Here is a 109,105-nt window from a genome sequence, read left to right as displayed (position 1 = left end):
GTTCCGGGGGTCAGCGCCGAGAGCGCCCGCCGGATTTTCGAGTATTTCCATCCCCAGCCGGGATGAACTAAAGGGGACAGGGTCATATGGTCGTCGCATCCCGTACCCCAAGTGGGAGGAGCAGTTGACCTCAGGGCATCAGCGGTATTGGTAGGACGGATGAACATCGCCACGACACGAGGGACGACCAGCCGCGCGATGTCCCTCCCGAACATCCTGACCTATGGCCGGATCGCCGCGATCCCGGTCGTGGTCGGATGCATCTATGCGCAGTCGATCATGGACTATCCGCTGTGGCTGCGCTGGGTCGCGGTCGCCATCTTCATCGGCGCCGCGGTGACGGACTATCTCGACGGCTATTACGCGCGGATCTGGAATCAGCAATCGGCGTTCGGCCGGATGCTCGACCCGATCGCCGACAAGCTGCTGGTCGCCTCTTGCCTGCTGATGCTGGCCGCCGACGGCATCATCCATGGCTGGTCGCTGTGGGCCGCCATCGTGATCCTGTGCCGCGAGATCCTGGTCTCGGGCCTGCGCGAATATCTCGCCGCGCTCCGCGTCAGCGTGCCCGTGACCAAGCTCGCCAAATGGAAGACCACCGTTCAGCTCGTCGCCATCGGCTTCCTGCTCGCAGGTCCCGCCGGCGATGAGGTCGTCCCCGTGGTCTCGCTGATCGGCCTCGTCCTGCTCTGGGCCTCGGCGCTGCTGACCATGTACACCGGCTACGACTATTTCCGCGCCGGCATCCACCACCTCATCAAGGAGGATGAGGGATGAAGGTGAAATACTTCGCCTGGGTGCGCGAGCGCATCGGCAAGGCCGAGGAGACCATCGAGCCGCCCGCAACAGTGCGCACCGTCGAGGAGCTGATCGCCTGGCTGTCCGGCCAAAGCGAGGCTTACGCCTATGCCTTCGAGAAGCCCAAGGTGATCCGCGCCGCGATCGACCACGCCCACGTCAAGGCCGACGCCGCGATCGCAGGCGCCCGCGAGATCGCGTTCTTCCCGCCGATGACCGGCGGCTAGGCTCATGACCTGCCCCGTCACCATCCGCATCCAGGAAGACGATTTCGACATCGCGCGCGAGATCGCGGTCCTGACCAAGAGCCGCACCGACATCGGCGCAGTCGTGAGCTTCTCCGGCATCTGCCGCGCCGATGAGGACAGTTCGAAGATCTCGGCGCTCACGCTCGAGCACTATCCCGGCATGGCGGAGGAAGAGATCCAGCGCCACGTCGACGAGGCCATCTCGCGCTGGCCGCTCAACGGCGTCACGGTCATCCACCGCGTCGGGCGGTTCATGCCCGGCCAGAACATCGTGCTGGTGCTCACCGCCTCGCAACACCGCCGGGCGGCGTTCGAGGCGGCCGAGTTCCTGATGGATTACCTCAAGACCAGCGCCCCGTTCTGGAAGAAGGAAGAGAGCGCCACCGGGACCGGCTGGGTCGAGGCCCACGCCCGTGACGACGAGGCCGCCGCACGCTGGACGAAATCCTGATGGCAAGAGCATCGAAAAGAACAACGCGCGGCCGCGCCGCATCGAAACTTGCGAAAGCGGCACCCAAGCTCGCGAAGGTCGTTCGCGGCGAGCTGCTCACGCTGATCGATTTCGTCCGCTATGCGGTGAGCCGTTTCACCGAGGCCAAGCTCGCCTTCGCGCACGGCACGACCGATCCGGTCGCCGAGGCCGTGTTCCTGGTCTGCGAAGTCTTGCATCTGCATCCCGACCAGTTCGAGATCTTTGGCCATGCCTGCGTCACGGCGGCGGAAGGCAAGACCCTGCTCGATCTCATCCATCAGCGCATCACCACGCGGAAGCCGACGGCCTATCTCGTCAACAAGATCTACATGCGTGGCCTGCCGTTCTATGTCGACGAGCGCGTCATCGTTCCGCGCTCCTTCATCGGCGAGCTGCTGGATTCGCATTTCGGCGGCGACGGCGAGCCCGGCTCGCTGATCGACGACCCCACGGGGGTCGAGCGCGTGCTCGATCTCTGCACCGGCTCGGGCTGCCTTGCGATTCTCGCCGCGCATCATTTCCCGAACGCCACGGTCGATGCCGTCGACGTCTCCAAGGGCGCGCTCGAGGTCGCCGCGCGCAATGTCAGCGAGCACGGGCTCGATGACCGCATCACGCTCCACCGCGGCGATCTGTTCGCCCCGCTCGGCGATGCCAGATATGACCTCATCATCACCAATCCGCCCTACGTCGATGCCGAAGGCATGGCGGCGCTGCCGCCTGAATGCCGGGCCGAGCCAAAACTCGCCTTCGATGGCGGGGCAGACGGCCTGGACGTCGTCCGCCGCATTCTGCAGGACGCGCCCGATCATCTCACGGCGAATGGCGGCCTGATCTGCGAGATCGGCCGCGGCCGCGAACTGGTTGACGAAGCCTTCCCGGAACTGCCGCTGTTGTGGCTGGACACGGAAGACTCCGAAGGCGAGGTATTCTGGATTTCGGCCGCCGACCTCGGCTGATCCGTCGCGGCGATCACGGTCCAACGGAACAAGTCAAATTCGGCCACGTTCATCCCCCGATGCATTGTCTCGCTCTCGGAGGGTGTCCGCATGCTCGCGCCATCGGGCGAATTGTTACGCGCCGGCGTGGCGCTCAAGCTCAATCACGTCAAACGCGCCGCTCAATCCTATCTGCGTGACCAGACCAGCCACGCAACCGGCAAGGTGACATCCTACGCCGTGGCCGGCGGGCTGTTCGCGGTCGCCGGCCTGTTCGTTGTCGCAGCATTTTTCGTCGGGCTGGTCGCCTTGTACCGCTGGGTCGCGATCACCTACGGGCAATTCTGGGGCTTTGGCGCCGTCGCCGCCGTGCTGCTGGTGCTGGCCGCGGTCTGTGCCGGAATCGCGATGGCGCAGATGAAGCGCAAGGCCAAGCCGATCGTGCCGCTTGCGAGCCGCCTGCGCGTGGCGATCGCGACGCCGCGGATCCCGCGCGGAACGGTCAAGCAGGCCGTGAAGGAGGTGGCGACGACGATTCCCCTCGCGCCGCTCGCACCCGGCGAACGCGGCCATGGCAACAGGAGCCGGCCGGTTCGCACCAACCGGCCCGTGCAGCTCGGCCTGATGCTCGCGGCGGTGGGGTTGCTGGGCGTCACGGCCGCGCGCCGGCGGCGCCACGGGCAAAGGATGGAGACGTGACATGCTGGTGCGGCGCTCCGAGCAGATCGACAGCTGGCTGCTGGTGGCGGCCACTGCCGTCTTCGTGCTGACGGCGGAGCGCTACTTTCAGGACTCCGGCCTGATCCGTCCGGGACCTCCGCAGGATCACCGCAACAGCGAGGCGAACTCACCGGAAACCAGCCCGGCCAGCGCGGCGACGCAGCCCGGCCACGGCCGCCGCTCGAAAAGCCCGTTCGCGATTCCCTGGGCCGGCTGGAAGGACATCTTCTGGCGCACCTATCAGCGCATCGACGACGATCGCCTGCTCGCCACCGCCGGCGGCGTCGTGTTCTTCGGCCTGCTCGCGATCTTTCCGGCCGTCACGGCGCTGGTCTCGTCCTACGGACTATTCGCCGATCCCGCCACCATCAGCGACAACCTCCAGAAGCTGGCAATGATGCTGCCCCAGGGCACGTTTGAGATCGTCGAGGAGCAGGTCGGGCGCGTGGTGTCGAAGGGCAACACGGCGCTCGGCGCCACATTCCTGTTCGGCTTCGTGCTCGCGATCTGGAGCGCCAATGCCGGGGTCAAGGCGATCTTCGACGCGCTCAACGTCGCCTATGAGGAGCGCGAGAAGCGCAGCTTCATCAAGCTGAACCTGGTGTCGCTGGCCTTCACGGTCGGTGGCATCGTCGCGCTCCTGGTGATGGTCGGCACCGTGGTCGCCTTCCCGCTCGCGCTCGATCATCTCGGCATCGCCCCCGAGAGCAAGCTGATCGTCGCGCTGGCGCGCTGGCCGCTGCTGTTCCTGATTCTCATGGTCGCGCTCGCCGTCCTCTACCGCTTCGCGCCAAGCCGCGATGCGCCGCGCTGGCAATGGCTGAGCCCCGGCGCGCTGACCGCCGCCATTCTCTGGATCGCCGGCTCGTCGCTGCTGTCCTGGTATCTCTCGTCCTTCGCCAATTACAACGCGACCTACGGCTCGCTTGGTGCGGCGATCGGCCTGATGATGTGGATGTGGATGTCGGCGATCGTCATCATGTTCGGCGCCGAGCTGAACTCGGAGATCGAGCGGCAGACCCTGCGCGACACGACGACCGGTCGCCCCAAGCCGCTCGGCAGCCGCGAGGCGGTCTCGGCCGACACGGTCGGCGCCACCGCGCCGTTCTAGCGGAGGACAACGATCAGGCCGGAGTTGATCCGGCCTGACCACACTCGATTTCAGCGCTTGGTGATGACCGCTTCCAGATATTCGCTGTGCACGACGATCGTGCCGTCATCGGCATGGTTGAACTCGCCGAGCAGCGCCATGAGATCGCGCTTCAGCGCGGCCTGGCCGCTCTCGTCGAGCGCGGCGAACGCCTTCAGCGTCGGCCCGTAGAAGGTCTTGAAGATTTCGAGCCAGTGGTCCGGCGAGCGGTAGCGGAACACGAACATGCGCGGCTCGGCCACGATCTCGGAAGCCTTGCTGCCGAACATCTCCTCGAGCCGAGCTGGGGTGCCCCACAGCGCAGGCGACTTCACGCCTGCCGGCGGGGCGATATGCTTGCCGATCGTCTTGAAGAGCTGGCCGATGAAACCCTGCGGCGTCCAGTTGGCGAGGCCGATCTTGCCGCCGGATTTGCAGACCCGCGCGAGCTCGGAGGCCGCCTTGTCCTGGTCCGGCGTGAACATCACACCGAAGGTCGAGAGCACGACGTCGTAGCTGTTGTCCGCAAACGGCAGCGCCTCGGCATCCGCCTCGCGGAATTCGACGGTCAGATGGTCCGCCGCCGCGCGCTCCTGCCCGCGCTTGAGCAGCGCCGGCACATAGTCCGTGGATGTGACGTCACACCAGCGCCGTGCTGCGGCCAATGTCGCATTGCCGTTGCCGGCGGCGACGTCCAGCACCTTGCTGCCGGCGCGTATGTCGAGTGCCTCACAGAGCTGCTCGCCGACGATCTGCAAGGTGGTGCCGACGACGGCATAGTCGCCGGACGACCAGGCGCCGTGCTGGCGCTGCTTGACGGCGGCAAGATCGGGTGTGGCTGGCTTGAGTGCGGCGGATGTCGACATGAGCAATCTCCTGCGGGTTGAAAACGCCGGGACGATAGGGCGCATGCGCATCGCTGGCCTTGAGAGCGGCGTTATTTTACGCTGAGGCCGCCTTGATTTCCGCGCGGGAGCCGAGGAGGGATTGTGACGTTTCAGTTCGAGGATTTCGTGCTCGATCCCGAGCGCCGCGAATTGCGGCGGGCGGATGCGCTCATCGCGCTCGAACCTCAGGTGTTTGATCTCATCATCTATCTCGTCCGCAACCGCGAGCGCGTGGTGACGCGGGACAATCTGCTCGACGCGGTCTGGAACGGCCGCGTCGTCTCGGAATCGACCCTGACCAGCCGGATCAATGCCGCCAGGCGCGCGGTCAATGACAATGGCGAGGAGCAGCGGCTGATCCGCACCATCGCACGCAAGGGCGTGCGCTTCGTCGGCGCGGTGATCGAGCGCTCGGATGCAGCGAAGCCGGCGGTCTTGTTGGCGCCCACGACCGCAGCGCCGACCGGACTGCCGCTGCCTGATCGTCCCGCGATCGCCGTCCTGCCCTTCACCAACATGAGCGGTGAGGCCGAGCAGGATTATTTCTCCGACGGCATCAGCGAGGACATCATCACCGCGCTGTCGAAGCTGCGCTGGTTCTTCGTCATCGCGCGCAACTCCTCCTTCATCTACAAGGGCCGCACGGTGCATCTGCGACAGGTCGCCGAAGAGCTCGGCGTGCGCTATGTCGTCGAAGGCAGCGTCCGCAGGGGCGGCGAGCGCGTCCGCATCACCGCACAGCTCAACGACGTCGCCACCGGCAGTCATCTCTGGGCCGAGCGCTACGACCGCGAGCTCGCCGACGTCTTCGCCGTGCAGGACGAGATCACCGAAGCCATCGTCGCCGCGATCGAGCCGCAACTTTACGCCGCCGAAAATTTTCGCGCCGAGCGCAAACCGCCCGACAGCATGGACGCCTGGGACCTCGTGATGCGCGCGCTGTCGCACTACTGGCGCGTGACGCGGCAGGACCATGTGGTGGCGCAGGCGCTGCTCGAAAAGGCCATCGCGCTCGACCCGAACTACGGCAAGGCGCTCGGCTTGCTCGGCACCAGCTACATGTTCACCGCGCATATGGGCTGGATGGAGATGGCGAGCGCCATCACCGCCGCCGAGCGCGCGGCGCGCGCCGCGATCCGCGCCGACGACGAGGATGCCTGGGCGCACAACGCGCTCGGCCACGTCAACCTGTTCGCGCGGCGGTTCGACGACTCGCTCGCCGAATTCGAGACCGCGCTGCAGCTCAATCCGAATTTTGCGCTGGCACAGGGCTATTATGGACTGGCCTTGAGCTATTGCGGCCGCTGGCAGGAGGCCGACGAGGCGGCGCGCAGGGCGATCCGCCTCAGTCCGCGCGATCCCTATGCCCCCGTCTATTTCGGCATCGCCGCCTATGCCCGCTTCCTCGGTAGCGACTACCCGGAAGCCATCCGCCTCGCCCAGGAATCCCTGCGCCAGCGCAGCGACTTCGTCGGCGCACACCGGGTGCTGACCGCGGCCGCGGGCATGGCCGGGCAAGCCGGGATCGCCCATGCCGCCCTGGAGGAACTCCGCCGCGCCCAGCCGAACGTGTCGCTGGCCTGGATCGCCGAGTTCATGCCGATCAAGCTCGCCGCCGACCGCGAGCACTACCTCGAGGGCTTTCGCCGCGCCGGATTGAAATAAGCAGCTACGAGGCCGCTATCCCCTCGAATCAACAATGATGTTAAGCTCGTGCGGCTTGGGGGAGCATGAGGCGTGACGGGGTTCGGACCGCGACCCGTGTTTTCCCGGGGTGAGGCAGTCAGCTCTTTGAGGCGTAACGCGCGGCATGATTCGCATTTCGACGATCTTCATCGCCATCTGCATGGTTCTGGTCGCCGCCTCGCTCGGGCTGGTGCTCTATTCGGTCGCCGGCATCAGCGGAACCGAATCCGCGATCGTGGCGCTGACCGCGCTGACCTTCCTGATCCTCTACAATGCGGTGTCGATGCGGCTGCGCGACCGCAGCGATGTCGGCGGCCAGATCGCCGACCTCTCGCGCGGCACCGCCGACCTCGCCCGCCAGGTCGCCGAGTTCGGCCGCCGCCTCGCTGCGATCGAGGGACGTATCGCCTCGTCCAATTCGACCAACTCCGACCGCATCCAGTCGGTGGTCGGCGAGATCAATGAGCTCGGCGGGCTGGTCAAGCAGCTCGCCACCACAGTGTCGGCGCATGAGGATCTCCTGGCCGGCGCGGCGCCACTGCCCTCTCCCGCTCCCGTCGCAAGTCTGGAAGCGGAGGCGCCAATCGATCTGGCCGCACCGTTCGATCAGAAGCCGGTCGCACCTCCCCCGCTTGCCACTCCGCCATCGCGCCCGGCAGCACCCGCGGTCCATACCCAGACCGCCCATCAGGCTCCCGCCGGTGGCCGCAACCAGACCCAAATGCTGGCAACGCTGCGCAACGCGGTCGACGAGAACCGCATCGACATCTTCCTTCAGCCGATGGTGACGCTGCCGCAGCGCAAGGTGCGGTTCTACGAAGCCGTGACGCGGGTGCGCGACGAGCGCGACCAGCTGATCGCGGCCGAGGAGTTCATCAGCATCGCCGAGGCCTCCGGGCTGATCGGGCGCATCGACAACATGGTGATGCTGCGCTGCGTGCAGGTGCTGCGGCGCCTGATGGTGCGCAACAAGGATGTCGGCGTGTTCTGCAACGTGGCGGCCTCCACGCTCGGCAATTCCACCACCTTCGCGCAATGCCTCGACTTCCTCGAAGCCAACCGGGCGCTGGCGCCCTCGCTGGTGCTGGAGTTCAAGCAGGCGACCTTCCGCAATCTCGGCCCGGCCGAGACCGAGAACCTCGCCGCGCTCGCCCAGCGCGGCTTCCGCTTCTCGATCGACCATGTCACCGATCTCAGGATCGAGCCGCGCGAGCTCGCCGATCGTGGCGTGCGCTTCATCAAGGTGCCGGCGACGCTGCTGCTCGACCCCAGGCAGGCGTCGGCCTCCGACATCCACCCGTCCGATCTTTCCGACCTGCTCGGCCGTTTCGGCATCGACCTGATCGCCGAGCGGATCGAGGGCGAGCGCGCCGTGGTCGATCTGCTCGACTATGACGTGCGGTTCGGCCAGGGCTTCCTGTTCGCGCCGCCCCGGCCATTGCGGCCGGAGGGGGCATCTGCTACCGGCGGGGCCGCGCCGAACCAGGCGCAGGACATTCAGGGATCCAATGGCTCCGCTTCCCCCAGCCCAAGCGCGACGTCAGCCGCAGCTCCGTCACAGCGCATCACCGGTAACGCCGCGCTCGCGCGCCGCATCTGATCGGCCACACACGTCATGACCACGCTGCATTTCGCCCAAGGCCTGCGCGAGCTCGTGGGCGGCGTCGAGGTCGTGCTCAGCGACATCTGGGGCGTGGTTCATAACGGCCTCGAATCCTTCCCCGAAGCCTGCGAGGCGTTGCATACCTATCGCAGCCGCGGCGGTACGGTGATCCTGATCACCAACGCGCCGCGCCCGGCCGACTCCGTGCAGCGGCAACTGCGCAAGCTCGGCGTCGCCGACGAGACCTATGACGCCATCGTGTCATCGGGCGATCTGACTCGGCTCTATGTCGCCGAGCATCCCGGAAGCAAGATGTTCTGGCTCGGCCCCGAGCGCGACAATTCGATCTACCGCGGCCTCGATGCGACCACCGCGCCGCTGGAAGAGGCCGACTACATTGTCTGCACCGGCCTCTATGACGACGAGACCGAGACGGCGGAAGACTATCGCGGCATGATGCTGAAGGCGCGCGAGCGCAAGCTGACGCTGGTCTGCGCCAACCCCGACATCGTCGTGGAGCGCGGCGACCGGCTGATCTATTGCGCCGGCGCCATCGCGGAGCTCTATCGGGAGCTCGGCGGCGAGGTGATCTTCTACGGCAAGCCGCACCGGCCGATCTACGAGCGCGCGATGCGGCTCGCCGGCGAACGCCAGGGCCATATGATCGACCGGAAGAAGGTGCTGGCGATCGGCGATTCCGTCCGCACCGACCTGACCGGCGCGCGTGAGTTCGGCATCGACTGCCTGTTCGTCACCCGCGGCATCCATGCCGAGGAGTTCGAGGGCCTCGACCAGCTCGACCCGAACTCGGTGATGGAATTGTTCGGCCATCCGCCGAAGGCGCTGATGCGCGAATTGAAGTGGTGATTTTCTAGCTCTGTCATTCCGGGGCGCGCGAAGCGCGAACCCGGAATGACGAACCCAGCACAGAAAGCCCGGGACAAAGCCCGGGCCCTCCGAATTCAGCTGGCAGCTTTAGCGCTTACGCGCTCGCCATGTCCGGGAAGACCGCCTCGATCTTGGTCTTCAGCGTCGCCGCGTTGAACGGCTTGACGATGTAATTGTTCACGCCGGCCTTCTTGGCCGCGATCACGTTCTCGGTCTTCGATTCCGCCGTGATCATGATGAACGGCGTGGTGGCGAGGTTCGGATCGGCGCGCACTTCGCGCAGCAGGTCGTAGCCCGTCATCGGCTCCATGTTCCAGTCGGAAATCACGAGCCCGTACTTCTTGCCGCGCATCTTGTTCAGCGCCGCCGAACCGTCGCTGGCATCATCGATATTATCGAAGCCAAGCTGCTTCAGCAGATTCCGGATGATACGGATCATGGTGCTATAGTCATCCACCACCAGAACCGGCATCGACAAATCAACCGCCATCTCGACTCCCCCAACGCATACCCAGGAATATTACGATCGGACCTGCCAGACCGGAGCCCGGCGGTTCCACGATCAAGGACTAGCATCAAGGCGTTAAACAGCCCGTTAACTGGGGACGCCTTCGAAGAATTGAAATCGTGTTCAATTCGGCCGCACCCTCCCGCTTGACTTCATCCGGCCGGTCGCGCCACGGTCCCGGCCGGTCCCGCCGGCTCCGAGAATTCCCCTGATGGCTCCGCCTTTTACCGTTATCCGCGACAGCACGCCGGATTCCGCCATTCCCCGGGGCGCCGTGGTCGCCATGGGCAATTTCGACGGCGTTCATCTCGGCCATCGGGCCGTGATCGCCGCGGCCCTGGAAATGGGCCGGGCGCATGGCCGCCCTGCGCTGGCCTTGACCTTCGAGCCGCATCCGCGGCGGTTTTTCAGCCCCAACACCCCGCAATTCCGCTTGACGGATGAACGGGCCAAGCTGCGGCTACTGGCCGGCACCGGGCTCGCCGGCGCCGTGGTCATGACCTTCGACAAGGCGCGCGCCGGCACCAGCGCGCAAGACTTCATTCACCATGACCTGATCGGGCGCCTCGGCGTCAGCGGCATCGCGGTCGGTTACGACTTCCATTTCGGCAAAGGTCGCGTCGGCTCGCCGAGCCTGCTGGTCAACGAGGCGCCCCGGCTTGGCATCGAGGTCGACGTGCAGCCGCATATCGACATCGACGAGCGGCCAGTGTCCTCCAGCGCGATCCGGATCGCGCTCGCCGAAGGCCTGCTCAATGATGCCACCACCATGCTGGGCGCGCCCTGGTTCGTCACCGGCGAGGTGATCCACGGCGAGAAGCGTGGCCGCGACCTCGGCTACCCCACCGCCAATATCCAGTTGGATGCCAATTGCGGGCTCAAGCACGGCATCTATGCGGTGCGGGTCGGCCGCGGGCCTGAGCGGCTGGATGGGGTGGCGAGCTTCGGCCGCCGCCCAACCTTTGATAATGGCGCGCCCCTCCTGGAAATCTTCCTGTTCGACTTCAAGGGCGACCTCTACGGCCAGACGCTCGACTGTGCCTTCGTCGGCTTCATCCGCGAGGAGCTGAAATTCGACAGCCTGGAGGCCCTGATCCGCCAGATGGACGACGATTCCGCCCGCGCCCGCGCCATGCTGGCCGCCGCCCCCGACGCGTTTCCGCGGCTCGGCGTGATCGATTGAGGCCCGAATCCGGCCCGCCGAACCTTTGCGCTTGCCTCGCCCGGCTGCTATGGAGGGCCCATGTTTGCGCGGCGCATCATAGGGATTAGCGGCCCGGCTTCCGCCTGAGCCTGAAGGCTCGGCGCAAGACCGGGATTTTGACGTTTCACCCCGCGATTCCCAATCGCCATCCGTTCCCGCGCCCTTCCGAGCCAGTCAGCCTCATGTCCGAAAAGCCGCAAAAGTCCCAAAAGTCTGAAGCCAAAGACTATTCGAAGACCCTGTTCCTGCCGCAGACCGAATTCCCGATGCGCGCCGGCCTGCCGCAGCGCGAGCCGGAGATCCTGAAATACTGGAACGACATCGGTCTCTACGACAAGCTGCGCAAGGACGCCGAAGGCCGCGCCAAATTCGTGCTGCATGACGGCCCGCCCTACGCCAACGGCAATATCCATATCGGCCATGCGCTGAACAAGATCCTCAAGGACGTCGTGACCAAGAGCCAGCAGATGCTCGGCTTCGACTCCAATTATGTGCCGGGCTGGGACTGCCACGGCCTGCCGATCGAATGGAAGATCGAGGAGGACAACTACCGCAAGAAGGGCAAGCAGAAGCCCGATTTCCGCGACTCCGCCGCGATGGTGGCGTTCCGGAAAGAATGCCGTGCCTATGCGACGCACTGGATCAACGTGCAGCGCGAGGAGTTCAAGCGCCTCGGCATCATCGGCGATTGGGATCATCCCTACCAAACCATGAGCTATCCGGCCGAAGCGCAGATCGCGCGCGAGCTGATGAAGTTCGCGGCCAACGGCACGCTTTATCGCGGCTCCAAGCCGGTGATGTGGAGCGTGGTCGAGAAGACCGCGCTCGCGGAAGCCGAGGTCGAGTACGAGGACTACACCTCCGACATGGTCTGGGCGAAATTCCCGGTCACCTCGCCTGCGCATGGCGCGCTCGCCAATGCCTCGGTCGTGATCTGGACCACGACGCCCTGGACGCTGCCGGGCAACCGCGCCATCTCGTTCTCGCCGAAGATCGCCTACGGCCTCTATAAGGTCACGGACGCGCCCGCCGACAATTGGGCCAAGACCGGCGATCTCCTGATCCTGGCCGATGCGCTGGCCGCAGAGGTGTTCAAACAGGCGCGCGTCACCTCTTACGAGAAGGTGCGCGACATTCCCGGCGACACGCTGGACGCGGTCGAATGCGCCCATCCCCTGCGCGGCCTCGGCGGCGGTTACGAGTTCATCGTGCCGCTGCTCGCCGGCGAGCATGTCACCGACGACACCGGCACCGGCTTTGTGCACACCGCACCGAGCCACGGCCGCGAGGACTTCGACGTCTGGATGGCCAACACCCGCGAGCTCGATGCGCGCGGCATCTCGACTGCGATCCCCTATACCGTCGACGAGAACGGTGCCTACACCGCACAGGCCCCCGGCTTCACCGGCAAGCGCGTGCTCAACGACAAGGGCGAGAAGGGCGACGCCAACGAGGCCGTGATCAAGGCGCTGATCGAGGGCGGCAAGCTGCTCGCGCGCGGCCGTCTCAAGCACCAATATCCGCACTCCTGGCGCTCGAAGAAGCCGGTGATCTTCCGCAACACGCCGCAATGGTTCATCGCGATGGACAAGGACGTCAGCGAGAACGGTCATGCGAAGAAGGGCGACACGCTGCGCGCCCGCGCGCTGCATGCGATCTCGGTGACGCAATGGGTGCCGCCGTCGGGCGAGAACCGCATCAACGGCATGATCGCCAATCGTCCGGACTGGGTGATCTCGCGCCAGCGCGCCTGGGGCGTGCCGATCGCCGTATTCGTGCGCGAGAAGGCCGACGGCTCTGCCGAGATCCTCCAGGACGAGATCGTCAACCAGCGCATCGCGGAAGCCTTCATGGAGGAAGGCGCCGACGCCTGGTACATGGACGGCGCCCGCGAGCGCTTCCTCGGCTCCCGCGCGAGCGAAGACTGGAAGAAGGTCGACGACATCTGCGACGTCTGGTTCGATTCCGGGTCCACGCACGCCTTCGTGCTCGAGGATCGCCAGAACTTCCCGCAGCTCGGCAACATCTTCCGCAAGGTCGACGGCGGCGAAGACACCGTGATGTATCTCGAAGGCAGCGACCAGCATCGCGGCTGGTTCCACTCCTCGCTGCTGGAAAGCGCCGGCACGCGCGGCCGCGCGCCCTATGACATCGTGCTGACCCACGGCTTCACGCTCGACGAGAACGGCCGCAAGATGTCGAAGTCGCTCGGCAACACTGTCGAGCCACAGAAGGTGATCAAGGATTCCGGCGCGGACATCCTGCGCCTGTGGGTCTGCGCCACCGACTATGCCGACGACCAGCGCATCGGCCCGGAGATCCTGAAGAACACCATCGAGACCTATCGCAAGCTGCGCAACTCGCTCCGCTGGATGCTCGGCACGCTGCATCACTTCAAGGCAAGCGAGAAGGTCGCCTATGCCGACATGCCCGAGCTCGAGCGGCTGATGCTGCACGAGCTGGCCGGCCATGCCGAAACCATCCGCAAGGCCTATGCCGCGTTCGATTACAAGACCGTGGTCGCAAGCCTGTCGGCTTTCATGAACTCCGAGCTGTCGGCGTTCTACTTCGACATCCGCAAGGACACGCTGTATTGCGATCCGCCGTCCTCGGTGGCGCGCAAGGCGGCGCTCACCGCCATCGAGCTGTTGTGCGATGCTCTCTTGAAGTGGCTCGCGCCGATCCTGAGCTTCACGACGGATGAGGCCTGGCGGATGTTCCGCCCCAACGCGGAGCCGTCGGTCCATTTGACCTTGTTCCCGACCGACATCGAGCAGCTGCGCGACGACAAGCTCGCCGCAAAGTGGGAGACGATCCGCGACATTCGCCGCGTCGTGACCGGCGCGCTCGAGCTCGAGCGCGCGGCCAAGAACATCGGCTCGTCGCTGGAGGCCTCGCCGGTGATCTATGTCGCCGACAGGGACATGATGATGACGCTGTTCGATGTCGATCTCGCCGAAGTCTGCATCACCTCGAACTACGAGGTGCGCGAGGGCGAGGCGCCGGCGAGCGCGTTCCGCCTCGATGCCGTGCCCGGCGTCGCGGTCGTGGTCGAGAAGGCGGTCGGCACCAAATGCGCCCGCTCCTGGAAGATCTCGCCGACCGTCGGCGAGGACGCCGAATATCCCGACGTCACCCCGCGCGATGCTCAGGCACTGCGCGAATGGAAGGCGTTGGGCGTGAGCGTCTGATCGGCCAGCCATGACCCCGCTCCGCGCCGGCATCCTCTCGGCCGTGGTCACGGTCATCCTCGACCAGGCCTCGAAACTCTGGCTGCTCAACGTGTTCGACCTCGCCCGTCGCGGCGTGGTGCGGGTGACGCCGTTCTTCGACCTGGTGCTGGCCTGGAACATCGGCATCAGCTTCGGCTGGCTCCAGAACGACGGCCAGGCGGCGCAGATCGCGTTGATGGCGGTCAAGGTCATCGCCGTGGTGGCGCTGGCGATCTGGATGGCCCGCTCGCAGACCCTGCTGGCGACGGTCGCGCTCGGCCTGATCATCGGGGGCGCGATCGGCAACGGCATCGATCGCCTCGCCTATGGCGCGGTGGTCGATTTCGCCCTGCTCCACGTCGAGATAGCCGGAAATACCTATAATTGGTACGTGTTTAACCTCGCCGACGTGGCCATCGTTGCTGGGGTGGCGGGGCTATTGTATGATTCCTTCCTGGGGGTACCCGCCGCAAAAGCGCCCTGATCCCGGCCGATACGGACCGGCAGGTGGAACCCTGTTTTTGCGAGGGTTAGGCCGCGAGCGAGCGGCAATCTGCCACAATATGGAACAGGTACAGTGATGCGCAGCTCGAAGACCAGCGGTTCAATGGTTCGAGATCCCCAAGGCGGGCTCTGGCGGGCGTTGAAAGTGTCCGCTGTCGCGCTCGGCATCGGTCTCGTCATGGCAGCAGGCGCCGCCCGCGCCGGTGACGACGATGATGAAGATGACGGGATGACCTTCGAAGAGAAGCTCATCGACAATCTGATGTCCGGCATCGGCGCCAAGAGCATGGAAAAGCCCGGCATCGAATACCGCGAGCGCTCGCCGCTGGTCGTGCCGCCGAAGCTCGACCTGCCGCCGCCGGCCGGCGCCCAGGCCAAGAATGCGCCGAACTGGCCAAAGGACCCCGACGAGAAGCGCCGCAAGGAGGCCATCGCCGCGCGGAAGAAGGCCGTCAAGGCAACCGAGAGCTGGCAGGCGGGCCGCACGCTTTCACCGGCCGAGATGGAAGTCGGCAGGACCGCAGCCCCCGAGCGTACCAGCAACGATCCGATTCAGCCGGGCACGAACTCCAATCCGTCGCTGAGCCCCGCCCAGCTCGGTTTCACGGGCGGCCTGTGGGGCATGATGAAGGGCGGCACGCCCGAAGAAAAGCAATTCACCAGCGAGCCGCCGCGCCAGTCCCTGGTCGAGCCCCCGCCGGGCTACCAGACGCCTTCGCCGAACTACGCCTACGGCGCCGGCAAGGACAATACGAAAAAGACCTACTTCGACATCATGTCGGGCAAGGACAAGGAACAATAGCGTTCCTGTCCGCTGCGACATCCTGACCGAAGCGGACCTGGCACCGGCGGCCCCTGCACGCCGGACGCAATCGATAAATTGCCTATCAGTAACTTGCCTACCCGTTGCGTTCTCTGCTTCGTGACGCGAAGCCTCAGCCGCGCGGTGTAGCATACCGCGCCACCGAGCCGGACATCCGGACCTCGGCCTTTCATAAGGATGATGATGTCCTCTTACCGATCGGCTGCCTGCCTTCTTGCCGCGCTGCTTTCGACGAGCGTCCTCTCAGCCAGCGCCCTCGCTCAGACCACTGTGACATCGGCCCCGCCCGCCAGCTTTACGCTCGGCAACGGCATGCAGGTCGTGGTGATCCCGGATCACCGCACGCCCGTGGTCACCGAGATGATCTGGTACAAGGTCGGCTCGGCCGACGAGACGCCGGGCAAGTCCGGCCTCGCGCACTTCCTCGAGCATCTGATGTTCAAGGGCACCTCGAAACATCCGGTCGGCGAATTCTCCCAGACCGTGCTCCGCGTCGGCGGCAACGAGAACGCCTCGACCTCGGTCGACTACACCAACTACTACCAGCGCGTTCCGAAAGAGCAGCTGCCGACCATGATGGAGTTCGAGGCCGACCGCATGACCGGCCTGATCCTCAAGGACGAGAACGTGCTGCCCGAGCGCGACGTCGTGCTCGAAGAGTACAACATGCGCGTCGCCAACAATCCGGACGCGCGGCTCAACGAGCAGATCATGGCCGCGCTCTATCTCAACCATCCCTACGGCCGGCCGGTGATCGGCTGGCACCAGGAAATCGAGAAGCTCGATCGCGAGGATGCGCTCGCCTTCTACCGCCGCTTCTACGCGCCGAACAACGCGATCCTGGTGATCGCCGGTGACGTCGAGGCCGCCGACATCCGCCCGCTGGTCGAGCGCAATTTCGGCGCGATCCCCGCCCAGCCCGCGATCCCGGCGCGGCGCGTCCGCCCGCAGGAGCCGGAGCCGGCGGCGCCGCGCACCGTCACGCTGGCCGACCCGCGCGTCGAGCAGCCGAACCTGCGGCGCTATTATCTCGTGCCCTCGGCGACGACCGCCGCGGCCGGCGAAAGCGCAGCGCTCGACGTGCTGGCGCAGCTGATGGGCAGCGGCAGCAACTCCTATCTCTACCGCGCCCTCGTCGTCGACAAGCCGCTCGCGGTCTCCGCCAGCGCCAGCTATTCGAGCATCTCGCTCGACCCGACCCAGTTCGCGATCTCGGCCGCGCCGAAGCCCGGCGTCAGCTTTACCGAGGTCGAGCAGGTGATCGACGGCGTCATCGCCGACATCGCGCAGAACCCGATCCGCGCCGAGGACCTCGAGCGGGTGAAGACCCAGCTCATTGCCGAAGCGATCTACGCCCAGGACAATCAGGCGGTGCTCGCGCGCTGGTATGGCGGCGCGCTGACCACGGGCCTTTCGATCGAGGATATCAGGAGCTGGCCGGACCGCATCCGCGCGGTCACCGCCGAACAGGTGCGCGCAGTTGCGCAGAAATGGCTCGAGAAGAAGCGATCGGTGACCGGCTATCTGATCAAGGACACCGCCACCGCCAAGCGCGAGGAGAAGCGTTCGTGACCTATCCCTTCCTTCGACGCGTTGCATTCTCCCTTGCCACCGGCGCGGCGCTCGCGCTCGCGAGCATCTCGCCATCGCAAGCGGCCGCAAAGATCCAGCGCCTGGTCTCCCCCGGCGGCATCGAGGCCTGGTTCGTCCAGGACGCGACCGTGCCACTCATCGCCATGGAATATTCGTTTGCCGGCGGCTCGGCACAGGATCCCAAGGACAAGTCGGGTGTCGCCAACCTCGTCGGTGACCTGCTTGACGAAGGCTCCGGCGATCTCGACTCCAAGACCTTCCATGAGCGGCTCGACCGCCGCGCCATCGAGCTCTCCTTCAGCGCCACCCGCGACACGTTCCGCGGCAGCCTGCGCATGCTGCGCGACAACAAGGACGAGGCCTTCGACCTGCTCAGGAGCGCGCTGACCTCGCCGCATTTCGACACTGCCGATGTCGAGCGCATCCGCTCGCAGGTTCTCTCCGGCCTGCGCCGCGAGACCACCAACCCGACCTCGCTGGCGAGCCGCAAGTTCCTCGAGGTCGCCTTCGGCGATCATCCCTATGGGCGGCAGACCAACGGCACCCTCGACAGCGTGCCGACCATCTCGGTCGCCGATCTGAAGGATTATGTCGGCCGCGTGCTCGCCAAGGACGGGCTGAAGGTCGCGGTGGTTGGCGACGTCGATCCCGAGACCCTCGGCAAGCTGCTCGACCACACCTTCGGCAGTCTTCCCGCCAAGGCTAACCTCACGCCGGTCCCGGACATCGAGGCGGCCAAGCCGCCGCAGCGCACCTTCGTGACGCTCGACGTGCCGCAGACCGTCATCACCTTCGGCGGCCCCGGCGTGAAGCGCAGCGATCCGAACTTCATGGCGGCCTATGTCGTCAACCACATCCTGGGCGGCGGCGGACTGTCCTCGCGGCTCTATCGCGAGGTGCGCGAGAAGCGCGGCCTCGCCTATTCGGTGTTCGAATCGCTGCTCTGGATGGAACATTCGGCGGTCTTCATCGGCAACACCGGCACCCGCGCCGACCGTGCCGGCGACACCATCGATGCCATCGACAAGGAGGTGCGCCGCATCGCCGAGGAGGGCCCGACGCAGAAGGAGCTCGACGAGGCCAAGTCCTACCTCAAGGGCTCCCAGATGCTGGCGCTCGACACCTCCTCCAAGCTCGCCCAGGCGCTGCTGCAGTACCAGCAGGACAAGCTGCCGATCGACTATATCGAGAAGCGCAACGCCATAGTCGACGCGGTGACGCTGGACGACGCCAAGGCGGCCGCCAAGCGGCTGTGGGGCCAGGGCCTGCTGACCGTGGTGGTCGGCCGCGCCCCGCAGGCCGCCGCGCAGCCGGCGGCAGCACCGGCGACGAAGTCGAACTGACCCCCTTCCCTATGCGGTTCATCAAATGGCCGGGCTTAGCCCGGCCATTTGCGTTTTTGTCGGCGCCATTGCCGAACGTGGACGTCCGCGATATGTCCGGACATCAGAAATGGTGCCATCATGCTGCGGATATCCCGCGACCTCGTCATCGACGAGGACGACATCGAGATCGGCTTTGTCCGCGCCTCCGGCCCGGGCGGGCAGAACGTCAACAAGGTCGCGACCTCGGCGCAACTGCGCTTCGACACAGGCAAGCTGACCATCCCGGAGGACGCAGCCATCCGGCTCGCCCGCATCGCCGGCCAGCGCATGACCAAGGACGGCGTGATCGTGATCCACGCCCAGCGCTTCCGCACCCAGGAGCGCAACCGCCAGGACGCCATCGACCGCCTCGTCGAGATCCTCAAGGAGGCCATGGTGCGCCCGACGCCGCGCCGCGCGACGCGGCCGACCTACGCCTCCAAACAGCGCCGGCTCGACGGCAAGAAGCGCCGCAGCGACGTCAAGGCCGGCCGCGGCGGCCGCTTCAACGATTAGCAAGCACTAGCGAAAACTCCGGCCGCATGGCGACCGGAGTTTTGCCATTTCAGCCAGCGGGACTAGTAACGCTTGGACGGGGCTGCACCGCCAGTCGCGGCATCGTCGGCGGTCCCCTTGTGCACAGCGCTGCCCGTGGTGCCGACCGTGCCGCGGGTACCCTTGGTCGACTTCATGCCGGTCTTCTCACCCGCCGCGCCGGGCTGAGCGTTCATCTCCTCATCGCCACTGCCCATCGTGCCTTGCATCGGCTTGCTTTGCACGGTGCCGCCGGTCTTGGCAGGCGGCGCGCCTTGCGCGAGAACGGGCGTCGCAATGAGAGCCGACAGGGCGCATGCGATCATCGAGGTCTTCACCAACTTCATCCATTTCTCCTGGATTTTTCGCGATGAATGGCTCGGCGGCTCCCACGCCGCTCGTCTGCACCGGCCATCGCATCGCGCAAAGAGTTCAAGCGGCGCGGTCGACATGCAATGCGCATGGTGTGGTGATCGTTTAGGGATTTGACGGCGCTTTCGCGGAATTGTGCTCCGCATATAAGGCAGCGCGGAACACCACATGCCGCGCACATCTCCGCGCGCAGCGAAATAGCCCGCTACTACCACCGCATCTTTGGCGACGCCTAGAGTTTGCGCACGCTGGATTTGATGTGGACGGGCGAGCCTTGACGATGCGCGCAATCGTGCTGGGATTGTGCACCGCGATGGTGCTGGTGGTGCGGATCGCCGATGCGCAAATGCCGTTGCCGGCCGCAAGGTCGCCGGACGGCGCGACGCTGTTCAAGCAGCAATGCGCGGTGTGCCACACCACAAGCGCATCGGAGCCGACGCGGCAAGGGCCGCCACTGGTGAAGATCGTCGGCCGCCCAGCCGGCAAGGTCGAGGGCTTCAAATACTCGGACGCCCTCGCGAAGGCGGACTTCGCCTGGGACGAGACCAGGCTCGATGCATGGCTGACCAATCCGCAAGCCGTCGTTCCCGGCGTGACCATGGTGTACCGGCAGGCCAAGCCGGAGACGCGCGCCGCCATCATCGCCTACCTCAAGGAGCAGAACTGAATGGCAAAACCCGTTCATTCCATGATCCGCGTGCTGGATGAGGCACGCTCGCTCGACTTCTACAGGCGCGCCTTCGGCCTGGAGGTCGCCGACCATCTGAAATTCGCGGACTTCGCCCTGATCTATCTGCGTCACCCCTCCTCACCTTTTGAGGTCGAGCTGACGGTCAATTTCGATCGCAAGGAGCCATATGCGCTCGGCGACGGCTACGGCCACCTCGCGGTGGTGGTCGAGGATCTCGACGCCGAACACGCCCGCTTCGAGCGCGAGAAGCTCGCTCCAGGGCCGCTACGCGACTTCAAGCACGACGGCAGGACGCTGGCGCGCTTCTTCTTCGTCAGCGATCCCGACGGCTACAAGATCGAGGTGATCCAGCGGGGCGGACGCTTCGGCTGATCAAGTTCAAAAACCCAAATCACAAAAATCCACGGAGGAATGCCATGAGAGAAGTCGATCGTCGAAGCAAGCACAGCCGCCGCGTCTTTCTCAAGGGCGCGGCGACCGCCGTGCCGGTCGTGGCCGCAGCCACCAGCGTCGGTGTCAGCATCGAGAGCGCCTGGGCCGACGATGCCACCGCGCTTTCGCCCGCGACGATGAAGACGCTGCTGAAGGTCGCGCGCGACATCTATCCGCACGATGTGCTCGGCGACAGCTACTACATCACCGCGATCAAGCCGTGGGACGGCAAGGCGGCCAAGGATCCCGCCGTCAAGGCTCTCATCAGCGACGGCATCGCAAGGCTCGATCAGAACGCGAAGGATCGTCACAAGGCGCCCTATGCCGAGGTGCAATGGGAAGCCGATCGCGTGGTGCTGCTGAAGGAGATCGAGGGAAGCGACTTCTTCCAGAAGGTGCGCGGCGACCTCGTCGTCTCGCTCTACAACCAGAAAGAGGTCTGGCCGCGGTTCGGCTACGAGGGCTCCTCCGCCGAGCATGGCGGCTACATCAACCGCGGCTTCGCCGATATCGACTGGCTGCCGAAGGCTTAAAGGCCACCCAGGTTCAGGAGAACGCAGATGGCAAAATTCGATCTGAACGACAGCGGCGTTGTGGTGATCGTCGGCTCCGGTGCCGGCGGCGGCACGCTGGGCAACGAGCTCGCGCAGAAGGGCGTCAAGGTCGTCATCCTGGAAGCAGGTCCCCGCATCGAGAACCAGGATTTCGTCAATGACGAGTGGGAGAGTTTTTCCCAGCTCGCCTGGACCGATGCGCGCACCACGTCCGGCACGTGGCGCGTTGCGAAAGACTTCTCGGGCCTGCCCGCCTGGATCGTCAAGGCAGTCGGCGGTTCCACGACCCATTGGGCCGGCGCCTCGCTCCGCTTCGACGAGCACGAGTTCAAGGTGAAGAGCACCTATGGCAACATTCCCGGCGCGAACCTTCTGGACTGGCCGGTCACGCTGGCCGAGATGGAGCCATGGTACGCCAAGGCCGAGAACAAGATGGGCGTGACCCGAACCAACGGCATTCCCGGACTTCCCGGCAACAATAACTTCAAGGTGCTGGAGGCCGGCGCCAGGAAGCTCGGCTACAAGACCGTGCACACCGGCAACATGGCGATCAACAGCCAGCCGCGCGATGGCCGCGGCTCCTGCCAGCAGATCGGCTTCTGCTTCCAGGGCTGCAAGTCCGGCGCCAAATGGTCGACGCTCTACACCGAGATCCCCAAGGGCGAGGCGACCGGCAACCTTGAAGTTCGCCCAAGCAGCATGGTGGTCAAGATCGAGCATGACGCGAGCGGCAAAGTGACCGGCGTCGTCTATGCCGACGAGAGCGGGGCGATGCAGCGCCAGAAGGCGCGTATCGTCGCGGTCGCCGGCAATTCGATCGAAAGCCCGCGGCTGCTGCTCAACAGCGCCTCGACCATGTTCCCCGACGGCCTTGCCAACTCATCGGGCCAGGTCGGGCGCAACTACATGCGGCACATGACCGGCAGCGTCTACGCCGTGTTCGAGAAATCGGTGCACATGTATCGCGGCACCACCATGGCCGGCATCATCCGCGATGAATCCGTCAACGATCCGAAGCGCGGCTTCGTCGGCGGCTACGAGATGGAGACGCTGTCGATCGGCCTGCCCTTCATGGCCGCGTTCCTCAACCCCGGCGCCTGGGGCCGTTCGTTCACGTCGGCGCTCGACGGCTATCCCAGGATGGCCGGCATGTGGCTGGTCGGCGAGGACATGCCGCAGGAAACCAACCGCATCACGCTCGACCCGGTCGTGAAGGACAAGCACGGGCAGGCGGTTGCGAGCGTGCACTTCGACGACCATCCCAACGACATCGCGATGCGCGCACATGCCTACAAGCAGGGTGCCGCGGTCTATGATGCCGTCGGCGCCACCGTGACCTATCCGACACCGCCCTATCCGAGCACGCACAACCTCGGCACCAACCGGATGAGCGAGAAGCCGCGCGACGGCGTAGTCAACAAGTTCGGGCAGAGCCACGATATCAAGAACCTGTTCGTCTCCGACGGCAGCCAGTTCACCAGCGGCGCGGCCTGCAACCCGACGCTGACCATCGTGGCGCTGGCGATCCGCCAGGCGGATTACATTGCGGGCGCGATGCAGAAGAAGGAGATTTGACCTCAGGTTGCCATCGCGATCGCCCGGACGGCGATGAAGAGGGATTACCTATCCCCACCCAAGATGTCGTCCCCGCGAAAGCGGGGACCCATAACCACAGGGAGCAGTTTGACGAAAATCAGCCGTCCGGTACTCAGATCACCTGCGCTCGATGGATTCCGCGGTATGAGTCCCGGCGTTCGCCGGGACGACACCGAGATTGTGGATACGGCTCTCGCTGTAGCGGCTACTCGGCCGCGTCGAGAATCTGCGCCACCGTGGGCTTGAACTCCGGCACCGGCACCGTGCTCCGGGAGCGATAGATCAAACACGAACACCGCAGCAGCGAGGCGAAATTGTTGACCTCGCCGTGGTGGTCGAGCACCTCGTTGTAGAGCGTGGTCAGGAACTTGCCGAGGCTCATGCTCTCCTTGGCCGCGATCTCCTCCAGCGTGTCCCAGAATGCCATCTCAAGCCGGATCGAGGTGCAGTGCCCGCCGATCCGCAAAGAGCGGGTCTGGGATTCGTAGTCGCGTTGGGGCTGGTGCGCGAAGAGATGGCACATGGCGTCCTCCCGTCCTGTTGCCATTTTTTCACGATGCTACACCGCGGCCACGCACCCCACAATCAGGACGGTCACTGGAAATCGCATGATCCGGCTTGCGCGATTTTCTTGAACGTCCAATGTCTTCAATGTGATAGGCAGCCCTCTTCCCCAGGCCGCGACACCGCTGTTGCCCAACACATGCTTTTGACGCAACACGGCTTAAGATTGCCGCCGCCAGCGAATCCAGATCGCAAGCCCAAGCCCAGAGCCCATGCCCGTCCGCCAATTGCCAGAGCAGGTCGTCAACCGCATCGCCGCCGGCGAGGTGGTCGAGCGTCCGGCGAGCGTGGTCAAGGAACTCGTCGAGAACGCCATCGACGCCGGCGCGAGCCGGATCGACGTCTTCACCGATGGCGGCGGACGACGGCGGATCGGCATCACCGACGACGGCAGCGGCATGACCGCTAGAGACCTGGCGCTCGCGGTCGAGCGCCACGCGACCTCCAAGCTCGACGACGAGGATCTGCTCCAGATCCGCACGCTTGGGTTCCGCGGCGAGGCGCTGCCCTCGATCGGTTCGGTGGCGCGGCTGTCCATCACCACGCGGCACGCGAGCGAGCCGCATGCCTGGGCGCTCAATGTCGAGGGCGGCGACAAGTCCGAGATCATGCCGGCGGCGCTGGCGCATGGCACGCGCGTCGAGGTCAACGACCTCTTCTACGCGACGCCGGCCCGGCTGAAGTTCCTGAAAACCGACCGCACCGAGGCGGAGGCGATCCGCGAGGTGGTGCGACGCCTTGCGATGGCACGGCCCGACGTCGCCTTCACGCTTGCGGGCGAGGAGCGCGCGCCGGTGACCTGGGCTGCCGCCCTGCCCGGCGCCGCCGGCCGGCTGACGCGGCTCGGCGACATCCTGGGCGCAGAATTCCGCAGCCATGCCTTCGAAGTCCATGCCGAGCGCGAGGGCGTCGTCGTTGCCGGCTATGCGGCAGCCCCCGCGCTGACCAAGGCCAATGCGCTCGGGCAATATCTCTTCGTCAACGGCAGACCCGTCCGCGACAAGCTGATCCTCGGGGCGGTGCGTGGGGCCTATGCCGACTATCTGCCGCGCGACCGGCATCCGGTGCTGGCGCTGTTCGTCACGCTCGATTCGCGCGAGGTCGATGCCAACGTGCATCCGGCCAAAACCGAGGTGCGCTTCCGTAATGCCGGCCTCGTCCGCGCGCTGATCGTGCACGGATTGAAGGAAGGGCTTGCGCGCGAGGGCCGCCGCACCGCCGCCAACAGCGGCGAGAGCGCCTTGGCCTCGTTCCGGCCTGCCTTCGCGCCGCAGCGCTCCGCAGGCTGGGACTGGCGCGCCTCGCCGTCGGCTCCGGTCGCGCCGATGCCGCCATTCGAAGGCTCCGCCGCGCCCGTCTTCGCCGAGCGCGCGCAGGCTGCGTTCGATGTCGGCGCGCCCAGCGCGGACATCAGGTTCGAGACGCAGCCGGTGGCTGACCTTGTCGACCGCCCGCTCGGTGCGGCGCGCACGCAGATTCACGAGACCTACATCGTCTCGCAAACCCGCGACGGCCTCATCATCGTCGACCAGCATGCCGCGCATGAGCGCATCGTCTATGAGCGGCTCAAGGCTTCACTGGCGGCCAACGGCGTGCAGCGGCAGATTCTCCTGATCCCCGAGATCGTCGAGATGGACGAGGCCACCGTGGAGCGCCTGCTGGAGCGCAGCGATGAACTTGCGTCATTTGGCCTAGCGATCGAATCCTTCGGCCCTGGCGCGGTCGCGGTGCGCGAGACGCCGTCGCTGCTCGGCAAGACCAACGCTGGCGGGCTGCTGCGCGATCTCTCCGAGCATATGGCCGAATGGGACGAGGCTCTGCCTCTCGAGCGCCGCCTGATGCACGTCGCCGCCACCATGGCCTGCCACGGCTCGGTGCGCGCCGGCCGCAGATTGCGCCCGGAGGAGATGAACGCTCTGCTCCGCGAGATGGAGGAGACGCCGAACTCCGGCCAGTGCAACCACGGCCGGCCGACGTATGTCGAGTTGAAGCTGTCGGACGTGGAGAAGCTGTTCGGGCGGCGGTGACGGTGCAGTAGGGTGGGCAAAGCGAAGCGTGCCCACCACCTATCACGATCATGGAAAGTTCGTCGGCACGGCGCGTTGCGCCTTTGCCCACCCTACGGCACCGGCGCTAAGGCCTCTTCAAAAACACGAACTCGGTGTCGTCGTACGCCCGCCGCTCCAGCTCCTCAAACCCTTCCGGCGTCACGAACTGCGCGGCTCTCGCCTCTTCCACCACCAGCAGTGCGCCCGATGTCAGCCAGCCGCCGTCACGCAAGGACGCGAGCGCCTTCTCCGCAAAGCCCTTGCCATAGGGCGGATCGAGGAAGACCAGCGAGAATGGCTCGACGGGGTGCGCTGGGCCGAGATCGGTGGCATCGCGGCGATAGACTTTGGTGACGCCGCCGAGGCCGAGCGTCTCGACATTGTTGCGCAGCAGCGCCCGCGCCTCCGCGCCGTTATCCACGAACAGCGTGAACTTCGCCCCGCGTGACGAGGCTTCTATGCCGAGCGCGCCGGTGCCGGCGAAGAGATCGAGCACGCGCGCATCCTCGATCGGATCGTCATAGGCGTGCACGAGGATGTTGAACACGGACTCGCGCAGACGGTCCGCCGTCGGGCGGATGTCGCGCGAGGACGGTGAGGCGAGATTGCGCCCCTTCAACCTGCCGCCGACGACGCGCAAGCTAATCCTCCCGCGGCGTCAGGTCGCGCTTGCCGTGATAGCCGCGCTTGGGACGGCGCGGCGGGCCGTAGCCGTTGGCCTCCATCTCGTTGCGCTCGCGCGCCTCCTCGCTGCCGGTGCGCTGCACCAGCACGCGGCGGCCCTTGCGGTCGGCGATCACGGCGCGCTTGCTGGCGGGCTTCTTCTCGCTCGGCGCGTCGTCGACGCGCGAGGATTTCGACGGCGCGTCGAATTCGGCGCCCGACTTCTCGATCACCTTGTCGCCAAGCTGCTCGCGCAGCACGCGCGACTTGATCTCGTCGACCTGGCCTTCGGGGATCTCGCCGAGCTGGAACGGGCCGTAGGAGACGCGGATCAGCCGGTTCACCTCGAGGCCGAGATGGGCGCAGACGTTGCGCACCTCGCGGTTCTTGCCCTCACGGATCGCGAACACCAGCCAGACATTGGCGCCCTGGTCGCGCTCCAGCGTCGCTTCGATCGGACCGTATTTGACGCCCTCGACCTCGATGCCGCTCTTGAGCGCGTCGAGCTGCGCCTGGGTGACGTCGCCATGGGCGCGGACGCGGTAGCGGCGCAGCCAACCGGTGTCGGGCAGCTCGAGCGTGCGCGCAAGACCGCCGTCGTTGGTAAGCAGCAGCAGGCCTTCCGTGTTGAAGTCGAGCCGGCCGACGCTGATCAGCCGCGGCAGGCCTTCGGGCAGATTGTCGAACACGGTCGGACGACCCTCGGGGTCGTCATGCGTCGTCATCAGCCCGCGCGGCTTGTGGTAGAGGAACAGCCGCGTGCGCTCGCGCGGCGGCAACGGCTTGCCGTCGACCAGGACAACGTCGTTCTGCGTGATGTCGAGCGCGGGCGAGTTGATGACACGCCCGTTGACGGTGACGCGGCCCTGCGTGACCATCTCCTCGGCGTCGCGGCGCGAGGCGAGGCCCGCACGGGCCAGCGCCTTGGCGATGCGCTCGCCGGTCTTCTTCGGCTTCGGCGCCTCGTCGCGGCGCGGCCGCCCCTCGAAATCGCGATCGCGCTCGCGATAGGCGCCGCGGCCGCCGAAGGCCGGACGCTTCTCGAAGATCCTGCTGTCGTCCTCGTTGTCGCGGCGTGGACGGTCGCGGAAGCGGCCCTCGCTGCGCGGATGCTCCTGCCAGTCCATGCGGCCCTCAGGCCGCCCCTCGCGCGAGCGGTTGAACCGCGGACGATCGTCACCGGACCGCTCCTCGCGCGGACGCGAGAAACGCGGGCGATCATCACCGCCCTCGTCGCGGCGTCGCGAGAAACGCGGACGGTCCTCGCCGCCGCGACCACCCTCACGACGGTCGTCGCGCTGACGCCAGGGCTTCTCGTCGCCGCGATCGCGGCCGCCGAAATCCTTGTCGAAGGACTTGCGCGGACGGTCGCCGCGCGGGCCCGCATCGCGCTTCTGCCACGGCTTGGAATCGCCGCGCTCGCCACGATCGCGCGGACGGTCACCGCGATCTCCACGGTCGCCGCCCCGCGAAAACTTCCGCTCGCCGTCGAACTTGCGCTCGGGACGCTCGCCGCGCGGCGCATAGGGCCGCTTCTCGCCGAACTTCCTCTCACCACCGGACCGGCCGGCCGGCCGCGACTCGTCGCGATCCCGGCTGCGCGGCGGACGGTCGTCACGGCCATAGGACGGGCGGTCGCCACGCGGCTTGAACGGCCGCTTCTCGCCATCGCGCGAGGAGCGATCGGAGAAGGGACGGTCGCCACGCGGCTTGAAGCTGCGCTCGCCGCGGCCTTCGCCGCCGCGGTCATCGCGCTTGAAGCGCGGGCGGTCGGAGAAATCGCGGCGCGGGGCATCGCCGTCCTCGCGGCGGCGGAACGGGCGGCTGTCGCGGTCGCCACGGGGCGGACGGCTGTCGCGGTCGCCTTTGCCCTCGAAGCCGCGCTTGGCGAACTTCTTCTCGGGGCCGCGCGGCTTGCCGCTGCGGCTGCCTTTGGCCGGGCCTCGCCGGCCGCGGGAATCGTTGTCTTTGTCGCTGTCGCGAGGCATGAATAATCTCACTTAAGGAGGCGGCGCGGGAGCAGTGCGCGCGCTCGTTCCGAGCCGCATGCTCAGGCAAAACCGGTAAGCACTTCTGCTGAAGGCGCAGCTACTAGCAGGTTTCTTTGGATGATACGAGGCTTGAAAGCCCCCTCTTTCATGGATTTGGCGCTCAAGACGGCCGAAAATGCCGGAAAAGCGGGCGAAGTTCCGATCGGATGCGTGGTGGTCCGCGATTACGAGGTCATCGCCACCGCCGGCAACCGGACGCTGACCGACCATGACCCCACCGCCCATGCCGAACTCGTTGCGCTGCGCGAGGCGGCCAGGAAAATCGGCAGCGAGCGCCTCGTCGACTGCGACCTCTACGTGACGCTGGAGCCCTGCACCATGTGTGCGGGCGCGATCTCCTTTGCAAGGGTGCGCCGGCTCTATTACGGCGCCGCCGACCCCAAGGGCGGCGCGGTCGAATCCGGCGTGCGGTTCTTCGCCTCGCCGACCTGTCACCACGCCCCGGATGTCTATTCCGGCGTCGGCGAGAGCGAGGCGGCGCGGCTGCTCAAGGAGTTCTTCCGGGAGCGGCGCTAAGGCGCGAGGAAGAACTCGCGCAGCGCCTTCGCGGTCACATCCGGGTTCTCCTCGGTGAGGAAGTGCCCGGAATCCACCGGCATGCCGTCGACGTTGGTCGCCCATTGCTTCCATGTATCGAGCGGCGTCGCGGCGGCCTGCGCGATGCCGGCATTGCCCCACAGCGCCAGCATCGGCACCGTGATCTTCTTGCCGGCCTCGAAATCGGCCTTGTCGAGGTCGTAGTCGAAATAGGCGCCGGCGCGGTAATCCTCGCACATCGCATGGACGCGTGCGGGGTCGCGGAACGGGGCGAGGTAATATTCGAGCGCGCGCTTGTCGATCGCATCCAGCGTCTTCGACTTGGTCTGGCTCGCCATCTTGAAGCGCAGGAAGAACTCGCCATTGCCCGAGATCAGCGTCTCCGGCAGCGGCGCGGGCTGGGCCAGAAAAGTCCAGTGATAGATCTTCAGCGCATAGGCGCGGTTCATCCGCTCCCAGTAATTATAGGTCGGCAGGATATCGAGCACGGCGAGCTTCGACAGCCGTCCGGGATGATCGAGCGCTAGGCGATACGACACGCGGCCACCGCGGTCGTGACCGGCGAGCGCAAAGTGCACGTGGCCGAGCCGCTCCATCGCCTCGACCATGGCTTTCGCCATCGCGCGCTTGCTGTAGGGGATGTGCAGGGCATCGCTCTCGGGCATGTCGGACCAGCCATAGCCGGGCAAATCGGCGATGATCAGCGTGAACCTGTCGGCAAGCTCAGGCGCCACCCGGTGCCACATCACATGCGTCTCGGAGAAGCCGTGCAGCAGCAGCAGCGGCGGGCCGCTGCCGCCGACACGGGCGAAGATGCGGCCGAAGGAGGTGTTGATCCATTCCGAGGCGAAGCCGGGATAGAGGTCGGCGAGATCGGACATCTTTCTGCATCCTTGTCTGGTCGGTCGCGAGGGCGCCTCGACATGAAAGTCGAAAACAACCCCATGCACAGTAGCACGGTGTGATCGGCAGAGGACGCTAAGTCCAACGGCCGACTACGCATTTTTGGAATGTCGGTGTGGCGGCGCGATGGCGCGAAGATCTTTGCGCGCGCAGCGGCAAAAAGCCTGTCAGCCCTTGGCCTTCTCCGCTTCCACCGCCTGCCAGCCGATGTCGCGGCGGCAGAAGCCGTCCGGCCAGTTGATGCGGTCGACGGCCTGATAGGCGCGGCTCTGCGCCTCTGTGACAGTCTTGCCGAGCGCGCAGACATTGAGCACGCGGCCGCCATTGGCGAGGATCGCACCGTCCTTCTCGACCGTGCCGGCGTGGAAGATCTCGACGGTCTCCACCTTGGCTGCGTCATCGAGCCCCTCGATGCGCGTGCCCTTCTGGTAGTCGCCGGGATAGCCCTTCGCCGCCATCACCACGGTCAGCGCGGATTCCGGATACCAGCGCAGATCGAAATGCTTCAACTCCCCGTCGCAGGCGGCGATGAACGCCGGCACGATGTCCGACATCATGCGCAGCATCAGCACCTGGCACTCGGGATCGCCGAAGCGCACGTTGAACTCGAACAGCTTCGGCCCCTGCGTGGTCAGCATGATGCCGGCGTAGAGGATGCCGCGGAACGGCGTGCCGCGCTGCTTCATGCCGGCGACCGTCGGCAGGATGATCTTCGCCATGATCGCATCGTGGATCGCGGGCGTGACCAGCGGCGTCGGCGAATAGGCGCCCATGCCGCCGGTGTTCGGGCCGACATCATGGTCGAACACGCGCTTGTGGTCCTGCGCCGAGGCGAGCGGGATCGCGGTCTCGCCGTCGCACAGCGCAAAGAAGCTGATCTCGCGGCCGGGCAGAAACTCCTCGATCACGACCTCCGCGCCGGCCTCGCCAAAAGCGCCCTCGAACATCATGGCGATGGCGTCCTCGGCCTCGCGCACGGTCTTGGCGACGACGACGCCCTTGCCGGCGGCAAGGCCGTCAGCCTTGACGACGATCGGCGCGCCCTGGCTGTTGACGTAGTCGCGCGCATCCTCAGGCTTGGTGAAGCGCTTGTAGGCGCCGGTCGGAATGCCGAATTCGGTGCAGAGCGCCTTGGTGAAACCCTTGGAGCTTTCGAGCTGGGCCGGGATCTTGTTCGGACCGAACGCCTTGATACCGGCGGCCGAGAGATCATCGACGATGCCGGCGGCGAGCGGCGTCTCCGGGCCGACCACCACGAGCTCGACCGCATTCTTCTTGCAGAACTCGATCACGGCGGCATGGTCGGCGATGTCGAGCGCCACGCATTCCGCCTCGCGCGCCATGCCGGCATTGCCGGGCGCACACCAGAATTTGGTCACGAGGGGAGAGGCTGCGATCTTCCACGCCAGGGCATGTTCGCGGCCGCCGGAACCGAGCAGGAGAATGTGCATCGAAGGCTCAGAATAAGGGGTTTTGCTGGGGGCGGAGGTCGCACGAATCGGGGCGGGCCTCAAGGGGAAACGCCTGACGCTCCCCGTCATTCCGGGGCGGCTTGCTCCGCTGCCCCTTCTCCCCTTGCGGGAAAAGGTGGCGCGCGAATGCGCGCCGGATGAGGGGTTGCATCCGCGAACTCCTCACCCGAGCGAGCCTGTGTCTACCAGCGGAAATGCCCTCTCCCGCAAGGGGAGAGGGCACAGCAAGCCGCACCGCGATGACGATCGCGTCTACACCTGCTTCCCCGCAATGATCTCCTGCAACGTCGCGACGTGCCGCGCGAAGGCGCCGCGGCCGGCTGCCGTAGCGGTGACGGTAGTCTGCGGTTTCTTGCCGACGAAGGCCTTGTCGACCGAGACGTAGCCGGCCTTGGCCAAGGTCTCGATATGGGCGCCGAGATTGCCGTCGGTGGCACCGGTGAGCTTCTTGAGGCGGGAGAATTCGAGACCCGCGGCGGCGGTCGGCAGCGAATTCAGGGCGGCCATGATCTTCAAGCGCAACGGCTGGTGGATGATGTCGTCGAGCTCGGCCATGGCGCTAGCTCCGCCGCATCCAGAGGCCGCCGACGATCAGGCCGGCGCCGTTGACGACGGCCATCCAGGGCAGGAAGGCATCGCCGGTGGCGAAGAAATAACCGATCAGCGTCAGCGCGGTGATCGCGAGCGCGATCACGACGAAGGCTGTGCCGAACCACAGCCCTGCCAGCGCATAGAACAGCATGAAATAGATGGTCCAGAACGTGCCTTGTTGACGCGGCGTGAAATGGCCGAGCACGTGCGCGCAGAGGAAGCCGAAGGCGATGAACATCACAAAGGCGAGCAGCATCCGCATGTCGAAGCTGCGAACCCCGGTCGCAGTCTGGTTCATCGTGCTGATCGCGAACGAGCCGGCGATGCCGAAGACGTAGACGGCGAACCAATAGTAATAAGCGCCGTGCGGCCACAGCCAGGTCGCCATGTTGGCGACGAACACCAGCACGCCCCACATGATCATCATCTCGCTGGCGAGATCGTAGATGCGCGACTGCCGCACGCGCTGGACGATGTCGTCGATCTCGGCCAGCGCGGCAGTGGCCTCCTTGCTGTTGATCATGACTGGTTCGCTCCCCGCGTCGCCACGTCCTCGGCGATCGCGTTGACCGCCTTCGGATTGGTGACCATGCCCATGTGGTTGACACCCTCGATCAGCTTGACGTCGACGGATGGCCTGATGGCCTGCACGGTCTCGGCATATTTGCCGGAGATCATCATCTCGTCTTCAGCGCCGCCGAAGATCGTCATGGGATGCGTCACGGCCGGCAGATCGAGGCGATAGCCGCGCGTCGCAAAGTTGCGCATCAGGCGGTCGGAATAGGTCGGCGTGAGGAAGCGCTCCGAATTCGCAGGCACCGCGAAGGCGAGCACCGGGAGCTGCGCGCAGCAGTCGATGCCGAGCTTGCGCAGCGCGGCGAGGCCGAGGAAGCGCGGGATGTCGGCGCTGGCCCAGCCGCCGGAATGCGGCATGTTGGTCGGCGCGTCATAGCCGAGATAGGGCGCGACCAGCACGGTGCGGACAAACAGGTCCTGCACGATCGGAGTGGCGGCGATGCGCAGCGAGAAGCCGCCGCCGGCGGAATGGCCGATCAGGGTCAGCGGCAGATCAGGCGCGCTCTTGCGGACATGGGCGACAAAATCGACGAGATCGTCCTCGAGCTGGCCGACGTAGCCGATATCGCCGCGCGTGCCCGAGGCACCGTGACCGCGCGTGTCCAGCGCCCAGGTCTCCACGCCGTGCGTGGCGAGCGCCGCCGTCAAGGCGTGATTGACCGTGCCGGAAGAGCCGGACGAGCCATGTATGAAGATCGCACCGCGCGCGGTGGCCGAACCGCCCGCCGCGTAATGGCGATAACCCAGCCAGGTGCCGTCACGGGCCTGGAAGCGCTCCAGCGCCGGCAGGGTCGTCATGTCGACGCCCTTGCGGGAGTCGGACACCGAGTGCAGCTCCGGCGGCCGCTCCAGCGGGGTCGCGATCAGGGCGGTGAAGATCAGCGCCACGGCACCGATCGCGCACAGGCCCCATTTCAGCAGGCTCAGAGCACCTCGCAGCAATTGCATCGCCATGGCCGGACTCCGTAAAACTCATCGTCAATAGAGAACTCTATAATACAGAGTACTCTTTCGATCAATCCCCGGATTGGCACTGCGCGGCGAAAATCCTTAACGTCGAGTCCGACCCCAAAATGCCGAATCGATTGCCGATGCCGCCTGCGGAACAACTTCACAACGCGCCTGAATTCACCGTCTCCGAGCTCTCACAGTCCCTGAAGCGGACGGTGGAGGACACCTACGGCCATGTCCGGGTCCGCGGCGAGATCTCCGGCTTTCGCGGCGCCCACTCCTCCGGGCACTGCTATTTCGCGCTCAAGGACGAGAGCGCCAAGATCGAGGCGGTGATCTGGAAGGGCGTGCACGGGCGCATGCGTTTCAAGCCCCAGGAGGGGCTCGAGGTCATCGCGACAGGCAAGCTCACGACCTATCCGGGCTCCTCGAAATACCAGATCGTCATCGAGGCCCTGGAGCCGGCCGGCATCGGCGCGCTGATGGCGCTGATGGAGGAGCGCAAGAAGAAGCTCGCCGCCGAAGGCCTGTTCGACGAGGCGCGCAAGCAGCTCCTGCCATGGCTGCCGGAGGTGATCGGCGTCGTGACCTCGCCGACCGGCGCCGTGATCCGCGACATCCTGCATCGGCTCGAGGACCGCTTCCCCCGCCGCGTGCTGGTGTGGCCGGTCAAGGTCCAGGGCGAAGGCTCGGCCGAGCAGGTCGCGGCCGCGATCCGCGGCTTCAACGCGCTGCCGGAGGGCGGCAAGATCCCGCGGCCCGACGTGCTGATCGTGGCGCGCGGCGGCGGCTCGCTGGAGGATCTCTGGTCGTTCAACGAGGAGATCGTGGTACGCGCGGCAGCCGAGAGCATGATCCCGCTGATCTCCGCGGTCGGCCACGAGACCGACATCACGCTGATCGACTTCGTCGCCGACAAGCGCGCGCCGACGCCGACGGCGGCGGCGGAGATGGCTGTCCCCGTGCGTAGCGAATTGTTCGTCGAGGTCGCCGATCTCGGTCGCCGCACCCGCGCCTATTGGCAGCGCGCCCAGGAGAGCCGTCGTAGCGAATTGCGTGCCGCCGCGCGCGCGCTGCCGGCGGCAGGTGATCTGCTGGCGATCCCGCGGCAGCGGCTGGATTCGGCGGGCGCGTCCCTGCCCCGCTGCCTCAAGGCCAACACGCATGCGCATTTCCGCAGGTTCACCGCGGCCAGTTCAAAACTGACGCTGCGCGTCCTGCACGGCCAGATCTCGCAGGCCGATCATCGCCTCACCGTCTGCGGCGAGCGGCTGGGGCTGTCCGCACGCTCGCTGCTGCGGCAGCGGCGCGACCGCTTTGCTGGGCTGGAGGTGCGTCTGCGCGCCTCAAAGCTGTCGAATGCACAGGCGCAGCGCAACGCGATTGCCCGCCAGCGCGAGCGCACGCATCGGCTGGCCGAGCGCGCACAGCGCGCGCTGGCAACGCTGCTGCACCGGCTCGATACCCGCGTCGAGAACAGCGGCAAGCTGCTCTCGGCGCTGTCCTATCGCAGCGTGCTCGCGCGCGGCTTTGCGCTGGTGCGCGATGAGGGGGGACATCCCGTGCATGCGGCGGACTCGATCGGTCCCGGCGCACGTGTCGAGATCGAGTTCGCCGATGGCCGCGTCGGCGCGACCGCGGATGCGGATCGCACCGTGCCAACGGCAAAGCGCGCGCCGGCGCAAGCAAAGCCGGCCACGCAGGACACAAAGCCCGCGCCGAAGCGCAAGCCGGTGGATCAGGGCAGCTTGTTCTGAGGCGCGAGGGTGGCGCTGCGCCCTCGCTGTCATTCCCCGCCGCCGGGTCTCGCCTTCGGCGAGCCCGATGACAGGCTCCGGCGGGGAATCCAGTACGCCGCGGCTTCTCGGTGAATCACAGACGCCTCGGAATACTGGATCGCCCGGTCAAGCCGGGCGATGACAGCGAATGTGTGGAGATGCATGTGGCCTACGCAGCTCGTCATATCAGACCCGTCATCCTGAGGTGCGAGCTGCGCGAGGCGCAGCATCGTGCAGAGAGCCTCGAAGGATGAACGGCCGAGATGCAGCCGGGCCGTCGCCCTTCGAGGCTCGCCGAAGAGGCGAGCACCTCAGGGTGACGGAAATTGATAGGGCCCGCCCTACCGGCAGGACAATCCCGCGTCGATCGTGGTCCAGAAGCCGCAATGGTCCGGCGCGCGCATCGGTGCGCCGGCATGGGCTTCGAACAGGAAGACCGCGACGGTGAAGACGATCAGGGCGGAAGCGAAGAGAGTGATGCGGTTGCGCATGAGGATTGCGTTTAATCGACATCGTGGTCGAAAGATGGCGCGATCACCTGTTGAAACTCGCAAGGCGCGCGATCCGTAGATTCCCGGTCGGCCATCAGGCTCCGTGCAGGGCGGTGGTCGATGCGGGGCTGTCCGCCTCTCATTGTTCCTCGGGCGGCCCCGCTTACCGCGCCAGCCACTCCGCGACTTCCTTCTGCGACTCCGCGCGCGCCTCGGAATCCGTACCGAGATGGCCGTGCTCTGGGGCGGCGGCGTCGCCGCTAGCAGCGGCCGCGTGCAGCGGCGTGTTGGCGCGGTCGAAGTCGTGATAGGCGCCGGGATAGACCACGATGCGTGCGAGCGCGCTGCGGCCGTGTGCGCCGTCCACCATCTGGCGGCAGGCCGGCGGCGAGGAGACATCGTCATTGCCGCCGATCAGCACCAGGGTCGGCACCCGCGTGCTCCACCCCAGACCGGCGGAAATCCGGCAATCGGGATAGAACGCGATGGCGGCGCGGAAATCCGGGCTCGCGTCGCGTGCCCCGCCCTGCGGCCGCACCGCCCAGAGCAGCGCGCTGGCGCCGTTGGCCCAGCCGATCAGGCTGATGCGGCTGCGCGCCACCCAGGTCTGCTTCATCAGCCAGGCGCGCGAGGCCGCGATGTCGGCGACGCGCTCGCGCCGCGCCTTGACGTGCATCTCCTTGACGCGGCATTGCGGCCCGAGCTCGCGCGAGCCGTAGCTGTCGGGCAGCAGCACGGCATTGCCCGCCTTGAGCAGGCGCTCGGCCCAGTCACGATAGCGCGGCAGCACTGGTTCTGAATGGTTGCCGAGGCCGCCGCAGCCATGCAGCGCGATCACGGTCGGAAACGGCCCGTCGCCTTCGGGCTTGTAGAGCTGCGCATGCAGCACGCCCGACGACAGCGGAATGTCGACCTGCTGCGGCGCCGGCGACGCATGCGCGGCCGGCATCAGCAGCATCAGGAACAGGGCGGTCAGTCGAAGGCGCATCGGTGTCTGCGTCAAAATCCTTCGGCCCAGCACTATCACGCGAAAACGGCGGCAAAACATCACAAACCGGTGGGTTTAACGGGCGGACAAGCCACCCTATCTATGCTACATCCCGTCCAACACATCGTGCCCTCCCGGGTTCTCCCAGGAAGCGGCCCCCTCCACGGAGACTTTCGACCGTGCTGAACAAGTTCGGCCCCTCGGGCCATGGCGAAGCGCAGGTGCAGTATCTCGACGGCGATTTCCGCGTGATCTCGCCGGGGACCTTCGTGCGCTGTGCCATCACCGACACGCGCATCCCGCTCGACGAGCTGAAATACTGGAGCGTCGATTTGCAGGAAGCCTACGCCACGCCCGCTGCCGTGCTGCAGCGGCACTTTCCGGGCGCGCTGAAGCAGCCGTGAGCGTGATTTCGTAGATCTCGTAGGGTGGGCTAAGGCGCAAAGCGCCGTGCCCACCATCTCTCCACGGCAGCAACGAACAACGTGGGCACGCTTCGCTTTGCCCACCCTACGATATCGAGATCGCAGCATCGCTCCGCTATTGTGGCTCGGGACCATCCGTGCCCACGCAAGTCTTGATCGCACTCTTGCGCGCTTCGCCGACGACCTTCTGATCGATCGCCTGCTTCAGGCAATCGAGCCGCGCCTGCGCCATGCAGAGCTGCATCTGGTCTCGCTTCTCCTGCCCCTTAAAGTTTTGCGTCGTCGCAAGACAGGTCACGCGCTTGGTCGCGGGAACCGGCACGGTGGCGGTCGGACTTGGTGCAGGCGCCGGCGTTTGCGCCAGCACCGGCGCAATGATCAGACACACAAGGCTCGCGGCGAAGGCTGCGGACGGCAATCTCATCGAATTCTCCCGATCGTCTGACATCGATAGGCGCCTTGCGATGAATGTCGCCTGAATGGCAGGCTGCGACACGATGGCAAGAGCGCAGCCGCCCTAAAAGCGCGATGAGATCAGGATGAATCGTCATCGCGCTTCAGGTTATTGTTTGAGCATGATCTTTTCGGAAAACCGCTGCGCACTTTTCCGGATCATGCTCCAGCCGCTGGCGATGCAGCCGATCTCCAGGGCATGGCGACGAATGTGCCGGCGTCCCGACGGTGTTCGCGCGCGCTCGCACCGCCGGTCTCACAGACAAATGATCTCATCATGCCGATCTGCGTTGCATCGAATAGCGCGTGCACTCAATGGTGAGTCATTTCGCGCTGTAGTTGGATTCTTTGTTGCAATTCGGCGCGCTTAAGTTGTTTGACGAAATCTTGGTGAAACACAGGGCTGCTAACATGCATGTTAGGTAATTGGCCCTGTTGCTTTTATCGCGCAGACAATCAAGTCAACCAAAAGCCGTTGAGCATTGGAATTGGCGCAGTCTGTGAACGGGCTCATATCGAAGAGCCATCTGACGGGCTAGGATCACCTCGAAAATTCGCGGCGGCATATCAGTCAATCGAATACCAACCGATGGGGGTGTTCATGCCCACCATATTGGACCTGCTGTATCGTGAATATTGCCGCGCCCGTCTCGCTGAAATGCGCAAACAGCTTCTGATCGCAACAGAACGCTTCGAGGCTCTCGATGCCGATCGTCATCCGGCGGATCAGGGTGACGAGAATGAGACGAAGGCGCACCACAAGACCGGCCGCAACGCGCCGCATTGAAGCGGCTCGAAGACCGGTGATCTCTCCCGCGTAGCAATGGCCAAGCAATTGGCTGCAGTTTGGGAGGAAGCGATGAATACACCCGAATGCTATACCTTCATGGTGGCCTGCGCCTCGTGCCTGACCATTATCGGAATGATTGCCGTTGGTGCGTGGTGAGCACGACCAAGTGCTGAACCGAGATTGCAGCCGTGACGCCGTAGGGTGGGCAAAGCGAAGCGTGCCCACGACTCTCACTTTCAACCCAGATGTTCCTGATGGTGGGCACGCTGCGCTTTGCCCACCCTACGCGATCTACAAAATCATCGCCTGGAAAACAGCCGCTCGCGCGCCTTGTAGAGGTGATTGCTGATCAGCTGCCGCAGCGTTGCCGGATCGTCGAAGGAGAGCTGCACGGCGAACGGCACGATGCCGCCTGGCACATCGCCGCGGCCGCGCAGGCGCGCGAGGTCCTTTTCCGTCGTCACCAGCGTGAGCTGCTCGCGTCGGGCGTCCGCCGCAAGCAGGGCGAGCTCGTCGTGCGAAAACCTGTGGTGATCGGCAAAGGGGCGCGTGCGGGCAACATCGATGCCGCAGGCGCGCAAGCTGCGGAAGAAGCGCTCGGGATCGCCGATGCCGGCGAACGCGAAAACGGACTTGCCGGCGAGCTGCCCGACGGAAGCCGTATCCGGCGTCAAGCGTGCGCGCAGCCTGGGCTTGCCGCGCCTTTCGAGCTCGGCCGCGACATCGTCCGCGGCATGGCCGTCGCCGATCAGCACCAGCGCGTCGGTGCGCGCGAGCTGCGTCTTCAGCGGCGCGCGCAGGGGGCCGGCCGGAAACACCTTGCCGTTGCCGAGGCCGCGCTCGCTGTCGATCACGATCAGCGATGCATCCTTCATCAGATGCGGGTTCTGGAAGCCGTCATCCATCAGGATCACGGTGGCGCCTTGCGACTTCGCCAGCGCGACGCCGTCGACGCGGTTGCGCGCGACCGCGACGGGCACGTCGCGCACCATCATCAGCGGCTCGTCGCCGATGTCGGCGGCAGTGTGACGCGCGCGATCGACCATCACCGGGCCCTGAAGCCGTCCGCCATAACCGCGGCTGAGCACCACCGGCGTCTCGCCGAGCTCGCGCAGCAGCTTGGTCAGCGCCAGCACGGTCGGCGTCTTGCCGGCACCGCCGACATGGTAATTGCCGACGCAGATCACGGGAATGCCGGCGTCAAAGCCCTTGCGCGCCATGCGGCGCGCGGTGATGGCGCCGTAGAGCGCGCCCAACGGACTCAAAAGATGCGACTTCGGGGAACGTGGCCGGTACCAGAAGGCCGGCTCACGCATTGGCCGCTCCCATCTCGATCCGCAGCTGCAGCAGATACGGCTCGAGTGCGCCCATGGTGCGGTCGAGCGCGCCGCCGAGCTGATCCACCACGCCGCTGCCGGCGCGCTGCATCTTGTCGCGCATGGTGGGATCGGCCAGGAGCTGGCCGAGCTGCTTGACCAGCACTTCCTGCGTGTCGGCCTGACGCGCGCCACCGCTCGCATCGAGCGCCTCGTAGACGTCGGCGAAGTTGAAGACGTGCGGGCCATGGACGATCGCGGCCCCGAGCTTGATCGCCTCGATCGGATTCTGCCCGCCATGGCGGATCAGCGATCCGCCCATGAAGACGATCGGCGAGAGGCGATAGAACAGGCCGAGCTCGCCCATGGTGTCGGCGACATAGACGTCGGTCGCGGCGGTCGGCAGCTCCTCGCGCGAACGCAAGCCGGGCTTCAGGCCGGATGCCGTGATCAGCCCTGCGATCGAGGAGCCGCGATCCGGATGGCGCGGGACGATCACGGTGAGGAGTTGCGGAAAGAAACCGGCGAGGCTGCGATGGGCCGCGACCAGCATCTCGTCCTCGCCCGGATGGGTCGAGGCCGCGACGATGATCGGACGCCCGCGCGTCATCGCCATCAGCCGCTCCAGCCTCGCGGGATCGGCCGGCGGCGCGGGAACGTCGAGCTTGAGATTGCCCGTGGTGACGACGTCGCGGCCGCCGAGCGCGGAGAAGCGCTCGGCATCGACCTTCGATTGCGCTAGGCAGATGTCGAACCGCGACAGCAGCGCCGAGATGGTGCCGTACATCCGCCGCCAGCGCGGGAAGGAGCGCGGCGACATCCGCCCGTTGATCAGCACCATCGGCACCCGGCGCGCTGCGCCCGCCAGGATCAGGTTGGGCCACAGGTCGGATTCGATGAACAGCGCCAGCGACGGCTTCCAATGGTCGAGGAAGCGCGCGACGTAGCGCGGCGAATCATAGGGCACGTATTGATGGATGACGTCGGGCGGAAAGCGCTTGGCGACGACGGCCGCAGAGGTCACGGTGCCCGAGGTGAGCAGGATGCGCAGGTTGAGGTCGCGCAGGCGCTCGATCAGCGCGGCCGCGGCCAGGACCTCGCCGACGCTGGCGCCGTGGATCCAGACCAGCGGACCGTGCGGACGGACGTCTTGGCTAAGGCCCCGCCGCTCGCCGACGCGCGCGGGATCCTCCTTGCCCTGCTTCAGCCGCCGCTTGATCAGCGCAGGCGCCAGCGGCACCAGGCCGCTCGCCAGGCGATGATACATCCGCAGCGTCATCGGAAGCGAACTAGCCATCTGCGGGTCCCGGACGGCCGAGCTGCGCATAGGCGCGGCGGGTCGCCTCGTTCAGCGTCTCTTCCAGCTCGAGCCGCAGGGTTTCCATCATGGCCGCGTCGGCGTCCGGCGGAACGTGGATTTCCTTGATGCCGACCAATGCGCCCCGCCCGAATGGCAAATTGATGGTGGTACGGTCCCAGTTCTTGAGCCGGATGAATCGGCTGGTCGCCATCGCGAAAGGCATGATCGGCCGCCCCGATTCCCGTGCCAGCATGATGATGCCGAGCCCGGCCACGCGCGCGCGCTTGGGGACATCGGCGGTCAGCGCGACATTACAACCGTCCTCGAGCGTCCGCACCATTTCCTTGAAGGCGCCGACACCGCCCTTGCGGTGGAAGGCGCCGCCATGGTCGCCGGAACCGCGGATCGTGCCGATGCCGAGCCGCTCGGCGGCGATCGCATTGTACTCGCCGTCGCGGTGCCGCGAGATCAGGACCCTGGCCTTGTAGGAGTCCTTGTTCTTGATGAACGGGGTGAGGAAATGCTGGCCGTGCCAGAATGCGAAAATCGCCGGGATCTGCGGCTCGACGATGTCATAGACGTCGGGCGGATCGAACGTGAACTTGTTGGTCCGCCAGACAAAGCGCAGATATTCGGCCGCCAGGACCCCGACGGCACGCTGAAACCAGCTGCTTCGCAGCGTATTGCGAAGCAGTTTCTTCAACGCGCCGGCTTCGATTCTTGGGTAGGGTCGAGCAGCCGGTGCAGATGGACGATGAAATAGCGCATCTGGGCGTTGTCGACCGTGCTCTGCGCCTTGGCCCGCCAGGCGGCGTGGGCGGTCGCATAGTTCGGATAGAGGCCGACGATCTCGACGTCGTCCAGGTTCTTGAAGGTGTTGTGCTCGAGATCGACGAGCTCGCCGCCGATGACGAGATGCAGCAATTGTTGCGGGGCACTATCTGACATGGATTCTGTTCCTAACGGGCTGCCCGGCAAAGCAGTGTTCGACAAGCACGACGAAAGCGCTTCAGGCTAAGGGGCGGTTTCGAAGATGCGCGACAATGCTCGCATGACGATCGCGACCCGCTGCCACCAGCACCCCGTGCGCCACTTCCCGGCGGTTATAGAGGATGGGATCTCCGGAGAGGTCGCTCATCCTACCATCCGCTTCCTGCACGATCAAATCGGCCGCCGCAAGGTCCCAATCATGGCTGTTGCCGCCCGCAAAAGCCGCATCCAGCACGCCATCGGCGACCCGACACAGGCGCAGCGCGAGCGAGCCGATTCGCGGATGCAGCTTGATGTCGCCGCCGGCGGTATTGAGCCGCTCGACCATCGGCTTCGGGCCGGCGACGCGGGAGAAGTCGAGCGCCGATCCGCCCGCCGCCCGCACGGCCTTGCCGTTGAGCGTCGTGCCCTGGCCGCGGGCCGCGAAGAAGAACTCGTTGGTGGTCGGCGCGTACACCGCGGCCAGCACCGGCGCGGCATCCTCGACCAGCGCGACGCTGACGCACCATTCGTCATGGCCGTTGAGATAGTTGCGGGTACCGTCGATGGGATCGACCACCCAGGTCAGCCGCCGCGACAGCCGCGTGGAATCGTCGGCGCTCTCCTCCGACAGCCAGCCATAGCCTGGAGTCGCCGAGCGCAGGCGCGCCTCGAGCAGGTCGTTGACGGCGATGTCGGCTTCCGAGACCGGCGAGGACGCGCCCTTGATCCACTTCCTCAGCTCGGTGCGGAACATCGAGTGCGCGAGGCTGCCCGCCTCCCGCACCGTGTCTTTCAGCAGCGCCGCATCGCGCGTCAGGATGGTTTCGAGGGAGTGCGCGTCAACGTCCGCCAAGCGTCAAACCCTCGATGCGCACCGTCGGCGCATTGATGCCGTAGCGGAACTCCAGATTGTTGGCCGGCTGCATCGATTTGAAGATCTCGAACAGGTGGCCCGCAATCGTCACCTCGCTGACGGGATAGGTGATCTCGCCGTTCTCGATCCAGAAGCCGGAGGCGCCGCGGCTGTAATCGCCGGTGACGCCGTTGACCCCCGAGCCGATCAAATCGGTGACGTAGAATCCCTGCTTGATGTCGGAGATCAGCTCGGCCGGCGTCGGTGTGCCGGGCTCGAGATGCAGATTGTACGGCCCCGGCGAGGGCGAGGACGAGACGCCGCGATGGGCGTGGCCGGTGGTGACGAGGCCGAGCTCGCGCGCGGTGGCGCAGTCGAGCAGCCAGGTCGTCAGCACTCCCTCGTCGACGAGCGCAGTCCGCTTCACTGCGACGCCTTCGGCATCGAAGCTCTGCGAGCGCAGGCCGCGCTTGCGCAAGGGATCGTCGATGATGCGGATGTTCTTGGCGAACAGCTGCTGGCCGAGCTTGTCCTTGAGGAAGCTGGTCTTGCGCGCGATCGAGGCGCCGTTGATGGCGCCGACGAGATGGCCGACCAGCGAGCCGGCAACGCGCGGATCGAACACGACGGGCACCTTGCAGGTCTCGACCTTGCGCGGATTGTAGCGCGCCACCGTGCGCTCGCCGGCGGAACGGCCGACGACCTCCGGCGACAGCAGATCGGCGCCATGCGGCGCCGAGGTGAAGTCGTAGTCGCGCTCCATGCCGGTGCCTTCGCCTGATATGGCGGTGGCCGAGATGCCCTGGCTGGAGCGCAAATAAGAGCCGTGGAAGCCGGTCGAGGTGACGAGCACCATGCCGCCCATGCCGGCCGATGCCGACGCACCGCCGGATTTTGTCACGCCCTTCACGGCGAGCGCGGCGGCTTCAGCAGCCAGCGCGCGGCGCTCGAGCTCTGAAGTTGCGGGCACGTCGGGATCGAGCAGATCGAGATCGGGGAAGTCGCGCGCGAGCAGCGCGGGATCGGCGAGGCCGACATATTTGTCTGATGGCGCGACCTTCGCCATCGCCACCGCGCGCTCGGCGAGCTTGGTCACGGCATCGCCGCTGACGTCGTTGGTCGAGACCACCGCCTGGCGCTGGCCGACCAGCACGCGCAGGCCGACATCGTCGCCCTCGGACCGCTCGGATTCCTCGACGCGGCCGTCGCGCACCTCCACGCCTTGCGAGACGCCGCGCACCGCGACCGCATCGGCCGCATCCGCGCCGGCGCGCCTCGCCGCCTCCACCAGCCGCTGTGCGAGATCGGACAGCGCGGACTGATCGAACAGATCGCGATTGGCTTTAGGCGAAAGCGTCGAGCTTGGTGAAGGGTTCACAAACGAAATCCTGTTGGGGCGCGGGAGGTTTCGGGGCGACAGGCGCCGTGACCACCAGATGTGCCCAAATGGTGCGGACTTCAAGCGTTTTCAGCCCGCAAAAGGCTCAGATTCGCACGTCCAAGGCAACGTCTCGTCAATCATGCGCGCCAAGGTCTTGTCAATCATGCGCGGCGGTGAGGTTGGATTAACCAGCCTTTTTAAGCGGTTTCGGAAATGGACGCGCTAAGGTCCTCGCATCGACCGGGAACATAATCTCGGCGGGGAGAATGAAAGCCGTGAGGCGTCAAACATCAACAAGCGGGGTCGCTCCCGCCGGGTCGAGCCGCTCCTTGCGGCTCGACCCTCTTTCCCTTCCGGTCCGCTTCGATGCGCACGATCCGCGCGCCGACGGTTACACCCGGCAGATCGAGCTTCATCGCGAACGCGTCGTGCTGCGCCGTGCCGTCCGCGGCATGCAGATGGCGATCAACGTGCGCGTCAGCGACTTCGTCGGCGTTGCGCTGCGCGGCAATGACGAGGCGCAGGCGCTCGTCCTCGTGCATCGCGATCCCTCGCTCTCCGTTCCGCTGCAGGTCAGCGCCGACGGCGAAGAACTCAACGAGGCCTGGGCGATCTGGAGCGAGCTTTTCGCGCTGCCGCAGCTCGACGAAGGCGCGCGCAAGCCCGCAGCCCGCCGTCGCCGCGCCAACGCGATCCGCACCCGCCGTCCGAAATTCTTGATGCGCCGCCGCGCCGGCGTCGCGCGCGAGCTGCCGGTTCATCTCGGCGAACACGAGATCATCGCGCGGAATTGAACGGCACTCACAGGTGCCGTGGGGTGGGCAAAGCGACGCGTGCCCACCTCGTCTATCTTTTTCTCGGAAAGATGGTGGGCGCGGCGCAAGGGCGCCTTTGCCCACCCTACGGCGTCACGCCGCCCGCATCACGGCGTCCGTCAGCAATCCCGCAAACAGCAGCAGGCCCGCGTGCTTGTTCGAATAGAACAGGCGCTTGCACAGCTCGGGATCGTCGATCCGGAGGCGCACGATCTGCGAGGCGAGGTGCGCGGCGAAGGCCGTAAGCCCGAGCCATGCCGGCCAGCGCACATCACCTGATGCCAGCGCGACACCGATCAGCACCACCGCGAGGCCGTAGAACAGGATCAAGGCCTGGTGCGTGTGCGCGCCGAACAGGCGCGCGGTGGATTTGACGCCGATCAGCGCGTCGTCCTCGGCGTCCTGATGCGCGTAGATCGTGTCATAGCCGATCACCCAGGCGATCGACCCGGCATAGAGCACCAGCGCGGTGATGTCGATGCGGCCGAAGGTGACGGCAAAGCCCATCAGCGCGCCCCAGGAGAAGGCGAGCCCGAGGAAGACCTGCGGCCACCAGGTGACGCGCTTCATGAAGGGATAGACGGCGACAACGACGAGCGAGGCGATGCCGGTCACGACGGCAAAGCGATTGAACTGGAGCAGCACGACGAGGCCGACCAGCGCCAGCGCGACCAGGAAGGCCAGCGCCTGCTTCACGGTGATTTGCCCCGCGGGCAGCGGCCGCGAGCGGGTGCGCTCGACCCTGGCGTCGAGGTCGCGGTCGGTGATGTCGTTCCAGGCGCAGCCTGCCCCGCGCATCGCAAAGGCGCCGATGAAGAACAGCACAATGGTGAGCGGCAGGCGGCGGACGTCGTGCGCCATGCCGCTCGCGAGCGCGGCCGACCACCAGCACGGCATCAACAAGAGCCAGGAGCCGATCGGACGATCGAAGCGGGACAGGCGCAAGTAAGGTCGCGCCCAATGCGGCGCGAGCGTATCGACCCAGTTGCCGGTGGAATCGGCAACACGGGCGGATGTGTCGCTCATCGGGTGAGGACGTTGCCGTTGAGCGTGTCGAAGGTGCTGCCGCCCTTCTTGCCGGCATTGGCTTCAGGCGCAGAACCAGACCCCAGCACCTCGCTCAGCGACGGACCGGCCGGCCGCGCCTGCTGTTGCTGCATCTGCTGCGCGACGTTGCAGACCTTCGTCGTCATGGCTTCGGTGTTCTTGTGGCCTTCCTTCATCTGCGCGCCGACCTGTGCCGGGATGCCGCATTTGGCGGAATTCTTCTCGATGTATTTGAGCATGTTCGTTTCAGCCTGGCTGAAATTGCGGATCAGCTTGCAGGCCTCGTCCGGCGGGGCGTGACGGTCGCTCGCGGCCTTGATCAGCTTGCCGCGCTTTTCGGCCTCCTCGCGCAGAGGCAAGAACGCCTTCATGCAGTCCTCACCGGAACCGGCCTGCGTCGGCGGAGCGGCGCTGAAGGCGCCGGCGCCGCCAATGGGCGCAGCGCCATTCACGGGAAACGAGGATTGCGGTGCCGCGCCGACAGAGGCGGTCGGCGCCGAGCCGTTCACGGGCGGAAAGGCCGAGCTGCTCGCAGCCTGGTTCGGTAGCGGCGCCGGGAAGGCGCTTTGCGCATAGGCGCCCGCGGCGCCCAGGCTGATCATGGCGACAGTGATCGGAACCATCAAATGACGGATCATCAAGACAGTCTCTCCGGCAGGAGCTTACGGGGCTCGGCGTCTTCCCAATTGAAGCGCAACCAGCGTGCTCGCGTATTTACGATTCCCGCCGGCCCTTAACAACCCGTCGAATAGGGCAAGAGCGCGGCGTCGGGACGCACCAAAGTGGCGATATTTACCCCGAAAGTGCTGCTTTCGGTTAAGAAAGCCGGCAAATCGGACCTTCGAACCATGCCTTCCCACGATTTCCGCGCCCCCCGCCTGTTCGTCGACGCTCCCCTGGCCCAGGACGCCAGGGTCGCGCTCGACCGCGACCAGAGCAATTATCTCGGCAATGTGCTGCGGCTGGCCGCCGGGGCCGAAGTTCTGGCCTTCAACGGCCGCGACGGCGAGTGGCAGGCCGCCATCGAGGGCCGCAAGCGGCCGGATGGGCTGGTGATCCTGCAGCAGACCCGGCCCCAGGACCGTCTGGCCGACCTCGCCTACGTCTTCGCCCCGCTCAAGCATGCCCGGCTCGACTACATGGTCCAGAAGGCCATCGAGATGGGTGCCGCGACGCTGCAACCAGTCCTGACCCGGTTCACCCAGGCTTCCCGGGTCAACACCGAGCGGATGCGCGCCAATGTGGTCGAGGCGGCCGAGCAATGCGGCATCCTGAGCATCGCCGGTGTCGCCGAGCCGGTGCCGCTGGAGCGCTACCTGAGCCAGCGCCCCGCCGATCGGCTGCTGATCTTCTGCGATGAAGCGGCAGACGTCCAAAATCCTGTCCAGAACCTGCAAAACGCGCGCGAGGCGGCCGGCCACGGCGTCGACGTGCTGATCGGTCCCGAAGGCGGCTTTGCCGAAGAAGAGCGGGCCCTGCTGCTGCGGCAGCCCAAGATCCTGCGGCTGGCGCTGGGTCCGCGGATCATGCGGGCCGACACCGCCGCGGTGGCAGCGCTGGCGCTGGTGCAAGCGGTGCTGGGCGATTGGGGCGGCGGTTAGCCTATTCCCCTCGCAGCGACCGCTGCAAGGTCTCGGACGGCAGTTCCCCGAAGGCTGCCCGGTAACTCGCCGCGAACTCGCTCAGATGCCAGAAGCCATGCGCAATCGCGCAGGACTTCACACTGCGCGCTGCCGGGCCGACGCGCAGCTGCTTGCGCACCGACCAAAGGCGCAACACCCGGCTGTAGCGATTCGGGCTCATGCCGCAAATGGCCAGCGTCGCGCTCTGGAGGGTCCGAACCGACACGCCCACCTGCTCTGCCAGTTCGGTGGTCTTGGGCCAGATCATCAGATTGCGCCGTATCGACTCTTCCATGTCCACGACGATCTGCCGATAGCGATTCGTCAGGGATGGAGCAGCCGCACTAGTCACGCTGGTCCGGATTGCGGCATCCACGGTGCTGAGCAGCGATTGCTCGACGACGGCTCGCGAGGCCGGCTCGTCCAGGACGTCTGGATCATAGGCTGCGGTTTCAAGCGTCGTGGAGATCAAGCCGCGCAGAGAGGCGAGCATGCCCGGTGCCGCATTCAGCAGGTGATAGCCGTCGCTCAATTGTCCCCAAGGCTCGCGCCCGGGCGCACTGAAATATGCAACACCTATCAGGCGCCCCTCGGGCTCATAGACCAGGCAATCGGACGCTCCCTTTAGAATCACGATCGAGCTGCCAATCGTCCGCCCGTTGATCCGGGTCGCGGTCACATGATCCATCGGAACCACCACGGCGACGGCATGGGCCAGGTCATAACCGCGAATGATCCGCGGGAACGTCTTCACCAGCGAGAGAGTCATGTTTGGCAGGCTAAGCCTGGCGCGCATGATGGCAGTTGTCCCGACAGACAGCGGCATGCTGGACGCGCCGGCATATCGCTCGGTTTCGCCGAAATGATCGAAGTCGTACGATTGAAGCTCGAGGGCAGCGGATGGCCTCAGCCCCTGAAAAGACAGCCCGCCGTTCGCCGCTATTTTTTGCGCTCCATCGCGAGCGATGTTGAGATGGCTTCGATCCATATCCCGCCGCTTATTTCGCCTTCCTCGTGGATGTAGCGCCCTTGCGGACGCGCAGATCGTCCGGCCCGTTGATGCCGGAGCGCTTGAGATCGCGCAGCAGTTTGGTCAGCAACAGCATATTGGTCTTCTGCAGTTCGTGATTGTTCCCAAACCTGAAAGCGTTCTGCTCGGTCACGATGAGCCCGGCCTTGGTCTCGGCGAGAATCTTTCGTTTCTTAAGTCCTGTCACGCGACGGCGAACTGTCTCGAGCGGCAGGCTGAGGAAGCGAGAGAGTGCCGCCCGAGACACACCTTGCTTGATCGCATCCGGCTCGACCGCATGAATGCTGGAGAAGCTCTCGTCCAGCGACGGGTCGTTCATCACATTGATGACATTCGCGTTGAGAATTGCATGAACGATCAGAAGGTCCAGCGGATCGAACTCGTCGTAATGCCGGAACATCTCGCTGATCGAAAACAGCATATAGGCCAGCGTATGCCGCGAGACCGCCCGGATAACATCTGAAGTATTGCGCATGAATCGGAAACCAATATTTACATTGTAAACGAAGGGCGGCAGCAGATGAATGATCCGCCATACCCAAAATGAGTATGCGACGACTTGCCCGCCGCACTCAATTTCTCAATGTGAGGTCGAGCCTGCGGTTGCGGCGGCGAGTCGCATGCGACGCACAAAATCAGCGACCAGCAATGAGGCTGCCGCTGGGGACGACCTGACCATGGACGACGATGCATTGGAGATGCGGCGGCGCGAGGAACTCGGGCTGATCAAGGCGTTTCTCGGCATAAGGGACCCGGGCAAAAGGCACAGAATTCTCGAGCTTGCCGAGCAGCTCGCAGATCACGCTGTGCTGGAAGCAGCAGGGCTTGTCTTCGCTTCCACCGGCGCATTGCCTGACGATGGGTCCATAGACGTCGCTGGCCAAACCGAATGAAAGCCAGACCTCTCGTTTTCAGGTATTAAATTACCTGAGACACTTTCCGCGAGATCGCGTCCTTCCAGCTCCAAAGCCGTTAAGGGATTGATCCATTGGAGGTCGAAACCGCTTTCGGGCCATGCTAAGGGCTGCGCCAATTCGCCTCCCCCTTGCCTTGCCCGGTTCCACCGGGACGATGGACCCTGAGATGACCGCGACTGCCACCTCAAATGCTGCCGGCTCCGCCGCCTGGGCGGATACGCTGCTCTTGTCGTTCGCGCAGGCCGGCTATGTCAGGGCCGAGCCCGCGATCCTGCAACCGGCCGAGCCGTTCCTCGACCTCTCCGGCGAGGACATCCGCAAGAGCCTGTACCTGACCACGGACCTCTCCGGCGAGGAGCTCTGCCTGCGGCCGGACCTCACCATTCCGGTCGCCCGCGACTACCTCGCATCTAGCCAGGCCGGCCAGCCGGCGGGGTTCAGCTATCTCGGTCCGGTGTTCCGCTACCGCAGCGGCCAGGCCAGCGAATTCCTTCAGGCCGGCATCGAATCGTTCGGTCGTCAGGACCGCGCCGCGGCCGACGCCGAGATGCTGGCGCTGGCGCTGGAGGCCACGGGGGCCTTCGGCGTCCGCGATGTCGAGATCCGCACCGGCGACGTCGCGCTGTTCAATGCGCTGCTCGACGCGCTGAACCTTTTTCCGGTCTGGCGCCGCCGCCTGGTCAAGGATTTCAACCGCAAGATCAGTCTGGAGAAAGATCTGGAGAAGCTGGCGGCCGCGGCCACCGCGACCCGCAGCGAATATGAGGGCGTGCTCGCCGCACTCGCCGGCTCCGACCGCAAGGCGGCGCTGGCCTTCGTCACCGATCTGATGTCGATCGCCGGCACCACAAATGTCGGCGGCCGCACCACGGCGGAGATCGCTGATCGTTTCCTGGAGCAATCGACGCTGAAGGGCGGCGCGCTGCCGCGCGAGGCGATCGCCGTGCTCAAGCGCTTCCTGTCGATATCAGGCAATCCGGACGACGCCATCGCCGAGCTGCGCGCGCTCACCGCGGATGCGAAGCTCGATCTGTCTGCCGCGATCGACCAGTTCGAGAGCCGGGTCGGCTTCATGGCGGCGCGCGGAATCGACGTGAAGCAGACGCGCTTCTCGACAGCGTTCGGGCGCGGCCTCGACTATTACACCGGCTTCGAATTCGAGTTGCATCACCGCGGCAACGGCGTCGAGCCGCTGGTCGCCGGCGGCCGCTATGACGGGCTGATGACCCAGCTTGGATCGGCCGAGCCGATCCCCGCCGTCGGGTTCTCGGTCTGGATCGATGCGCTGAGCCGCATCGGCCGCAAGGTGGGAGCTTAAGTCATGAGCGCGCCGTTCGTTCTGGCCGTTCCCTCCAAGGGCCGCCTTCAGGAAAACACCGAAGCGTTCTTCGCCCGCGCCGGCCTCAAGCTGTCGAAGGCCGGCGGCGCACGCGATTATCGCGGCACCATCGCAGGCCTCGACAATGTCGAGGTCGCCTATCTCTCGGCCAGCGAGATCGCCGCGCAGCTCGCCCGCGGCTTTGCGCATCTCGGCGTCACCGGCGAGGACCTGGTGCGCGAGAACATCGCGGACGCCGACAAGCGCGTGTCGCTGATCGAGGGCCTCGGCTTCGGCTATGCCGACGTCGTCGTCGCGGTGCCGCAGGCCTGGATCGACGTCCGCACCATGGCCGACCTCGACGACGTCACCACCGGCTTCCGCGAGCAGCATCACATGCGGATGCGGGTCGCGACCAAGTTCATCAACCTGACCCGCACGTTCTTCTCGCAGCATGGCATCACCGATTACCGCATCGTCGAAAGCGCGGGCGCCACCGAAGGCGCGCCGGCGGCCGGCAGCGCCGAGCTGATCGTCGACATCACCACCACGGGAGCCACGCTCGCCGCCAACGGCCTGCGGGTGCTCGACGACGGCGTGATGCTGCGCAGCCAGGCCAATCTGGTGGCGTCGAAGGACGCCGACTGGTCGTCGCAGGCGCGCGAGACCGCGCGCGTCATCCTCGACCACATCGCCGCAAGGGCGCGGGCCAACAAATACCGCGAGGTCCGCACCCGCTTCCGCCAGTGCGACGCGGCGCTGCTCGGCGAAGCCCACACCCGGTTCGGCGTCGAGGCCCCGTTCGGCGGCCCGACCTCGTCAGGCATGTTGACGCTGCACTGCCCGCCGGGCCAGCTCTATGCGGTCGCCAGCTTCCTGCGCGAGCACGGCGCCGAGACCGTCTCGGTGGTCTCGCTCGACTATGTGTTCGACCGGGAGAACCCGCTGTTCGCCAAACTCGAGGCGTTCCTGCGGCGGTGAGCCTCAGGTTCGTTCAGCGTAGCGACAGCAAACGGCAGCTACCATATGCTGTTGAGAAGACTTGATCGCCTCTGGAACCCTAATCGATGACGCTGGGCTCTGACGTTTCCGGCCTGACAACCACCCCAAGCAGCGCCGCCGCGAAGGGGCTGTCGATTGTCGTCCCCGTCTACAACGAGGCGGCGGGCCTTGCCGCCCTGCACCAGCGCATCTGCGATCTCGCCAGGACGCTGCGGCAGCGCTATCGGCTGTCCTGCGAGGTCGTCTATGTCGACGACGGCAGCGCGGATGCGACGCTGTCGATCGCCCGTTCGCTGCCGGCCGACGCGATCGACGTCCAGGTGGTGTCGCTGTCGCGCAATTTCGGCAAGGAGGCGGCGCTGATGGCCGGCCTCGACCATGCCCGGCTCGGCGCCGTGATGTTCATGGACGGCGACGGCCAGCATCCGCCGGCCCTGATCGAGCAGCTGGTGCGACACTGGATCGAAGACGGCTATGACGTCGTCTATACCGCCAAGGCGCATCGCGACAACGAAACCTTCCTGCGGCGGCTCGCCGTGCACGGCTTCTACGCCCTGATCAACTGGGGCGCGCGCCAGAAGATTCCGGAGGACGCCGGCGACTTCCGCCTGCTCTCGCCGCGCGCGGTCACGGCGCTGCGGCAGCTGCCGGAGCGCAACCGCTTCTTCAAGGGCCTCGCCAGCTGGATCGGCTTCCGCCAGATCCGCGTCGATTACGAGCCGGCGCCCCGCGCCCATGGCGTCACGACCTTCAATGCCGCGCGCCTGCTCGGTCTTTCCATCGAGGGCCTGACCTCGTTCTCGGTGGCGCCGCTGCGCTTCGCCAGCCTGCTCGGCGTCATCCTCGCCGGCATCGCCTTCCTGTTCGGCCTGTCAATCCTCTGGGAGGTGTTCACCACAGGCAAGCAGGTGCCCGGCTATCCCTCGCTCGTGGTCGGCCTGATGACGATCGGGGGCGTGCAGCTGATCATGATCGGCATCGTCGGCGAATATATCGGCAAGATCCTCTCCGAGCTGAAGGCACGCCCGATCTACTTCGTCGCCGAGCACAGCGAGAAGCATTTCGAGGCCGATGACGCCGCCAAGAGGACCGCGGCCGAATGAGCGCGGCCGCGAGTCTGCGGCGGATCTGGCTCTGCGCCGACGATTACGGCATCAGCCCGGGTGTCAACCGCGCCATCCGCGACCTGATCGAACGCGGCCGCCTCAACGCGACCTCGGTGATGGTGGTCGGCCCCGCGATCGAACGCAGCGAGGTCGAAGCGCTCCAGGCCTCCGTGAAGGCGAGCCGGCGCTGCGCTATCGGATTGCACGTGACGTTGTCGGCGCCGTTCCGGCCGCTCACCATGCACTTCCGCCCCCTCGACGGCGACATGTTCTTGCCGTTTCCAAAGCTGCTGCGCGCCGGGCTTGCACGCCGGCTCGACCGCGAATTCTTTCGCAACGAGGTGAAGGCGCAGCTGGCGGCCTTCGTGGAAGCGTTCGGCCGCGCGCCCGACTTTGTCGACGGCCACCAGCATGTGCAGCTCTTTCCGCAGGTGCGCGACGGCTTTGTCGATGCCGTCAGCGAGGGCGCGCCGAAAGCCTGGGTTCGCCAGGGCGGCCGCAACCTGCCGCTGGCCCAGCGCCTCGCCTCCCCAAAGGCCATGGTGCTCGATATCCTCAGCGCGCAATTCCGCCGCCGCGCGGGTGGCGCTCGCCTCAGCTTCAATCCGGGCTTTGCCGGCGCCTATGAGTTCACGCGCGCGGCCGATTTCGGCGCGTTGATGCGGCAATTCCTCCAAGGCCTCCCCGACGGCGGCCTCGTGATGTGCCATCCCGGTTTCGTCGATGATGTCCTCACCGGCCTCGATCCGATGACCGACGTCCGCGAGCGCGAGCACGCGTATCTTGCCAGCGATGCCTTCGCGCGCCTGCTGGCGGACAGCGGCGTCACGCTGGGGTGAACCCGGCGGAAAACAAGCCGCGGGTCAGCTTGTCGCATACTGAAATTTAATCCGGCCGGCACTGTTGGGGCCATAATGGAACCCTACATCTTGCTCGCGCTTGGTTTGCGCGAGGGAGATTGATCATGACGCCGCAGGAACGCCAGCTCGTTGACGAGCTTTTCGACCGGCTTTCGAAACTGGAAAATGCACCGCGCGATCCCGACGCGATCACCGCGATCTCCGACGGCCTGCGCAAGGCACCCGGCGCGATCTACGCCCTGGTGCAGACCACGTTGTTACAGGACGAAGCACTGAAGCGCGCCCATAACCGCATCCAGGAGCTGGAAGCGGCCCATGCGCCCGAGCAGCAGCAGTCCGGCGGCTTCCTGGACACCATGCGCGACACGCTGTTCGGCGGCAGCCAGTCGCACGGTTCCGTTCCGAACGTGCCGCCGCGTGAGCAGCGGCCGGTCTGGAACACCGGCCAAGCGATGCAGCAGACCCAGCCGGGCTACGGCCAGCCGCCGTATGGTCAGGCTTACGGACAAGGTCCGGGTCAGGGCCAAGCTCCGGGCTATGGCGCCCCGCCGGTCGGCGGTGGCGGCGGCTCGTTCCTCGGCACGGCGGCGGCAGCCGCGGCCGGCGTCGTCGGCGGCTCGCTGCTGCTCTCCAGCATCCGCGGCATGATGGGCGGCGGGCACCAGCAGGCCTTTGGCGACACCAACGCATTGGGCGATCGCAGCCCGTGGGGCGGTAGCAGCGACCAGTCCGGCGGCTCGCTCGCGCGCGATGCCGGCCTCAACGACGTCGGCTCGAACCGGGATTCTCGCCAGGATTCTCAGCAAGGCTTCTTCGACCAGGCCTCGAATGATCGCGACAACAACGACCAGAATTACGACGACGATCACGACGACGGCAACATGGACATGGCCGACGACAGCGATTTCGGCGGCGGCGACGATGGCGGCAGCGATTACGCGTGAGGCCGGTCTTCTCCCTCTCCCCGTTCTTACGGGGAGAGGGTTGGGGCGAGGGGCTCTCTCCGCAAAATGAGTGAGAGTTGGACTCGCGGAGACTCCCCCTCACCCGCATTGCATCTCCGATGCAATGCAGCCTCTCCCCGCAAGCGGGGAGAGGCGAAGCAAGAACATCACATCACCACGACCCTGGTGCCGACATTGACGCGGCCGTAGAGGTCGATCACGTCCTCGTTGCGCATGCGGATGCAGCCGGAGGAGACGTTGGTGCCGATGGTCCAGGGCTCGTTGGAGCCGTGGATGCGGTAGAGCGTCGAGCCGAGATACATCGCGCGGGCGCCGAGCGGGTTTTCCGGCCCGCCTTCCATGTGCCGGGGCAAATCGGGACGGCGTGCGATCATTTCCGCCGGCGGCGTCCAGTCCGGCCATTCGCGTTTTGCCGTGATCGACTTGACCCCCGACCAGGTGAAGCCGGGACGGCCGACGCCGATGCCGTAACGCATCGCCTTGCCGTTGCCTTCGACGAGGTAGAGGAACTTGTTCGGCGTATCGACCACGATCGTGCCGGCAGTTTCCTTGCCGCTATAGTCAACGATCTGTTTCTCGAATCTCGGATCGAACGGACGCTGCCGCGGATCGATCGCTTCCTGCTGGAGCGCGCCCTGCTGGTATCCGCCCTGCATCTGCGGCTCGCCCATCGGCGGCAGGCGGCGCTGGTCGTAATAGCCGGGCTGCTGCTGATAGACCGGCGCTTGCGGCGCGTAGGCCGGACCGCGGCCGGGACCGTCGCCGAACAGGAACTCGATGAAGCCGCCGCCCATGTTCGAATTGGAGGCTACGCGCACCGGCGCGGGGGGCACCTGCGGGGCGTAGAGCACCGCGGGCGGATCGTTCGGCACCGTGTTGTCGAAGGCGCTCGCGCTGTTCGCGCCGGCCAGGACGGAGCAAGCGCTGCCGAGCAGCGCGACAGACATTTTCTTGAACATCGACGTACTCTGTACTGTTTCGTCTAGATCATTTGCGTCTTGGAGAGCTGATGGCTGATCGCGCCCCTCGACGTGGTCAATAAAGAGCAAAAGCCGTTTTGTTTGGTAAACGGAAAGGCCGTTTCGATTCACCACGTCGTGCACGAGGCTGCAATTTGGCGATCAGCGTTTATTTTCGATGAATGCCGCGCGCGCATGGTTAATCGCGTCTTTGCGCGCCGCCGCGCGCGTCTGCAAACACAGTTCCGGCTGTGAACTTCGTGTTAAATCGCTTCTGCCTACAAAGACGCGTGAGTGAGGTGGGGGGAGTATCCTGATGGCTGTTCACCGCAAACGTTTTCGCGTCGAAGATATCGTCGGTGGCGAGATGCCGATTCTTGACGTAACCGAAGAGGCAGGCCCGATGCATAGCGAGATCATGGCGGAGTTGCGTGCGATCCGCGCACAGATGGCCAAGGGCGTTGTGGCTGCCCCGCTGTCCGGCAGCGCGGCCATGGCGGCGATCGACGCGTCCACGGCCCACGAGCTTTCCGAAGCCCGCACCATGCTCGAGACCTACCGCGCGCAGATCGAGCAGTGCGAGAAGCTGAAGGTCGAGCTCGACCTGATCCACGACGCCATCGACCGCACCAAGCGCGAGATCGCGACGCTGCACGGCAAGAGCTTCGACGGCGGCGAGATGGCCAAGGTCAATGGCGAGCTCGGCGCGGTCGTCGGCGGCACCGAGCAGGCGACCCAGCAGATCCTCGAAGCCGCGGAATCGATCGACCAGGCCGCCAGCGCGATGTCCAAGGTGGACTCGGCCGACCAGCAGAAGCGCCTCGCCGACGACATCCAGGAACGCGTCATCTCGATCTTCGAAGCCTGCAACTTCCAGGACCTGACCGGCCAGCGCATCAGCAAGGTCATGACCACGATGAAGTTCATCGAGCAGCACATCAATGCGATGATGGAGATCTGGGGCGGCGTCGACGCGATCAAGGCCCATGTGCCGGCGCCGGTCGACCAGCGCAGCGACGACGAGAAGCTCCTCAACGGCCCGAAGCTCGCCGGCGACGTCGGCCACGCCTCGCAGGACGACATCGACGCGCTGTTCGACTGAGCGCACCAGATACGGATAAAGCAAAACGCCGGCCCTGGGGCCGGCGTTTTTGTTTTTTGGGGATTTATCTCACGCTGTCATTCCGGGGCGGTCCGCAGGACCGAACCCGGAATCTCGAGATTCTCAGGTGCGCAAGCGCGCACCATAGTTCACGCTTCGCGTGCCCCTGAACGACAGAGGAATGATCACGCCCGCGGCGCGCAGCGGACGTAGACCATGTTGCCGTAGCGGGTGGCGGCGTCCTTGTCGATGAAGCGGGTGATCAGGACGCGGCCGTCGAAGGAGACGATCTCACGGTCCTGCTCGCCGGGGGTCGGGCCGGCCGGTCCGATATAGTTCTTGCCGCTGGGCGAGCCCTTCAGCCGCAGCTCCTGCGGGGTCGCCTGGTCGGCGAGATGCATGATCACGCCGCCGGAGGAGCCGGCGGTGATCACGTAGGGATTCTTGCACTGGGCCCTCGCCGCGGCCTCGGTGCGGGCGCGGTCGGCCGGGTTCTGGAACGAGGCGAGACCCCAGCGGCCGACGATCTCGTCGGCACGGATGCTCGCCGGCATTTCAGGACCGGTGCCGGGCTCGGCCTCGGGTGCCGGCTGGGAGGACGAGAAGGACGGTAGGCTCATGCCGCCGCCGCAGGCGCCAAGCAGCAACGCCAGGCCAGAGGCAGCGGCCAGATTGGCGACCGTGCGCGCGCGAGCTGAATTGATCATGGCATTCCCCCGAACAAGACCATGGCCGCACCCCTCCCGCAGCCAAGCGCAAAACTGCCGCCGGAGCAATGACGTCGTTTAATACGCCGGCGCCCCGACCAAGTTTCCAATGCCACCATCCTATATCCGCCTCACCAATCGCTTAACCACCTTTGCTTGACAGGATCGCGGCCAAGCCATATTCCCGGGCCACTCTTAGCACTCGGAAAGCCCGATTGCTAAGCGCTCCGTTCGATCCTCGGGAAGAGGAGGAACGGCAGCGCCGCCCCACCGACTTCACTACTTCCGAAGCGAGCCTCCAAAGGGAAACGTCATGGCTAAATCCAAATTTCGTCCGCTGCATGACCGTGTCGTGGTCAAACGTATCGACGCCGAGGAAAAGACCAAGGGCGGCATCATCATCCCGGACACCGCCAAGGAAAAGCCGTCCCAGGGCGAGGTGGTCGCCGTCGGCCCCGGCGGCCGCGACGAGACCGGCAAGCTGATTCCGATCGACCTCAAGGCGGGTGACCGCGTGCTGTTCGGCAAGTGGTCGGGCACCGAGGTCAAGATCGACAACGAAGAGCTCCTGATCATGAAGGAGTCGGACATCATGGGCGTGCTGGCCTAAGGCCATCCGCCTGAACGGCCGCTGAATACTCCATCGTCATGCCCGGGCAGAAGCGCGAAGCGCGTCTTCGCGCTAGACGACCCGGGCATCCATCATTCTTCGTACGAGGATGGATTGCCGGGTCAAGCCCGGCAATGACGAAGAGAGCGCCGCACCGCACGAAACAAGACACATCACGCAACACGAGGGATTGCAGACCATGGCTGCCAAGGACGTCAAGTTTTCCGGAGACGCGCGCGACCGCATGCTGCGCGGCGTCGATATTCTCGCCAACGCCGTCAAGGTGACGCTCGGCCCGAAGGGCCGCAACGTCGTCATCGAGAAGAGCTTCGGCGCGCCGCGCATCACCAAGGACGGCGTCACCGTCGCCAAGGAGATCGAGCTCGAGGACAAGTTCGAGAACATGGGCGCCCAGATGGTGCGTGAGGTCGCCTCCAAGACCAACGACCTCGCCGGCGACGGCACCACCACCGCGACCGTGCTGGCCCAGGCGATCGTGCGCGAAGGCGCCAAGGCGGTTGCCGCCGGCATGAACCCGATGGACCTCAAGCGCGGCATCGACAGCGCCGTCCAGGCCGTGGTCAAGGACATCGAGAAGCGCGCCAAGCCCGTCGCCGCCTCCTCCGAGGTCGCCCAGGTCGGCACCATCTCGGCCAATGGCGATGCCGCCATCGGCAAGATGATCGCCCAGGCGATGCAGAAGGTCGGCAACGAGGGTGTCATCACCGTCGAGGAGAACAAATCGCTCGACACCGAGGTGGACATCGTCGAGGGCATGAAGTTCGACCGCGGCTATCTCAGCCCCTACTTCGTCACCAATGCCGAGAAGATGACCGCCGAGCTCGAGGACGCCTACATCCTCCTGCACGAGAAGAAGCTGTCGGGCCTGCAGGCCATGCTGCCGGTGCTGGAAGCCGTGGTGCAGTCGGGCAAGCCGCTGGTGATCATCGCCGAGGACGTCGAGGGCGAGGCGCTGGCGACCCTGGTCGTCAACCGTCTCCGTGGCGGCCTCAAGGTCGCTGCCGTCAAGGCGCCGGGCTTCGGTGACCGCCGCAAGGCCATGCTGGAGGACATCGCCATCCTCACCGGCGGCCAGCTGATCTCGGAAGAGCTCGGCATCAAGCTCGAGAACGTCACGGTGAAGATGCTCGGCCGCGCCAAGAAGGTCGTGATCGACAAGGAGAACACCACGATCGTCAACGGCGCCGGCAAGAAGCCCGACATCGAGGCCCGCGTCGGCCAGATCAAGGCCCAGATCGAGGAGACAACCTCGGACTACGACCGTGAGAAGCTCCAGGAACGCCTTGCCAAGCTCGCCGGCGGCGTCGCGGTGATCCGCGTCGGTGGCGCCACCGAGATCGAGGTCAAGGAGAAGAAGGACCGCGTCGAGGACGCGCTCAACGCCACCCGCGCCGCGGTGCAGGAAGGCATCGTCCCCGGCGGCGGCGTCGCGCTGCTCCGCGCCAAGAAGGCGGTGGGCCGTCTCACCAACGCCAATGCGGACGTCCAGGCCGGCATCAACATCGTGCTGAAGGCGCTGGAAGCTCCGATCCGCCAGATCTCCGAGAACGCGGGCGTGGAAGGCTCGATCGTGGTCGGCAAGATCCTGGAGAACAAGTCCGAGACCTTCGGCTTCGACGCCCAGAACGAGGACTATGTCGACATGGTCGAGAAGGGCATCATCGATCCCGCCAAGGTGGTCCGCACCGCGCTGCAGGACGCCTCCTCCGTCGCCGGCCTGCTGGTGACCACCGAGGCCATGGTCGCCGAAATGCCGAAGAAGGAAGCTCCGCCCGCGATGCCCGCCGGCGGCGGCATGGGCGGCTTCTAAGCCCATCCTTCATTACAGCGTTACGAAGGCCGCCTCCGGGCGGCCTTCTTTTTTGCCGATCCTCTCCCTGACGCTTTGCAATTCAACCGACGGCCAAAACCAACTACGGTGGCGGCCGATTCTGTTCCTTCGAGGATTTCGGCGATGCGCGCGCTTCTGGTTTGCCCGACGATGATCTTGGCGGCTCTGCTCGCCGCCTCGCCCGAGGTCGCATCCGCCCAGATGAAACTGTCGCCGAAGGCCGCCGCGCCGGGCGGAACCGAGACGCGCTATTTCACCTCGATCGACGGGCTGATGGACGGCAATGCCGACGTGGTGCTGAAGGAAACGCGCCAGGGCAAGACGGTCACCGCGGCCGTGCTGGACGTCTGCTATCCCGTCGCGAAGAATTCCGACCGCAAGGACCGCTTCGTCGTCAATCTCCAGGTCGCCGGCCAGAACCTGACGGGCACGACGCAGAGCCTCGGCGAGAAATCGCCGGTCAGCGTCAAGCTGCTGCGCAAGCCGACCGGCGACACGTTCGAATTCCGCGGCCAGATTTCGATTGGCCAGGCCGTGACCGAGGTGACCTCGCCGGACAATTCCGATCTCAGCGAGAAGGAGTTTCTGGACAACCAGACCTCCGACGACGGCATCACGCCGCAGCCGAAGGACTTCACCGACGTCTCGCCGGAGGCGATCGCGGTCAAGGTCAAGCTGGATGCGGCGACCGAGTTCCTGAAGAGCCTGAAGGGCCAGGACATCGAGGTGACGCTGGCAAGCCTCTCGGTCGGCTGCGACGCGCTGCGCGCCGGCGAGCAGACCATCAACATGTCGGTCGATCCGGAGCGCGCGGCCGCGCTGCTGTCAAAGTTCAAGGCAATGCCCGGCGTCACCGCGGCCGGCTGGACCGCGGGGATGACCGAGATGGACCGCACCATCCGCATTCCCGCCGCCGACTGGCGCGATGGCGACAAGGTCAACCGCGACAAGCTCGCTTCGGCCCTCGCCGGCGTGCTGAGCAGGACGCTCGCGGCCAAGCCGGTGTCGCACAATTTCAACCCGGCCACCGGCAAGCTCAAGCTGGTCTTCAAGCGGCCGAACCAGGATTTCCCGGCGCTCGAGCTCACCGACACGATCGAGGTCGCAGGCCTGATCTCGCCCGACAAGCCGGGCGCCACCGACAAGCTGATGCTGTGGATCGGCAGCCCCTCGACCACCACCGCCGACGAGAGCAGCGGCGCCAAGCTCAATCTGTCGGATGACGCTTCCGCCGACGAGGAAGGCGATCAGCCCGACGACAACGGCTCGATCGAGGCGCTCGCCAAGGAGCTGAAGGGCCAGCGGTGGGACGCGGACAAGTCGGTGTGGAAGTGACGAAGTCATTCCGGGGCGCGCAAAGCGCGAACCCGGAATCTGGAGATTGTAGCGCGAGATTCCGGGTTCGACGCTGACGCGTCGCCCCGGAATGACCTGACGGTCAATTCCCGTTGGCGCGAAAGCGCAGCGGCTTCGGGCCGATCAGGGTCAGCACGTCGCCCTGGCGCTTCCAGGTTTCGACGCTGCCGAGCGCCGCGACGAGGTCGTCGTCGGCCTGGGCCTTGGCCGGCGGACAGGAGCGATCCTGGATCTGGCCGGGCACGAAGATCACGGTGTTGCCGGCGACCGAGAACTGGCCCTTGCCGCCCTTGCACCAGAGCTCCAGCACGACCTCGCCATTGTCGCCGATCTCGATGTTGGGAATCCGCTTCGAGCCGGCTTGCGGCAGCGCCTCCAGCGTCAGCTCGGTGCCGAACGGAAACCCCTCCTCGGCGCGCGCGAGGCTAGACATCGCGAGCATTGCAACCGCCGCACACACCAGCTGCTTGAACGAAACCATGACACCTCTCGACCGACCTGATTTGCGGCACCTTCTATAAGACGGCGGCGCCATTGAGAAGGTTCGCCCACACTAAAGCGCGATGAGATAGGGAAGAATCGTCATCTCGCTTTGGATTGTTGCTTGAGCATGATCTTTCGGAAAACCGCTGCGCACTTTTCCGGATCACGCTTCAGATGCAAAAATCCCCGCGGGGGGCGAACCCCGCGGGGATTTGCAGCGAAGCCGATGTCGCTACTTCAGGACCATTGCCGTGAACGGCCAGACATAGGCCTGCAGCGTCACCAGCACACCGACGAGGCAGGCCAGCACGATCGAGTGCCAGAACACGAAGCGCAGGATCGTGCCTTCGTGGCCGTACCAGTTGGTGGCGGTGGAGGCGACGACGATCGACTGCGCGTCGATCATCTTGCCCATGACGCCGCCGGACGAGTTCGCCGCCGCCATCAGCACCGGCGACAGGCCGAGCTGCTCGGAGGTGATCCTCTGGAGATTGCCGAACAGCACGTTGGAGGCGGTGTCCGATCCCGTCAGCGCCACGCCGAGCCAGCCGAGCAGCGTGCCGAAGAAGGGATAGAGCACGCCGGTCGCGGCGAAGGCGAGACCGAGCGTGGCGTCGACGCCGGACAGACGCGTCAGCGTGCCGATTGCGAGCATCGCCGAGATCGTGATCAGCGAGATCGCGCAGAGCCGGATGGTGCGACCGTACTCGGTCAGGAGCCGGCCGGGGCCGACGCCCATCAGGAAGCCGGAGATGATTGCCGCGATCAGCATGCCGGTGCCGGTGAAGGAGAGATAGGTGAAGCCGAACACGGCGGCCTCCGGCGTCGGCTTGGCCGCCACCGGCGGCACCTTGTTGATCATCTGGTGCAACTCGGGAACGGGATAGTTCCAGACGAAGATCGAGTTCGCCCAGGTCTTGAAGGCGCCGTTGCCCCAGATCAGCATTACGACGCAGACGATGATCCACGGCAGCAGTGCGCTGAAGAGCTCGCTCTGCGTCAGCGGCGTCTTGTCGAGCGGTCTCGCCGCCGCCATGGTGGCGGCCGATTCATCGTGGCCGCGCAGGGCCGGCGACAGCCAGAGCTGCCGCGGCTGCCACACGCGCAGGAACAGGATCAGCGCGCCCATCGAGATCAGCGATGCGCCGATGTCGACGATCCAGGGATTGATGAAGTTCGAGATCACGAATTGCGGGATCGCGAACGACACGCCGGTGACCAGGATCGCCGGCCAGACGTCCTTCATGCCTTTCCAGCCCGCGAACGCCCACACCACCCAGAACGGCACGATCAGCGAGAAGAACGGCAGTTGGCGGCCGACCATCGCGCCGAGGATGTAGGGATCGAGTCCGGTCACCGAGGCAAGGCCCTGGATCGGCGTGCCGAGCGCGCCGTAAGCCACCGGCGCGGTGTTGGCGATCAGCGACAGGCCGGATGCGGCGAGCGGCGAGAAGCCGAGGCCGATCAGGACGGCGCCGGTGATCGCGACCGGGGTGCCGAAGCCCGAAGCGCCCTCGAAGAAGGCACCGAACGAGAATGCGATCAGCAGCAATTGCAGCCGCCGGTCCTCGGTGACGCCGCCGACCGCGCGCTTGAGCAGCTCGAAGCGCCCGGTGGAGACCGTCACCTGGTAGAGGAAGATGACGTTGAGGACGATCCAGCCGATTGGGAAGAAGCCGGTCACGATGCCAAGGATCGAGGCCCGGATCGACATGTTCGCCGGCATGGTGAAGACGAAGATCGTGATCAGGTTGGTCACGATCACGGCGATGACGGCCGCGATATGCGCCTGGACGCGGCCGCTCGCGATCAGGACCAGCAGCGTGACGACGGGCACCGCCGCGGCGATCGTCGACAGCACCGGGCTGTGCAGCGGATCATAGATTTGATTCCACATGGTCTTCCTCCCCCACGCATGTGTTGCGGCAGGCGGCCTTGCGTGGACGGCCAAACCCGCTTGACGCTGGAAAGATAACCCCTGAGCAGGACGCGAATTCCTCGCGAAGTGCGGCGGTTCCCGTCCGCTCACAAGCTCGCGAAATCCTGGAGGCCCCCACCCCGCGCCGTTAAAGCCCATGCTAAGGTTGCGAGCCGCGACAAGCCAACGCAAATTGCAGAACTTGCGACTTTAGTCTAAGCGCAGCCAAATTCCGCATGGCCGCAGCCATTTGACTCCCGGCACTTGTGCACACCCCCCTCGAGGAGATCCTGCTCTGTGAAGAACATCAGCGCCACGCTCGCGGTCGTCTGGCGAATCGCCGGTCCGTATTTCCGATCGGAAGACAAATGGGCCGGCCGCGGCCTGCTCGGCGTCGTCATCGCGATGGAGCTGACGCTGGTGGCGATCAACGTGCTGCTCAATCAATGGCAGAACCGGTTCTACAGCGCACTCCAGGCCTACGATCTCAACGAGTTCGTCATGGAGGTCTGGATCTTCATCGGCCTTGCTTTCACCTACGTCGCAGTGGCCGTCTACAAGCTTTACCTGAACCAATGGCTCCAGATCCGCTGGCGGCGATGGCTGACGCAACACTATCTCGGCGAATGGCTCGAAGGCGCCACGCATTACCGCATGCAGCTCAAGGGCGACCCGGCCGACAACCCGGACCAGCGTATCACCGAGGACGTCAAGAACTTCGTTGAGCAAACGCTCGTCCTTGGCCTCGGTCTGCTGTCCTCGATCGTGACGCTGGCCTCGTTCGTCGTCATCCTCTGGGGTCTGTCCAACAAGGCCCCCCTGCACATCTACGGCACAGATATCGTCATCCCGGGTTTTCTGGTCTGGTGCGCGATGGTCTACGCGATCCTCGGGACGGGACTGACGCACTGGATCGGCGCTCCGCTCATCAACCTCAATTTCGAGCAGCAGCGCTATGAGGCCGACTTCCGCTTCAACCTGATCCGCGTGCGCGAAAATTCCGAGCAGATCGCGCTGTTGAAGGGTGAGAGCGCCGAGCGAGGCCATCTGCTGCACCGCTTCGGCTCCGTCATCGCCAACTGGTACGCGATCATGAGCCGGACCAAGCGCCTCACCGCCTTCACGGCGAGCTATGGTCAGGCAGCAACAATCTTTCCCTACGTCGTGGTCGCTCCGGCCTACTTCGCGAAACGCATCCAGCTCGGCGACATGATGCAGACCGGCTCGGCCTTCGGCAGCGTGCAGGATGCGCTGTCCTTCTTCGTCACGGCCTACCGCTCGCTCGCCGAATGGCGCGCCATCGTCGCCCGTCTCGACGGCTTCGAGATGTCGGTCAGCTCCGCCGCTACCATCGCCGCGCGCGAGCCGACCATCGGCGTTGCGCGGTCGAACGGCAAGGCGATCACCCTTGCGCAGTTGCTGGTGGAGCTGCCGAACGGCGAGCCGCTGGTCAGCGCCGATGCCTTCACGGTCGAGCCGGCGGAGCGGGTGCTGGTGAGTGGGCCATCCGGCGCCGGCAAGTCGACATTGTTCCGGGCGATCGCCGGCATCTGGCCATTCGGCACCGGGAGCATCGCCATTCCCGAAAAAGCCAGGCTGATGATGCTGCCGCAGCGGCCGTATTTTCCGATCGGCCCGCTCGGCGACGCTGTCATTTACCCCGCCGAGCACGGCACGGTTGCGCCCGAGAAGATCGCGGAGGCGCTCAACGCGGTCGGCATGCCGCGGCTGGCGAAACGGCTGGACGAGGACGGTCACTGGAACCGGATCCTGTCGCTCGGCGAGCAGCAGCGACTGGGGCTGGCCCGCGCGCTGCTGCATGCGCCGGACTATCTGTTCCTGGACGAGGCCACGGCGTCGCTCGACGAGCCCTCCGAGGGCCGGCTGTACCGGCTGCTCGCGGAGAGGCTGCCGCAGGCCACCATCGTCTCGATCGGCCACCGCTCGACGCTGGATGCCTTCCACACCCGCAAGGTGATGATGGTGAAGGACGGCGATATCCACGTCCTCGGCAAGGGCGGCGAGGCGGCCCAGGCGGAGACCACCGCGGCGCGCTGAGGTGGCCCCAGACAATCCCGAGGCTACGCAACCTCGACAGGACTTCGTTGCAGCCATCCTTCGAGACGCCCGCCTCCGGCGGGCTCCTCAGGATGAGGTCTGTCCTCGCGGCAAGATCCAGACCCTCATGGTGAGGAGCGCCGCCCTGCGGCGCGTCTCGAACCATGCAGGCCGAGCGCTCTCACAGACGCCATCCACGCCGCAAAGCAAAAGGGCGGCAGGTTGCCCTGCCGCCCTCGTTAAGTCGTCTCGGAAAGAACTTACTTCAGGTTGCTCATCGCCGTCAGGTCGACCGAGAGCTTGGCGACGCCAGTAGCGCTACACCAGTTGGAGCCGAACGCCGTGGCTGCGTTTGCACCGCCGTTGATCGGGGTGACGAAGCCGGGGCTGGCGTTGGTCGCCGAGAAGTCGCTGGTGAAGGCGTTGCAATTGCCCTTCGACAGGTCGGTGTCGTAGTAGCGCAGATCGAGCGTGAACACCTTGTAGGTGAAGCCGACACCGATGTTCCAGGTGTTGTAGCTGGGCTCCTTGATGCCGTTGGCATAAACGGGGTCACCCGCGATGCCGTAGAAGATGTCCGAGGTCCCGAGCCACTGACGGCCGAATTCACCCGACACGTACATGCCGACGCCGCTGGCGCCGAAGGTCGTGCTGGGCGCGGTCCACTTGGCCGTGATCGAAGAGTAGTTGCCCCAGGCGCCGAGGTTCAGGAAGTTCGGCGAGTAATACTCGTTGAAGCCGACCACCCACTGATCGTTGATGTTGATGTTCAGCTTGGCATAGACTTCGTAGAAGCTCGCGTCCTTCTTGGCGAAGTTGCCGTTGATCGGCAGGCCGATCGGGCCCACGGAGTTGTCGAGGCTGCTGCCGCAATTGCCCTGAGCGAGGGTGCCCTGCGAGCCGAAGCAGCTTCCGCCCGGATAGAGGTAGCCCCAAATACCGAAGTCGAAGGCGAACATGCCGAAGGTCGGGCGGATACCGCCGTAGATATCGACCTCAGCCGCAGCGCGGTTCGGGAACGAGATGCTCTCCGCGGACGTACCAACGTAGAGTTGGAGGTCCTTGTTGACGTTGTAGCGCGGCTCGAAATAGGCCGCGACCGACGGATTGTGGTTCGACTGGGTGACACCACGGAAGATGTAGTCGCTCATGATGCCCGCGCCGAAGGCGACATCCCAAGGATCAAAGGCGGGCGGCGGCGGAGCCTTCAATGCCTTGACCGGCATGTCTGCCGCGAAAGCCGAACCCGTCACCATTGCCAGCGCCGTTGCCAACAAAGCTACTTTCTTCATTTCGATCCCCATCACCAGTTCTACCAGCCAGTCCCCCGGAAGCCCCCCGGGGCAGACGATCTGACTTCAAAAATTCGTAACTGCGGCAATTTGGATTGGGGTCGGCAAACCGTGAAGCAAAAATCACGGGCATCTGCCGACTTTTTGGGCGTTTTGGCGATTCCACGAAAGGTTGTCAGGCTGTGTGTCTTCTCGATCACATTATTTGCATTCCAAAGTGCATTGAGCGGTCCGGGTTACTACGGAGAACCGAGCTGCAGTGATGTCTGCGCCACGAATCAAGCTGACGGCGAGAACGACCGCCGCCCCGACCAGCATGACGATGCAAAAAGGCCGCAGCATCACTGCCGCGGCCTTTGCTGTTGTCGCTCGTTGCCGTTGGGGCGGCCCCAATCTTTCGCCGAACCTTGGGACCAAGCCCAACGCCAGCCTTGCGGCCTAGCCTTGCCCGTCGGCCGGCGTCGGCTCCGCAGAAGACGAAGGCATCGCCCAGCTCGTCTCGGCGGCGGGCTCGGGAGCCGGAGCCGGCGCCACCACCGGCGCTGACGGCTTTGGCGCGGGAGCTGCCTTCGCTTTCTTCGGTGCTGCTTTCTTCGCAGCCTTCTTCGGCGCAGCCTGCTTCACAGCCTTCTTGGCCGACTTCGCAGCTTTCTTCGGCGCGGCCTTCTTCGCAGCTTTCTTGGCCGACTTCTTGGCTTTCTTGGCAGACTTCTTCGCGGACTTCTTGGCTGCTTTCCTCGCGGTCTTCTTCGCCGCTACAACCTTCTTGGCCTTTTTGGCCTTCTTGCTTTTCTTCTTCTTCGCTTTCGCCATCGTGGTCCTCCTGTTGCCGCCGAACAATGGTCGATCGGGCGTCGTTCTGCCGTCACCTGCGGACGAAAGCTCAGCCCTTGAAAGCTCAAACCTGCGCGTTCAATGCCGGCCGCGACCCGCCCGTAGCCCAATCGAGAAGCTCAATCGTGTGTACGACCGGAACTGACGTGCCACTGGCAATCTGCACCATGCAGCCGATATTGCCCGCGGCAATCATGTCCGGCTTGACGCTTGCGATGTTGGCGACCTTGCGATCGCGCAACCTGCCCGCAAGCTCGGGCTGGAGAATGTTGTAGGTCCCCGCCGAGCCGCAACACAAATGGCTCTCAGGGACATCTTTCACCACGAATCCATTCTTGGAAAGCAATTCTTTCGGAAGGCCGGTAATTTTCTGCCCGTGCTGCAGCGAACATGCGGAGTGATAAGCGACGACGATGTTGTCTTGCCGTGCAGTCGATTCCAATCCGAGGCCGGCGACGTATTCGGTGATGTCCTTGGCGAGCGCGGACACCTTGGCCGCATCGGCCGCGAACGCCGTGTCCTCGCGCAGCAGATAGCCGTAGTCCTTGATCACGGTGCCGCAGCCGGAGGTCGTCACCAGGATGGCGTCGAGCCCCTCGCCAGCCGCTTCCTTTTGCCACGCCGTGACGTTGGCGCGGGCCCGCGCCAACGCATCGTGGTCGTTGCCGAGGTGATGGGTCAGCGCACCGCAGCACTGCTCGTCCCGGACCAGCACGACCTCGATGCCGTGGCGGGTGAGCAGGCTGATGGCGGCCTGGTTGATGCGCGGCGCCAGCACCTGCTGGGCACAGCCCTGGAGCAGCGCGACGCGGCCGCGCTTCTTGCCGAGGGCCGCGAACACGCTACCGGCAGCAGGCCCCGGTGACGGCAGCCGGTTCGGCGCCAGCGCCAGCATCGCCTTGAGGCGCTGGATCAGGCCGGGCGTCGCCGACGGCCGCGGCGTCGGCAGGAATACGGCGAGCGGGCGCGCGAGCCGCGCCAGCCACATGCTGATGCGGAAGCGCTGCGGATCCGGCAGGACGAAGGCCAGCACCTGGCGCAGCAGCCGCTCGGCCAGGGGGCGCTCATAGCGCTGCTCGATCCTGACCCGGGCCTGGTCGACGAGGTGCATGTAGTTCACCCCGGAAGGACAGGTCGTCATGCAGGCCAGGCACGACAGGCAGCGATCGACATGCTTGACCACCTCGGCGGTCGGCGCCTGGTCCTTCTCCAGCATCTCCTTGATCAGGTAGATGCGGCCGCGCGGGCTATCGAGCTCGTCGCCGAGCAGCACATAGGTCGGACAGGTTGCGGTGCAGAAGCCGCAATGGACGCAGGCGCGCAGGATCTTGTCGGCCTCCGCGATGTCGGGGTCGGCGAGCTGCGCCAGTGAGAATTCGGTCTTCATGCCGCAGCGCCCCGCCTCAGGCGTCCCCGGTTCAAAATGGTCTTCGGATCGAAGCTGGCGCGCACCCGCTCGCTCAGGGCCGCAACGCCGGGCGCCTGCGGATGGAACACGTCGACATCGCGCCTGACATTCTCGGCCGCCCGGATCAGCGTGGCGTGTCCGCCAAAGGCGTCCACGCGCTGGCGCACGATCGGCGCATGCGCGTCGGCCTTCGGCGGCAGCGCCGCCCAGATCAGGCCGCCGCCCCAATCATAGATCACGTCGCCGCCGGTCTCGCGGGCCAATTGCGTGCCGAGCGCCGCGCCCGAGGCCGGCGGGCAGACGATCCGCCAGACCGGCCACGCGCCGAGCGCGCCGCCGGTCGCGAACGGCAGCACGTCGCGGATGGCGGCCCACAGCGCGGCAGACGCCGTGTCCTCGATCAGCGTCGCGGTTCCGAACGGCGCCAGCAATTCGCGCAGCGAGCCGGCGCGGTGGGCGGCGGAGGACGTGATGCCCTCGAGCCGCAGCACGGTCAGTGCCTCGCCCTGGCCGGCGATATCGCCGAGCCCCTCGGTCTTGGCGCGGAACGCCGATTTCGGCAGATGCGCGGCTGCTGAAACGTCGAAGGGCGAGCCGAGCGCCGCGGTCATCGCCTTGTTGGCGGCGGCATCCTCCAGCCCGCGCAGCAGCAGGGTGCGCTCGGCCTCGGGCTTGGGCATCACCTTCAGCGTAACTTCAGTCATCACCGACAGCGTGCCCCAGGACCCCGCGAGCAGCTTGCAGAGGTCGTAGCCGGTGACGTTCTTCACCACCTTGCCGCCGGTCTTGAAGCTGTCGCCGAAACCGGAGACGGCATGCGCCCCGAGCAGATGGTCGCGGGCCCCGCCCGCCCTGATGCGGCGCGGACCGGCGAGCCCTGCCGCGATCATGCCGCCGATGGTCCCGACCGCCGGCGTGCCGAGCAGCGGCGCCGTGTTCATTGGCTCGAAGGCGAATTGCTGGTTCTTGGCATCGATCAGCGACAGCACGTCGTTAAGCGGCGCGCCGGCCTGGAGCGTGACGATCAGCTCGTTCGGCTCATAGGAGGTGACGGCATTGAGCGCGGAGACGTCGAGCACGGCATTGGTCGCCATGGTGTGCCCGATGCTGCGCTTGCTGCCATGACCGATGATCTCGAGCGGCTGCTCATTGGCAATCGCCGCGCGTACCACCTCTTCGACGTCTTTGGCGTCTCTGACCCTGAGCGTGTCCACGGGAAAAGGCGGTAGCGAAATTCGCCGTCAAAATCAAATGCGGCGTGACGCCGGCGACCATTGCCGGCGCGCTCGTGATCCTGCGCCGGGCCACCGCAACGCTGCGATCATGCGAAGCGTTCACGACATCGACACTTCGATGGCCGGCGAACCAAGCCGGTCCGGGCCCTCGCTACAAGCTCGCACACCGATCGCGATCAAGACTGAAGGCGAACAGCAAGGAGGAGAGCCATGAACCACTATGCCACGCAGAAATCCCTGAGCGAGGCCGTCGATGGCGGCGGCCTGCTCGTCGTCGCGCAATGGGAGGCCAAGCCCGGCGAGGCCGACAAGGTCGCAGGGATCCTCGACCGCTTCCTTCCCGAGGCGCAGCGCGAGGACGGCGTCAAGCTGTTCCTGATCTCGCGGGCCACGGACAATCCGGCGCAGTTCCTGTTCTACGAGCTGTTCCGCGACGAGGCCGCGTTCAAGGCGCACCAGGAGAGCGCGCATTTCAAGACCTGCATCGCTGGCGAAGCGCTGCCGCTGCTGGCGAAGCGCGAGCGGGCGCAATACGGGCTGCTGTGAGTGGCTTGCGGAGGGAAGGGCTTGCATGGCCCCTTCCCTCCGCACGACCGCTCAGAACCGCGGAATGTCCGGAAAGGCCAGCTTGCCGGCATGGACATGCATGCGGCCGAGCTCGGCGCAGCGATGCAGGGTCGGAAACACTTTTCCGGGATTGAGCAGGCCCTGCGCGTCGAAGGCGCATTTCAGCCGCTGCTGCTGGTTGAGGTCGATCTCGGTGAACATGTCCGGCATCAGGTCGCGCTTCTCGATGCCGACGCCGTGCTCGCCGGTGAGCACGCCGCCGAACTCGACGCAGGCGCGCAGGATGTCGGCGCCGAAGGCTTCGGCGCGCTCGATCTCGCCGGGCTTGTTGGCATCGTAGAGGATCAGCGGATGCAGATTGCCGTCGCCGGCGTGGAACACGTTGGCGCAGCCGAGCTGGTACTTTTCACCGAGCTCGCGGATGCGCGCCAGCGCCTTCGGCAGCGCGCCGCGGGGGATGGTGCCGTCCATGCAGAGATAGTCGGGCGAGATGCGGCCGACGGCGGGAAAGGCGGCCTTGCGGCCGGCCCAGAACAAATTGCGCTCGGCCTCCGAGGTCGAGATCTGGCAGGTGGTGGAGCCGCAAGCATTGGCGATGGCCTCGACGCGCGTGATCAGCTCGTCGACCTCGATCTTGGGACCGTCGAGCTCGATGATCAGCAGCGCTTCGACATCGAGCGGATAGCCGGCATGGACAAAGGCCTCCGCGGCGTGGATCGCCGGCTTGTCCATCATCTCCATGCCGCCGGGAATGATGCCGGCGCCGATGATGCGCGCGACGCATTCGCCGGCCGCCTCGACCTGCGCAAAGCCGACCATCAGCGCGCGCGCCGTTTCCGGCTTCTGCAGGATGCGCACCGTGATCTCGGTGATGACGCCGAGCAGGCCTTCCGAGCCGGTGATGACGCCCATCAGATCGTAACCGGAATTCTCGCACCCCTTGCCACCGATGCGCAGGATCTCGCCGCTCATCAGCACGATCTCGCAGCCGAGAACGTTGTTGGTGGTCATGCCGTATTTCAGGCAGTGCACGCCGCCGGAATTTTCCGCGACATTGCCGCCAATCGAGCAGGCGATCTGCGAGGACGGATCGGGCGCGTAATAGAAGCCGGCATGCGCGACCGCCTGGCTGATCGCGAGATTGGTGACGCCGGGTTCGGTGACGACCACGCGGTTGTCGAAATCGATCTCGCGGATGCGCTTGAACTTGCCAAGGCCCAGCAGCACGCCGTCCTCAAGCGGCAGCGCGCCGCCTGACAGCGATGTGCCCGAGCCGCGCGGCACCACCTTGATGCCCTGCCCGGCACAATATTTCAGGACCAGCGAGACCTGTTCGGTGGTATCGGGCAGCACCACCACCATCGGCGGCTGCCGGTAGGCAGTCAGCCCGTCGGATTCGTAGGCCCGCATCTCGGCAGGCGTATCGATCACGCCCTCGCCAGGCACGATTGCGCGCAATGCAGCCACGATCTCAGCGCGGCGCGCAAGCACCGCCTGGTCGCTCGCAGGCATCATGATGGCCATGTCAAATCCCTCATGGCATATCCTTCCGGCTCACGCCGCACGATCAATTTATCACGCCAAATCAATCACGTCCGCGAGGGTTTGGGTAGGCCATCCGAAAGTCGGAGCCGCGATCTCCTGCGAGTTCGCTCTGGGACAAGTAGGCAGCCATGAAACCTGTCATGGTTTCAAAGCTTGTCCAAGCCGGGCGGGCCTGCCAAAACCGGCGGGTTCGACGACTGCCGACCAGGCAAGAGACTGAACAGGCCAAACCCACCAGGGAAGAGACGAAGAGCACCCGATGACAAAACTGACTTTTGGCGCACTGATGATCCTCACCGTGACCGCCGCCGCACCCGCCGCGATGGCGCAGGATGTCGCGGCCGGCAAATCGTCATTCAACAAATGCCTGGCCTGCCACGCGATCGGCGAAGGCGCCAAGAACAAGGTCGGCCCCGAGCTCAACGGCCTCAACGGCCGCAAGTCCGGCACCGCGCCGGATTACAGCTATTCGGACGCGAACAAGAATTCCGGCATCACCTGGGACGAAGCCACGTTCAAGGAATACATCAAGGACCCCAAGGCCAAGATCCCCGGCACCAAGATGGCGTTCGCCGGCATCAAGAACGAGAACGAGATCAACAATCTCTGGGCCTTCGTCTCGCAGTTCGACAAGGACGGGAAGATCAAGCAGTAAGCTTGCAAGCGGCGGCCGCTAAGGCTTCGGTTCTGATTGAATCAGACCCGAAGCTCCGGCTTTTCGCTTTGACGCGTTTTCTCCACGCGGACCGGTATCCACTCCGCTCGAAAACGCTCTAGTCGGCGGCCGCCTGCGCCGGGACGATTCTCCCGATCATCGCCTCGATCTCCGTCTTCACCAGATCCGGCACCGCGTTCTGCACCATGTGGCCGAGATCGGGCAGCACGATCAGCTTTGCGTTCGGCACCGTCGCGGCGAACGGGCGCGCGTGGATGCTGGTCTTCACCGTCTTGTCCGGCTCGCCGGCGATGATGGTGACCGGTGCTTTGATGTCGCCATAGCGTGGAGCTTGCGCAATCACCGCCTCTTTCAGCGTCACCAGATCATAGGCATTGGCGATGAATTCGCGCGGGCGCAGCAGTAGCGGCGTTGCGGAGTCCTGCACGAAACCATCCGGCATCATCTGCGGCAGGAACACGTTGCGCGCGCCGGGTTCGGCGAGAAAATAACCGAGCGGCAGCGTGATGGTGTAGGCGAGCAGCGGACCGATCACGGGCGTTGCGATGATCTCGTTGTAGCGGCCGACCCCGCCGCGCCAGGGATGGGTCACCGGCGCGAGCATCACGAGGCCGGCGACGCGGGACGGATGATCGAGCGCGATCCGCGCGCCAAGCGCCCCGCTCCAGGAATGCACGACGAACACCGCGCGTTCGATCCCAAGCTTGCCAAGCACCTCGTCGATCATCCGCGCCTGGATCTCCGGCGTCGAATCCTGCCGCCGCGCGCGCGTGCTCCAGCCATGGCCGGGACGGTCGATCAGGATGACGCGATGCTCCCTGGCGAGCATGTCGCCGAGCGGACGCCGCATCGCTTCGAGATTGGAGCTCGCGCCGTGCAGCATCACGATCGGCAGGCCGGCCTCGCGCGGACCAATGTCGACGACGTGGAGCGTTGCGCCCTCGACCTCGATCATCCGGCCTTGCGGCGGAAAGGCGCGCTGCACGGCCACGATTCCGGCCTGCGTGACCAGCGCCAGCAGGACCAGCGCCGTCACGACTGACATCACGATCATGGGGAGAATCCGGACGGTCCAGGGCACAGGGTAATTACGGGTCTTGCACGCAGCAGTTTCGCCCGGAGCGCGTCAGCGCTTCCACCGCAATTGAGGGGCTGTGGATATGTGCATAATTGCCGAACCAAAAAATCGAGCAAAATCAACGCCATTCCCCCGTGACACACAAGCCTCGGACCAGCTTCATGCAGTCGTCATCGCGCCTTCCATATAATCGCCATGGTCGGTTCCGCCATTAAGACCCGGGTGGGCGCCGATCCTCCTCGCAGCCTCAGGGGATGCGAGGAACGGCCGGCAGGATATGTCCTGGTTTGAACCGGAGAATTTTCGATGAGCTTCAGATCGAACGACACTGCGATCGACGAGATCGTGGCGAGCTGCAATGGCGATCTGCGCGGTGCCGTGCGGGCGCTGCTCCTGATCAACGAGCATCTCGAGGCGGAGCTGGCAAGGGCCTACGCCGCGGCAGCCGATCACGGCCTGACGGAGCGCGGCGGCAGCGTCCTGCACTAGGGACGCGGTCGGCCTAGTTGGTGCTGTCCTCGTCCTTTTCCTCGTCCGGGGTGACGGCAGGGCAGGCGCGGATGGTCGAGCGGGCAAGCTTGGCGTCGTCCCTGGACTTGTAGGGACCATCGCCGAACCAGATGTCACCGTCGATCACGGGATTGCTGGTCACGATGTTGCACTTGCCAGTGGCGCGGTTGCCGACCACCCAGAACAACCCGTCGGCGAGACTCACCGTCCCCGACGCCAGCAGCAATGTACCTGCAAGGATCAAACGCTTCATGGCTGTGCTCCTGCCATGAAGGTAAGCCCGCGGCCGTGGCGCCAATACCCCTCGCCACTCGGTGCGTCTTATCGTGGTTAATCCACCGCCGCCGCACCTGCTCAAGAACTGATCGACTTGTCGGCTAAATATCGCGGCCTTCGACCTTCTCGGTCAGCGCCTTGACCTGCTCGGGGATCTTCTCGAGGTGCGGATTGACGGCGAGCGCCTTGCGGTAGGCCTCGAGCGCGCGCTTCTCGTCGCCGACCTCCTGCATGATCATGCCGAGCCCTGCGAGCGCGCCGAAATGGCGGGGCTCGCGGATCAGCACCTCGCGGATGTCGGCGAGCGAACGGCCGTAGTCGTTCTGCATGTAGTGGAGCGTGGCGCGCCGGTTCCAGGCTTCGATATAGTCAGGCCTGAGCTTGATGACCGAATCCAGCAGCTTGATCGCGATGTCGATCTTCTGCGCCTCGACCGCGGTCTTGGCCCGCGACATCAGCAGCGCCGCGGTGTCGCTCGGGGTCTGGATCCAGATCGCCCAGATCCGCGCCTCGACATGCTTGGCGCTGGCTTCGTCAGGCGCAGCCTTCAGCGCGCCGAACAGGAAATCGAGATTCTTGCTGCGATCGACCTTGGGCAGCTTGGACGGGGCCTCGGGAAGCTTCTTCTGCTTGCCGGGCGGAGGCGGCGGCTCAACCTGTTGCGCCAGGGCCGGAGCCAGCCCGGCGGTTCCCAGCACAAGGGCCAGACCAAGCACCATGGAGAGGGTGCGCGCGAAAGGGAATCTCACAGCCATCATCAAAGTCTAAACGCGCAAAGCCGCCCTTGCATAGCAGGGGCGGCGTCAAACTCGTGTGAGACCGTGGTCTTGCGGGAGCGCGCGAAAGGCGACCGCGAGGGCAATATCAGCCCTGGCGAGCCTTGAAGCGGCGCTGCACCTTGTTGATCACATAGACCCGGCCCTTGCGGCGGACCAGGCGGTTGGCGCGATGGCGACCGCGCAGCGACTTCAGCGAGTTACGGACCTTCATGGCAGAATCCTGAACGTTCGAAAGGCCGTGTTCGGCACTACCGTTTCGGCACGCGCGAATGTGGCAAAATGAGATTTTTCCCGCCGGCGGACCGACCGCCCGGGACGGGGCGGTTCTTAAGGCATGGCGGGAGGTCATGTCAATGTTAACTGCCCGGTTCCGGGCCAGCAAATTCTTGAAAACAACCCCATGCACAGTAGAAACGGCCGGATCGGCCCGATCTTGTCCCGTCGCGGTCAGGCATAGCAAAGACTTTTGCAGGCAGCGCTTTTACCTCCGGCAACGCCTTGCCAAATTCGTTATATCATATAATCAATTTGCCAACCCGTCGGGAGGACACCAATGCCAAAGCTAAAGCTGCCAAACATCGACGACGTCGTCGCCATCGACATCCACACCCATGCCGAGGAGCCCTGCGGCACCCATCCCGACGACGGCTATGACGATTTCCAGGCGCAGATGGCGGAGTACTTCAAGTCGCCGCACAAGCATCCGCCGACCGTGCCGGAGACCGCGGCCTACTACCGCTCCAAGAACATCGCCGCGGTGATCTTCCCTGTCGATGCCGAGCGCGAGACCGGCTTCCGTCGCTACAAGAACGAGGAGATGCTGGAGATCGCCTCCGACCATCTCGACGTCCTCATCCCCTTCGTCTCGATCGACCCGCACAAGGGCAAGCTCGGCGCGCGCGAGGCGCGCAAGCTGATCGAGGAATACGGCGTGCGCGGCTTCAAATTCCACCCGACCATGCAGGGCTTCTACGCCAACGACCGCATGGCCTATCCGCTCTATGAAGAGATCAACAATGGCGGCGCGATCGCGCTGTTCCACACCGGCCAGACCGGCGTCGGCTCGGGCATGCCCGGCGGCATGGGCATGCGGCTGAAATATTCCAACCCGATGTACATGGACGACGTCGCGGCCGATTTCCCCGACCTCAAGATCATCCTCGCGCACCCCTCCTTCCCCTGGCAGGAAGAGGCGCTGTCGGTCGCGACCCACAAGCCGAACGTCTACATCGACCTCTCCGGCTGGTCGCCGAAATACTTCCCGCCGATCCTGGTGCGCTACATCAACTCGATCCTGCAGGACAAGATGCTGTTCGGCTCGGACTGGCCGGTGATCACGCCGGACCGCTGGCTGTCGGATTTTGCCAAGATCGAGATCCGGGACGAGATCCGGCCGAAGGTGTTGAAGGCGAACGCACGAAAACTGCTGGGGATCTAGGGTGTGTACTCATAATTCCAGCGCGAGTCTGTTCGACCTCTGAAAGCAGACATCACGTCGTCGAAGACCGAGGACGGCTAAGGGCCACAACCGGACTCGGTTTTCCAAGATAACAGGCCTTCATCCAGCTACTGTTTATTACGGTCCCTAATCCGTCTCCGGGCAAACCACAGGCAATGGCTCGGCTCCCGGTTTTCGGTGAGGATAGCCCGTGCAAAAATTCCTAACGCAATCTGTATGTAGACCCGATCCGCATTTCTCGCATCGGGTGACGCAATCCTCGTAGGTGACCCCCGGTCGTGCTTGCTCAATAAGTGTAGGTTGCTTGGGTGTTTGCTCCTTCGCTTTCTGAGCCAATGCTGGGGTGACGGCTAACCCAACAAGGAGCAGTCCGACCACATTCCTCATGTGCTCCTCCCATCGAGAAACGAGAGAGCCTCTTATCCCAATCACTGCCAGACGTTGACTTGGATCAAGCGACCGAAGCTGAAGCGCAGGTCGCCCATTTAGGGCACTGCAAAGCCAATGTCTGCTGAGGGGCACGATCAGGCATCCCGGACTTGCCCGAGCTTGGTCCCCTCATGGCCCAAAAGCGGACGCGCGGATTTATGAGTACACGCCCGAGCCTAAAGCGTGATGAGATCAGGTTGATTGCTACAACGGAGGCGCACACCCTCTCCCGCTTGCGGGAGGGGGTGTTTCCACAATGGGACAATCACCAAGAGGAGAAAGCCCTCACCCGGCGCGCGGGACGATGCTTCGCATCGCCCGGGACGCGCCGACCTCTCCCGCAAGCGGGAGAGGTGAACGAGGCCTCAGACCTGCGCCAGGCCGCCGTCGACGAAGACCTCGCCGCCGGTCATGAAGCTGCTGTCCGAGGATGCGAGGAAAGCGGCCACGGCCCCCGTCTCGGAGGGATCGCCCACACGCCCGATCGGCGTAGAGTTTCCGAGCGCATCGAACGCTTCCTCGCCGACGACCTCCAACGCCAGCTCGGTCTTGGTCGGCCCCGGAGACAGCACATTGACGCGGATGCCGGTGCCGCGCAGATCCTGCGCCCAGCTGCGCGCGAGATTGCGGATCGCGGCTTTGGTCGCGCTGTAGATGCTGAACTGCGGCGTCCCCATCACGCCCGTACTCGAGCCGGTGAGGATGATCGACGCCCCCTTTGTCATCAGCGGCAGAGCCTTCTGCACCGTGAACACCAGCCCCTTCACGTTGACGTCGAAAATCTGATCGTAGTGCTCGACCGTGATCTCGCCGAGCGGCGCGAACGATCCGGTCCCTGCATTGGCAAACAGAATATCGACCCCGCCCCGTTCGGCTTTCACCGCCGCATACAGCCGGTCGAGATCGGACAGATCAGTCACCGAGCCCCTGACGGCGCGCGCCGAGGGCCCCAGCTGAGCAACGGCGGCATCGAGCGGCTCCTGCCGCCGCCCGAAGAGATAGACGAACGCACCTTCGTCGACGAACCGTTTTGCCGCTCCAAGCCCGATGCCGGTGCCGCCGCCGGTCACCACTGCCGTCTTGCCTTGTAGTCTGCTCATGATGTGCTCCCTTCATTGAGGTTGCACTGAGCTGGCGGCGTACCCACCTATCGACAAGTATGCACCTTTTGGTAAGTGCCCAAAAATGTCAGACCCGATCTCACCGCCGGCGCAGACTTCACCTTCCGTCCAGAATTGCACGCCGAATTTGCCCGGCTTCACCTGCGGCCTCGACGCGACCCTGCGGGTCGTCGCCGGCAAGTGGAAGCCGCTGATCCTGTACTTCCTCGCGCAGGGCGGGCCGACCCGCTACGGCGAGCTTCGGCGATCCGTGCGCGACGTCAGCGACAAGGTGCTGATCCAGCAGCTCAAGGAGTTGGAGTCCGATTGTCTCGTGAAGCGAACCGACTACAAGGAAGTGCCGCCGCGGGTGGACTACAGCCTCACGCCTCTGGGCCACAGCCTGGCCGAAGCGCTGGTGCCGCTCTGCGCGTGGGGCACCGAGCACATGGCTGAGGTCAGCCAGGTCTTCGCCGAGCGGGCGACCTGGACGCGGCGAGAACGTCCACCGACCGTCTAGTTCGCGCTGCTCTTCGTCCGAGGTCCGCTCCGCCCTGGATTGCAGCGCGTTGGAGGTGCTTGCCCTGAGTCCGGCTTGGGCCACAAGCAGACTCATGCGGAGCATCGTCTCACTCGATCACCTTGTCGGCGCGCGCCAACAAAACCTCCGGAACCGTCACACCCATCGCCTTAGCGGTCTTGAGGTTGATTACCAGCTCGAATTTCGTCGGCTGTTCGACCGGCAGATCGGCAGGCATCGTGCCGCGCAAAAGGCTCGCCGCGAATCGGGCAGTCAGGTCTGCCAAGTGATCGGAGGATGGACCGTAGCCGATAAAGCCACCTTGCTCGGCTCGCACTCCCCACTGATACATGGTTGGAAGGCGCAGTGCTGCAACTCGTTCCATAATCAGTGGACCATTGCCGTCGAGCATCCCGGAATTAAGAACATTCAGCGCCGTGGCCCCCGATGCCTGTGCCTTATCGATAGTCGCTGCAATCTCCTCAGCTCTGGTGACGCGATAGATTGAAAGCTCAACGTTGCGTCCGCGCGCCGCCTCTTGCAGGGCGCGAACCTTCGCCTCGCCTCGCAACCGTCCCTGCACCACGCGTTCGAACCAAAGGTCGTCGGCGAGAGCCGCCATGCGGCGAATCCCGGGCACGGCTTCGATCAGGATGTCCTGTCGCAGGCCGTCAAGCTCAGGAGCAAAAATGCTGATCCCCGTGATATTGCCATTGGGCCGGGCGAACGATTTTACCAATCCCTCCCCGACCATATCGCCTGTGATCCCAACGATAGGAATGCTCTTGGTTGCCCGCTGTACGGCGCCAACTGCCTCGGGTCCAGCAGCATAGATGACATCGGGTTGGGCTATGACCAGCTCCGCCGCGAGTTGCGAAATCAGATCGATCTGAGATGCAAAGGCGCGGTAATCAATCGTGAGGTTTTGGCCGTCAATGAAACCAGCGCGCCGTAGTTGGTCGAAAAAACGTACGTTAAATTGAATATCGCGAGGATGCGGAGACAAGCAACCCAGGCGATAGGTCCGTCCCGCTTTCTGGGCCAACGCTGCGAGCGGCAACGCCACCATCGTACTGCCGACAAGCGTTATGAACTCGCGCCGTCGCATTTCGTCGCCCTCAGGCCGAGCGACTGTCTAACATATGCTTCTAATCCCATCGGTATCCGACGTTCAGGTGCATAAGAGGAAAGGCAGCTTAGGGCCAGAGCCCGACTCGGCCTTTCCAAGATAACAGGCCTTCATCCAGCTACTGTTTATTACGGTCCCTGATTCCTTGCCTTGGAGGGACAAGCTCGGGGTGGGCTGAGACAATTGCGGCCTGCAAACACGTGAGCAGTTCGACGTAACTTTGCATCCCTATCGACGTAGTGCCGCCCTCGCAACGATTGCGAACATCACTGGGACTGGTCGCCCACAAAGTGCTTATTTGTTGTTGCGCCTGCTTTTCGTCCTTCATGCAGTCCGAGAAACTCTGAACGGCAGTCAGTCCCTGTGCTTTGGCATCGTCTACTGTTGCCTTGCACAGCGCCTCCACATTCAGCACCGGAACCTTATCAGAGACCGGTATCGGGACCGGTTGGCCCACTAGGGCCAGCGATAAGAATGCAATCTTCATTTTTCAGTCCCCTGCAAATGGACGTTCCTGCTTTGCGAGCTCCGCAGGTCCAGAAAATCACCTTTGATCCGGCGCAAGGCTTCGCAGCTTCCCTGCCTGGAGCAGTGAAGCGAAGCAGGGGTTACGACCTTGGCGGCGTCAGGTAATGCCCGCTTAGGGTCACCATCAGAGGAGCCCTGGTTGAGTATATCGAGCCCGCTTCACCCCATAGAGTGGACTCTAGCGGACATGCCGGGTCGACCGGTTGGAGTCACAAGCTGACATCACCTCTAGCAGGTAACTCCCGTTGCGCAGCGGCGCACCGCCCGTCGATCCGCTCTCCGCGCAACGCCAGCGACACTCGTTGCAGTTGCCGGTCTTCCTACTCGGGCGGAAGCATTGTCCGACGATACGGACAACCCCTTCTCTTGCGACCACTGAATCGAAATCGGGGCGGCGCACAATATCGTCGCTCCCACCAAAATTGCGCCAAACATGCTCATCTTTTTCATGAGAGTGTCCTCGCCAATAGTGATAGTTGCTGGTTCTGCATGCGAGATTTCCAGATCTTCGTGCTTGATCCAAATCAAGCGATTCAAATTGCTTGACCTGTCAAGGCGCGACCGCTCGACGCTTCCGAACGCAAAAGCCTTCGTTTCACCAGTTCCAGCCGCCGTAGTAGCGTGGAATCAGCGTCGGTCGTCCGGTGACGTAACTGCGGTTGGCGTAGCCGCCGTAATAGTCGGCAGGGTAGCCGCCAGCGGCATAGGCGTCGCCGTAGTAGCGCGGAATTAGCGTTGGCCGTCCGGTGACGTAACTGCGGTTGGCGTAGCCGTCGTAATTGCCGGCAGGGTAGCCGCCAGCTGCATAGCTGCTGCCGTAGTAGCGCGGAAACAGCGTTGGCCGCCCGGTGACGTAGCTGCGATTGGCGTAGCCGTCGTAGTAGCCAGGACTGCCGTAGTAGCTGCCATAATAATTGCCAGTGTAGCCCCACCCGGCGTCTACATGAGGGCCGCCACGATAGTACCCATAAGGTGAGGTGGCCGCTATCGCGGCCGTCCCAATCGCGCCGGCCGCCAAGCCAGCACCGACCACACCAGCACCGTAGCCGTACGCAGCCCGCCGGTAATGGCGACGCGCAACGCCGGCACCGCTAAGGGGTGTCAATGGGCGACCAATCCGCGCCTGCGCGCTCTCAACTGACAGCGAGACACCGCGCTGTTCAGACCAGCTGAACGAGAGCAACGTCGCGCACGCGAAGGCCGAGGTTGCAATTGCAACTTTGCCCAGACTCATCTGCTTCATGGACGTTCTCCACTATCCATTAAAGCCTGCCCCATAGAATGAATGCATGGTCGCTGTTGGAGGGTATTGCGCCAGATCAAGGGCTGTTACGGGTTAAGGGCCAGGTCAATCCAACGCGCATCGTGATCAGAACGAGGCCGCCTTCGGGCCAACGTCAATTTCGCAGGCGAGGCGCTGGGCCATCACCGACAGGCCGTCGAGCATAAACGCTTCCGCTCATGTGCACCGGCGCCGCACGGCAGGCACGCCGCCCGTCTGCTGTCAGATCGTCACGCGGCTGCCGTCGAAACGCGTGAAGGAGAAGCCGTCGAACGGCTCGCGAAGGGTGGCGCGCTCGTCCCGCAACATGCAGATAGCCACTTCCTCACCGATCGCCATTGAGGCGGAGGCGTCGGAACGCCAGTGGATGCCCGCCCAATTCCGTCCGAAACCGAAATTCACCGCGAGCTTGTTCAACTCTCCGCCGACCGTGAGCGGTGAGCCGTCATAGGGCACGAGCCTTGTCGGGTCAGCCGGATCGGGCTGCACCGGATTGGCGATGACGCGGCTCTCGTCGAAGAACGCCTTCAATATGGTAGCCGTGACGGCCCCAACGCTCGTGGCCCCGCCGGGATAGGTGGAGTGGAAGGGCGCGCCCTCCGGATAGGTTTGCGACAGCAGATAAGTGCCGTATTTGGCCTTGCTGCGAGCGAGGGCTTCCGATTTCAGGAAATCATCATGCAGCGGGTAGTCGCTCACGCCATTGGCGAGGCGATGGTGCGCCAGAGCACCGTAGGCTTCCGGTCTCACAGCCCTGTGCACGAAATACTTCTGCCAATAAGACGCGCGGACGGAGTTACTGATCCCCGTGGCGAGCAGTGCCTGCACGTAGGGCAATCCGAAGGTGCCACCACCGGGGCCCTGGGTTTTCGATTTCCGATACGGGTTCGAGGGGTAGGACACGGGCTCTGCCGGTGGATAGATCCCGGAGTAGCGCTTGTCTGCCCCGCCTCCTGGGGTTGCGAGGAGCAGCGCTGCCGCCCACCCGAGTGCCGGACCAGTGTGGATATACTCTGCGAGATCTCTTCCTGTCGTGATGTATCGCGGTGTCGCGTCGAACTGCAACTGGCGCTTCGGTGCGGCGCCATTCTGGATCGCCAGCCACTCCTCGTAGTCAGTCAGGAATTCGCTGGCGGGCAACGCGGTACGAATTTGAGCACTGATCCACTGTGAGGCATAGGGCGCGTCCCTGAGCAGGAACTGCGAGATCAGCGGACCGTTCAAAACGCCTGGAGGCGTGACGGAGCGGCCCTTCGGGTCGCCTGCGTCGAAATAAAGCGCATTGGCGCGGAACAGTGTGCCGGGCGTGACCCGCCCACCAGACTTCGGCCCTCGGAAATCGGCAAGCTTGTTGATCTCCTCGGTTGCTACAAGCACGTCCCGATTGGAGGTGTCGTCGCGCAACTCGGTAAGCGGAACATCACGAAGCAGGGATTGCCAATATACCTCGACCGCCTCGCCGCCGCGCTCCGCACTTGCAAGAGCCGGTGCCGGGGGTATTCCAATCTGAGTTGCGTTTATGCCGCTGAGACTGACTGCCAGCGTGCCCAAGGGATTGACCAGCTTGCGAGTGCCGCCAAGCGGGATCTTTTCGAAATCGGCGGGATCGCCCGACTGGCAGGCGGCATAGAGAGCCTGCCAAGCCTCCTGTGTCACTTCGCCGCGTTTGTCGTGCGGCAGGCCACGTGAATCGGAGCCGATCTTGTTACTGTAGCGCGCCTCGTCGCCATTCGCGGGGTGGGGCGCGATGGGAATTTTCTCGTTGTTGCTCGCACAGACCCCGCGGACTTCAAAGGCCCGGTGTTTGAATGCCTCGTCGAGCGGTCGGGCGTTTGCGCTCGCAGGCTGCGCCAGCGCCGGGGCGAACCCGGGCATGCTCGGCGGAGACGCAAGCACGGCGGCACCAACCGCAATGCCGGTCCCGCCAAGCAGCGAGCGGCGAGTGATCGCGGTCGACGGGCCCGGCGACGCCAGGCAGAATTCAGTTGGAACGGTGGCATGGTCAGCCATGGAGGCCTCCTCCCTCGCGGGAAAGTTTCGGCGGGATTGCGCCGGAGCCGTCCGATTACTTGCATGCTGCAGTCGAAATCATTTCACCGGGAGGACACTGAGGAGATTGACTCAGATCAATGGTGAGTCGAGCAGACCAATTGTGCACCGGCCGGGGCCACCGTCGGCGTCAGCTATGGGTCTCATTAGCTGCCCTCGTTACCCGGCGCGACCTAGTTCCGCTTCTCGCTCGGCAGCAGACATTGGGCGCCCTGCGCGAAAGTCAGCGCCGGGCCCAAGAGCCGACATCCGAGCAAGAAAGTGAAAATCGATGGACCTGCTAACGCGCTTGCGGACTGGTCGGGCAGCTCACCTGAGAGATCACCGACATTGAGGAATGAGAGCCATCGCCCTTCACGGCGTTTGAGGCGCGCCGCGGCGGAGATAGGCGCCTGTAACCGACGCAAGGCCCAACGCATAGAACGCCATCCAAAAAGCGGAGGCGCCGCGCCAAATCAGGTTCGGTTCGTGGGTTTGCAATATGGCGAGGACGATACCGATCGCCCACGCATAAACGAAACAGACCCAGAAGATATATTTCATCAACGAGGGGCACCCCGCAAATACCAGCTCCCAATGATCGATCTCCTCACCCACACCGCTACGCATCTTCCCTTCCCTTTCCGAAATGCCGATGAGGATGACCGACAAAAAGGCCGGGAAGATTCCCCACATAAGCACTGGAAACAAGGCATTTCCGCCGAGTTGTACGCTGGTGAACGACACCGCATTCACAACGATGCTGAGTACCAGCCCGCACGCGGCGTAGAGCATCGCAAACAGCAGTAGCAGGCTGGTCATGGTGGTTCGATTAAAAAGTACGAGGCGAAGGATGGCGGCTTCGATGAACGTCTTGTGCAGTATTAGTCGCACCATCCATTCGTGCGGTTCGCCCGGTCCTCTGTCCGATAGGAGGCAAACAGCGAAGAACTCCGACTGAGCAAATATCGGCTGCTGTGCCCCTCCTCGCCGACATAAAGAGGCCAAATCGGGTTGGTCGCGATGGGCCATGTGTGGACTAAGGTCCGCCCCCTTACTTCGGATTGCGCGGGAACAGGATGAACCCGTCCCGGTTCGGCATTTTCACGTTGGGCAGCGACTGCGCGTCGATCACATCGTTCGATCCGACGATCCCGTTGAGATTGAGGATATAGGCCGATACCGCGTAGAGTTCGTCCGCGGTGAGCGATTTCGACTCTTGGAATGGCATTGCGCGGCGGATGTAGTCGAACAGCGTTGTTGCATAGGGCCAGAAACTTCCCACAGTCTTTATCGGTGTTTTGTCCGGCGCCAATGTGCCCATGCCGCCGGCAAGCGCTCCAGCGAGCGCGACACTGGGGCTGATTCCCTTCTCGCCGTGACAGGCCTGACATTTCGCTACATAGATGGCTTCCCCCTCGATTGCGGTGCCACGACCAGGCGGCAGACCTGCTCCATCCGGTCCGATGCTGATGTCCCACGCTGCGATGTCGGGGGGCGCGATCGGTTGCCCGAACTGCGGGGCCTGGGCCAGGGCCGCCGGTACAACGGTCAGCATAGATACGCAGACTACTGCAATGGGTTTAAGCGTAAACATTGCTGGCCTCCCCCATCTCGTCGATGCGCCAGCTTGCGATGGCGTTGTAGTGGTAGACCCCACGCAAGCCGCGCTCGTCGGCGAACTGAGCACGCGTTGGCTGCACCAAGCCCGTGTCGTCGGTGGCGCGACTCTGCAGCACGGCGGGACCGCCGTTCCATTGCCACGCTGCGCGGAAGCGCACGGGCGCCTTTGGCAGGATCGGGCCCTGCAAAGCTGCCGGCGCCCAGCTTCGTCCGCCGTCAGCCGACACGTCGACCTGCCGGATGCTGCCGTTGCCCGACCAGGCGAGCCCGGAAATCTCGTAGAATCCCGGTCCCTTCAGCGCGAGTCCCGGCGACGGACGCGTGATGACGGATTTTACTTCGATCGGGAACACGAACTGCCAAGCCTTTTCATCCTTGAGTAGGATCGTGTATTTCGATGTTTCGTCTTTGGTCATGGCGGGGCCTGCGGTCAGCTTGAGCCGGCGCAGCCACTTCACGTTCATGTTGCCCTCGAAACCAGGCAGCAACAGCCGCACCGGGTAGCCATTCGAAGGCCGCACTCGCTCGCCGTTCTGATAGAGACAGAGCAGCGCATCATCCATCGCCTTGGTGAGCGGGATGCTGCGGCTCATGGCGGCGGCGTCAGCCCCCTCGGCGATCACCCAGCGCGCCTCAGGTTCGATGCCAGCTTCGTCGAGCAACGTGGAGAGCCGCACACCGGTCCATTCCGCGCAACCCAGTAGGCCGTGAATAGCCGCCACATTGAGCGGCTGGGCCTGAGGCGCGTTGAGCGCCTGGCTGTTGCCGCCACACTCGATGAAGGCGATGCGCGATTGCATCGGATAGCGCGACAGCGCTTCGACCGTAAACACAAGCGGGCGCTTCACAAGTCCATGGATCACCAGCCGGTGTTGATCGGGATCGATTTCTGGGATGCCGGAATGGCTACGCTCGAAATGCAGCCCAGATGGTGTGATCATTCCTTCGAGCATGTGCAGTGGCGTGCGTGACGAGCCGACACCGGCCGGGTTGGGGGGCGGCGGAAAGACTTTGACGACCTTGCTCTCGAACGGTGAGGGCTGGCCGTAGCCCGCAAATCCGGGACCCGGCACCTTCATCCACGGCTGCACCGTAAGCTGTTCCGCCGATCCGCAGGACAGGCCCGCACCGGTCGCACCAACAGCGAGCGCGCCTTCAAGAAAAATGCGCCGGCTTAGAATTCCATTGCCGGCCGCCCGATCGCCTGGTTCGGGATGAGTTTTTCCAACCATGAGCAGCACTCCTTCGTTGCGGTCAAATGAACTCGCATGTCCGCGCGCACGGCCAGTGCTCGTGAGACCGGCACAAAAGGACTGTCGGTTTTATTGAGAGTGTGATGCCTGCCGACGGCATTACTGCCATTCGCGTCGAACGGAGACGTCGGCACGTCCCGTCTCGAAAAGCAGCTCTAAAGAAGACTACGCCCATCCAAAAGACCTTCAAATTGGCAAGGATGTCGCACGAGCATTCTGGTCAAAACCAGTGTCTCTGATGTCCGAGTTGGGTCAAAGGCGGCCTTGGCCAGCTTGCATGGCCCTGTTCGGGTCACCATCAGGAAGCAGACTTCGCGGCGCTCTGAGCTGGGGTGAGCCATGGGCCAATAGGCAGGTCACGCCGCAGCCGCGCCGAGAAGGGCTGTTGGCTGCGCTCGCCGATGCGGCGCTCGCGGTTTTTTGTCACCGAGGCGGACAAGCGGCCCTAAAACTCCGGCTTGCCGCGTAGGGCGTCGATTCCGGCCCTAGCGCAGGCTTCGTCAGCATCACCGCCAGGCCCACCAGACACACCGACGGCTCCGACTAGCGAGCCGCCCGCTTCGACAATCAATCCGCCACGAACGTCGCGACAAACGGAAATCCAGATCGTCATTTCGCCCGTTTGAATACCAGCTCCAGCGTGATGCCAGCTGGGGTGCGTGGATTTGTAAACTTCAATTCATCGTCCGTAATCGATGTCACGATCCGACGTTGATTTGGCGTTCCGACCAAATTAGGAAACGAGCTCGTTTCGATGTTGACGTGGATCGTCTTCGTGCTCTCGTCGACTGTGTATGTCCCAGTGTAAGCAACCACACCTGACGCAATGGCCATGGCCTCCTCAGGGGACGGCCGTGCAGAATCGCCCGATGCATACTTTGGAGCATCGGAGCGAACCGTAATGAAATGGAAGTGACCATCGGCGGCGTAGGTGACAGCGCCTTGCAGCTTTGGCCGCTCTACGGCGCTACCATCCTCACGCGTCCCGGTGCTGGACACGTAAATCCAAGTGCCAACCAACCGATCCTTAAGAGACTTTACTTGGGCAACACTACTATTCGGGAACGTCACAACCGAAATCAACACCGTCGCACAGAGTCCAATTGCATAACGCCTGTTCATGAGACGCTCCTGCTCTTTGGCAACGTGGGCAAGGCTACTCGGCGCTCCGATTTTCAGCAATGGGTCACAAGCCTCCGATCATACTTGCAGTGGCAGATTTCCGCTGTGGTTGGTAAGCTGACGACTATGCGCACTCCCCCAAGCGGATCTCTTGTGACCGCAACTGCCGGGAAGGACAGCCGATGACCATCAAAGCCGTCGTGTTCGACGCCTACGGAACGCTCTACGACATCCAGTCCGTCGCCGAGATCACCGAGGACGCGTTTCCGGGCTACGGCGAGATCATCACGCAGGTCTGGCGGATCAAGCAGCTCGAATATACCTGGCTGCGCTCGTTGATGCGGCGCTATCAAGATTTTGAGGCCGTCACGCGCGACTCGCTCGCCTATACGCTGCGCATGGTCGGCCTCGCCTATGAGAGCGAGGCGTTCGAGCGCGTCATCGAGAAGTACCTGCACCTCGATCTCTATCCGGATGCGGCGGCAGCGCTGGCGGCCCTGAAACCGCGAAAGCTCGCCATCCTCTCCAATGGCAGCCCGGACATGCTGAATGCGCTGGTGCGCAACACCAAGCTCGACGGCCTGCTCGATGCCACCGTCAGCGTCGATGCCAAGAAGGTCTTCAAGCCGAGCCCGGAGGCCTATGAGCTGATCGGCGAGACATTCGGCACCGCACCGAACGAGGTGCTGTTCGTCTCCTCCAATCCATGGGACGTGGCGGGCGCAAAGTCGTTTGGATTGAACGTCGCCTGGATCGAGCGCGTCACGCCCGAGGCAATGGCGCTGGCTTGCGTCGAGAACGAACTCGTGGCACCGCTGACCATGTTCAAGGCGATCCGCACCCAGATGGACGAGCTTGGCTTTGCGCCGGACCACCGCGTCCGCGCGCTCTCCGAGCTGCCAGGGATCATCTAGGGATCGCCCAGAGATCGCCGCCCCGCCCATGAGACTGGAATGAGCCTGGAATCCGTTCGCGCCTTCTTCGCCGAGAAAGCCCCCGACATCTCCGTCATGGAATCCCCGATCAGCTCGGCGACCGTGACGCTGGCCGCCGAGGCCTATGGCGTCGAGCCCGGTATGATCGCCAAGACGCTGTCCTTGCGCGTCGGCGAACGCGTGATCCTAATCGTCGCGGCCGGCACCTCGCGCATGGACAACAAGAAGGTGAAGGCGCAGTTCGGCGGCAAGCCGAAGATGCTGGGGCTGGAAGAGGTCGCCGACATCACCGGCCATGAGGTCGGCGGCGTCTGCCCGTTCGGGCTGAAATCACCGCTGCCGATCTATTGCGACGTCTCGCTGAAGGCGTTCGACATCGTCGTTCCTGCCGCAGGCTCGACCCACAGCGCGGTGCGCATCACCCCCGATCGCCTGGCCGAGCTGACCGCGGCCGAATGGGTCGACGTCTGCGAGCACCGGCCTTAAAGCGGCGCCGGCCTCGACAGCCGCGGACATGCGGACCCTGGCTGGCAGCGAGTCATTGCGGGGCTAAGACGGCCTGGCGCCACAACCGGTCGTTGCCTACGGTGGCACCGGATACGATGCCTGATGCATTTGCCGGTCAGGAAGGCTAGCATGGCGACGATGACCGACGACAAGGTGAAACGACGACTGACCACCGTGCTGTGCGCTGACGTGTACGGCTATTCTCGTCTCATGGAAGCGGACGAGACCGGAACGTTGGAGACGCTCCGCCGCTACCGCACCGCCATTGCGCGATTGGTCGAGCGTCATGACGGCCGCATCGTGAATACCTGGGGCGATGCCGTGATCGCCGAGTTCGCCAGCGTCGTCGAGGCCGTGCAGTGCGCGGTCGAGATTCAGCAGGAAATTTCCAGTCAAGATTCGGACGCGCCTCAGGCGAACCCGATGCAGTTTCGCATCGGCATCAACCTCGGCGACGTGATGGTTGATGGTTCCGACATCTATGGCGACGGGGTCAATATCGCATCGCGGCTGCAAGAACTCGCTGATCCCGGCGGCGTCGTGATCTCGAGCTCCGTCTACGATCAGGTGCACAACAAATTATCCGTTGGCTTCGACTGCCTCGGCCAGCGGCCCATGAAGAACATTGCGCCCCTGACCAGCTACCGGCTGACCCTTGGCGGCCGGACCGCCGGGCAAGGGAGCTTCCCGATCGAGGGAAGCGCAACGCCGTTGGAAAGAGCGCGTGCTCCGCGGATGGAAGACAGGCGCGTGGCACCATCGTCGACGAATGTCGTCACGGCTTGGCTCAGAAAGCTGCCCCGGCCGGTTGCAGTGGCACTCACGGTGTCGGCCTTCCTGATTCTGATCAATCTTTTCACTGGCCATAAGATCTGGTTCCATTGGCCAGTCGCAGCCATTCTCTTTGCCGTGGTCTTGCGGACGGCGCTTGGACATCGACCTCAATCGGACAGCAAGCCGGAGCGCTGAACCAGGCTAGGCAGCACTAATCGTCGTCATTGTCATAAGGCGGCGGCGGCTGCATCTGCTGAGGTGGCGGCGGCGCATTGTTATAGCGCGGCGGCGGCGCGGCACGACCACGCGGCACCTGCTGCTGCGGCTGCACCTGGTTGTTGGACCGGAACACCGCGCGGCAGCCACTGGAGAGCTGCGGCGAGTTCTGTTGCAGGCAGGCCACGATGCGGTTCACATCCGGAATCTGGTCGCTGCACAGCCGCCACACATCCGGCGTGCAGGCCATCTGCTGTTCCATGGTGCCGCGATATTCCTGGGCGGATGCAGCGCCCTGCGCGACGATGCCGCCGATCGCGAGCGCCACACCCAGCGCAATCCGCTCTGTTCGCATGTCCAAATCCTTCTCGCTTCTCTTGATTTGTCCTCAATCAATGAGACGCGGTCAGGTTCTGAACCAACAAAAAAATGTGAAAGTGCGGCTGGAACCTACTCCACCTTGCCGATCTTCTTCACCGCCGCGATCAGGCGCGTGCTGTCGGCCGCGACGAATTCGGAGAAGGCCGGCGCGTCCTGATAGGCGACGAGGCTGCCCGAGGCCTCGAACGATTTGAGCACGTCGGGGCTCGCCATCACCTGCGCCATCGCCTCGCGCAGGCGGGCCGCGATCGGCGCAGGCAGCGTGCTCTGCGCGAACAAGCCGGCCCAGATGTACATCTCGACGTCCTTGTAGCCGAGCTCCTGGAACGTCGGCACGTCAGGAAAGCTCGCGATGCGCTGGGCGCCGCAATTGCCGAGCACGCGCAGCTTGCCGTCGTCGACCTGCGGCTTCAGCGTGCCGGGTGCGGCGGCGATCGCCTGCACCGTGCCGCTGAGCAGTGCGGTCAGCGCCGGCCCCGCGCCGCGGAACGGCACGTGCAGCAATTTGATGTCGGCACTGCCGGCAAACATCTCCATCGCCACATGCAGCGTGCCGTAGGGACCGGAGGAGCCATAAGTGATCTGGCCCGGCCGTCGCTTTGCATCCTCGACGAACTCCTGCGCCGTCTTCCACGGCGCCGAGGCCGGCACGGCGAGCAGGGTGGGATCGGCGAGCACGCGCGCGATCGGCATGAACTGCGAGACTTCGTAGGCGACCGGCCGCTCGAACAGCCGGTCGGCCTCGGGCAGCACCGCGAGCGAGGACAGCGTCATCAGCAGCGTATAGCCGTCGGGCTCGGCGCGCGCCGCTGCGGCATTGCCGACCGAGCCGCCGCCACCGCCGGCGCGGTTGTCGACGATCACGGGTTTGCCGAGGATCCGCTCCAGAGCCATCGCGACGGGGCGCGCCGCAAGATCGGCCTGCCCGCCGGCCGGAAACGGCACGATCAGCGTGATGTTGCGCGCCGGATAGGCTTGCGCGAAGGCCGGCTCCGGCCATGCAGCCCGCAACAACGGCAATGCGGCAACGGCGCGCAGGATATCGCGTCGATCCATGGCAACTCCCCTCCCTGACTTTTCTTGTTTCGACCCCAGCCTAGCGTGGCGACTGGGAAGAACAAGACGTTTACCAGGCATTAACCATGTCCAGCCCGGCCGGGAACGCATCCCCTGGAGCGGCTGTTGCCCTGCCAGGAGTGGGTCATGCGTAATCTTGCGACCATCGACGTCGCGCTGGACGAGATGCTGGTGAATCTCGCGGCGATCGTCCTGCGGCTTTCGAAGCCCGACCTGACGCGAACGCCGGAGGCCCGGCGCGCCCTGGCGCAATCGGTCCATCAATACGCGGTATGCGCGGCCCGCTCGACCGACCCGCGCGTGCATGAATTGAAGTCGCAGCTGGAAGAGACGCTGAAACCGAGCCTGCGCATCGCCGCGATCGACGGCGTGAAGGTGCCGTAGTCAGGCCGAGAAGCGAGGTGTCGCAGGGTGGGCAAAGGCGCGAAGCGCCGTGCCCACCTATCTATCCGGCTTTGCCGCCCTTCCGCGGTCGCCGCTTGCAGGTGCCCGGCAGCTTTGCCGCGAGGAAATCGCCGAGCGCCTCGACGCGCGCGGGGCGCGGGCCGCCGGGCGGGGTGACGAGGTGCACGGCGCCTTCGGCCTGCTTCCAGTCCTTCAAGATGACTTCGAGGGCGCCGGAGGAGATGGCGTCGCCGACGATGAATTCAGGCAGCTCTGCGATGCCGAGGCCGGCGAGCAGCGAGGGCATCACGGCTTCGCCATTGTTGACGCGGAGCTGGCCGCCGGGACGCACGCTCGCCTGCTCGCCGGCCGAATTGGTGTAGTGCCAGACGTTGGGCGTGGAGAGATAGGCGTAGCTGAAGCATTTGTGCTCGGCGAGGTGCATCGGATGCGTCGGGCGTCCGTGCTTCTTCAGATAGGACGGCGCGGCCACGGTGAAGCGCGGCATCGTGAAGAGCCGCCGCGCGATCAGCGAGGAGTCCGGCAGCCGCGCGATCCGCACCGCCATGTCAAAGCCTTCGCCGATGAGATCGACGGTCGCATCGCTCAAATGCAGATCGACCGAGACCTCCGGATAGGTCTCGAAGAATTCCGGCAACAGCGGCGCCACCGCCTTGATCCCGAACGTCATGGGCACCGCGAGCCGCACCAGGCCGCGCGGCGCCACCGATTGCGCCAGCGCCTCGTTCTCGGCCGCCTCGCCGTCGGCGAGCAGGCGGGTGGCGCGGTCGGCGAGCTTGTGGCCGGCATCGGTCAATGCCAGCCGGCGCGAGGTGCGGTTGAACAGCCGGGCGCCAAGCCGCTCTTCCAACCGCGTCACGGCCTTGGATACCGTGGCCTTGGACATCGCAAGCTCGCTCGCCGCCCCCGCAAACGACCGTAATTCCACGACTTTTGCGAAAATCGCGAGCGCCTCGAAATCGGGGAGTTTGGCCATAGCTCGGTCCAATCAGGATATTTAGGGAAACAATGCGTTTCAACAGTTTCTATTTCTATACCACAGGCGGAGGCTTATCCAAGGGTCATCAGAAATTCAGGACTGGAGAAATCCAATGACCAAGAAGCTCTCAGGCAAGGTTGCCCTCGTCACCGGCGGCTCGCGCGGCATCGGCGCGGCCTCAGCCCGCGCTCTCGCCGATGAAGGCGCGGATGTCGCCATCAGCTATGTCGCCTCGCCCGACAAGGCCGAGGCCGTGGTCGCCGAGTTGAAGGCCAAGGGTGTGAAGGCCCGCGCCTTCAAGGCCGATCAAGCTTCGGCGAAGGACGTGACGCAACTCGTCAATGATGTCGCGAAGGAGTTCGGCCATCTCGACATCCTCGTCAACAATGCCGGCGTCGCTGCCGGTGGTGCGATCGACGATGCCAAGGCCGACACCGAAGCGTTCGCCCGCCAGGATCAGATCAACGTGCACGGCGTGATCGCGGCGATCCGGGCCGCCTCGCAATTGATGGGTGAAGGCGGCCGCATCGTGACGGTCGGCTCGATGCTCGCCGACCGCGCCTCGTTCCCCGGCCTTGCCGACTACGTCGCCACCAAGGCGGCCGTGGTCGGTTACACCAAGGGGGCGGCACGCGACCTCGGCCCGCGCGGCATCACCGTGAACGTGGTGCAGCCCGGCTCGATCGACACCGACATGAACCCGAAGGACGGCGGCGAGTTCGCCGAGACCCAGCGCAAGCAGCATGCGCTGCAGCGCTTCGGTCGCCCCGAGGAAGTCGCCGCCGGCGTCGTCTTCCTGGCAAGCCCGGAAGCCTCCTTCGTCACCGGCACCGTGCTCAACGTCGACGGCGGTTTCAACGCCTGATCAAGGCTCGCTTGTTCAAACCAAGGACTACGCAAATGATCGAACTCAGACCTTTCAACAAGCTCGGCGGCGCCGATCACGGCTGGCTCAAGGCCAAGCATCACTTCTCCTTCGCCAGCCACTACGATCCGAACAACATAGGTCATGGCTCCTTAAGGGTGTGGAACGACGACGAGATCGCGCCGAACACGGGCTTTCCGGCTCACCCCCACGCCAACATGGAGATCATCACCTATGTGCGCGAGGGCGCGATCACTCATCAGGACAGCCTTGGTAACGAGGGACGCACTGAAGCCGGCGACGTGCAGGTGATGAGCGCCGGCAGCGGCATCCGCCACTCCGAATACAATCTGGAGCCGAGGCAGACGCGGATCTTCCAGATCTGGATCGAGCCGACCGCGCGCGGTGGACAGCCGACCTGGGGCTCGAAGCCGTTTCCGAAGGCGAACCGCTCCGGCAAGCTCGTGACGATCGCGAGCGGGATCGAAGGCGACACCGACGCGCTGCCGATCCGCGCCGATGCGCGGGTGCTCGCCACCACGCTGAAGGCCGGCGAGAGCGCCGAGTACGCGCCGCAGAAGGCACGGCATCTTTATCTCGTGCCGGCGGCGGGCTCGATCGAGATCAACGGCGTGCGCGTCAACGCCCGCGACGGCGCCGCGATCCGCGACGAGAACAAGCTGAAGATCACGGCGCTGGAGGATTCGGAGATCGTGCTCGTCGACGCGGCGTGACAACACAACAACTCGTCATGCCCGGCCTCGAGCCGGGCATCCATCTCCGGGTCAAGCCCGGCAACGACAACTAACAACCGAACCAATCGCATCTAATCCCCCACCGGAGACCACCATGACCAAAGTTCTCGTCCTCTATTATTCCGCCTATGGCCACATCGAAGCGATGGCGAATGCCGTCGCCGAAGGTGCGCGCGAGGCCGGCGTGACCGTCGACATCAAGCGCGTGCCCGAGCTGGTGCCGGCCGAAGTCGCCAAGGCCTCGTACTACAAGGTCGACCAGGCCGCGCCGATCGCCAAGATCGAAGACCTCGTCAATTACGACGCGATCATCGTCGGCACCGGGACCCGGTTCGGCCGCATGGCCTCGCAGATGGCGAACTTCCTCGATCAGGCCGGCGGGCTCTGGGCCAAGGGCGCGCTGCACGGCAAGGTCGGCGGCGCCTTCACGTCCACCGCGACCCAGCACGGCGGCCAGGAGACGACGCTGTTCTCGATCATCACCAACCTCTTGCATTTCGGCATGGTCGTGGTCGGCCTGAACTACGGCTTCGCCGGCCAGATGAAGCTCGACGAGGTCACCGGCGGCGCGCCCTACGGCGCCACCACGATCACCGGCGGCGACGGCAGCCGCCAGCCCAGCGCCAACGAGCTCGCCGGCGCGCGCTATCAGGGCCGGCAGATCGCGGAGACCGCCAAGAAACTTCACGGCTAAGCTGAAAGGTTAAGCTGCGCGGCCGATTGCATGGCTGATGCGACGCGGGCGGCATTCTCATTCGGGAATGCCGCCCCATCTCTGTTGGCAGAATAGTACGACCAAAAGCGATACGAATGGCTTTCGAACTCTTGTTGATCGCGCAGATGATCCGCAAGCCCGCGCAGGCGCTGGCGCGGCGCTGGTATTGCCGCAGCCTGTTCCGCGCCTCGCGCGGCCGGCTGCACTGCGCGGAATGCACGGGATCGTGAGGCGCTAGGCCTGCGCGATATCCACCTGAACTGAATCCGTCGGCGGCGCCGTCGACAGCCACCAGCCCTCACCGGCAAACCAGCACGTCTCGTCCGGAGCGCCCTCCCTCCGCAACGACTGCACGCTTTCCCATCCTTTCGCGAACGCCTCGGCCAATCGGCGGGCGGCATCTTCATCCTGCAATCCCGCACAGCCAATGAACTGGGCCCGGCTGAGGAATTTCGCCGGCCAGATCGCGCCGTCATCCGGGCGCGTGATCATCAGCATGCCGCCGAGCATGCCTTCCGGCGCCAGGGGAAACACCAGCCGGCCGCAGGGGCGCAGCGCATCGAGCCATTCCGTGGCCGGCTGCGCCGCGCCGGCGCAGACATAGATCACGTCGGTTGCGGGCAGGTCCGACGCGATGCCGGAACGTTCGCGTACATCGACATGGGCGATGTCCTTCAGATTGTCGCGTGCGAGTGCCGCCAGGCGCTCGTCGATCTCATAGGCATGGACCCGGCCGCCGGGGCCGACGAGATGCGCCAGAATCGCGGTGTAATAGCCGCTGCCCGCGCCGATCTGGAGGACGGTCTCACCTTCCATGACAGCACAGCCGCTGAGCCAATATGCATGCGCACTGGGCATGCCGATATTGAGGCCGCGCTCCGGATCCAGTGCAAGAAGCGCGTTCTGATAGAGGAAGGCAGGATCATCATCGGGCGTGACCACATAAGGATGCCCGCCGAGCGTGATCGACCACGGCCCGGGCCCGACGAACGGCTCGCGCCTGACGGTCCGGAAGGCCTGTTCGAGCCGGGGATCCGCGGCTTTCGCCGCAGCGCAGATCAGCTGCGCATAGAATGCGCGATATTTAGCCGAACGATCTTCCATGTCGCCTCCGGGGGAGAAGCGACGATAGCACGAGGATTGCGATCGCCGGAAGCGCCACGCAATCGCGAGCTTTGTGTCAATGCGATGACCGGCCGGCTGTGACGCGTCTCAGCGACGCTCGGCTTTCTTCATGACAAGCTCGCGGCCGATCGGCCGTGGCGGTTCGCTCCGCAGCACCAGCGAGGTCGTCACAGTGCCGAAGCCGGCTATACGATCCACGATCGTCTCGAGGTCTTCCGGGGCGGGAACGAGCACCTTGAGCACGAAGCAGTCATCGCCCGTCACGCGGTGGACCTCGATGATGTGCGGAATTTCGCCAAATCTCTTGAGGCAGGTCTTGATGTGCTCATGCGAGGTGCGCAGGCGCACCAGCGCCATCAGGCCGAGCCCGAGCGCACGCGGATTGATCCGGGCGCCATAGCCTTTGATGATCCCGGCTTCCTCCAGCCGCTTGACGCGCTCGGAGACCGCCGGCTGGGACAGCCCGACCGAACGGCCGAGCTCGGACAGCGGCACGCGCGCATTGGCTTGCAGCGCCTCCAGGATCTTCAGATCCTTGGCGTCGATGCTCCCGAAACGATCCAAGAAAAATCTCCATTCCGCCTTGAGATCATCGGCAGATGATCGATTGCGCCGATGACTTGCCATGTGACGCAGCGCCCAGACCGGCCACACTGCGCGTCCATCTCAGATATCACGGGACGATCATGCACGACATCATCACCTTGCCGGGCCTCGGCGGCTCCGGCGACACCCATTGGCAGACGCTCTGGGAGCGCAAGGATGCGCGCTTCGCGCGATTTCAGCCGGCGAGCTTCGACCAGCCCGATCTCGACGACTGGGAGCAATCGCTCGAGCAAGCGGTCAGGCACTGCGCGAAGCCGCCTGTGCTTGTGGCACACAGCCTCGCCTGTCTGCTGGTCGCGCACTGGGCCGCCCGCTTGCCATCTGCCATCGCCGGCGCGTTTCTGGTTGCGGTGCCCGATCCCGATGGCGTCAACTTTCCCGCGGAGGCTGCCGCGTTCAAGGCCGTACCGGACCGCGCACTGCGCTTTCCCGCGCTCGTCATTGCCAGCACGGACGATCCCTATGGCGAAATCGATACGACACGGCAGCGAGCCCACGCTTGGCAATCCGGGCTGGTCGTGTTGGGCGCGCTCGGCCATATCAATGCGTCGAGCGGGCTCGGTGACTGGCCGCAGGGCCGCGCGTTGCTCGGTGCCTTCAGTGCAGGCCTTTCGCGATGACGGGTCAACGCATCTTGCGCAGCGCCGGGGTGGCGATGGCGGCAAGCCTCGGGTGACGGCGCAGGCCCTGCGCGGCATGGTCGCGCAAGGCATAAGGGAGCCCGCGCCAGGACAGCGCGACGCTGACATCGGTCAGCGGCACCTTCTCGGCGCCGAAGCGGCGCTTGTAGTCGTGATTGCCGATGCTGAGATCGAACCGGCGCACGCCCTGTGCATGCAGCGCGGCCATGGTGCGCTCGGTGACGAGCAGACCGGGCGAGCAGCTCGACCATGGATCGCCGGCGTGGCTGATGCGCAGGAGGAAATAGGTCGCGCCCAGCCTGACGCCGAGCGTGGTGGCGACGACGCCCTCGTCGCAGACCAGCGCCGAGATGACGGCATAACCATCCGCAACACCCTGGCGCGCGATCTCGCGATAGAATTTCGCATGGGTCTCGTCGTTGAGGACGAAGCGCGAGCCGAGCTTGCGCATGCGCGCCTGCTGCTGGGCATCCATCACGTCCAATAGCTCATGTGCACGCGCGACACCGGAGGCGATCTCGAACCGTGCGCCCGCGTGCCGGCTGAAGACGCGCCAGCAGCGAGGCATCTGCATGCGCTTGATCGAGGCCTGGTAGGCCTCATAGTGGTCGCCGGTCAGCACGAGATTGCCATTGAGCGAGCTCGAGCCGATCCGGCCGAGCGACACCAGCGGGTTGGCCTTGCCGCCGACATGGGCCGGCATCTTCTTCAGGCGCAGCAGATCGAAGCCGTCGGGTAGCGGGCGCAAGGCCTCGACGAGCGCCTCCCCGATCGCATCCATCGCCGCCGCGTCCAGCGCTGCATCGGACGCCAGGATCGGCGCGTTGTTGTCGGTGACGCCGAAATCGGCAAATTCGACGATGCGGATGCCGCGCCTGATATGGCTGACCATCGGCACCACCGCGATGTCCCTGCCCGTCGCCGCATCGGAGATCAATGCGATCAGCGGCGCGCCGCCGCCGAACGCCTCGTACCAGGGCCCGAGCCAGTAAGCATGCTGGAACGCGGTGCGATGGCCTGCGCTCAGGCGCGATGCGGCCTGCCGCCAGTCGCGCACGAAATCGACCGCGATTCCCGACGCGCTGGACACCTGACCGTTGACTTGCTCGACGCTGACAAACGTCATCCGCGGGACATACGATTACTGAATGTTTCCAGATAGATTATGTTTTGCCGCAGACCACAAGCAACGTCGCTGCTTATCGTTAAGCCGGTCCCACCACGGCCCTGCGACAAGCTGTCAGCGTTCGGGTTTCATCTGATCAACGCATTGGAACCTGGCCAGGAAATGCAGGCCGGCGACCGCGAGCGCGAACATGAACCAGATCGGATTCTGCCGCTCGAGCAGGAAAGTTTCAGTGGTTCCGTAGTAGAGACCGAACAGCCACACGGTCAGGAACAGTTTTGCCAGCGCGCCGCTGCGGCTATAGGCCTGGGCCGACTGGAAATTGCCAAGCGGCGCGAGCACGAAGACGAGGATGACGAGCAGCAGTCCCGGCAAGCCGATGGTGACCGCGAGGTCCAGATAGCTGTTGTGGCTGTGCGCCGCGCTCGTCGCCCATTCGGCGCCCTGGGCGGTCTGCCGTTCGGTGACGTCGTCCCAGAACGCCGCGTAGCCGTGGCCGATGACCGGCTTTTCGGCGACGGCCGCGAGCGCGAACTCCCAGATGTCGGAACGGCCGGTGAAGGTCGGATCCAGCGGAAGCTGCCGCGTCATGGCGCCGAGCGCCGGGCTCAAGACGCTGCCGACCGTCAAAAGGTTCATCACGATCAACGGCACGAAGCAGATGATCCGCTTCAGCCACAGGCTCCGCGTCACATAGACCAGCGATGCAAGCCCATAGATGGCAAGGCACAGCACCGACGAGGTCTTGCCGCCGGTGAAGATCAGGAAGATGCCGGCGAGCGCTGCGACCGCCGGCCCCATCACGAACGAGCCGACGGCGGTGAGGTAAATGCCGACATAGACCAGGATGGTCATCACGGGCGAAGCGACGTTCTTGTGGCCGAAGCTGCCACGCCAGTCGCCGGCCAGCATCGGCTCGGTGATGTCGAGTGCGGTGTGGGTCGCGTATTGCGGCGCGAGGAAGACGCCGAGATAACACAGCACCAGCAGCACGAGCGCGGCACCGCCGAGGCACAGATTGAAGCTGCGCTGGGTCGGCGGCAGCAACGGCAAGAGCACCGCGAGCGAGGTCACGCTGGCGGCGAGCACGAAGCGCTGGATCGACACGCCGCGGCTCTCGGAGAAGATGATGTTGACCAGCAGCCAGCCGACGAGACAGAGATGCAGCGGCGTGACCAGGCTCCTCAGCGAAGGCCCGTCCGTGCTGGCGACGAACAGCACCGCCACCGCAGCCAGCAGGCCCCAGGAGATATAGGCGAGCGCCATGCGTCCGCCGACGACGGTGGTGGCGGCCTCACTGCGCAAATCGGGAAACGGATCGAGCGTCACCAGCACGAGGAGCAGCGCTGCGATCGCGACGAGACATCGCGCCGCCTGCACGGCGTTCAGCCCCGCAAGCCCATCGCGGAAGGCGTAACCGAGCGATCGGGCCTCGACGTCGGTCATGTCAGCGGCGCTGCGATCCATGGCTCAAGGCAGGTCGATGAAGCCGGGAAAGTTCAGGTTCTAGCCGATGCCTGTTAAGCATTCGTCAACCACTCGGCCTGAGGTCTGCGGGACCGCCTGCTGGCGCACGATGCTCCGCGCGATCTCGTAATATTGCAGCGCGCGCTGCTCCAGCGTGAGATTGTCGAGCACGAAGCCGCGCGGATCGAACCTGTCGGCCGCGCATCCGGCCCAGAAATCGTCCCAGCCCGTCTCGAAGCCCGCGACGTCGGCAAACCTCGTGCCGCAACGCGCGTCCCAGTACGGCACCGAGGACACCGGCCCGAACTGGACGCGGTGCGGATAATAATCGGGATCCCGCCAAGGACCGCCGGGATCCCAGGCGAACACCGGCACGCCGCAGGACAGCGCCTGCTGATAGGCGATGCCCTGGCTCTCGTTCTGGCACAGGAAGATCATCGCGCGCGAGCGCGCCAGCGCGGCCTGGTAGTCCTCCTCCTTGTAGCTGCCGTAACGCAACTCGATGAACGAGCGGCCCTCCTCGGCGAGACGGGCGCGAACCGGCTCGATCAGCTCGGGCGCATAGCGCTCGCGGTCCCAATGGACCTTGTCGTAGATCAGCACGTCGACGGTCTTGTCGGAGGCGGGCGACGGCGCCCAGAGATCGGTGTCGATGCCGACCGGCCAGGCCTCCGTGTCGGGCCAGTACGGCCGGTACATGTCGACGTACCACGGCCCGGGCACCACGACCTTCTTCACCGGCAGGCGCTTGAACAAATCGGGGTCGTCGAGCGGATGATTGTGCGCGGCAACCCCGAGCAGGATCGGGTTCTTCCACGCGAACTTGTCGAGCAGGAAGGTGCGGCCGATGATGCAGGCGAGCTCGCCTGGATGCTGCGCGATGTAGCCGTAGTCGTTGACACGGTAGCGGATGCCGAGGCGGTCGAGCCCCGCGCAAAGATTCAGGAACACGCGAAGCTGCCCGCTCATGCGCGGCTCGCCGAGCAGCATCCGGCGCGCCATGCGCCGCAGATGCCGGTCGCCCGGAAACCAGCGATCGTCCTTGTCCTCGTAGAAGAGATTGAGGACCATGGCATCGGAGTCGTAGTCGAATGTCTTTGCGGGCACTGAATCCATCCGCGAGCAGTCAGATGCGCATTCTCGCATGAGACCGGCTGCCGCACTCTTCCAAATTTGCCACAGGCTTAATGCCATCGGCTTAACGCTAATTGACGAAACCGCAGACGCGCAGGTCCTTGCGGCAACGATTTGGCCGTAATGCGAGTATCATTCGCGAGCGGGCCGATGTTGCGATCGATCGCAATTCCGGTTCGACAGATGCGCCCTGGTTAACGGATCCTTAAAGGCGAGCTGTGGCTCTGATCACCGCCGAAGACGTTCTCGATTTGCCGGCTTCTTCACGCATCGCTCCAGCGGTGCGTCTGCCGCTGCCGGCGAGCCCGACCGCGCCAGTGTCCGTCGTCATCCCCGCCAAGAACGTTGCGGCCTATATCGGCGAAACCCTTGTCAGCGCGCTGGCGCAGAGCGAGGTCGGCGAGGTGATCGTCGTGGACGACGGCTCGTCGGACGACACGGTTGCAATCGTTCGCGCCATGCGCGACCCGCGGCTGCGCCTGCTGGCCAACGATTCCGCCGGCGTGTCGGCCGCGCGCAATCTCGGCGCGCGCCATGCGAGCGGCGATTGGCTGCTCTTCCTCGATGCCGACGACCGCCTGCGCCCCGGCGCGGCGGCGGCCCTGCTGGCGGCGGCACGCGGCGCTCCCCGCGCGGTTCTCGTCTACGGCGACTACAACACCATCGACAGCGAGGGACGGCAGATCGGCCGGCGCGAGCTGCTGAAAGGCCGCCGCAAGCCCTCCGGCGACGTGCTGGCGCGGCTCGCGGCCGGCAACTTCATCGTCAATGGCGGCATCGCGCTCGCGCGTGCCGAAGCCTTCCGCGCCATCGGCGGTTTCGACACTTCGCTCAGATATTGCGAGGACTGGCATTGCTGGTGCCGCCTCGCGGCGATCGGAGAATTCGAGTTCGCGCCCAAGCTGCTGCTCGACTATCGCCTGCACACCGCCAACACCATGAACGCGGCGGTGCGGACGCCGCAGGATTTCTTCCCGGCGGTCGCGCGCGTGTTCGACGACGGGCTGATCCTGGCGCGGCTGCCCGAGGGCACCGCGGCCGGATTGCGCCGGGCCGCCGAGATCCATCTCGTCACCTATGCGGCGATGCAGGCGGTGCGCTTCGGCCGATATCGCCAGGCCCTGGGCTATCTCGGGATGATCGGCCGGCGATCGCTCAAGGCGCTGCCGCGCGCCGTGGCGAGAACTGCCCTCGCCCGCTTCGGCATCTAACCCGATACCGTCACGTCAGGATACGATCTTCGAGGCCTCGTAGGGCTTCGGCTCGATGCCGAACGCCGCGAGCAGAGAGCCGAGCGCGACCAGCGTGGGATGCATGGCGACGACGGCTTTCGATGTCGCGAGCAGGCGCGCGGAGCGAAGCAGCGATAGCGGCAAGCGCGCCAGCATCTGCGCAAATACCCGAACCCGTGCCCCCGCCTTCTGCGCGGCCTTCGACTGCACACGGTAGTTGATCGCGCCGATGCGCAGGCCGCGCTTGGCGATCCAGCTGAGGCTGGTGCGGCTCTGCGGCACGGTCTCCGTGATGACCGCTTCCGCGGTCCAGTGAAACGTCATGCCGGCATCGCGGCAGCGCACGAAGAAATCGCAGTCGCCGCCGCCGAGGAAATTGAAGCGCAGGTCGAAGGCGGGACGCTCGAACCGCTCGAACGCCACGCGCGTGATCAGGCAATTGCCGCAGCCATAGATCAGCGGCACCGCGCCGGTGTAATCGTAGGCGGGACAGAAAGCGGGATGACGCGCGAGCCACGGCCTGCTGTCGTCCTCGAAGACGGGCAGCACCGGCCCGCCGACCACGTCGGCGCCGGTCGCCTCCGCGGTGCGGACCATCAGCTCGAGCCAGTCGGGCGAGGCGATCTCGTCGTCGTCGATCATCAGGAAGCGGGTCGCGGCGGGAAACAGCGCCTGCGCCGTCTCGAACGCGGCGTTGATCGCCTGGCAATTGCCCTGCCGCTTCTCGACGAGGCAGATGCCCTGAAGCCTGCCGTCGGCGAGATACTCGGCGGCGACCGGCGCGCTCTCGCGCCGCGCGGCATCGTTCTCGACCATGACGACGGCAAAGGAGCGCGGCGTGCGCTGGTTCACGAGCGAGTCCAGCGTCAGCCGCAGATGCTGCGGACGGCGGAAGCAGGGAATGCAGACGACGATGCCGACCGACAGGTCGATGACGCGGGAGCTCGCCGCGATCTCCCGGTTGGGATCGCGCACGGCATCCTGGAGACGCGTGGCTGACAGGTCTGTCGGGATCAATGTCATGACGTTCTAGATGTCCGAGATAGATTGAAAAAGCCCTGCTTCGATCGCGCGGGATCGGCGCCGTCCCGCGACGGCACATCGCCGCGGCACGGATCCGTCCCAAAATGAACGCCCGGCCTGGATGCGCAACACGGCGCCGAGCCGCATCTCGCCGTACCAATGCACTTAACCGCTTTCGCCTGTTTCTCCCGCGCAATCATGCGTGCGTGGTACTGCAATTCGTGGTCCATCGCCGCGAAGACGGCCCGACATGAACAATGCCGTAGTTAACGACCGTGCGCATTAACCCGAACGTAAGCACCGTGACGCGTGAAGCGGCGCGGCATCGGATTTGCTCTTCGGGCTCGCGAGTTTTTTCCTGTAAATTTGAATAGAACAAGCGCGGTCAGAAAAAATGAACAAGCCAGCCACGATCGATTTCGCGACAGTCACCCACCTTCCCGCGGCCGCCGCACAGGCGCCGGCGCTGCACGACCTCGTGCCCGGCGAAGCGCGCGACAGCCTGCTCGCCGTGCAGGACACGCTGCGCCGCGAGCTGCCGCAGGGCCCACTCGCGATCTACGAAGCCGGCGGCGGCTCGTGCAGCGTCGTGCCGCCGGAATTGCTGAGCCGCAGCAAGATCACCGTCGTCGACATCGACGAGGACCAGGTTCGTAACAACACCTACGCGGATGAAGCGATCCTCGGCGACGTGCAGACCTACCGCTTCGGCCGTGAGGCCTTCGATCTCGTGATCTGCTACAACGTGATCGAGCATCTGCCCCATGTCGACGCTGCGCTCTTGAATTTCCGCGACGCGCTCAAGCGCGGCGGCATGATCCTGATCGGCGCGCCCAATCCGCGCTCGCTGTCCGGTGTCGTCACCAAATATTCGCCGCACTGGTTTCACGTCTGGTTCTACCGGAATATCCGCGGAATCAAGGATGCCGGGCTGCCCGGCGAGCCGCCGTTCCCGACCTTCTTCCATCCGCTGGTGACGCTGCCGCGGCTCGAAGCCTTCGCCGCCGCCAACGGCCTCGAGATGATCTACCGCCGCGAGGTCGAGAGCCCGCGCTATCCCGAGATGCGCCGGCGCAAGCCGCTGTTCGCAGCCCTGGTCGATGCCGGTGCCGCCGTGCTGAATGCCGTACTGCCGCGCGGGACCGATGTCCGCCGCGGCGACTATCACGTCATCCTGCGGAAGATGTGACAATCATGCGCGCGCAGGCCATCGCAGGAGAAGCAAAGCTTCGCGGCATGCTCGCGCGCGGTAACGAACCATTAATCTCTGGGGGACTGCATCGCGGTGACGCGTTCAAGAGCAGCATGCGCTTAAACGCTTTGTTTGCCATTTCGGTGAATAGTCCCTCAATGAGTATGGTTAATTTTCCCTGTTGCGTTGATTGGGCACCTATATCCCGGGTGCGTGGCGTAAAGCGAAGAGTAACCCCTCAGCCCGCGGCCGTTGGAATGAAAGCTGGGGACCATGCTTGACTATAACCAGCCGATAGATCGCGCCAGGCCGGAGGCTCCGCGGCAGAAGCCTCAGGCCGGCTTCAGCGTGCTGGAGCTTTCCCATCTGCTCTGGCGCCGCAAGGTCGCGATTGCCGCGGCCGCCCTGCTCGGCGCGACGCTCGCCGTTGCCGTCGGCAAGAGCATGACGCCCCGTTACACCGCCACCGCCCAGCTCTATGTCGATCCGCGCGAGCTGCAGCTGGTCGATCGCGAGCTCACGCCGCGGGCGCAGGACGTCTCCGGCATGGCCATGGTGGTGGAGAGCCAGGCGCGCCTGATCACGTCCAACAGCGTGCTGCTCCAGGTGATCCAACAGGCCGGCCTCGACAAGGATCCCGAATTCGGCGGCAGTGACGGCAAGAGCCTGATGTCGTCGCTGCTCGGCCTGATCGGCCTTCAGCCCCGCGCGCCCTCGGCCGCGGACAGCAGGGAAGTGCAGCTCGGGGCGCTCGAGGCGCTGAACAAGCACATCACCATCCGCAAGACCGAGAAGAGCTTCATCGTCGACATCGAGGTCTGGTCGACCGACCCGGCGAAGGCAGCGATGCTCGCCAACACGCTGACAAACGCCTACCTCACGGAATCCCGCAACTCGCAGGCCTCTGCCGCACGGCGCGCCACCAACGATCTCTCCGGCCGCCTCAAGGAGCTGCGCGAGCGGCTGCGCAACGCCGAAACCACGCTCGCCACCTACAAGGCCCAGAACAATTTCGTCGGCACCCAGGACGCGTTGATCAGCGACCAGCAGCTCTCCGCCAGCAACCAGCGGCTGTCGGCAGCCCGCGCGGCGACGATGGACGCGCAGGCGCGGCTCGACCAGATCGAGGCCAGCCGGCGCACGGCGGCAGATGCCGGCGCGATCCCCGAGGCGCTGCAATCGCCGACCATCGCGAACCTGCGCGCCCAATATGCCGACGCCCGCAAGAAATACGCGGAGCAGGCCGGCGAGCTCGGCCCGCGCCATCCGGCGCTGCGCCAGACCGAGAAGCAGGTCGAGGATCTCAAGCGCACGATCAACGAGGAGATCGACCGCTTCGCCCAGTCCGCCAAGAACGATCTGACGCGCGCCCGCGACTACGAGGCCTCGCTCAACCGGGCGCTGGAAGCGCAGAAGCGGCAGAGCGTCCAGCTCAGCCAGGCCGCAGTTCGGCTGCGCGAGCTCGAGCGCGAGGCCGACGCCAGCCGCGACGTCTATCAGTCCTTCCTCAAGCGCTCGCGCGAGACCGAGGAGCAGGAGACGCTGAACACCTCGGCGGCCCGCGTCATCGGCGAAGCCACGGTGCCGCAGCGGCGCTCGTTCCCGCCGGGGATGAGCCTGTTCGCGATGATCGGCTTCATCTTCGGCGCGATCGCCGCATCGGGCTGGTTCGTCGCCGCCGAATTTCTGCTCGCCGGCGCGGCCGCACCATTGCCGACGCCCGCCCGCCCCCAGCGCACGCCGGCGCTGGACACTGCGCGCGCACCGCAGGTCGCACGAACGCCGGAGCCTGCTCCGCCGCAGCCGGTCGCGCGCGCTCCCGACGTCGGGCACGCCCTGCCGGAACTTGCCGCGCCACCGCTGCAACCTGCGATGGCCGAAAAACCTGTGATCGAAAAGCCGCTGATCGCGCGGCTCCAGGAAGCCGATGTCATTCACACGCTCGGCGCCATCCTTGCCACCGGCGGCGGCGTCGATGTCACCCGGCTGGGCTGGCCGACGCTGCGGCCCGGCTTCCCGCTGACGAGCCTGCTCAACGCCTGGCGCGACATGCGCGCTGCCGTCGCCCGCCGCGCCGGCGGCAAGGCGATGCCGGTCATCGCGCTGGTCGGCGCCGGCGAGACCACCGGGCGGAGCGTAACAGCGCTGAATTTCGCCCTCGCGGCCGCGCGCGACGGCGTGCGCGTGCTGATGATAGATGCCGATCATCTGGCACATTCGCTCTCGAACAAGGTTGGCCGCAACGGCAAGAGCGAGCCGAGCCGGCTCGGCTGGCTCTCGAACGGCAGCAAGGCCGCGCGCGAGATCAAGACGGTCAATGGCATCTCGGTTCTGCCCGCCGCCGAAGGCGATGCCGGCAAGGCGGCTGAGGCCATCCGCAAGGCGATTGCGCAGGCGCGCTCCGCCGGCGGCTATGATCTCGTGATTCTCGACGGCCCCGTGACGCCGCTCAGCGCCGGCAGCCGCAAGCTGCTCGACGACACTGATGCGCTGGTGGCGGTGCTGCCGACCAGTCTCGACATCAACGACGGCCTGGAAGAGATTTTGAGCACGCTCGGCCGCGCCGAGCGCAAGCTCGTCGGCGTCGTGCTCGACGAGCTCACCCCCGCAACCCAAGCGCGCCAGCGAGGCAGACAATATGCTTGAGCGCCGCGTCAACCTCGACGGAAGGGCAGCCACAGCCGACGTGCCGCGGATCACCGTCGGCGGCCTGCGCATGGCTGCGCTCGACCTGGAAGCGACCGCCGACTTCATGATCGAGGCCACCGATCCCGACAAGCGCATCGGCCGTCCGCTGTTCCTGACCTCGGCGAACGGCGAAGTGCTGGCGCGCTGCTCGACCGAGCCGCAGACCGAGCGCCTGTTCCGCGCCGCCGACATGATCAATGCCGACGGTCAGCCGCTGGTGGCGGCCTCGAGGCTGCAATCCTGGTTTCCGCTGCCCGAGCGCGTCGCGACCACGGACCTGTTCCATGTCGTCGCGCGCAAGGCGGAAGCTGTCGGCCGCACCTTCTACATGTTCGGCGCCAGCGAGGTCGAGAACCTCGCCGCCGTCGAGAACGTCCAGAAGATGTATCCGGACCTCAAGATCATCGGGCGCAGCCACGGCTATCTCAAAGGCGAAGCGCTGCGCGCGAAGGTCGACGAGATCAACGCGCTCGCGCCGGATTACCTGTGGGTCGCGCTGGGCGTGCCCAACGAGCAGGCATTCGTCGAGGAATTCACGCCGCATCTCACCAATGTTGGCGTTATCAAGACGTCCGGCGGTCTGTTCAACTTCCTGTCCGGCAGCCGGGCACGCGCTCCGCTCTGGATGCAGAAGATCGGGCTCGAATGGGCCTGGCGGACCTTGCTCGAGCCGCGCCGCCTGTTCTGGCGCTATTTGACCACCAACCCCCGCGCACTCTATCTTCTCTTCAGCCGCAACCGGCCGTTCAATCGCTGAGAGAAGAGTAGATTACGACATGACCGACCGACCGACCGTCCTCGTCACAGGAGGCGCGGGCTATATTGGCTCGCACGCCTGCCGCGCTCTGGCCGCCGCCGGCTATCAGCCCGTCGTTTACGACAATCTCACGACAGGTCATCGCAATTTTGTGGCCGGGCCGCTGGTGACGGGCGATCTGCTCGACGGCGCGGCGCTGGCACGCGCCTTTGCCGATCACAAGGTCACGGCGGTGATGCATTTCGC

The 109,105-nt window shown here is 65.0% G+C and carries 113 protein-coding genes and 1 pseudogene (2 of these 114 only partly in view); 58 read left to right on the top strand and 56 right to left on the bottom strand.

Going from position 1 to position 109,105, the window contains the following annotated elements:
• The 7 genes from uvrC to BRAGE_RS0144505 form a co-directional block, all read left to right on the top strand.
• Positions 1-66: the 3' portion of an excinuclease ABC subunit UvrC gene (gene uvrC, locus BRAGE_RS0144535; protein WP_027563046.1), read on the top strand. It extends 1,989 nt beyond the left edge of the window; only the last 66 of its 2,055 coding nucleotides appear in the window; its start codon lies beyond the left edge, outside the window; it ends in the stop codon at positions 64-66.
• A gap of 93 nt (positions 67-159) precedes the next feature.
• Entirely contained in the window at positions 160-777 is a 618-nt protein-coding gene (pgsA, locus tag BRAGE_RS0144530) for a CDP-diacylglycerol--glycerol-3-phosphate 3-phosphatidyltransferase (RefSeq protein ID WP_027563047.1), read from the top strand.
• Positions 774-1,025 (top strand): molybdopterin converting factor subunit 1, encoded by a 252-nt coding sequence (moaD, locus tag BRAGE_RS0144525; RefSeq protein WP_027563048.1) that lies wholly within the window; start codon positions 774-776, stop codon positions 1,023-1,025. The genes pgsA and moaD overlap by 4 nt, the downstream gene beginning before the upstream one ends.
• A 4-nt stretch (positions 1,026-1,029) precedes the next feature.
• Positions 1,030-1,497, top strand: coding sequence for a molybdenum cofactor biosynthesis protein MoaE (locus tag BRAGE_RS0144520; protein ID WP_027563049.1), 468 nt, complete (start codon positions 1,030-1,032; stop codon positions 1,495-1,497).
• Positions 1,497-2,477, top strand: a complete 981-nt coding sequence (gene prmB / locus BRAGE_RS0144515) for a 50S ribosomal protein L3 N(5)-glutamine methyltransferase (protein WP_027563050.1) — start codon at positions 1,497-1,499, stop codon at positions 2,475-2,477. Before BRAGE_RS0144520 ends, prmB begins: the two co-directional genes overlap by 1 nt.
• A 90-nt stretch (positions 2,478-2,567) precedes the next feature.
• Complete coding sequence (locus tag BRAGE_RS0144510) at positions 2,568-3,155, top strand: phage holin family protein (protein ID WP_027563051.1); 588 nt, start codon at positions 2,568-2,570, stop codon at positions 3,153-3,155.
• 1 nt (position 3,156) lies between these two features.
• Positions 3,157-4,287, top strand: a complete 1,131-nt coding sequence (locus BRAGE_RS0144505) for a YihY/virulence factor BrkB family protein (protein WP_027563052.1) — start codon at positions 3,157-3,159, stop codon at positions 4,285-4,287.
• Positions 4,288-4,337: 50 nt separating this feature from the next.
• On the opposite strand, the gene BRAGE_RS0144500 is transcribed toward BRAGE_RS0144505, so the two are convergent.
• Positions 4,338-5,171: a class I SAM-dependent methyltransferase gene (locus BRAGE_RS0144500; RefSeq protein ID WP_027563053.1), complete on the bottom strand. Its 834-nt coding sequence runs from the start codon at positions 5,169-5,171 to the stop codon at positions 4,338-4,340.
• 123 nt (positions 5,172-5,294) lie between these two features.
• Here BRAGE_RS0144500 and BRAGE_RS0144495 point away from each other — a divergent pair, with 123 nt between their 5' ends.
• The 3 genes from BRAGE_RS0144495 (at position 5,295) to BRAGE_RS0144485 (ending at position 9,348) form a co-directional block, all read left to right on the top strand.
• Positions 5,295-6,857, top strand: a complete 1,563-nt coding sequence (locus BRAGE_RS0144495) for a winged helix-turn-helix domain-containing protein (RefSeq protein WP_027563054.1) — start codon at positions 5,295-5,297, stop codon at positions 6,855-6,857.
• A gap of 145 nt (positions 6,858-7,002) precedes the next feature.
• Positions 7,003-8,478: an EAL domain-containing protein gene (locus tag BRAGE_RS0144490; RefSeq protein ID WP_027563055.1), complete on the top strand. Its 1,476-nt coding sequence runs from the start codon at positions 7,003-7,005 to the stop codon at positions 8,476-8,478.
• Positions 8,479-8,493: 15 nt separating this feature from the next.
• Positions 8,494-9,348: a TIGR01459 family HAD-type hydrolase gene (locus BRAGE_RS0144485; protein WP_027563056.1), complete on the top strand. Its 855-nt coding sequence runs from the start codon at positions 8,494-8,496 to the stop codon at positions 9,346-9,348.
• Positions 9,349-9,463: 115 nt separating this feature from the next.
• Here BRAGE_RS0144485 and BRAGE_RS0144480 read toward each other — a convergent pair whose 3' ends face one another.
• Positions 9,464-9,859 (bottom strand): response regulator, encoded by a 396-nt coding sequence (locus BRAGE_RS0144480; protein WP_027551917.1) that lies wholly within the window; start codon positions 9,857-9,859, stop codon positions 9,464-9,466.
• Positions 9,860-10,088: 229 nt separating this feature from the next.
• On the opposite strand from BRAGE_RS0144480, the gene BRAGE_RS0144475 reads away from it, so the two are divergent.
• The 7 genes from BRAGE_RS0144475 (at position 10,089) to arfB (ending at position 19,093) form a co-directional block, all read left to right on the top strand.
• Entirely contained in the window at positions 10,089-11,060 is a 972-nt protein-coding gene (locus BRAGE_RS0144475; protein ID WP_027563057.1) for a bifunctional riboflavin kinase/FAD synthetase, read from the top strand.
• A gap of 203 nt (positions 11,061-11,263) precedes the next feature.
• Positions 11,264-14,272: an isoleucine--tRNA ligase gene (gene ileS / locus BRAGE_RS0144470; RefSeq protein WP_027563058.1), complete on the top strand. Its 3,009-nt coding sequence runs from the start codon at positions 11,264-11,266 to the stop codon at positions 14,270-14,272.
• Positions 14,273-14,282: 10 nt separating this feature from the next.
• Positions 14,283-14,777 carry a signal peptidase II gene (lspA, locus tag BRAGE_RS0144465; protein ID WP_027563059.1) on the top strand — a complete coding sequence of 165 codons (495 nt, stop codon included), beginning with the start codon at positions 14,283-14,285 and terminating at the stop codon, positions 14,775-14,777.
• A 96-nt stretch (positions 14,778-14,873) separates the two neighbouring features.
• Positions 14,874-15,599, top strand: coding sequence for a hypothetical protein (locus tag BRAGE_RS0144460; protein WP_027563060.1), 726 nt, complete (start codon positions 14,874-14,876; stop codon positions 15,597-15,599).
• A 201-nt stretch (positions 15,600-15,800) separates the two neighbouring features.
• Positions 15,801-17,192 (top strand): M16 family metallopeptidase, encoded by a 1,392-nt coding sequence (locus tag BRAGE_RS0144455; protein WP_181411728.1) that lies wholly within the window; start codon positions 15,801-15,803, stop codon positions 17,190-17,192.
• Positions 17,189-18,556 carry a M16 family metallopeptidase gene (locus BRAGE_RS0144450; RefSeq protein WP_027563062.1) on the top strand — a complete coding sequence of 456 codons (1,368 nt, stop codon included), beginning with the start codon at positions 17,189-17,191 and terminating at the stop codon, positions 18,554-18,556. The genes BRAGE_RS0144455 and BRAGE_RS0144450 overlap by 4 nt, the downstream gene beginning before the upstream one ends.
• Before the next feature lie 120 nt (positions 18,557-18,676).
• Complete coding sequence (arfB, locus tag BRAGE_RS0144445; protein ID WP_027563063.1) at positions 18,677-19,093, top strand: alternative ribosome rescue aminoacyl-tRNA hydrolase ArfB; 417 nt, start codon at positions 18,677-18,679, stop codon at positions 19,091-19,093.
• 62 nt (positions 19,094-19,155) lie between these two features.
• Here the strand turns inward: arfB and BRAGE_RS0144440 are convergent, their stop codons facing one another.
• Entirely contained in the window at positions 19,156-19,458 is a 303-nt protein-coding gene (locus BRAGE_RS0144440; RefSeq protein ID WP_027563064.1) for a hypothetical protein, read from the bottom strand.
• 305 nt (positions 19,459-19,763) lie between these two features.
• Here BRAGE_RS0144440 and BRAGE_RS0144435 point away from each other — a divergent pair, with 305 nt between their 5' ends.
• The 4 genes from BRAGE_RS0144435 to BRAGE_RS0144420 are packed head-to-tail and all read left to right on the top strand — an operon-like array spanning position 19,764 to position 22,735.
• Positions 19,764-20,150 (top strand): c-type cytochrome, encoded by a 387-nt coding sequence (locus BRAGE_RS0144435; protein WP_027563065.1) that lies wholly within the window; start codon positions 19,764-19,766, stop codon positions 20,148-20,150.
• Positions 20,151-20,546 carry a VOC family protein gene (locus BRAGE_RS0144430; protein ID WP_027563066.1) on the top strand — a complete coding sequence of 132 codons (396 nt, stop codon included), beginning with the start codon at positions 20,151-20,153 and terminating at the stop codon, positions 20,544-20,546.
• Positions 20,547-20,590: 44 nt separating this feature from the next.
• On the top strand, positions 20,591-21,139 hold the full coding sequence (locus tag BRAGE_RS0144425) for a hypothetical protein (protein ID WP_027563067.1): 549 nt from the start codon (positions 20,591-20,593) through the stop codon (positions 21,137-21,139).
• Between the two features lie 27 nt (positions 21,140-21,166).
• A complete protein-coding gene (locus tag BRAGE_RS0144420; protein WP_027563068.1) occupies positions 21,167-22,735 on the top strand; it encodes a GMC family oxidoreductase in 1,569 nt (522 codons plus the stop codon).
• Positions 22,736-22,961: 226 nt separating this feature from the next.
• On the opposite strand, the gene BRAGE_RS0144415 is transcribed toward BRAGE_RS0144420, so the two are convergent.
• The gene (locus BRAGE_RS0144415) at positions 22,962-23,279 is read right to left on the bottom strand and encodes a ribbon-helix-helix domain-containing protein (RefSeq protein WP_027563069.1); all 318 of its coding nucleotides are present in this window, start codon (positions 23,277-23,279) and stop codon (positions 22,962-22,964) included.
• Between the two features lie 253 nt (positions 23,280-23,532).
• Here BRAGE_RS0144415 and mutL point away from each other — a divergent pair, with 253 nt between their 5' ends.
• Positions 23,533-25,347: a DNA mismatch repair endonuclease MutL gene (gene mutL / locus BRAGE_RS0144410; protein ID WP_027563070.1), complete on the top strand. Its 1,815-nt coding sequence runs from the start codon at positions 23,533-23,535 to the stop codon at positions 25,345-25,347.
• 106 nt (positions 25,348-25,453) lie between these two features.
• Here mutL and rsmD read toward each other — a convergent pair whose 3' ends face one another.
• Both rsmD and BRAGE_RS0144400 read right to left on the bottom strand, forming a co-directional pair.
• The gene (gene rsmD, locus BRAGE_RS0144405) at positions 25,454-26,008 is read right to left on the bottom strand and encodes a 16S rRNA (guanine(966)-N(2))-methyltransferase RsmD (protein ID WP_027563071.1); all 555 of its coding nucleotides are present in this window, start codon (positions 26,006-26,008) and stop codon (positions 25,454-25,456) included.
• A 1-nt stretch (position 26,009) separates the two neighbouring features.
• Positions 26,010-28,019 carry a pseudouridine synthase gene (locus BRAGE_RS0144400; RefSeq protein ID WP_027563072.1) on the bottom strand — a complete coding sequence of 670 codons (2,010 nt, stop codon included), beginning with the start codon at positions 28,017-28,019 and terminating at the stop codon, positions 26,010-26,012.
• A 120-nt stretch (positions 28,020-28,139) separates the two neighbouring features.
• Here BRAGE_RS0144400 and BRAGE_RS0144395 point away from each other — a divergent pair, with 120 nt between their 5' ends.
• Positions 28,140-28,598, top strand: a complete 459-nt coding sequence (locus tag BRAGE_RS0144395) for a nucleoside deaminase (RefSeq protein WP_035730700.1) — start codon at positions 28,140-28,142, stop codon at positions 28,596-28,598.
• Here BRAGE_RS0144395 and BRAGE_RS0144390 read toward each other — a convergent pair.
• The 5 genes from BRAGE_RS0144390 to BRAGE_RS0144365 form a co-directional block, all read right to left on the bottom strand.
• Complete coding sequence (locus tag BRAGE_RS0144390; RefSeq protein WP_027563074.1) at positions 28,595-29,500, bottom strand: alpha/beta fold hydrolase; 906 nt, start codon at positions 29,498-29,500, stop codon at positions 28,595-28,597. The two genes, BRAGE_RS0144395 and BRAGE_RS0144390, sit on opposite strands and share 4 nt — an antisense overlap.
• Positions 29,501-29,689: 189 nt before the next feature.
• On the bottom strand, positions 29,690-30,973 hold the full coding sequence (purD, locus tag BRAGE_RS0144385) for a phosphoribosylamine--glycine ligase (protein WP_027563075.1): 1,284 nt from the start codon (positions 30,971-30,973) through the stop codon (positions 29,690-29,692).
• A gap of 273 nt (positions 30,974-31,246) precedes the next feature.
• Entirely contained in the window at positions 31,247-31,549 is a 303-nt protein-coding gene (locus tag BRAGE_RS0144375; protein ID WP_027563076.1) for a winged helix-turn-helix domain-containing protein, read from the bottom strand.
• Positions 31,550-31,553: 4 nt separating this feature from the next.
• Positions 31,554-32,108 carry a hypothetical protein gene (locus tag BRAGE_RS0144370; RefSeq protein ID WP_027563077.1) on the bottom strand — a complete coding sequence of 185 codons (555 nt, stop codon included), beginning with the start codon at positions 32,106-32,108 and terminating at the stop codon, positions 31,554-31,556.
• On the bottom strand, positions 32,105-33,115 hold the full coding sequence (locus tag BRAGE_RS0144365) for an alpha/beta hydrolase (protein WP_027563078.1): 1,011 nt from the start codon (positions 33,113-33,115) through the stop codon (positions 32,105-32,107). The genes BRAGE_RS0144370 and BRAGE_RS0144365 overlap by 4 nt, the downstream gene beginning before the upstream one ends.
• A 137-nt stretch (positions 33,116-33,252) precedes the next feature.
• On the opposite strand from BRAGE_RS0144365, the gene xseA reads away from it, so the two are divergent.
• Complete coding sequence (gene xseA, locus BRAGE_RS0144360; protein WP_027563079.1) at positions 33,253-34,869, top strand: exodeoxyribonuclease VII large subunit; 1,617 nt, start codon at positions 33,253-33,255, stop codon at positions 34,867-34,869.
• 362 nt (positions 34,870-35,231) lie between these two features.
• On the opposite strand, the gene BRAGE_RS55530 is transcribed toward xseA, so the two are convergent.
• The gene (locus tag BRAGE_RS55530; RefSeq protein ID WP_167336549.1) at positions 35,232-35,381 is read right to left on the bottom strand and encodes a hypothetical protein; all 150 of its coding nucleotides are present in this window, start codon (positions 35,379-35,381) and stop codon (positions 35,232-35,234) included.
• Positions 35,382-35,544: 163 nt separating this feature from the next.
• Complete coding sequence (locus BRAGE_RS0144345) at positions 35,545-36,369, bottom strand: dienelactone hydrolase family protein (protein WP_027563081.1); 825 nt, start codon at positions 36,367-36,369, stop codon at positions 35,545-35,547.
• A gap of 179 nt (positions 36,370-36,548) precedes the next feature.
• Between BRAGE_RS0144345 and BRAGE_RS0144340 the strand changes: the two genes are divergently transcribed.
• A complete protein-coding gene (locus tag BRAGE_RS0144340; RefSeq protein WP_027563082.1) occupies positions 36,549-36,773 on the top strand; it encodes a DUF2093 domain-containing protein in 225 nt (74 codons plus the stop codon).
• A 136-nt stretch (positions 36,774-36,909) separates the two neighbouring features.
• Here the strand turns inward: BRAGE_RS0144340 and BRAGE_RS0144335 are convergent, their stop codons facing one another.
• Complete coding sequence (locus tag BRAGE_RS0144335; RefSeq protein ID WP_027563083.1) at positions 36,910-37,218, bottom strand: hypothetical protein; 309 nt, start codon at positions 37,216-37,218, stop codon at positions 36,910-36,912.
• 618 nt (positions 37,219-37,836) lie between these two features.
• On the opposite strand from BRAGE_RS0144335, the gene BRAGE_RS0144330 reads away from it, so the two are divergent.
• Complete coding sequence (locus tag BRAGE_RS0144330; protein ID WP_027563084.1) at positions 37,837-38,034, top strand: hypothetical protein; 198 nt, start codon at positions 37,837-37,839, stop codon at positions 38,032-38,034.
• Between the two features lie 302 nt (positions 38,035-38,336).
• On the opposite strand, the gene lpxK is transcribed toward BRAGE_RS0144330, so the two are convergent.
• From lpxK to BRAGE_RS0144300, 6 genes are all read right to left on the bottom strand, one after another.
• On the bottom strand, positions 38,337-39,353 hold the full coding sequence (gene lpxK / locus BRAGE_RS0144325) for a tetraacyldisaccharide 4'-kinase (RefSeq protein WP_027563085.1): 1,017 nt from the start codon (positions 39,351-39,353) through the stop codon (positions 38,337-38,339).
• Positions 39,346-40,680, bottom strand: a complete 1,335-nt coding sequence (locus BRAGE_RS0144320) for a 3-deoxy-D-manno-octulosonic acid transferase (RefSeq protein ID WP_092215338.1) — start codon at positions 40,678-40,680, stop codon at positions 39,346-39,348. Before BRAGE_RS0144320 ends, lpxK begins: the two co-directional genes overlap by 8 nt.
• Complete coding sequence (locus tag BRAGE_RS0144315) at positions 40,643-41,356, bottom strand: lysophospholipid acyltransferase family protein (RefSeq protein ID WP_027563087.1); 714 nt, start codon at positions 41,354-41,356, stop codon at positions 40,643-40,645. The genes BRAGE_RS0144320 and BRAGE_RS0144315 overlap by 38 nt, the downstream gene beginning before the upstream one ends.
• Entirely contained in the window at positions 41,353-41,601 is a 249-nt protein-coding gene (locus tag BRAGE_RS0144310) for a DUF4170 domain-containing protein (protein ID WP_027563088.1), read from the bottom strand. The genes BRAGE_RS0144315 and BRAGE_RS0144310 overlap by 4 nt, the downstream gene beginning before the upstream one ends.
• A gap of 61 nt (positions 41,602-41,662) precedes the next feature.
• Positions 41,663-42,478 (bottom strand): 3'(2'),5'-bisphosphate nucleotidase CysQ, encoded by an 816-nt coding sequence (locus BRAGE_RS0144305; RefSeq protein ID WP_027563089.1) that lies wholly within the window; start codon positions 42,476-42,478, stop codon positions 41,663-41,665.
• Complete coding sequence (locus tag BRAGE_RS0144300; protein WP_027563090.1) at positions 42,465-43,856, bottom strand: TldD/PmbA family protein; 1,392 nt, start codon at positions 43,854-43,856, stop codon at positions 42,465-42,467. Before BRAGE_RS0144300 ends, BRAGE_RS0144305 begins: the two co-directional genes overlap by 14 nt.
• A 278-nt stretch (positions 43,857-44,134) precedes the next feature.
• Here BRAGE_RS0144300 and BRAGE_RS0144295 point away from each other — a divergent pair, with 278 nt between their 5' ends.
• Positions 44,135-44,653, top strand: a complete 519-nt coding sequence (locus tag BRAGE_RS0144295) for a DUF6101 family protein (protein WP_027563091.1) — start codon at positions 44,135-44,137, stop codon at positions 44,651-44,653.
• A gap of 114 nt (positions 44,654-44,767) precedes the next feature.
• Here the strand turns inward: BRAGE_RS0144295 and ubiA are convergent, their stop codons facing one another.
• Both ubiA and BRAGE_RS0144285 read right to left on the bottom strand, forming a co-directional pair.
• Positions 44,768-45,700: a 4-hydroxybenzoate octaprenyltransferase gene (gene ubiA, locus BRAGE_RS0144290; RefSeq protein ID WP_027563092.1), complete on the bottom strand. Its 933-nt coding sequence runs from the start codon at positions 45,698-45,700 to the stop codon at positions 44,768-44,770.
• Positions 45,697-46,359 (bottom strand): hypothetical protein, encoded by a 663-nt coding sequence (locus BRAGE_RS0144285; protein WP_027563093.1) that lies wholly within the window; start codon positions 46,357-46,359, stop codon positions 45,697-45,699. Before BRAGE_RS0144285 ends, ubiA begins: the two co-directional genes overlap by 4 nt.
• Before the next feature lie 210 nt (positions 46,360-46,569).
• Between BRAGE_RS0144285 and BRAGE_RS0144280 the strand changes: the two genes are divergently transcribed.
• On the top strand, positions 46,570-47,322 hold the full coding sequence (locus tag BRAGE_RS0144280; RefSeq protein WP_027563094.1) for a 16S rRNA (uracil(1498)-N(3))-methyltransferase: 753 nt from the start codon (positions 46,570-46,572) through the stop codon (positions 47,320-47,322).
• A gap of 1 nt (position 47,323) precedes the next feature.
• Here BRAGE_RS0144280 and BRAGE_RS0144275 read toward each other — a convergent pair whose 3' ends face one another.
• Both BRAGE_RS0144275 and BRAGE_RS0144270 read right to left on the bottom strand, forming a co-directional pair.
• Positions 47,324-48,331, bottom strand: coding sequence for a helix-turn-helix domain-containing protein (locus tag BRAGE_RS0144275; protein ID WP_027563095.1), 1,008 nt, complete (start codon positions 48,329-48,331; stop codon positions 47,324-47,326).
• A gap of 10 nt (positions 48,332-48,341) precedes the next feature.
• Entirely contained in the window at positions 48,342-48,848 is a 507-nt protein-coding gene (locus BRAGE_RS0144270) for a hypothetical protein (RefSeq protein ID WP_027563096.1), read from the bottom strand.
• 202 nt (positions 48,849-49,050) lie between these two features.
• Here BRAGE_RS0144270 and BRAGE_RS51220 point away from each other — a divergent pair, with 202 nt between their 5' ends.
• From BRAGE_RS51220 to BRAGE_RS0144240, 6 genes are all read left to right on the top strand, one after another.
• The gene (locus tag BRAGE_RS51220) at positions 49,051-49,266 is read left to right on the top strand and encodes a hypothetical protein (protein ID WP_231164146.1); all 216 of its coding nucleotides are present in this window, start codon (positions 49,051-49,053) and stop codon (positions 49,264-49,266) included.
• A 190-nt stretch (positions 49,267-49,456) separates the two neighbouring features.
• Positions 49,457-50,608 (top strand): ATP phosphoribosyltransferase regulatory subunit, encoded by a 1,152-nt coding sequence (locus BRAGE_RS0144260; RefSeq protein WP_028146508.1) that lies wholly within the window; start codon positions 49,457-49,459, stop codon positions 50,606-50,608.
• Positions 50,609-50,611: 3 nt separating this feature from the next.
• Positions 50,612-51,589 (top strand): ATP phosphoribosyltransferase, encoded by a 978-nt coding sequence (hisG, locus tag BRAGE_RS0144255; protein WP_027563099.1) that lies wholly within the window; start codon positions 50,612-50,614, stop codon positions 51,587-51,589.
• A gap of 86 nt (positions 51,590-51,675) precedes the next feature.
• On the top strand, positions 51,676-52,713 hold the full coding sequence (locus tag BRAGE_RS0144250) for a glycosyltransferase family 2 protein (protein WP_027563100.1): 1,038 nt from the start codon (positions 51,676-51,678) through the stop codon (positions 52,711-52,713).
• Positions 52,710-53,555, top strand: a complete 846-nt coding sequence (locus tag BRAGE_RS0144245; RefSeq protein WP_027563101.1) for a ChbG/HpnK family deacetylase — start codon at positions 52,710-52,712, stop codon at positions 53,553-53,555. The genes BRAGE_RS0144250 and BRAGE_RS0144245 overlap by 4 nt, the downstream gene beginning before the upstream one ends.
• A 125-nt stretch (positions 53,556-53,680) precedes the next feature.
• A complete protein-coding gene (locus tag BRAGE_RS0144240; RefSeq protein WP_027563102.1) occupies positions 53,681-54,520 on the top strand; it encodes a DUF2076 domain-containing protein in 840 nt (279 codons plus the stop codon).
• 167 nt (positions 54,521-54,687) lie between these two features.
• Here BRAGE_RS0144240 and BRAGE_RS0144235 read toward each other — a convergent pair whose 3' ends face one another.
• Positions 54,688-55,500, bottom strand: coding sequence for a L,D-transpeptidase family protein (locus BRAGE_RS0144235; protein WP_027563103.1), 813 nt, complete (start codon positions 55,498-55,500; stop codon positions 54,688-54,690).
• 316 nt (positions 55,501-55,816) lie between these two features.
• Between BRAGE_RS0144235 and BRAGE_RS0144230 the strand changes: the two genes are divergently transcribed.
• On the top strand, positions 55,817-56,602 hold the full coding sequence (locus BRAGE_RS0144230; RefSeq protein ID WP_027563104.1) for a protein phosphatase CheZ: 786 nt from the start codon (positions 55,817-55,819) through the stop codon (positions 56,600-56,602).
• Positions 56,603-56,787: 185 nt separating this feature from the next.
• On the opposite strand, the gene BRAGE_RS0144225 is transcribed toward BRAGE_RS0144230, so the two are convergent.
• Entirely contained in the window at positions 56,788-57,309 is a 522-nt protein-coding gene (locus BRAGE_RS0144225) for a hypothetical protein (protein WP_027563105.1), read from the bottom strand.
• A gap of 313 nt (positions 57,310-57,622) precedes the next feature.
• Here BRAGE_RS0144225 and BRAGE_RS0144220 point away from each other — a divergent pair, with 313 nt between their 5' ends.
• From BRAGE_RS0144220 to BRAGE_RS0144210, 3 genes are all read left to right on the top strand, one after another.
• On the top strand, positions 57,623-57,919 hold the full coding sequence (locus BRAGE_RS0144220; RefSeq protein WP_027546050.1) for a co-chaperone GroES: 297 nt from the start codon (positions 57,623-57,625) through the stop codon (positions 57,917-57,919).
• A 199-nt stretch (positions 57,920-58,118) separates the two neighbouring features.
• Positions 58,119-59,750 carry a chaperonin GroEL gene (gene groL, locus BRAGE_RS0144215; RefSeq protein ID WP_027563106.1) on the top strand — a complete coding sequence of 544 codons (1,632 nt, stop codon included), beginning with the start codon at positions 58,119-58,121 and terminating at the stop codon, positions 59,748-59,750.
• A 144-nt stretch (positions 59,751-59,894) separates the two neighbouring features.
• Complete coding sequence (locus BRAGE_RS0144210; RefSeq protein ID WP_027563107.1) at positions 59,895-61,106, top strand: hypothetical protein; 1,212 nt, start codon at positions 59,895-59,897, stop codon at positions 61,104-61,106.
• Between the two features lie 103 nt (positions 61,107-61,209).
• Here the strand turns inward: BRAGE_RS0144210 and BRAGE_RS0144205 are convergent, their stop codons facing one another.
• Both BRAGE_RS0144205 and BRAGE_RS0144200 read right to left on the bottom strand, forming a co-directional pair.
• A complete protein-coding gene (locus tag BRAGE_RS0144205; protein WP_027563108.1) occupies positions 61,210-61,608 on the bottom strand; it encodes an META domain-containing protein in 399 nt (132 codons plus the stop codon).
• 234 nt (positions 61,609-61,842) lie between these two features.
• Positions 61,843-63,507 carry an L-lactate permease gene (locus tag BRAGE_RS0144200; protein WP_027563109.1) on the bottom strand — a complete coding sequence of 555 codons (1,665 nt, stop codon included), beginning with the start codon at positions 63,505-63,507 and terminating at the stop codon, positions 61,843-61,845.
• A gap of 318 nt (positions 63,508-63,825) precedes the next feature.
• Between BRAGE_RS0144200 and BRAGE_RS0144195 the strand changes: the two genes are divergently transcribed.
• Complete coding sequence (locus BRAGE_RS0144195) at positions 63,826-65,586, top strand: ABC transporter ATP-binding protein/permease (protein WP_027563110.1); 1,761 nt, start codon at positions 63,826-63,828, stop codon at positions 65,584-65,586.
• A gap of 260 nt (positions 65,587-65,846) precedes the next feature.
• Here BRAGE_RS0144195 and BRAGE_RS0144190 read toward each other — a convergent pair whose 3' ends face one another.
• The 4 genes from BRAGE_RS0144190 to BRAGE_RS0144175 form a co-directional block, all read right to left on the bottom strand.
• On the bottom strand, positions 65,847-66,878 hold the full coding sequence (locus BRAGE_RS0144190) for a TorF family putative porin (RefSeq protein WP_027563111.1): 1,032 nt from the start codon (positions 66,876-66,878) through the stop codon (positions 65,847-65,849).
• A 438-nt stretch (positions 66,879-67,316) separates the two neighbouring features.
• A complete protein-coding gene (locus BRAGE_RS0144185) occupies positions 67,317-67,691 on the bottom strand; it encodes a hypothetical protein (protein ID WP_027563112.1) in 375 nt (124 codons plus the stop codon).
• Positions 67,692-67,776: 85 nt separating this feature from the next.
• Entirely contained in the window at positions 67,777-69,099 is a 1,323-nt protein-coding gene (gene glcF, locus BRAGE_RS0144180) for a glycolate oxidase subunit GlcF (protein WP_027563113.1), read from the bottom strand.
• Positions 69,096-70,334 carry an FAD-binding protein gene (locus tag BRAGE_RS0144175; protein ID WP_027563114.1) on the bottom strand — a complete coding sequence of 413 codons (1,239 nt, stop codon included), beginning with the start codon at positions 70,332-70,334 and terminating at the stop codon, positions 69,096-69,098. The genes glcF and BRAGE_RS0144175 overlap by 4 nt, the downstream gene beginning before the upstream one ends.
• A gap of 231 nt (positions 70,335-70,565) precedes the next feature.
• Between BRAGE_RS0144175 and BRAGE_RS0144170 the strand changes: the two genes are divergently transcribed.
• Positions 70,566-70,901 carry a putative quinol monooxygenase gene (locus BRAGE_RS0144170; RefSeq protein WP_027563115.1) on the top strand — a complete coding sequence of 112 codons (336 nt, stop codon included), beginning with the start codon at positions 70,566-70,568 and terminating at the stop codon, positions 70,899-70,901.
• 51 nt (positions 70,902-70,952) lie between these two features.
• On the opposite strand, the gene BRAGE_RS0144165 is transcribed toward BRAGE_RS0144170, so the two are convergent.
• Positions 70,953-72,446: an FAD-linked oxidase C-terminal domain-containing protein gene (locus BRAGE_RS0144165; RefSeq protein WP_027563116.1), complete on the bottom strand. Its 1,494-nt coding sequence runs from the start codon at positions 72,444-72,446 to the stop codon at positions 70,953-70,955.
• Positions 72,447-72,726: 280 nt separating this feature from the next.
• Here BRAGE_RS0144165 and cycA point away from each other — a divergent pair, with 280 nt between their 5' ends.
• On the top strand, positions 72,727-73,122 hold the full coding sequence (gene cycA / locus BRAGE_RS0144160; RefSeq protein ID WP_027563117.1) for a cytochrome c-550 CycA: 396 nt from the start codon (positions 72,727-72,729) through the stop codon (positions 73,120-73,122).
• Positions 73,123-73,240: 118 nt separating this feature from the next.
• On the opposite strand, the gene BRAGE_RS0144155 is transcribed toward cycA, so the two are convergent.
• Positions 73,241-74,197, bottom strand: a complete 957-nt coding sequence (locus BRAGE_RS0144155) for an alpha/beta fold hydrolase (protein ID WP_027563118.1) — start codon at positions 74,195-74,197, stop codon at positions 73,241-73,243.
• Positions 74,198-74,527: 330 nt separating this feature from the next.
• Here BRAGE_RS0144155 and BRAGE_RS0144150 point away from each other — a divergent pair, with 330 nt between their 5' ends.
• Positions 74,528-74,710 (top strand): hypothetical protein, encoded by a 183-nt coding sequence (locus BRAGE_RS0144150; protein WP_027563119.1) that lies wholly within the window; start codon positions 74,528-74,530, stop codon positions 74,708-74,710.
• A 13-nt stretch (positions 74,711-74,723) separates the two neighbouring features.
• Here the strand turns inward: BRAGE_RS0144150 and BRAGE_RS0144145 are convergent, their stop codons facing one another.
• From BRAGE_RS0144145 to ykgO, 3 genes are all read right to left on the bottom strand, one after another.
• The gene (locus tag BRAGE_RS0144145) at positions 74,724-74,984 is read right to left on the bottom strand and encodes a hypothetical protein (protein WP_027563120.1); all 261 of its coding nucleotides are present in this window, start codon (positions 74,982-74,984) and stop codon (positions 74,724-74,726) included.
• A gap of 124 nt (positions 74,985-75,108) precedes the next feature.
• Complete coding sequence (locus BRAGE_RS0144140; RefSeq protein ID WP_027563121.1) at positions 75,109-75,762, bottom strand: tetratricopeptide repeat protein; 654 nt, start codon at positions 75,760-75,762, stop codon at positions 75,109-75,111.
• 109 nt (positions 75,763-75,871) lie between these two features.
• The gene (gene ykgO / locus BRAGE_RS0144135) at positions 75,872-75,997 is read right to left on the bottom strand and encodes a type B 50S ribosomal protein L36 (protein WP_006611362.1); all 126 of its coding nucleotides are present in this window, start codon (positions 75,995-75,997) and stop codon (positions 75,872-75,874) included.
• Between the two features lie 342 nt (positions 75,998-76,339).
• Between ykgO and BRAGE_RS0144130 the strand changes: the two genes are divergently transcribed.
• Positions 76,340-77,224, top strand: a complete 885-nt coding sequence (locus tag BRAGE_RS0144130; protein ID WP_027563122.1) for an amidohydrolase family protein — start codon at positions 76,340-76,342, stop codon at positions 77,222-77,224.
• An 815-nt stretch (positions 77,225-78,039) separates the two neighbouring features.
• On the opposite strand, the gene BRAGE_RS0144125 is transcribed toward BRAGE_RS0144130, so the two are convergent.
• Entirely contained in the window at positions 78,040-78,774 is a 735-nt protein-coding gene (locus BRAGE_RS0144125; protein WP_027563123.1) for an SDR family NAD(P)-dependent oxidoreductase, read from the bottom strand.
• Between the two features lie 85 nt (positions 78,775-78,859).
• On the opposite strand from BRAGE_RS0144125, the gene BRAGE_RS0144120 reads away from it, so the two are divergent.
• Positions 78,860-79,294, top strand: coding sequence for a winged helix-turn-helix transcriptional regulator (locus tag BRAGE_RS0144120; RefSeq protein WP_027563124.1), 435 nt, complete (start codon positions 78,860-78,862; stop codon positions 79,292-79,294).
• A gap of 109 nt (positions 79,295-79,403) precedes the next feature.
• On the opposite strand, the gene BRAGE_RS0144115 is transcribed toward BRAGE_RS0144120, so the two are convergent.
• From BRAGE_RS0144115 to BRAGE_RS51215, 9 genes and pseudogenes are all read right to left on the bottom strand, one after another.
• Positions 79,404-80,402 (bottom strand): ABC transporter substrate-binding protein, encoded by a 999-nt coding sequence (locus BRAGE_RS0144115; protein WP_027563125.1) that lies wholly within the window; start codon positions 80,400-80,402, stop codon positions 79,404-79,406.
• Positions 80,403-80,541: 139 nt separating this feature from the next.
• Positions 80,542-80,910: a hypothetical protein gene (locus tag BRAGE_RS0144110; protein WP_027563126.1), complete on the bottom strand. Its 369-nt coding sequence runs from the start codon at positions 80,908-80,910 to the stop codon at positions 80,542-80,544.
• A 636-nt stretch (positions 80,911-81,546) separates the two neighbouring features.
• Entirely contained in the window at positions 81,547-82,056 is a 510-nt protein-coding gene (locus BRAGE_RS0144105) for a hypothetical protein (RefSeq protein ID WP_231164147.1), read from the bottom strand.
• A 399-nt stretch (positions 82,057-82,455) separates the two neighbouring features.
• Entirely contained in the window at positions 82,456-84,243 is a 1,788-nt protein-coding gene (locus tag BRAGE_RS0144100) for a vanadium-dependent haloperoxidase (protein ID WP_027563128.1), read from the bottom strand.
• 393 nt (positions 84,244-84,636) lie between these two features.
• Positions 84,637-85,293: a hypothetical protein gene (locus BRAGE_RS0144095; protein ID WP_141263232.1), complete on the bottom strand. Its 657-nt coding sequence runs from the start codon at positions 85,291-85,293 to the stop codon at positions 84,637-84,639.
• A gap of 22 nt (positions 85,294-85,315) precedes the next feature.
• A complete protein-coding gene (locus tag BRAGE_RS0144090) occupies positions 85,316-85,858 on the bottom strand; it encodes a c-type cytochrome (protein ID WP_027563130.1) in 543 nt (180 codons plus the stop codon).
• Positions 85,845-87,116 (bottom strand): sulfite dehydrogenase, encoded by a 1,272-nt coding sequence (gene soxC, locus BRAGE_RS0144085; RefSeq protein ID WP_051378613.1) that lies wholly within the window; start codon positions 87,114-87,116, stop codon positions 85,845-85,847. Before soxC ends, BRAGE_RS0144090 begins: the two co-directional genes overlap by 14 nt.
• Positions 87,117-87,582: 466 nt before the next feature.
• Positions 87,583-87,717, bottom strand: a pseudogene (locus BRAGE_RS53955) (heme-binding protein); the annotation flags it as partial.
• A 29-nt stretch (positions 87,718-87,746) separates the two neighbouring features.
• Positions 87,747-88,259: a lipocalin-like domain-containing protein gene (locus tag BRAGE_RS51215; protein WP_141263234.1), complete on the bottom strand. Its 513-nt coding sequence runs from the start codon at positions 88,257-88,259 to the stop codon at positions 87,747-87,749.
• 182 nt (positions 88,260-88,441) lie between these two features.
• On the opposite strand from BRAGE_RS51215, the gene BRAGE_RS0144075 reads away from it, so the two are divergent.
• The 3 genes from BRAGE_RS0144075 to BRAGE_RS0144065 all read left to right on the top strand — a co-directional run bounded on the left by BRAGE_RS0144075 (position 88,442) and on the right by BRAGE_RS0144065 (position 90,670).
• Positions 88,442-89,173, top strand: coding sequence for a haloacid dehalogenase type II (locus tag BRAGE_RS0144075; RefSeq protein ID WP_027563132.1), 732 nt, complete (start codon positions 88,442-88,444; stop codon positions 89,171-89,173).
• A 39-nt stretch (positions 89,174-89,212) separates the two neighbouring features.
• Positions 89,213-89,680: a YbaK/EbsC family protein gene (locus tag BRAGE_RS0144070; RefSeq protein WP_027563133.1), complete on the top strand. Its 468-nt coding sequence runs from the start codon at positions 89,213-89,215 to the stop codon at positions 89,678-89,680.
• 159 nt (positions 89,681-89,839) lie between these two features.
• A complete protein-coding gene (locus BRAGE_RS0144065) occupies positions 89,840-90,670 on the top strand; it encodes an adenylate/guanylate cyclase domain-containing protein (protein ID WP_027563134.1) in 831 nt (276 codons plus the stop codon).
• 16 nt (positions 90,671-90,686) lie between these two features.
• On the opposite strand, the gene BRAGE_RS0144060 is transcribed toward BRAGE_RS0144065, so the two are convergent.
• Positions 90,687-91,046, bottom strand: coding sequence for a hypothetical protein (locus tag BRAGE_RS0144060; protein WP_027563135.1), 360 nt, complete (start codon positions 91,044-91,046; stop codon positions 90,687-90,689).
• Between the two features lie 95 nt (positions 91,047-91,141).
• Positions 91,142-92,128 carry a Bug family tripartite tricarboxylate transporter substrate binding protein gene (locus BRAGE_RS0144055; RefSeq protein ID WP_027563136.1) on the bottom strand — a complete coding sequence of 329 codons (987 nt, stop codon included), beginning with the start codon at positions 92,126-92,128 and terminating at the stop codon, positions 91,142-91,144.
• Between the two features lie 147 nt (positions 92,129-92,275).
• Here BRAGE_RS0144055 and BRAGE_RS0144050 point away from each other — a divergent pair, with 147 nt between their 5' ends.
• On the top strand, positions 92,276-92,533 hold the full coding sequence (locus BRAGE_RS0144050; RefSeq protein WP_027563137.1) for a hypothetical protein: 258 nt from the start codon (positions 92,276-92,278) through the stop codon (positions 92,531-92,533).
• A 61-nt stretch (positions 92,534-92,594) separates the two neighbouring features.
• Here the strand turns inward: BRAGE_RS0144050 and BRAGE_RS0144045 are convergent, their stop codons facing one another.
• Positions 92,595-93,530: a LysR family transcriptional regulator gene (locus BRAGE_RS0144045; RefSeq protein WP_027563138.1), complete on the bottom strand. Its 936-nt coding sequence runs from the start codon at positions 93,528-93,530 to the stop codon at positions 92,595-92,597.
• Positions 93,531-93,645: 115 nt separating this feature from the next.
• On the opposite strand from BRAGE_RS0144045, the gene BRAGE_RS0144040 reads away from it, so the two are divergent.
• The 4 genes from BRAGE_RS0144040 (at position 93,646) to BRAGE_RS57695 (ending at position 96,098) form a co-directional block, all read left to right on the top strand.
• A complete protein-coding gene (locus BRAGE_RS0144040) occupies positions 93,646-94,398 on the top strand; it encodes an SDR family NAD(P)-dependent oxidoreductase (protein ID WP_027563139.1) in 753 nt (250 codons plus the stop codon).
• Between the two features lie 35 nt (positions 94,399-94,433).
• On the top strand, positions 94,434-95,132 hold the full coding sequence (locus tag BRAGE_RS0144035; RefSeq protein ID WP_027563140.1) for a pirin family protein: 699 nt from the start codon (positions 94,434-94,436) through the stop codon (positions 95,130-95,132).
• A gap of 115 nt (positions 95,133-95,247) precedes the next feature.
• Complete coding sequence (gene wrbA, locus BRAGE_RS0144030) at positions 95,248-95,847, top strand: NAD(P)H:quinone oxidoreductase (protein ID WP_027563141.1); 600 nt, start codon at positions 95,248-95,250, stop codon at positions 95,845-95,847.
• Positions 95,848-95,963: 116 nt separating this feature from the next.
• Positions 95,964-96,098 (top strand): hypothetical protein, encoded by a 135-nt coding sequence (locus BRAGE_RS57695; protein ID WP_265441850.1) that lies wholly within the window; start codon positions 95,964-95,966, stop codon positions 96,096-96,098.
• A gap of 4 nt (positions 96,099-96,102) precedes the next feature.
• Here BRAGE_RS57695 and BRAGE_RS0144020 read toward each other — a convergent pair whose 3' ends face one another.
• Positions 96,103-96,972 (bottom strand): protein-L-isoaspartate O-methyltransferase family protein, encoded by an 870-nt coding sequence (locus BRAGE_RS0144020; protein WP_027563142.1) that lies wholly within the window; start codon positions 96,970-96,972, stop codon positions 96,103-96,105.
• Positions 96,973-97,080: 108 nt separating this feature from the next.
• A complete protein-coding gene (locus BRAGE_RS0144015) occupies positions 97,081-97,557 on the bottom strand; it encodes an Lrp/AsnC family transcriptional regulator (RefSeq protein WP_027563143.1) in 477 nt (158 codons plus the stop codon).
• Positions 97,558-97,679: 122 nt separating this feature from the next.
• Between BRAGE_RS0144015 and BRAGE_RS0144010 the strand changes: the two genes are divergently transcribed.
• Positions 97,680-98,219, top strand: coding sequence for an RBBP9/YdeN family alpha/beta hydrolase (locus BRAGE_RS0144010; RefSeq protein WP_027563144.1), 540 nt, complete (start codon positions 97,680-97,682; stop codon positions 98,217-98,219).
• Between the two features lie 4 nt (positions 98,220-98,223).
• Here the strand turns inward: BRAGE_RS0144010 and BRAGE_RS56290 are convergent, their stop codons facing one another.
• The 3 genes from BRAGE_RS56290 to BRAGE_RS0143995 all read right to left on the bottom strand — a co-directional run bounded on the left by BRAGE_RS56290 (position 98,224) and on the right by BRAGE_RS0143995 (position 101,940).
• Positions 98,224-99,366 (bottom strand): GNAT family N-acetyltransferase, encoded by a 1,143-nt coding sequence (locus BRAGE_RS56290; RefSeq protein ID WP_027563145.1) that lies wholly within the window; start codon positions 99,364-99,366, stop codon positions 98,224-98,226.
• A 114-nt stretch (positions 99,367-99,480) separates the two neighbouring features.
• Positions 99,481-100,833, bottom strand: coding sequence for an O-antigen ligase family protein (locus BRAGE_RS0144000; RefSeq protein WP_027563146.1), 1,353 nt, complete (start codon positions 100,831-100,833; stop codon positions 99,481-99,483).
• A gap of 39 nt (positions 100,834-100,872) precedes the next feature.
• A complete protein-coding gene (locus BRAGE_RS0143995; RefSeq protein WP_027563147.1) occupies positions 100,873-101,940 on the bottom strand; it encodes a glycosyltransferase in 1,068 nt (355 codons plus the stop codon).
• Positions 101,941-102,191: 251 nt separating this feature from the next.
• Between BRAGE_RS0143995 and BRAGE_RS0143990 the strand changes: the two genes are divergently transcribed.
• Positions 102,192-103,178 (top strand): glycosyltransferase, encoded by a 987-nt coding sequence (locus BRAGE_RS0143990; RefSeq protein WP_027563148.1) that lies wholly within the window; start codon positions 102,192-102,194, stop codon positions 103,176-103,178.
• Positions 103,179-103,193: 15 nt separating this feature from the next.
• Here the strand turns inward: BRAGE_RS0143990 and BRAGE_RS0143985 are convergent, their stop codons facing one another.
• Positions 103,194-104,222, bottom strand: a complete 1,029-nt coding sequence (locus tag BRAGE_RS0143985) for a glycosyltransferase family 2 protein (protein WP_027563149.1) — start codon at positions 104,220-104,222, stop codon at positions 103,194-103,196.
• A gap of 394 nt (positions 104,223-104,616) precedes the next feature.
• Here BRAGE_RS0143985 and BRAGE_RS0143980 point away from each other — a divergent pair, with 394 nt between their 5' ends.
• The 4 genes from BRAGE_RS0143980 to galE form a co-directional block, all read left to right on the top strand.
• Positions 104,617-105,411 carry a class I SAM-dependent methyltransferase gene (locus BRAGE_RS0143980; RefSeq protein ID WP_027563150.1) on the top strand — a complete coding sequence of 265 codons (795 nt, stop codon included), beginning with the start codon at positions 104,617-104,619 and terminating at the stop codon, positions 105,409-105,411.
• A 276-nt stretch (positions 105,412-105,687) separates the two neighbouring features.
• Positions 105,688-108,060 (top strand): exopolysaccharide transport family protein, encoded by a 2,373-nt coding sequence (locus BRAGE_RS0143975; protein WP_027563151.1) that lies wholly within the window; start codon positions 105,688-105,690, stop codon positions 108,058-108,060.
• Positions 108,053-108,859, top strand: a complete 807-nt coding sequence (locus BRAGE_RS0143970; RefSeq protein WP_027563152.1) for a WecB/TagA/CpsF family glycosyltransferase — start codon at positions 108,053-108,055, stop codon at positions 108,857-108,859. Before BRAGE_RS0143975 ends, BRAGE_RS0143970 begins: the two co-directional genes overlap by 8 nt.
• A gap of 19 nt (positions 108,860-108,878) precedes the next feature.
• Positions 108,879-109,105 carry the beginning of a UDP-glucose 4-epimerase GalE gene (gene galE / locus BRAGE_RS0143965; RefSeq protein WP_027563153.1) on the top strand. It continues 766 nt past the right edge of the window, so only the first 227 of its 993 coding nucleotides appear in the window; the start codon lies at positions 108,879-108,881; its stop codon lies beyond the right edge, outside the window.

It is taken from the genome of Bradyrhizobium genosp. SA-4 str. CB756, from assembly GCF_000473125.1.
GTDB lineage: Bacteria > Pseudomonadota > Alphaproteobacteria > Rhizobiales > Xanthobacteraceae > Bradyrhizobium > Bradyrhizobium arachidis.
Note: the sequence above shows the minus strand (reverse complement) of the source record. Positions and strands in the feature narration are given on the sequence as shown.

Excerpts from the sequence above, each read along its gene's own strand:
- BRAGE_RS0144045 (WP_027563138.1), bottom strand. The coding sequence starts at position 93,530 with ATGGCCAAACTCCCCGATTTCGAGGCGCTCGCGATTTTCGCAAAAGTC.
- BRAGE_RS0144475 (WP_027563057.1), top strand. The coding sequence starts at position 10,089 with ATGGCTCCGCCTTTTACCGTTATCCGCGACAGCACGCCGGATTCCGCC.
- BRAGE_RS0144485 (WP_027563056.1), top strand. The coding sequence starts at position 8,494 with ATGACCACGCTGCATTTCGCCCAAGGCCTGCGCGAGCTCGTGGGCGGC.
- BRAGE_RS0144155 (WP_027563118.1), bottom strand. The coding sequence starts at position 74,197 with ATGATCGTGATGTCAGTCGTGACGGCGCTGGTCCTGCTGGCGCTGGTC.
- BRAGE_RS0144050 (WP_027563137.1), top strand. The coding sequence starts at position 92,276 with ATGCGTAATCTTGCGACCATCGACGTCGCGCTGGACGAGATGCTGGTG.
- BRAGE_RS0144000 (WP_027563146.1), bottom strand. The coding sequence starts at position 100,833 with ATGGATCGCAGCGCCGCTGACATGACCGACGTCGAGGCCCGATCGCTC.
- BRAGE_RS0144140 (WP_027563121.1), bottom strand. The coding sequence starts at position 75,762 with ATGGCTGTGAGATTCCCTTTCGCGCGCACCCTCTCCATGGTGCTTGGT.
- BRAGE_RS0144235 (WP_027563103.1), bottom strand. The coding sequence starts at position 55,500 with ATGTTCAAGAAAATGTCTGTCGCGCTGCTCGGCAGCGCTTGCTCCGTC.
- BRAGE_RS0144095 (WP_141263232.1), bottom strand. The coding sequence starts at position 85,293 with ATGGCCCATCGCGACCAACCCGATTTGGCCTCTTTATGTCGGCGAGGA.
- BRAGE_RS0144460 (WP_027563060.1), top strand. The coding sequence starts at position 14,874 with ATGCGCAGCTCGAAGACCAGCGGTTCAATGGTTCGAGATCCCCAAGGC.
- BRAGE_RS51215 (WP_141263234.1), bottom strand. The coding sequence starts at position 88,259 with ATGAACAGGCGTTATGCAATTGGACTCTGTGCGACGGTGTTGATTTCG.
- cycA (WP_027563117.1), top strand. The coding sequence starts at position 72,727 with ATGACAAAACTGACTTTTGGCGCACTGATGATCCTCACCGTGACCGCC.
- BRAGE_RS0144345 (WP_027563081.1), bottom strand. The coding sequence starts at position 36,369 with ATGCGCCTTCGACTGACCGCCCTGTTCCTGATGCTGCTGATGCCGGCC.
- BRAGE_RS0144425 (WP_027563067.1), top strand. The coding sequence starts at position 20,591 with ATGAGAGAAGTCGATCGTCGAAGCAAGCACAGCCGCCGCGTCTTTCTC.
- BRAGE_RS0144070 (WP_027563133.1), top strand. The coding sequence starts at position 89,213 with ATGAGCCTGGAATCCGTTCGCGCCTTCTTCGCCGAGAAAGCCCCCGAC.
- BRAGE_RS0144520 (WP_027563049.1), top strand. The coding sequence starts at position 1,030 with ATGACCTGCCCCGTCACCATCCGCATCCAGGAAGACGATTTCGACATC.
- BRAGE_RS0144220 (WP_027546050.1), top strand. The coding sequence starts at position 57,623 with ATGGCTAAATCCAAATTTCGTCCGCTGCATGACCGTGTCGTGGTCAAA.
- BRAGE_RS0144240 (WP_027563102.1), top strand. The coding sequence starts at position 53,681 with ATGACGCCGCAGGAACGCCAGCTCGTTGACGAGCTTTTCGACCGGCTT.
- ubiA (WP_027563092.1), bottom strand. The coding sequence starts at position 45,700 with ATGAGCGACACATCCGCCCGTGTTGCCGATTCCACCGGCAACTGGGTC.
- mutL (WP_027563070.1), top strand. The coding sequence starts at position 23,533 with ATGCCCGTCCGCCAATTGCCAGAGCAGGTCGTCAACCGCATCGCCGCC.
- BRAGE_RS0144190 (WP_027563111.1), bottom strand. The coding sequence starts at position 66,878 with ATGAAGAAAGTAGCTTTGTTGGCAACGGCGCTGGCAATGGTGACGGGT.
- BRAGE_RS0144055 (WP_027563136.1), bottom strand. The coding sequence starts at position 92,128 with ATGGATCGACGCGATATCCTGCGCGCCGTTGCCGCATTGCCGTTGTTG.
- BRAGE_RS0143980 (WP_027563150.1), top strand. The coding sequence starts at position 104,617 with ATGAACAAGCCAGCCACGATCGATTTCGCGACAGTCACCCACCTTCCC.
- BRAGE_RS0144415 (WP_027563069.1), bottom strand. The coding sequence starts at position 23,279 with ATGTGCCATCTCTTCGCGCACCAGCCCCAACGCGACTACGAATCCCAG.
- BRAGE_RS0144170 (WP_027563115.1), top strand. The coding sequence starts at position 70,566 with ATGAACCACTATGCCACGCAGAAATCCCTGAGCGAGGCCGTCGATGGC.
- BRAGE_RS0144500 (WP_027563053.1), bottom strand. The coding sequence starts at position 5,171 with ATGTCGACATCCGCCGCACTCAAGCCAGCCACACCCGATCTTGCCGCC.
- arfB (WP_027563063.1), top strand. The coding sequence starts at position 18,677 with ATGCTGCGGATATCCCGCGACCTCGTCATCGACGAGGACGACATCGAG.
- BRAGE_RS0144370 (WP_027563077.1), bottom strand. The coding sequence starts at position 32,108 with ATGATCAACAGCAAGGAGGCCACTGCCGCGCTGGCCGAGATCGACGAC.
- soxC (WP_051378613.1), bottom strand. The coding sequence starts at position 87,116 with ATGGTTGGAAAAACTCATCCCGAACCAGGCGATCGGGCGGCCGGCAAT.
- BRAGE_RS0144210 (WP_027563107.1), top strand. The coding sequence starts at position 59,895 with ATGCGCGCGCTTCTGGTTTGCCCGACGATGATCTTGGCGGCTCTGCTC.
- groL (WP_027563106.1), top strand. The coding sequence starts at position 58,119 with ATGGCTGCCAAGGACGTCAAGTTTTCCGGAGACGCGCGCGACCGCATG.
- BRAGE_RS0144065 (WP_027563134.1), top strand. The coding sequence starts at position 89,840 with ATGACCGACGACAAGGTGAAACGACGACTGACCACCGTGCTGTGCGCT.
- BRAGE_RS51220 (WP_231164146.1), top strand. The coding sequence starts at position 49,051 with ATGGACGACGATGCATTGGAGATGCGGCGGCGCGAGGAACTCGGGCTG.
- purD (WP_027563075.1), bottom strand. The coding sequence starts at position 30,973 with ATGCACATTCTCCTGCTCGGTTCCGGCGGCCGCGAACATGCCCTGGCG.
- BRAGE_RS0144040 (WP_027563139.1), top strand. The coding sequence starts at position 93,646 with ATGACCAAGAAGCTCTCAGGCAAGGTTGCCCTCGTCACCGGCGGCTCG.
- BRAGE_RS0144150 (WP_027563119.1), top strand. The coding sequence starts at position 74,528 with ATGAGCTTCAGATCGAACGACACTGCGATCGACGAGATCGTGGCGAGC.
- BRAGE_RS0144245 (WP_027563101.1), top strand. The coding sequence starts at position 52,710 with ATGAGCGCGGCCGCGAGTCTGCGGCGGATCTGGCTCTGCGCCGACGAT.
- moaD (WP_027563048.1), top strand. The coding sequence starts at position 774 with ATGAAGGTGAAATACTTCGCCTGGGTGCGCGAGCGCATCGGCAAGGCC.
- BRAGE_RS0144230 (WP_027563104.1), top strand. The coding sequence starts at position 55,817 with ATGGCTGTTCACCGCAAACGTTTTCGCGTCGAAGATATCGTCGGTGGC.
- prmB (WP_027563050.1), top strand. The coding sequence starts at position 1,497 with ATGGCAAGAGCATCGAAAAGAACAACGCGCGGCCGCGCCGCATCGAAA.
- BRAGE_RS0144490 (WP_027563055.1), top strand. The coding sequence starts at position 7,003 with ATGATTCGCATTTCGACGATCTTCATCGCCATCTGCATGGTTCTGGTC.
- BRAGE_RS0144260 (WP_028146508.1), top strand. The coding sequence starts at position 49,457 with ATGACCGCGACTGCCACCTCAAATGCTGCCGGCTCCGCCGCCTGGGCG.
- BRAGE_RS0144020 (WP_027563142.1), bottom strand. The coding sequence starts at position 96,972 with ATGGAAGATCGTTCGGCTAAATATCGCGCATTCTATGCGCAGCTGATC.
- lspA (WP_027563059.1), top strand. The coding sequence starts at position 14,283 with ATGACCCCGCTCCGCGCCGGCATCCTCTCGGCCGTGGTCACGGTCATC.
- BRAGE_RS0144365 (WP_027563078.1), bottom strand. The coding sequence starts at position 33,115 with ATGGCGATGCAATTGCTGCGAGGTGCTCTGAGCCTGCTGAAATGGGGC.
- BRAGE_RS0144420 (WP_027563068.1), top strand. The coding sequence starts at position 21,167 with ATGGCAAAATTCGATCTGAACGACAGCGGCGTTGTGGTGATCGTCGGC.
- glcF (WP_027563113.1), bottom strand. The coding sequence starts at position 69,099 with ATGAAGACCGAATTCTCACTGGCGCAGCTCGCCGACCCCGACATCGCG.
- BRAGE_RS0144280 (WP_027563094.1), top strand. The coding sequence starts at position 46,570 with ATGCCTTCCCACGATTTCCGCGCCCCCCGCCTGTTCGTCGACGCTCCC.
- BRAGE_RS0144510 (WP_027563051.1), top strand. The coding sequence starts at position 2,568 with ATGCTCGCGCCATCGGGCGAATTGTTACGCGCCGGCGTGGCGCTCAAG.
- BRAGE_RS0144400 (WP_027563072.1), bottom strand. The coding sequence starts at position 28,019 with ATGCCTCGCGACAGCGACAAAGACAACGATTCCCGCGGCCGGCGAGGC.
- BRAGE_RS0144250 (WP_027563100.1), top strand. The coding sequence starts at position 51,676 with ATGACGCTGGGCTCTGACGTTTCCGGCCTGACAACCACCCCAAGCAGC.
- BRAGE_RS56290 (WP_027563145.1), bottom strand. The coding sequence starts at position 99,366 with ATGACGTTTGTCAGCGTCGAGCAAGTCAACGGTCAGGTGTCCAGCGCG.
- BRAGE_RS0144205 (WP_027563108.1), bottom strand. The coding sequence starts at position 61,608 with ATGGTTTCGTTCAAGCAGCTGGTGTGTGCGGCGGTTGCAATGCTCGCG.
- BRAGE_RS55530 (WP_167336549.1), bottom strand. The coding sequence starts at position 35,381 with ATGCGCAACCGCATCACTCTCTTCGCTTCCGCCCTGATCGTCTTCACC.
- BRAGE_RS0144390 (WP_027563074.1), bottom strand. The coding sequence starts at position 29,500 with ATGTCCGATCTCGCCGACCTCTATCCCGGCTTCGCCTCGGAATGGATC.
- BRAGE_RS0144165 (WP_027563116.1), bottom strand. The coding sequence starts at position 72,446 with ATGGCCATCATGATGCCTGCGAGCGACCAGGCGGTGCTTGCGCGCCGC.
- BRAGE_RS0144330 (WP_027563084.1), top strand. The coding sequence starts at position 37,837 with ATGGGGGTGTTCATGCCCACCATATTGGACCTGCTGTATCGTGAATAT.
- BRAGE_RS0144200 (WP_027563109.1), bottom strand. The coding sequence starts at position 63,507 with ATGTGGAATCAAATCTATGATCCGCTGCACAGCCCGGTGCTGTCGACG.
- BRAGE_RS0143970 (WP_027563152.1), top strand. The coding sequence starts at position 108,053 with ATGCTTGAGCGCCGCGTCAACCTCGACGGAAGGGCAGCCACAGCCGAC.
- BRAGE_RS0144060 (WP_027563135.1), bottom strand. The coding sequence starts at position 91,046 with ATGCGAACAGAGCGGATTGCGCTGGGTGTGGCGCTCGCGATCGGCGGC.
- BRAGE_RS0144505 (WP_027563052.1), top strand. The coding sequence starts at position 3,157 with ATGCTGGTGCGGCGCTCCGAGCAGATCGACAGCTGGCTGCTGGTGGCG.
- lpxK (WP_027563085.1), bottom strand. The coding sequence starts at position 39,353 with ATGCGTGAGCCGGCCTTCTGGTACCGGCCACGTTCCCCGAAGTCGCAT.
- BRAGE_RS0144285 (WP_027563093.1), bottom strand. The coding sequence starts at position 46,359 with ATGATCCGTCATTTGATGGTTCCGATCACTGTCGCCATGATCAGCCTG.
- BRAGE_RS0144075 (WP_027563132.1), top strand. The coding sequence starts at position 88,442 with ATGACCATCAAAGCCGTCGTGTTCGACGCCTACGGAACGCTCTACGAC.
- ykgO (WP_006611362.1), bottom strand. The coding sequence starts at position 75,997 with ATGAAGGTCCGTAACTCGCTGAAGTCGCTGCGCGGTCGCCATCGCGCC.
- hisG (WP_027563099.1), top strand. The coding sequence starts at position 50,612 with ATGAGCGCGCCGTTCGTTCTGGCCGTTCCCTCCAAGGGCCGCCTTCAG.
- wrbA (WP_027563141.1), top strand. The coding sequence starts at position 95,248 with ATGACCAAAGTTCTCGTCCTCTATTATTCCGCCTATGGCCACATCGAA.
- BRAGE_RS0144320 (WP_092215338.1), bottom strand. The coding sequence starts at position 40,680 with ATGCGCAGCTCGGCCGTCCGGGACCCGCAGATGGCTAGTTCGCTTCCG.
- BRAGE_RS0143975 (WP_027563151.1), top strand. The coding sequence starts at position 105,688 with ATGCTTGACTATAACCAGCCGATAGATCGCGCCAGGCCGGAGGCTCCG.
- xseA (WP_027563079.1), top strand. The coding sequence starts at position 33,253 with ATGCCGCCTGCGGAACAACTTCACAACGCGCCTGAATTCACCGTCTCC.
- BRAGE_RS0144430 (WP_027563066.1), top strand. The coding sequence starts at position 20,151 with ATGGCAAAACCCGTTCATTCCATGATCCGCGTGCTGGATGAGGCACGC.
- BRAGE_RS0144090 (WP_027563130.1), bottom strand. The coding sequence starts at position 85,858 with ATGTTTACGCTTAAACCCATTGCAGTAGTCTGCGTATCTATGCTGACC.
- BRAGE_RS0144145 (WP_027563120.1), bottom strand. The coding sequence starts at position 74,984 with ATGAAGCGTTTGATCCTTGCAGGTACATTGCTGCTGGCGTCGGGGACG.
- BRAGE_RS57695 (WP_265441850.1), top strand. The coding sequence starts at position 95,964 with ATGGCTTTCGAACTCTTGTTGATCGCGCAGATGATCCGCAAGCCCGCG.
- BRAGE_RS0144310 (WP_027563088.1), bottom strand. The coding sequence starts at position 41,601 with ATGTCAGATAGTGCCCCGCAACAATTGCTGCATCTCGTCATCGGCGGC.
- BRAGE_RS0144480 (WP_027551917.1), bottom strand. The coding sequence starts at position 9,859 with ATGGCGGTTGATTTGTCGATGCCGGTTCTGGTGGTGGATGACTATAGC.
- BRAGE_RS0144435 (WP_027563065.1), top strand. The coding sequence starts at position 19,764 with ATGCGCGCAATCGTGCTGGGATTGTGCACCGCGATGGTGCTGGTGGTG.
- BRAGE_RS0143985 (WP_027563149.1), bottom strand. The coding sequence starts at position 104,222 with ATGACATTGATCCCGACAGACCTGTCAGCCACGCGTCTCCAGGATGCC.
- BRAGE_RS0144335 (WP_027563083.1), bottom strand. The coding sequence starts at position 37,218 with ATGAGATTGCCGTCCGCAGCCTTCGCCGCGAGCCTTGTGTGTCTGATC.
- BRAGE_RS0144275 (WP_027563095.1), bottom strand. The coding sequence starts at position 48,331 with ATGGATCGAAGCCATCTCAACATCGCTCGCGATGGAGCGCAAAAAATA.
- BRAGE_RS0144130 (WP_027563122.1), top strand. The coding sequence starts at position 76,340 with ATGCCAAAGCTAAAGCTGCCAAACATCGACGACGTCGTCGCCATCGAC.
- BRAGE_RS0144375 (WP_027563076.1), bottom strand. The coding sequence starts at position 31,549 with ATGGCCGAGCTCGACGACATCATCCACCAGCCGTTGCGCTTGAAGATC.
- BRAGE_RS0144035 (WP_027563140.1), top strand. The coding sequence starts at position 94,434 with ATGATCGAACTCAGACCTTTCAACAAGCTCGGCGGCGCCGATCACGGC.
- BRAGE_RS0144225 (WP_027563105.1), bottom strand. The coding sequence starts at position 57,309 with ATGATCAATTCAGCTCGCGCGCGCACGGTCGCCAATCTGGCCGCTGCC.
- BRAGE_RS0144270 (WP_027563096.1), bottom strand. The coding sequence starts at position 48,848 with ATGCGCAATACTTCAGATGTTATCCGGGCGGTCTCGCGGCATACGCTG.
- BRAGE_RS0144010 (WP_027563144.1), top strand. The coding sequence starts at position 97,680 with ATGCACGACATCATCACCTTGCCGGGCCTCGGCGGCTCCGGCGACACC.
- BRAGE_RS0144125 (WP_027563123.1), bottom strand. The coding sequence starts at position 78,774 with ATGAGCAGACTACAAGGCAAGACGGCAGTGGTGACCGGCGGCGGCACC.
- BRAGE_RS0144100 (WP_027563128.1), bottom strand. The coding sequence starts at position 84,243 with ATGGCTGACCATGCCACCGTTCCAACTGAATTCTGCCTGGCGTCGCCG.
- BRAGE_RS0144110 (WP_027563126.1), bottom strand. The coding sequence starts at position 80,910 with ATGAAGATTGCATTCTTATCGCTGGCCCTAGTGGGCCAACCGGTCCCG.
- BRAGE_RS0144455 (WP_181411728.1), top strand. The coding sequence starts at position 15,801 with ATGATGTCCTCTTACCGATCGGCTGCCTGCCTTCTTGCCGCGCTGCTT.
- BRAGE_RS0144185 (WP_027563112.1), bottom strand. The coding sequence starts at position 67,691 with ATGGCGAAAGCGAAGAAGAAGAAAAGCAAGAAGGCCAAAAAGGCCAAG.
- BRAGE_RS0144395 (WP_035730700.1), top strand. The coding sequence starts at position 28,140 with ATGATACGAGGCTTGAAAGCCCCCTCTTTCATGGATTTGGCGCTCAAG.
- BRAGE_RS0144120 (WP_027563124.1), top strand. The coding sequence starts at position 78,860 with ATGTCAGACCCGATCTCACCGCCGGCGCAGACTTCACCTTCCGTCCAG.
- BRAGE_RS0144115 (WP_027563125.1), bottom strand. The coding sequence starts at position 80,402 with ATGCGACGGCGCGAGTTCATAACGCTTGTCGGCAGTACGATGGTGGCG.
- BRAGE_RS0144440 (WP_027563064.1), bottom strand. The coding sequence starts at position 19,458 with ATGAAGTTGGTGAAGACCTCGATGATCGCATGCGCCCTGTCGGCTCTC.
- ileS (WP_027563058.1), top strand. The coding sequence starts at position 11,264 with ATGTCCGAAAAGCCGCAAAAGTCCCAAAAGTCTGAAGCCAAAGACTAT.
- pgsA (WP_027563047.1), top strand. The coding sequence starts at position 160 with ATGAACATCGCCACGACACGAGGGACGACCAGCCGCGCGATGTCCCTC.